The sequence below is a fragment of the Candidatus Regiella endosymbiont of Tuberolachnus salignus genome (genome assembly GCF_964020115.1).
In the GTDB taxonomy this organism is placed as follows: Bacteria; Pseudomonadota; Gammaproteobacteria; order Enterobacterales; family Enterobacteriaceae; genus Regiella; species Regiella insecticola.
In genome coordinates this window covers 2,649,835-2,765,177 of sequence record NZ_OZ026542.1, presented here as the reverse complement: position 1 = coordinate 2,765,177, position 115,343 = coordinate 2,649,835, and the positions used below count along the sequence as shown (strand labels likewise).

General features: G+C 41.7%; 98 protein-coding genes, 2 tRNA genes and 9 pseudogenes (1 of these 109 running past the window's edge). 55 read left to right on the top strand and 54 right to left on the bottom strand.

Annotation, left to right across the window (positions count from 1 at the left end):
- A protein-coding gene (locus AACL30_RS13925) for a matrixin family metalloprotease (protein WP_339057019.1) crosses the window boundary here: on the top strand, nucleotides 1-570 show its 3' portion. It extends 681 nt beyond the left edge of the window; the window shows 570 of its 1,251 coding nt (coding positions 682-1,251); its start codon lies off the left edge, out of view; its stop codon occupies nucleotides 568-570.
- An 87-nt stretch (nucleotides 571-657) separates the two neighbouring features.
- Entirely contained in the window at nucleotides 658-1,089 is a 432-nt protein-coding gene (locus AACL30_RS13920; RefSeq protein ID WP_176488512.1) for a DUF29 domain-containing protein, read from the top strand.
- A gap of 93 nt (nucleotides 1,090-1,182) precedes the next feature.
- Here the strand turns inward: AACL30_RS13920 and sapF are convergent, their stop codons facing one another.
- From sapF to AACL30_RS13870, 10 genes are all read right to left on the bottom strand, one after another.
- Nucleotides 1,183-1,974 carry a putrescine export ABC transporter ATP-binding protein SapF gene (gene sapF / locus AACL30_RS13915; protein ID WP_339057018.1) on the bottom strand — a complete coding sequence of 264 codons (792 nt, stop codon included), beginning with the start codon at nucleotides 1,972-1,974 and terminating at the stop codon, nucleotides 1,183-1,185.
- A 2-nt stretch (nucleotides 1,975-1,976) separates the two neighbouring features.
- Complete coding sequence (gene sapD / locus AACL30_RS13910) at nucleotides 1,977-2,972, bottom strand: putrescine export ABC transporter ATP-binding protein SapD (protein WP_339057017.1); 996 nt, start codon at nucleotides 2,970-2,972, stop codon at nucleotides 1,977-1,979.
- Nucleotides 2,973-2,988: 16 nt separating this feature from the next.
- Nucleotides 2,989-3,879: a putrescine export ABC transporter permease SapC gene (sapC, locus tag AACL30_RS13905; RefSeq protein WP_339057016.1), complete on the bottom strand. Its 891-nt coding sequence runs from the start codon at nucleotides 3,877-3,879 to the stop codon at nucleotides 2,989-2,991.
- Nucleotides 3,866-4,831, bottom strand: a complete 966-nt coding sequence (gene sapB / locus AACL30_RS13900) for a putrescine export ABC transporter permease SapB (protein WP_339057015.1) — start codon at nucleotides 4,829-4,831, stop codon at nucleotides 3,866-3,868. Before sapB ends, sapC begins: the two co-directional genes overlap by 14 nt.
- Nucleotides 4,828-6,474, bottom strand: a complete 1,647-nt coding sequence (gene sapA, locus AACL30_RS13895) for an ABC transporter substrate-binding protein SapA (protein WP_339057014.1) — start codon at nucleotides 6,472-6,474, stop codon at nucleotides 4,828-4,830. The genes sapB and sapA overlap by 4 nt, the downstream gene beginning before the upstream one ends.
- A 250-nt stretch (nucleotides 6,475-6,724) precedes the next feature.
- The gene (locus AACL30_RS13890; RefSeq protein WP_339057013.1) at nucleotides 6,725-8,806 is read right to left on the bottom strand and encodes a peptidase domain-containing ABC transporter; all 2,082 of its coding nucleotides are present in this window, start codon (nucleotides 8,804-8,806) and stop codon (nucleotides 6,725-6,727) included.
- Nucleotides 8,807-9,991 carry an HlyD family secretion protein gene (locus tag AACL30_RS13885; RefSeq protein ID WP_339057012.1) on the bottom strand — a complete coding sequence of 395 codons (1,185 nt, stop codon included), beginning with the start codon at nucleotides 9,989-9,991 and terminating at the stop codon, nucleotides 8,807-8,809.
- Nucleotides 9,992-10,235: 244 nt separating this feature from the next.
- Nucleotides 10,236-11,045, bottom strand: a complete 810-nt coding sequence (locus tag AACL30_RS13880) for an aspartyl protease family protein (RefSeq protein ID WP_339057011.1) — start codon at nucleotides 11,043-11,045, stop codon at nucleotides 10,236-10,238.
- A complete protein-coding gene (xyeB, locus tag AACL30_RS13875; protein WP_339057010.1) occupies nucleotides 11,035-12,222 on the bottom strand; it encodes a cyclophane-forming radical SAM/SPASM peptide maturase XyeB in 1,188 nt (395 codons plus the stop codon). Before xyeB ends, AACL30_RS13880 begins: the two co-directional genes overlap by 11 nt.
- A gap of 68 nt (nucleotides 12,223-12,290) precedes the next feature.
- Entirely contained in the window at nucleotides 12,291-12,431 is a 141-nt protein-coding gene (locus AACL30_RS13870) for a hypothetical protein (RefSeq protein WP_339057009.1), read from the bottom strand.
- Nucleotides 12,432-13,116: 685 nt separating this feature from the next.
- Between AACL30_RS13870 and AACL30_RS13865 the strand changes: the two genes are divergently transcribed.
- A complete protein-coding gene (locus AACL30_RS13865; RefSeq protein ID WP_339057008.1) occupies nucleotides 13,117-13,902 on the top strand; it encodes an agmatine deiminase family protein in 786 nt (261 codons plus the stop codon).
- 5 nt (nucleotides 13,903-13,907) lie between these two features.
- Here the strand turns inward: AACL30_RS13865 and AACL30_RS13860 are convergent.
- A protein-coding gene (locus AACL30_RS13860) for an IS5 family transposase (RefSeq protein WP_422389587.1) occupies nucleotides 13,908-14,671 on the bottom strand; the annotation gives its coding sequence in 2 pieces (ribosomal slippage) (nucleotides 13,908-14,311 and nucleotides 14,311-14,671; 765 coding nt in all).
- A 94-nt stretch (nucleotides 14,672-14,765) separates the two neighbouring features.
- On the opposite strand from AACL30_RS13860, the pseudogene AACL30_RS13855 reads away from it, so the two are divergent.
- Nucleotides 14,766-14,999 (top strand): annotated as a pseudogene (locus AACL30_RS13855) (agmatine deiminase family protein); the annotation flags it as partial.
- Between the two features lie 600 nt (nucleotides 15,000-15,599).
- Here the strand turns inward: AACL30_RS13855 and AACL30_RS13850 are convergent.
- Entirely contained in the window at nucleotides 15,600-15,722 is a 123-nt protein-coding gene (locus AACL30_RS13850; protein WP_339057007.1) for a hypothetical protein, read from the bottom strand.
- On the opposite strand from AACL30_RS13850, the gene istA (AACL30_RS13845) reads away from it, so the two are divergent.
- Together istA (AACL30_RS13845) and istB (AACL30_RS13840) are read left to right on the top strand one after the other, a co-directional pair.
- Nucleotides 15,721-16,899, top strand: a complete 1,179-nt coding sequence (istA, locus tag AACL30_RS13845; protein WP_339056344.1) for an IS21 family transposase — start codon at nucleotides 15,721-15,723, stop codon at nucleotides 16,897-16,899. The two genes, AACL30_RS13850 and istA (AACL30_RS13845), sit on opposite strands and share 2 nt — an antisense overlap.
- Nucleotides 16,896-17,693 carry an IS21-like element helper ATPase IstB gene (istB, locus tag AACL30_RS13840; RefSeq protein ID WP_339058365.1) on the top strand — a complete coding sequence of 266 codons (798 nt, stop codon included), beginning with the start codon at nucleotides 16,896-16,898 and terminating at the stop codon, nucleotides 17,691-17,693. Before istA (AACL30_RS13845) ends, istB (AACL30_RS13840) begins: the two co-directional genes overlap by 4 nt.
- 88 nt (nucleotides 17,694-17,781) lie before the next feature.
- Here the strand turns inward: istB (AACL30_RS13840) and AACL30_RS13835 are convergent, their stop codons facing one another.
- On the bottom strand, nucleotides 17,782-19,302 hold the full coding sequence (locus tag AACL30_RS13835; RefSeq protein WP_339057006.1) for a YdgA family protein: 1,521 nt from the start codon (nucleotides 19,300-19,302) through the stop codon (nucleotides 17,782-17,784).
- A gap of 275 nt (nucleotides 19,303-19,577) precedes the next feature.
- Here AACL30_RS13835 and fumC point away from each other — a divergent pair, with 275 nt between their 5' ends.
- Nucleotides 19,578-20,972: a class II fumarate hydratase gene (fumC, locus tag AACL30_RS13830; protein WP_339057005.1), complete on the top strand. Its 1,395-nt coding sequence runs from the start codon at nucleotides 19,578-19,580 to the stop codon at nucleotides 20,970-20,972.
- 207 nt (nucleotides 20,973-21,179) lie between these two features.
- Nucleotides 21,180-21,410, top strand: a complete 231-nt coding sequence (locus tag AACL30_RS16585; RefSeq protein ID WP_422389556.1) for an N-acetyltransferase — start codon at nucleotides 21,180-21,182, stop codon at nucleotides 21,408-21,410.
- 65 nt (nucleotides 21,411-21,475) lie between these two features.
- Here AACL30_RS16585 and AACL30_RS13825 read toward each other — a convergent pair.
- The 4 genes and pseudogenes from AACL30_RS13825 to AACL30_RS16580 all read right to left on the bottom strand — a co-directional run.
- Nucleotides 21,476-21,631, bottom strand: a pseudogene (locus AACL30_RS13825) (transposase family protein); the annotation flags it as partial.
- A 223-nt stretch (nucleotides 21,632-21,854) separates the two neighbouring features.
- The gene (gene istB, locus AACL30_RS13820; RefSeq protein WP_339058365.1) at nucleotides 21,855-22,652 is read right to left on the bottom strand and encodes an IS21-like element helper ATPase IstB; all 798 of its coding nucleotides are present in this window, start codon (nucleotides 22,650-22,652) and stop codon (nucleotides 21,855-21,857) included.
- Nucleotides 22,649-23,827 (bottom strand): IS21 family transposase, encoded by a 1,179-nt coding sequence (istA, locus tag AACL30_RS13815; protein WP_339056344.1) that lies wholly within the window; start codon nucleotides 23,825-23,827, stop codon nucleotides 22,649-22,651. Before istA (AACL30_RS13815) ends, istB (AACL30_RS13820) begins: the two co-directional genes overlap by 4 nt.
- A 62-nt stretch (nucleotides 23,828-23,889) precedes the next feature.
- Nucleotides 23,890-24,361, bottom strand: a pseudogene (locus tag AACL30_RS16580) (transposase); the annotation flags it as partial.
- A gap of 82 nt (nucleotides 24,362-24,443) precedes the next feature.
- Between AACL30_RS16580 and AACL30_RS13795 the strand changes: the two are divergent.
- Nucleotides 24,444-25,373 (top strand): IS5 family transposase, encoded by a 930-nt coding sequence (locus tag AACL30_RS13795; protein ID WP_339057004.1) that lies wholly within the window; start codon nucleotides 24,444-24,446, stop codon nucleotides 25,371-25,373.
- A gap of 148 nt (nucleotides 25,374-25,521) precedes the next feature.
- Here the strand turns inward: AACL30_RS13795 and AACL30_RS13790 are convergent.
- The 3 genes and pseudogenes from AACL30_RS13790 to AACL30_RS13780 form a co-directional block, all read right to left on the bottom strand.
- Nucleotides 25,522-25,695: pseudogene (locus tag AACL30_RS13790) on the bottom strand (ISKra4 family transposase); the annotation flags it as partial.
- Nucleotides 25,679-26,626: a DNA replication terminus site-binding protein gene (gene tus / locus AACL30_RS13785; RefSeq protein ID WP_339057003.1), complete on the bottom strand. Its 948-nt coding sequence runs from the start codon at nucleotides 26,624-26,626 to the stop codon at nucleotides 25,679-25,681. The pseudogene AACL30_RS13790 and the gene tus, both read right to left, overlap by 17 nt.
- A gap of 395 nt (nucleotides 26,627-27,021) precedes the next feature.
- Nucleotides 27,022-27,501, bottom strand: coding sequence for a hypothetical protein (locus tag AACL30_RS13780; protein WP_339057001.1), 480 nt, complete (start codon nucleotides 27,499-27,501; stop codon nucleotides 27,022-27,024).
- 372 nt (nucleotides 27,502-27,873) lie between these two features.
- Here AACL30_RS13780 and AACL30_RS13775 point away from each other — a divergent pair, with 372 nt between their 5' ends.
- Both AACL30_RS13775 and AACL30_RS13770 read left to right on the top strand, forming a co-directional pair.
- Nucleotides 27,874-28,440 carry a GNAT family N-acetyltransferase gene (locus AACL30_RS13775; protein ID WP_339057000.1) on the top strand — a complete coding sequence of 189 codons (567 nt, stop codon included), beginning with the start codon at nucleotides 27,874-27,876 and terminating at the stop codon, nucleotides 28,438-28,440.
- Between the two features lie 171 nt (nucleotides 28,441-28,611).
- Nucleotides 28,612-29,265: pseudogene (locus tag AACL30_RS13770) on the top strand (aminoglycoside phosphotransferase family protein).
- 55 nt (nucleotides 29,266-29,320) lie between these two features.
- Here AACL30_RS13770 and AACL30_RS13765 read toward each other — a convergent pair.
- The 3 genes and pseudogenes from AACL30_RS13765 to AACL30_RS13755 all read right to left on the bottom strand — a co-directional run bounded on the left by AACL30_RS13765 (nucleotide 29,321) and on the right by AACL30_RS13755 (nucleotide 36,921).
- Nucleotides 29,321-36,325: a hypothetical protein gene (locus AACL30_RS13765; protein ID WP_339056998.1), complete on the bottom strand. Its 7,005-nt coding sequence runs from the start codon at nucleotides 36,323-36,325 to the stop codon at nucleotides 29,321-29,323.
- Between the two features lie 243 nt (nucleotides 36,326-36,568).
- Nucleotides 36,569-36,799, bottom strand: a pseudogene (locus AACL30_RS13760) (transposase); the annotation flags it as partial.
- A complete protein-coding gene (locus AACL30_RS13755) occupies nucleotides 36,778-36,921 on the bottom strand; it encodes a hypothetical protein (protein WP_339056997.1) in 144 nt (47 codons plus the stop codon). The pseudogene AACL30_RS13760 and the gene AACL30_RS13755, both read right to left, overlap by 22 nt.
- Between AACL30_RS13755 and istA (AACL30_RS13750) the strand changes: the two genes are divergently transcribed.
- Both istA (AACL30_RS13750) and istB (AACL30_RS13745) read left to right on the top strand, forming a co-directional pair.
- On the top strand, nucleotides 36,920-38,098 hold the full coding sequence (gene istA, locus AACL30_RS13750) for an IS21 family transposase (RefSeq protein WP_339056344.1): 1,179 nt from the start codon (nucleotides 36,920-36,922) through the stop codon (nucleotides 38,096-38,098). The two genes, AACL30_RS13755 and istA (AACL30_RS13750), sit on opposite strands and share 2 nt — an antisense overlap.
- On the top strand, nucleotides 38,095-38,892 hold the full coding sequence (istB, locus tag AACL30_RS13745; protein WP_339058365.1) for an IS21-like element helper ATPase IstB: 798 nt from the start codon (nucleotides 38,095-38,097) through the stop codon (nucleotides 38,890-38,892). The genes istA (AACL30_RS13750) and istB (AACL30_RS13745) overlap by 4 nt, the downstream gene beginning before the upstream one ends.
- Before the next feature lie 195 nt (nucleotides 38,893-39,087).
- Here the strand turns inward: istB (AACL30_RS13745) and relB are convergent, their stop codons facing one another.
- Both relB and AACL30_RS13735 read right to left on the bottom strand, forming a co-directional pair.
- Nucleotides 39,088-39,312 (bottom strand): type II toxin-antitoxin system RelB family antitoxin, encoded by a 225-nt coding sequence (gene relB, locus AACL30_RS13740; RefSeq protein WP_339056996.1) that lies wholly within the window; start codon nucleotides 39,310-39,312, stop codon nucleotides 39,088-39,090.
- A 202-nt stretch (nucleotides 39,313-39,514) separates the two neighbouring features.
- Nucleotides 39,515-41,482 carry an exoribonuclease II gene (locus AACL30_RS13735; protein WP_339058486.1) on the bottom strand — a complete coding sequence of 656 codons (1,968 nt, stop codon included), beginning with the start codon at nucleotides 41,480-41,482 and terminating at the stop codon, nucleotides 39,515-39,517.
- A gap of 247 nt (nucleotides 41,483-41,729) precedes the next feature.
- Here AACL30_RS13735 and AACL30_RS13730 point away from each other — a divergent pair, with 247 nt between their 5' ends.
- On the top strand, nucleotides 41,730-42,293 hold the full coding sequence (locus tag AACL30_RS13730; protein WP_339056995.1) for a sugar transferase: 564 nt from the start codon (nucleotides 41,730-41,732) through the stop codon (nucleotides 42,291-42,293).
- 39 nt (nucleotides 42,294-42,332) lie between these two features.
- Here AACL30_RS13730 and nth read toward each other — a convergent pair whose 3' ends face one another.
- From nth to rsxD, 4 genes are all read right to left on the bottom strand, one after another.
- The gene (gene nth, locus AACL30_RS13725) at nucleotides 42,333-42,965 is read right to left on the bottom strand and encodes an endonuclease III (RefSeq protein WP_339056994.1); all 633 of its coding nucleotides are present in this window, start codon (nucleotides 42,963-42,965) and stop codon (nucleotides 42,333-42,335) included.
- Nucleotides 42,962-43,654 carry an electron transport complex subunit E gene (locus AACL30_RS13720; protein ID WP_339056993.1) on the bottom strand — a complete coding sequence of 231 codons (693 nt, stop codon included), beginning with the start codon at nucleotides 43,652-43,654 and terminating at the stop codon, nucleotides 42,962-42,964. The genes nth and AACL30_RS13720 overlap by 4 nt, the downstream gene beginning before the upstream one ends.
- Nucleotides 43,651-44,280, bottom strand: a complete 630-nt coding sequence (gene rsxG, locus AACL30_RS13715; protein WP_339056992.1) for an electron transport complex subunit RsxG — start codon at nucleotides 44,278-44,280, stop codon at nucleotides 43,651-43,653. The genes AACL30_RS13720 and rsxG overlap by 4 nt, the downstream gene beginning before the upstream one ends.
- Nucleotides 44,281-44,379: 99 nt before the next feature.
- Nucleotides 44,380-45,423, bottom strand: a complete 1,044-nt coding sequence (gene rsxD / locus AACL30_RS13710; protein WP_339056991.1) for an electron transport complex subunit RsxD — start codon at nucleotides 45,421-45,423, stop codon at nucleotides 44,380-44,382.
- 127 nt (nucleotides 45,424-45,550) lie between these two features.
- On the opposite strand from rsxD, the gene AACL30_RS13705 reads away from it, so the two are divergent.
- Entirely contained in the window at nucleotides 45,551-46,762 is a 1,212-nt protein-coding gene (locus AACL30_RS13705; RefSeq protein ID WP_339056990.1) for an OmpA family protein, read from the top strand.
- Between the two features lie 79 nt (nucleotides 46,763-46,841).
- On the opposite strand, the gene AACL30_RS13700 is transcribed toward AACL30_RS13705, so the two are convergent.
- Nucleotides 46,842-48,305 carry a hypothetical protein gene (locus AACL30_RS13700; protein WP_339056989.1) on the bottom strand — a complete coding sequence of 488 codons (1,464 nt, stop codon included), beginning with the start codon at nucleotides 48,303-48,305 and terminating at the stop codon, nucleotides 46,842-46,844.
- A 134-nt stretch (nucleotides 48,306-48,439) separates the two neighbouring features.
- Here AACL30_RS13700 and AACL30_RS13695 point away from each other — a divergent pair.
- A tRNA-Ser gene (locus AACL30_RS13695) sits at nucleotides 48,440-48,529 on the top strand.
- 54 nt (nucleotides 48,530-48,583) lie between these two features.
- Here the strand turns inward: AACL30_RS13695 and kdsA are convergent.
- The 5 genes from kdsA to hemA all read right to left on the bottom strand — a co-directional run bounded on the left by kdsA (nucleotide 48,584) and on the right by hemA (nucleotide 53,646).
- Nucleotides 48,584-49,453 (bottom strand): 3-deoxy-8-phosphooctulonate synthase, encoded by an 870-nt coding sequence (gene kdsA / locus AACL30_RS13690; RefSeq protein WP_339056988.1) that lies wholly within the window; start codon nucleotides 49,451-49,453, stop codon nucleotides 48,584-48,586.
- A 23-nt stretch (nucleotides 49,454-49,476) separates the two neighbouring features.
- Complete coding sequence (gene sirB1, locus AACL30_RS13685; protein WP_339056987.1) at nucleotides 49,477-50,286, bottom strand: invasion regulator SirB1; 810 nt, start codon at nucleotides 50,284-50,286, stop codon at nucleotides 49,477-49,479.
- Nucleotides 50,287-50,389: 103 nt separating this feature from the next.
- On the bottom strand, nucleotides 50,390-51,262 hold the full coding sequence (gene prmC, locus AACL30_RS13680) for a peptide chain release factor N(5)-glutamine methyltransferase (RefSeq protein ID WP_339056986.1): 873 nt from the start codon (nucleotides 51,260-51,262) through the stop codon (nucleotides 50,390-50,392).
- Nucleotides 51,262-52,344 (bottom strand): peptide chain release factor 1, encoded by a 1,083-nt coding sequence (prfA, locus tag AACL30_RS13675; protein ID WP_339056985.1) that lies wholly within the window; start codon nucleotides 52,342-52,344, stop codon nucleotides 51,262-51,264. Before prfA ends, prmC begins: the two co-directional genes overlap by 1 nt.
- Nucleotides 52,345-52,389: 45 nt before the next feature.
- Nucleotides 52,390-53,646 carry a glutamyl-tRNA reductase gene (gene hemA / locus AACL30_RS13670; RefSeq protein ID WP_339058485.1) on the bottom strand — a complete coding sequence of 419 codons (1,257 nt, stop codon included), beginning with the start codon at nucleotides 53,644-53,646 and terminating at the stop codon, nucleotides 52,390-52,392.
- Between the two features lie 187 nt (nucleotides 53,647-53,833).
- Here hemA and AACL30_RS13665 point away from each other — a divergent pair, with 187 nt between their 5' ends.
- From AACL30_RS13665 to ychF, 6 genes are read left to right on the top strand one after another with little or no spacing between them, the layout of a single operon-like run.
- On the top strand, nucleotides 53,834-54,067 hold the full coding sequence (locus AACL30_RS13665; protein WP_339056984.1) for a hypothetical protein: 234 nt from the start codon (nucleotides 53,834-53,836) through the stop codon (nucleotides 54,065-54,067).
- A 19-nt stretch (nucleotides 54,068-54,086) separates the two neighbouring features.
- Nucleotides 54,087-54,758, top strand: coding sequence for a lipoprotein insertase outer membrane protein LolB (gene lolB / locus AACL30_RS13660; protein WP_339056983.1), 672 nt, complete (start codon nucleotides 54,087-54,089; stop codon nucleotides 54,756-54,758).
- Nucleotides 54,755-55,627, top strand: a complete 873-nt coding sequence (gene ispE / locus AACL30_RS13655) for a 4-(cytidine 5'-diphospho)-2-C-methyl-D-erythritol kinase (RefSeq protein ID WP_339056982.1) — start codon at nucleotides 54,755-54,757, stop codon at nucleotides 55,625-55,627. Before lolB ends, ispE begins: the two co-directional genes overlap by 4 nt.
- 60 nt (nucleotides 55,628-55,687) lie before the next feature.
- Nucleotides 55,688-56,635: a ribose-phosphate pyrophosphokinase gene (locus tag AACL30_RS13650; protein WP_339056981.1), complete on the top strand. Its 948-nt coding sequence runs from the start codon at nucleotides 55,688-55,690 to the stop codon at nucleotides 56,633-56,635.
- A gap of 13 nt (nucleotides 56,636-56,648) precedes the next feature.
- Nucleotides 56,649-57,239, top strand: a complete 591-nt coding sequence (pth, locus tag AACL30_RS13645; protein ID WP_339056980.1) for an aminoacyl-tRNA hydrolase — start codon at nucleotides 56,649-56,651, stop codon at nucleotides 57,237-57,239.
- A gap of 12 nt (nucleotides 57,240-57,251) precedes the next feature.
- Nucleotides 57,252-58,343, top strand: a complete 1,092-nt coding sequence (ychF, locus tag AACL30_RS13640; RefSeq protein ID WP_339056979.1) for a redox-regulated ATPase YchF — start codon at nucleotides 57,252-57,254, stop codon at nucleotides 58,341-58,343.
- 79 nt (nucleotides 58,344-58,422) lie between these two features.
- On the opposite strand, the gene AACL30_RS13635 is transcribed toward ychF, so the two are convergent.
- Nucleotides 58,423-59,427 (bottom strand): hypothetical protein, encoded by a 1,005-nt coding sequence (locus AACL30_RS13635; RefSeq protein WP_339056978.1) that lies wholly within the window; start codon nucleotides 59,425-59,427, stop codon nucleotides 58,423-58,425.
- A 204-nt stretch (nucleotides 59,428-59,631) separates the two neighbouring features.
- Here AACL30_RS13635 and fabI point away from each other — a divergent pair, with 204 nt between their 5' ends.
- Together fabI and AACL30_RS13625 are read left to right on the top strand one after the other, a co-directional pair.
- Nucleotides 59,632-60,453, top strand: a complete 822-nt coding sequence (gene fabI, locus AACL30_RS13630; protein ID WP_339056977.1) for an enoyl-ACP reductase FabI — start codon at nucleotides 59,632-59,634, stop codon at nucleotides 60,451-60,453.
- Between the two features lie 181 nt (nucleotides 60,454-60,634).
- A complete protein-coding gene (locus tag AACL30_RS13625) occupies nucleotides 60,635-62,107 on the top strand; it encodes a hypothetical protein (RefSeq protein WP_339056976.1) in 1,473 nt (490 codons plus the stop codon).
- A gap of 11 nt (nucleotides 62,108-62,118) precedes the next feature.
- On the opposite strand, the gene AACL30_RS13620 is transcribed toward AACL30_RS13625, so the two are convergent.
- From AACL30_RS13620 to AACL30_RS13600, 5 genes and pseudogenes are all read right to left on the bottom strand, one after another.
- Nucleotides 62,119-63,558 (bottom strand): hypothetical protein, encoded by a 1,440-nt coding sequence (locus AACL30_RS13620; RefSeq protein ID WP_339056975.1) that lies wholly within the window; start codon nucleotides 63,556-63,558, stop codon nucleotides 62,119-62,121.
- 186 nt (nucleotides 63,559-63,744) lie between these two features.
- The gene (yciH, locus tag AACL30_RS13615; protein ID WP_339056974.1) at nucleotides 63,745-64,068 is read right to left on the bottom strand and encodes a stress response translation initiation inhibitor YciH; all 324 of its coding nucleotides are present in this window, start codon (nucleotides 64,066-64,068) and stop codon (nucleotides 63,745-63,747) included.
- A gap of 55 nt (nucleotides 64,069-64,123) precedes the next feature.
- Nucleotides 64,124-64,846 carry an orotidine-5'-phosphate decarboxylase gene (gene pyrF, locus AACL30_RS13610; RefSeq protein ID WP_339058484.1) on the bottom strand — a complete coding sequence of 241 codons (723 nt, stop codon included), beginning with the start codon at nucleotides 64,844-64,846 and terminating at the stop codon, nucleotides 64,124-64,126.
- A gap of 165 nt (nucleotides 64,847-65,011) precedes the next feature.
- Nucleotides 65,012-66,181: a lipopolysaccharide assembly protein LapB gene (lapB, locus tag AACL30_RS13605; RefSeq protein ID WP_006705194.1), complete on the bottom strand. Its 1,170-nt coding sequence runs from the start codon at nucleotides 66,179-66,181 to the stop codon at nucleotides 65,012-65,014.
- A 104-nt stretch (nucleotides 66,182-66,285) separates the two neighbouring features.
- Nucleotides 66,286-66,591, bottom strand: a pseudogene (locus AACL30_RS13600) (LapA family protein); the annotation flags it as partial.
- 329 nt (nucleotides 66,592-66,920) lie between these two features.
- Between AACL30_RS13600 and ribA the strand changes: the two are divergent.
- Nucleotides 66,921-67,514: a GTP cyclohydrolase II gene (gene ribA / locus AACL30_RS13595; protein ID WP_339056973.1), complete on the top strand. Its 594-nt coding sequence runs from the start codon at nucleotides 66,921-66,923 to the stop codon at nucleotides 67,512-67,514.
- 62 nt (nucleotides 67,515-67,576) lie between these two features.
- Here the strand turns inward: ribA and acnA are convergent, their stop codons facing one another.
- From acnA to ydiK, 3 genes are all read right to left on the bottom strand, one after another.
- A complete protein-coding gene (gene acnA, locus AACL30_RS13590; RefSeq protein ID WP_339056972.1) occupies nucleotides 67,577-70,249 on the bottom strand; it encodes an aconitate hydratase AcnA in 2,673 nt (890 codons plus the stop codon).
- A 289-nt stretch (nucleotides 70,250-70,538) separates the two neighbouring features.
- Nucleotides 70,539-71,075: a hypothetical protein gene (locus tag AACL30_RS13585; RefSeq protein ID WP_339056971.1), complete on the bottom strand. Its 537-nt coding sequence runs from the start codon at nucleotides 71,073-71,075 to the stop codon at nucleotides 70,539-70,541.
- A 198-nt stretch (nucleotides 71,076-71,273) separates the two neighbouring features.
- On the bottom strand, nucleotides 71,274-72,335 hold the full coding sequence (gene ydiK, locus AACL30_RS13580; RefSeq protein ID WP_339056970.1) for an AI-2E family transporter YdiK: 1,062 nt from the start codon (nucleotides 72,333-72,335) through the stop codon (nucleotides 71,274-71,276).
- A 245-nt stretch (nucleotides 72,336-72,580) separates the two neighbouring features.
- Between ydiK and AACL30_RS13575 the strand changes: the two genes are divergently transcribed.
- The 7 genes from AACL30_RS13575 to sufE all read left to right on the top strand — a co-directional run bounded on the left by AACL30_RS13575 (nucleotide 72,581) and on the right by sufE (nucleotide 79,659).
- On the top strand, nucleotides 72,581-73,609 hold the full coding sequence (locus AACL30_RS13575) for a glycosyltransferase (RefSeq protein ID WP_339056969.1): 1,029 nt from the start codon (nucleotides 72,581-72,583) through the stop codon (nucleotides 73,607-73,609).
- 160 nt (nucleotides 73,610-73,769) lie between these two features.
- Complete coding sequence (gene sufA, locus AACL30_RS13570; protein WP_339056968.1) at nucleotides 73,770-74,147, top strand: Fe-S cluster assembly scaffold SufA; 378 nt, start codon at nucleotides 73,770-73,772, stop codon at nucleotides 74,145-74,147.
- A gap of 12 nt (nucleotides 74,148-74,159) precedes the next feature.
- The gene (gene sufB, locus AACL30_RS13565) at nucleotides 74,160-75,659 is read left to right on the top strand and encodes a Fe-S cluster assembly protein SufB (protein WP_339056967.1); all 1,500 of its coding nucleotides are present in this window, start codon (nucleotides 74,160-74,162) and stop codon (nucleotides 75,657-75,659) included.
- 123 nt (nucleotides 75,660-75,782) lie between these two features.
- Nucleotides 75,783-76,523 carry a Fe-S cluster assembly ATPase SufC gene (gene sufC / locus AACL30_RS13560; protein ID WP_339056966.1) on the top strand — a complete coding sequence of 247 codons (741 nt, stop codon included), beginning with the start codon at nucleotides 75,783-75,785 and terminating at the stop codon, nucleotides 76,521-76,523.
- Nucleotides 76,504-77,790 carry a Fe-S cluster assembly protein SufD gene (sufD, locus tag AACL30_RS13555; protein WP_339056965.1) on the top strand — a complete coding sequence of 429 codons (1,287 nt, stop codon included), beginning with the start codon at nucleotides 76,504-76,506 and terminating at the stop codon, nucleotides 77,788-77,790. The genes sufC and sufD overlap by 20 nt, the downstream gene beginning before the upstream one ends.
- Nucleotides 77,787-79,019 (top strand): cysteine desulfurase SufS, encoded by a 1,233-nt coding sequence (gene sufS, locus AACL30_RS13550; RefSeq protein ID WP_339056964.1) that lies wholly within the window; start codon nucleotides 77,787-77,789, stop codon nucleotides 79,017-79,019. The genes sufD and sufS overlap by 4 nt, the downstream gene beginning before the upstream one ends.
- A 202-nt stretch (nucleotides 79,020-79,221) precedes the next feature.
- On the top strand, nucleotides 79,222-79,659 hold the full coding sequence (sufE, locus tag AACL30_RS13545; protein ID WP_339056963.1) for a cysteine desulfuration protein SufE: 438 nt from the start codon (nucleotides 79,222-79,224) through the stop codon (nucleotides 79,657-79,659).
- 13 nt (nucleotides 79,660-79,672) lie between these two features.
- Here the strand turns inward: sufE and AACL30_RS13540 are convergent, their stop codons facing one another.
- Nucleotides 79,673-80,026 carry a hypothetical protein gene (locus AACL30_RS13540; protein WP_339056962.1) on the bottom strand — a complete coding sequence of 118 codons (354 nt, stop codon included), beginning with the start codon at nucleotides 80,024-80,026 and terminating at the stop codon, nucleotides 79,673-79,675.
- A 254-nt stretch (nucleotides 80,027-80,280) separates the two neighbouring features.
- Here AACL30_RS13540 and AACL30_RS13535 point away from each other — a divergent pair.
- Nucleotides 80,281-81,051 (top strand): annotated as a pseudogene (locus AACL30_RS13535) (L,D-transpeptidase family protein); the annotation flags it as partial.
- On the opposite strand, the gene AACL30_RS13530 reads toward AACL30_RS13535, so the two are convergent.
- Nucleotides 81,024-81,155 carry a hypothetical protein gene (locus tag AACL30_RS13530; RefSeq protein ID WP_339056961.1) on the bottom strand — a complete coding sequence of 44 codons (132 nt, stop codon included), beginning with the start codon at nucleotides 81,153-81,155 and terminating at the stop codon, nucleotides 81,024-81,026. The pseudogene AACL30_RS13535 and the gene AACL30_RS13530 overlap by 28 nt on opposite strands.
- Here AACL30_RS13530 and istA (AACL30_RS13525) point away from each other — a divergent pair.
- The 5 genes and pseudogenes from istA (AACL30_RS13525) (at nucleotide 81,154) to AACL30_RS13505 (ending at nucleotide 86,312) form a co-directional block, all read left to right on the top strand.
- A complete protein-coding gene (istA, locus tag AACL30_RS13525; RefSeq protein ID WP_339056344.1) occupies nucleotides 81,154-82,332 on the top strand; it encodes an IS21 family transposase in 1,179 nt (392 codons plus the stop codon). The two genes, AACL30_RS13530 and istA (AACL30_RS13525), sit on opposite strands and share 2 nt — an antisense overlap.
- Nucleotides 82,329-83,126, top strand: a complete 798-nt coding sequence (gene istB, locus AACL30_RS13520; RefSeq protein ID WP_339058365.1) for an IS21-like element helper ATPase IstB — start codon at nucleotides 82,329-82,331, stop codon at nucleotides 83,124-83,126. Before istA (AACL30_RS13525) ends, istB (AACL30_RS13520) begins: the two co-directional genes overlap by 4 nt.
- Before the next feature lie 58 nt (nucleotides 83,127-83,184).
- A pseudogene (locus AACL30_RS16575) lies at nucleotides 83,185-83,376 on the top strand (L,D-transpeptidase); the annotation flags it as partial.
- Nucleotides 83,377-83,398: 22 nt separating this feature from the next.
- Nucleotides 83,399-83,533 (top strand): hypothetical protein, encoded by a 135-nt coding sequence (locus AACL30_RS13510; RefSeq protein ID WP_339056960.1) that lies wholly within the window; start codon nucleotides 83,399-83,401, stop codon nucleotides 83,531-83,533.
- A gap of 550 nt (nucleotides 83,534-84,083) precedes the next feature.
- Entirely contained in the window at nucleotides 84,084-86,312 is a 2,229-nt protein-coding gene (locus AACL30_RS13505; RefSeq protein ID WP_339056959.1) for a hypothetical protein, read from the top strand.
- A gap of 191 nt (nucleotides 86,313-86,503) precedes the next feature.
- Here the strand turns inward: AACL30_RS13505 and AACL30_RS13500 are convergent, their stop codons facing one another.
- The 5 genes from AACL30_RS13500 to AACL30_RS13480 form a co-directional block, all read right to left on the bottom strand.
- Nucleotides 86,504-86,740: an Lpp/OprI family alanine-zipper lipoprotein gene (locus tag AACL30_RS13500; RefSeq protein ID WP_339056958.1), complete on the bottom strand. Its 237-nt coding sequence runs from the start codon at nucleotides 86,738-86,740 to the stop codon at nucleotides 86,504-86,506.
- A 77-nt stretch (nucleotides 86,741-86,817) separates the two neighbouring features.
- A complete protein-coding gene (pykF, locus tag AACL30_RS13495; protein WP_339056957.1) occupies nucleotides 86,818-88,281 on the bottom strand; it encodes a pyruvate kinase PykF in 1,464 nt (487 codons plus the stop codon).
- The gene (locus AACL30_RS13490; RefSeq protein WP_339056956.1) at nucleotides 88,268-88,414 is read right to left on the bottom strand and encodes a hypothetical protein; all 147 of its coding nucleotides are present in this window, start codon (nucleotides 88,412-88,414) and stop codon (nucleotides 88,268-88,270) included. Before AACL30_RS13490 ends, pykF begins: the two co-directional genes overlap by 14 nt.
- 206 nt (nucleotides 88,415-88,620) lie before the next feature.
- Nucleotides 88,621-88,697: transfer RNA gene (locus AACL30_RS13485), tRNA-Val, on the bottom strand.
- A gap of 263 nt (nucleotides 88,698-88,960) precedes the next feature.
- Nucleotides 88,961-90,304, bottom strand: coding sequence for an MATE family efflux transporter (locus AACL30_RS13480; protein WP_339058483.1), 1,344 nt, complete (start codon nucleotides 90,302-90,304; stop codon nucleotides 88,961-88,963).
- A gap of 509 nt (nucleotides 90,305-90,813) precedes the next feature.
- On the opposite strand from AACL30_RS13480, the gene AACL30_RS13475 reads away from it, so the two are divergent.
- The gene (locus AACL30_RS13475; protein WP_339056955.1) at nucleotides 90,814-91,431 is read left to right on the top strand and encodes a riboflavin synthase subunit alpha; all 618 of its coding nucleotides are present in this window, start codon (nucleotides 90,814-90,816) and stop codon (nucleotides 91,429-91,431) included.
- Between the two features lie 145 nt (nucleotides 91,432-91,576).
- Nucleotides 91,577-92,431 (top strand): trypsin-like serine peptidase, encoded by an 855-nt coding sequence (locus tag AACL30_RS13470; RefSeq protein WP_422389555.1) that lies wholly within the window; start codon nucleotides 91,577-91,579, stop codon nucleotides 92,429-92,431.
- 11 nt (nucleotides 92,432-92,442) lie between these two features.
- Here the strand turns inward: AACL30_RS13470 and hrpA are convergent, their stop codons facing one another.
- The gene (gene hrpA, locus AACL30_RS13465) at nucleotides 92,443-96,363 is read right to left on the bottom strand and encodes an ATP-dependent RNA helicase HrpA (RefSeq protein ID WP_339056954.1); all 3,921 of its coding nucleotides are present in this window, start codon (nucleotides 96,361-96,363) and stop codon (nucleotides 92,443-92,445) included.
- 190 nt (nucleotides 96,364-96,553) lie between these two features.
- On the opposite strand from hrpA, the gene AACL30_RS13460 reads away from it, so the two are divergent.
- Both AACL30_RS13460 and AACL30_RS16570 read left to right on the top strand, forming a co-directional pair.
- Nucleotides 96,554-96,829 (top strand): hypothetical protein, encoded by a 276-nt coding sequence (locus AACL30_RS13460; RefSeq protein ID WP_339056953.1) that lies wholly within the window; start codon nucleotides 96,554-96,556, stop codon nucleotides 96,827-96,829.
- A complete protein-coding gene (locus AACL30_RS16570) occupies nucleotides 96,826-97,056 on the top strand; it encodes a pentapeptide repeat-containing protein (RefSeq protein WP_422389554.1) in 231 nt (76 codons plus the stop codon). The genes AACL30_RS13460 and AACL30_RS16570 overlap by 4 nt, the downstream gene beginning before the upstream one ends.
- Here AACL30_RS16570 and AACL30_RS13455 read toward each other — a convergent pair.
- Nucleotides 96,995-98,089: a hypothetical protein gene (locus AACL30_RS13455; protein WP_339056952.1), complete on the bottom strand. Its 1,095-nt coding sequence runs from the start codon at nucleotides 98,087-98,089 to the stop codon at nucleotides 96,995-96,997. The two genes, AACL30_RS16570 and AACL30_RS13455, sit on opposite strands and share 62 nt — an antisense overlap.
- Nucleotides 98,090-98,150: 61 nt before the next feature.
- On the bottom strand, nucleotides 98,151-99,176 hold the full coding sequence (locus AACL30_RS13450) for a hypothetical protein (RefSeq protein ID WP_339056951.1): 1,026 nt from the start codon (nucleotides 99,174-99,176) through the stop codon (nucleotides 98,151-98,153).
- A 397-nt stretch (nucleotides 99,177-99,573) separates the two neighbouring features.
- On the opposite strand from AACL30_RS13450, the gene pabB reads away from it, so the two are divergent.
- The 13 genes from pabB to AACL30_RS16565 all read left to right on the top strand — a co-directional run bounded on the left by pabB (nucleotide 99,574) and on the right by AACL30_RS16565 (nucleotide 115,282).
- On the top strand, nucleotides 99,574-100,929 hold the full coding sequence (gene pabB, locus AACL30_RS13445; protein ID WP_339056950.1) for an aminodeoxychorismate synthase component 1: 1,356 nt from the start codon (nucleotides 99,574-99,576) through the stop codon (nucleotides 100,927-100,929).
- A 77-nt stretch (nucleotides 100,930-101,006) separates the two neighbouring features.
- Entirely contained in the window at nucleotides 101,007-101,936 is a 930-nt protein-coding gene (locus AACL30_RS13440) for a hypothetical protein (protein ID WP_339056949.1), read from the top strand.
- A 203-nt stretch (nucleotides 101,937-102,139) separates the two neighbouring features.
- Complete coding sequence (locus tag AACL30_RS13435; RefSeq protein ID WP_339056948.1) at nucleotides 102,140-103,510, top strand: hypothetical protein; 1,371 nt, start codon at nucleotides 102,140-102,142, stop codon at nucleotides 103,508-103,510.
- Nucleotides 103,511-103,652: 142 nt separating this feature from the next.
- Nucleotides 103,653-104,660, top strand: coding sequence for a tRNA (adenosine(37)-N6)-threonylcarbamoyltransferase complex transferase subunit TsaD (gene tsaD / locus AACL30_RS13430; protein ID WP_339056947.1), 1,008 nt, complete (start codon nucleotides 103,653-103,655; stop codon nucleotides 104,658-104,660).
- A 49-nt stretch (nucleotides 104,661-104,709) separates the two neighbouring features.
- Nucleotides 104,710-105,078: a dihydroneopterin aldolase gene (gene folB, locus AACL30_RS13425; RefSeq protein ID WP_339056946.1), complete on the top strand. Its 369-nt coding sequence runs from the start codon at nucleotides 104,710-104,712 to the stop codon at nucleotides 105,076-105,078.
- A gap of 221 nt (nucleotides 105,079-105,299) precedes the next feature.
- On the top strand, nucleotides 105,300-105,515 hold the full coding sequence (gene rpsU / locus AACL30_RS13420; protein WP_005295814.1) for a 30S ribosomal protein S21: 216 nt from the start codon (nucleotides 105,300-105,302) through the stop codon (nucleotides 105,513-105,515).
- A gap of 252 nt (nucleotides 105,516-105,767) precedes the next feature.
- Nucleotides 105,768-107,531 (top strand): DNA primase, encoded by a 1,764-nt coding sequence (gene dnaG / locus AACL30_RS13415; RefSeq protein WP_339056945.1) that lies wholly within the window; start codon nucleotides 105,768-105,770, stop codon nucleotides 107,529-107,531.
- Nucleotides 107,500-107,649, top strand: coding sequence for a hypothetical protein (locus AACL30_RS13410; protein ID WP_339056944.1), 150 nt, complete (start codon nucleotides 107,500-107,502; stop codon nucleotides 107,647-107,649). Before dnaG ends, AACL30_RS13410 begins: the two co-directional genes overlap by 32 nt.
- 93 nt (nucleotides 107,650-107,742) lie before the next feature.
- On the top strand, nucleotides 107,743-109,641 hold the full coding sequence (gene rpoD, locus AACL30_RS13405) for an RNA polymerase sigma factor RpoD (protein WP_339056943.1): 1,899 nt from the start codon (nucleotides 107,743-107,745) through the stop codon (nucleotides 109,639-109,641).
- A gap of 158 nt (nucleotides 109,642-109,799) precedes the next feature.
- Nucleotides 109,800-110,768 carry a thioredoxin-disulfide reductase gene (trxB, locus tag AACL30_RS13400; protein WP_339056942.1) on the top strand — a complete coding sequence of 323 codons (969 nt, stop codon included), beginning with the start codon at nucleotides 109,800-109,802 and terminating at the stop codon, nucleotides 110,766-110,768.
- 113 nt (nucleotides 110,769-110,881) lie between these two features.
- Nucleotides 110,882-112,654: a heme ABC transporter permease/ATP-binding protein CydD gene (gene cydD, locus AACL30_RS13395; protein WP_339056941.1), complete on the top strand. Its 1,773-nt coding sequence runs from the start codon at nucleotides 110,882-110,884 to the stop codon at nucleotides 112,652-112,654.
- Entirely contained in the window at nucleotides 112,651-114,396 is a 1,746-nt protein-coding gene (gene cydC / locus AACL30_RS13390; RefSeq protein ID WP_339056940.1) for a heme ABC transporter ATP-binding protein/permease CydC, read from the top strand. The genes cydD and cydC overlap by 4 nt, the downstream gene beginning before the upstream one ends.
- Before the next feature lie 4 nt (nucleotides 114,397-114,400).
- On the top strand, nucleotides 114,401-115,282 hold the full coding sequence (locus AACL30_RS16565; protein ID WP_422389553.1) for a leucyl/phenylalanyl-tRNA--protein transferase: 882 nt from the start codon (nucleotides 114,401-114,403) through the stop codon (nucleotides 115,280-115,282).
- The last annotated feature ends 61 nt before the right edge of the window (nucleotides 115,283-115,343 follow it).

The following is a 115,343-nucleotide window of genomic DNA, read 5'->3' as shown; positions in this document are numbered from 1 at the left end:
CGCAAGAGGCGCCAACAAGAAGTACAAGAAAGAGAAAGTAAACTAGCGCGGGAACGAGAAATAGCATTGAGACAGGAGCAAGAGTGGATACGACTGGAACAAGAACGCGTAAATAAACGGCGAGCGGCACGAGAAGAAGAACAGAGACAAGCACGAAAGGCAGCAGAAGAAAAAAGACAGAGACAGATGGAGGAACGGGCTAAAGAGGAAGCACGAATAGTAAAAGAACATGAAGAACAATGGCATAGGATGAAAGAAGAGCGGAGACAGATGGAAGAGGAACGCAAAAAACAATGGGAACGGATAAAGGAAGAACGGGCACAGAGAAAGCGCGAATATGATCAGGAATACACAAAAAGACGAGAACAGAGAGCGCGTGAACGTAATGAGAAAAAGTTACCACCAGAAAACTATCTAGCTCAGGATATGTCTAGTTTTACCTTCCACTCTTCACTTCAGGGCTCGTTTCAAGGGAGGCTGATTAATAGAGGCGACGAACAATCCCATAAAGGTTTTTTCTCGGATGGGGTATCATTATTGGGTGATGCTGTCAATCTGTCATTAAGATAGATTTCTGTTTTTTAAAACAGGGTAGTTCTGATTTTTTCATTAGACATACATTGCTCTTTTTATACTATCTGAAATAGCGAGGAAGATATGACAATCCATTATGACAGTGATTTTTACGGTTGGAGCCAAGAGCAAGCAGATTTGCTCCGTGCTGGGCATTTCAATGAGTTAGATACAGAAAATTTGCTGGAGGAGATAGAAGCAATGGGGCGGAGTGAACAAAGAGGGCTTGAATCGCATCTAAAAGTATTGTTTCAACATCTTCTCAAATGGAAGTATCAGCCGGCACGGAGAGGTACAAGCTGGTTGTTATCAATCAAAGAGCAAAGAAAGCTTACGCAAAAACGTTTACGTAGTAACCCAAGCCTCAAATCTAAATTACCTGAAATACTTAACGATGCTTATGAAGTTTCAATTCTATCGACGGCCAGAGAAACAGGGATAGAAGAAACTGTATTTCCAAAGGAATGTCCGTGGACTTTCGAGCAAGTCATCAGCGATGAATTTTTTCCAGAATGAGGATTTTTTCGTTCATAGACATACTACGTGATTCTGTGAATCACCCGCAGCCAACAACACGGCGGCTGCAAAGACGAAGGGTATACAAATTTTTTATGCCTCGGTGAGGATTTCTTCGCCAAAATGGCTGGCAATGAGACGTTTAGTAAAATCGTGTGAAGGCGCTGCTAACACTTCGGCTGTGTTGCCACGTTCAACAACTTCGCCTTCGTGCATAACGATGACTTGATCACTAATGTGTTTCATTATGCCAAGATGTTGAGTGACGTAAACGTAAGCGATGTCATGCTTTTCCTGTAGTTCTAGCATTAGATTAATAATTTGTGATCTTATTGACATATCTAATGACGCCAAAGCTTCGTCTGCAACTATAACTTTAGGTTGCAGAATGAGCGCCCGCGCGAGCGCAATACGTTGCTTTTGCCCAGAGGCTAACATATGAGGGTAATAATCGGCGTGGTTAGGGAGTAAACCTACTTGACGTAGCGTTTGATAAATATGTTGTTCACGTGCAGGTGCATCAAGTGTTGTATTTAGTTTCAATGGCGTATCAAGTAGTTGGCCGACTCGCTGACGAGGATTGAGTGAAGTACTGGGATCTTGAAATATCATACGGATGCGTTGACTACGATAAGCATAATCACCATAACTGAGTTGGTGCCCCTCTATTAATATCTCCCCCGTGCTTGGTTCAATCATACCCGCTAGCATTTTAGCCAGTGTTGATTTACCTGATCCGTTTTTTCCAATAACGGCCAGCGTTTGCCCTTTTTGTAGAGTGAAACTGATTGACTTAACCGCCTGCACAATTTGTTTTCGGTGAAATAACCCGCTATGGTCGCAAAATTTTTTACTTAAATTATGTACTTCAAGTAGTATTTCCAACCTTATTTATCCTCTAAATTTAGTGGAAAGTGACATGCGAAAGCGTGATTTTTTATTCGTTGTAGTCTAGGTGTTTCAATGCATTCTTTCTGAGCATAGGGACATCTAGGCCCCAAACGACAACCGATAGGGAGATGCTCTAATGATGGAATGGCACCCGATAAAGTATTAAGACGGCTTTTATGATGTGGTATCGCTCCGCCAAAACCAGGCATGGAACGAATCAATGCTTGTGTATAGGGGTGACGTGGGTTAGTGAGTAGATCATCGCGCAAGGCACTTTCTACTGTCTGACCACAATAAAGCACATTGATCCGATCAGCCCATTTACTCATAAATTGTAAATCGTGGCTAATGAGCAAAATAGTGGTGTTATTGTTTTGATTTAATCGCGTTAATAGACGGAAAATTTGTGCTTTTGTGGTTGATTCCATCGTGTTGGTGGGCTCGTCAGCAATCAATAGTCGTGGTTGATTGGCTAATGCAATAGCAATCATCACTTTCTGGCATTCACCTTCTGTCAGCTGGTAGGGGTAACTGTTCATAATATTTTTATGATCTTTAATACCGACGCGATGGAGTAATTCAATCGCTCGTTTTTTTCGCCAATGAAAACGTTGCCACCAGCTGCCTTTATAAGTCCAACCCGGTATTGACTGAATGAGTTGTTGCCCAATATTTTCAGAAGGATCTAAGCAAGATTGTGGCTCCTGAAATATCATCGATATATTGTGACCAATAAGTTTTCGGCGCTGGCGGGGAGATAAACGGAGTAAATCAATATCATTAAAATGAAAACGATCAGCAGTAATGCGCCAATTTTCATTACTGACACCACAGATAGCCTTGGCAATTAAACTTTTACCTGAGCCTGATTCTCCAACCAGTCCGCGAACTTCACCTTCTGCTAGCATAATACTGATTCTATCAATGGCTTTGATTGCTCCCGTGGGAGTAATAAACTCAATGGTAAGGTTGCGGATATCAAGGAGTGCCACTATTTTTCTCCTTTTATTATTCTATGCCTTCGTTTATTGCTCGGCGCATGCCGTCACCGAGTAAATTGACCAGTAGTGCGCTGATGAAAATGGCTAAGCCTGGTAACATAACGGTCCAGGGTGCAATGTAAAGCAGTTCTAAATAATCACCCAACATAGCACCCCATTCAGACGAAGGCAATTGAGCGCCTAGATTCAAAAAACCTAATGCTGCAATATCTAGAATAGCTATTGATAAGGCGCGTGTGAATTCTGTCGCTAGTACCGCTGCAATATTAGGCAGAATAGCATAAAACAAAATATAACGAGTCGAAGCACCATCTAGGCGAGCGGCAACAATGTATTCCTTATCCAGCTTATCGTGAACGGCACTATAGATAGTACGAATCATGCGTGGTAACAGTGCTAACCATACCGCAAACATCGTGTTTTGTAGGCTGGGACCAGCAAAGGCTACGATAACAATAGCCAGCAGTAGAGAAGGAATACAGAGTAACGTATCTAAAATATGATTTAAAATGGCTGATCGAATGCCGCTAGTAATTCCTGCCAATACACCCAATACCATGCCACAAAATATGGCACCCAGGGTCACCAATAGTGCAGAGCCAAAGGTAGATACAGTACCGGCTAGTAAGCGGCTTAAAACATCACGTCCGAGATCATCGGTGCCGAGAAAAAAAGAGACATCACCATAGCGTGACCAAGAAGGAGGCAACAGTTGATAACCCAAAAATTGTTGATTTAAGCCATAGGGCGCTATTATTTCCCCAAATAAACACAGAAATATTAAACCTAGTACGCCGTAAAATCCGGTCATGGCAGCGATGTCTGTGTTGAAAATTCGCCAGACATAACGCAAGGGGCTAGGTGTTTGCTTTTCATAGTAGAAGTTATCGGATTGCATACCATTCCTTACGTTTTAACGGTGTCATCATCATGGATAAAATATCGCACATTACGTTAATCACAACGACTAACGCGCCAATAACAAAAACCCCGGTTGAGATGGCGTCATAGTCGCGTTGGCGGATGGCTTCCAGTAACCAGTTGCCGAGTCCTGGCCAGTTAAATACTATTTCGGTGATCATGGCTAAGGTTAACATCGCCGAAAATTGTAATCCTAGTTTAGGAATAATGGGGGGTAATGCGTTGTGTAACAAGTGTCGTCGGATAATAGTTAATCTTGATAAGCCGCGGGTAGCCGCTGCCTTAATATAATTTTGACGAATGATTTCATCGGTACTGGTTTTCATCAAACGTATGACTTCAGTCGTGGGTGTAATGGCTAAAGTAGTAATAGGTAATAGCATATGCTGCATTACACTGATCATCATTTCTTTACGGTAGGGTGATTGCGATAACCAAGTGTCTATCAGTGCTAATCCAGTAACGCGTTCTACCTGATATAACAGATCAAAACGGCCAGATATGGGTAACCAACCAAGCTGTAAAGAAAAAAATAACATTAACAGTAAGGCTAGCCAGAAGGAGGGGATAGAGAAACCAACTAAAGTAAGAAAATTGATGGTAATATCTGTCCATTTTCCTCTGGTCATCCCGGCAATGATGCCCAGAGGGATCCCGATAAGCAATGCTAACGAAAAGGCTAAAACACATAATTCCATGGTGGCAGGAAAGGCGATCCGTAATTGCTCACGAATGGGTTGATTGTTGATGTTTGAAATACCAAAATCGCCCTGTAATAATTTATTTAAATAGATAAGGTAAGTATTCACTTTTTCTATATTGCTCTGTTGTCCATGATCGGCAAGAAAACTCACATTAAAGCTAATTAGCGATAGCATAAATAAGGTAATCAATAACAATAATAGTTGGCGTAATGTGAAGGTAGTCATAATTTTTTATCTTCCGTGCTGTCTTTGCTTTTTCTAAATATTCCAGCGAAAGAGGCATTACCAAATGGACTTAATACTAGGCCTTCAATATCCTTACGATAAGCTTGTAATCGTAATGGCGTGGCTAATGGTAACAAGGGTAATTGTTCTGCGAGCAGGCGCTGAGCTTGCTCATAGTAACTAATACGTTTTTTGAATTTCTGAGTGTGTAGTGCATTTTGTAGCAAAATGTCGAATTGAGGATGGCACCAACGAGAGAGGTTTGTTTGAGAATCAATAGCCGCACAGCTTAATATTGGTCGAAGAAAACTATCAGGATCATTGCTATCTGTTGTCCAGCCCGATAGTGTCAAATCGTGATTCATTTCCATTGAATTATAGTCTTGAAAACGTCCTTCAGCCGGTATGATATTAATTTTTATGCCAACTTTTGCTAAATCAGTTTGAATAAGTTCGGCGGTTTTTAATGGGCTAGGGTTATAAGAATGTGGGGCGGTTGGAACCCATAAACTGAGTTCCATTTGCTTGATACCCAATTGCTGTAAGATTTTTCGCGCCTGGTTTGGATTGTATTTGGTAATTTGTGTGCTCTCATCATAAGCCCAGGAAGCACGAGGTAAAATGGAAGGCGCGGTTTCTGCTGTACCATAATAAATGGCCTGCATTAGGCGTTGATAATTAATTGATAATGAGATAGCACGACGAACTTGAATATTATTTAAAGGAGGTTTGCGGGTATTAAGCGCCAGATAAGCTAGGTTCATACCAGGGCGTAATGTTAAGCGGAAGCGGGGATCATTACGTAAAATGGTTAACTGATTTGCAGGGGGGTAGGCTAGTACATCACATTCCCCCGTTAACAATTTAGATATACGTCCCGTTCCACTGACTCCTAAATCAATAACAACTTGTTGCATGCCTGGCAGACCTTTCCAATACTGACTGTGGCGGAAAAAACGAATATATTGATTAAAACGATACTGCTTTAGCATAAATGGCCCAGTACCAACGGGCTTGTGATCAATTTCTGTTTGTTGATTTTTTTGTGTTAATGCTTCGGCATATTCTGCGGATAATATCGGTGCGTAATGTGTCGCTAAATGCCAGAGAAAAGAAGCATCCGGTGCTCTTAAGCGGAATTCAATATTATGATCGTCTAATTTTTTAATGCTTTTTATGGTGCGAGCGAGTTGTAAACTATCAAAATAGGGATAGCTATTGCCATTAACATTATGATAAGCATGTTCTTTATTAAAAATACGTTGAAAACTAAAAATGACGTCGTCGGCATTCATCATGCGACTAGGGGTAAACCAAGAAGTGGTCTGAAAAGAAACGTTTTTACGCAATTGAAAACGAAAGGTAGCGCCATTATCCAATATTTGCCATTTTTCTGCTAATTCAGGGGTGAGCTGGTAGTTATAAGAATCGACACCCAGTAAGCGATCATACAATTGAGCTGATAAAGTATCTACCGTCAATCCGTGGCGTGCCATTTGTGGATTAAATGCATGGGGAGTGCCGTTAATACAATAAACAAAACCCTGCTGGTGGATGTCTGTTTGTAAATCAGTGGCCAATACAGACGATGTCAGCATTAGAGTGGTTGAAAAAACCGATATCAAAAGCATCAGAGCACGCATAAAAATTTCGATATAGAGATAAATCCATGGATTTATTGTATCGTAATTTTATTATCCGCCCAATTTATTAACCTGTTTTCGCCATTTATACCCTTCGCCTTTGAAGTCGCTGTGTTGTTGGCTGCGAGCCTTCGCCCTCATGGTATATCTACGCTCATCGGTCGGTCGCCCTGGCCGCCAGCGGCAACTTCAAAGGTGAACGGTATATATCTGAGAGCCTATCTGAAATCTCTGGTACTCGCGGATACTTTTATTTTTTTGTCATATGGTAGATTTTATCAGCTACTGCTATCGCATCTGGCCTGTGTGCGGCAAATATGCGTGTGATATTCATCGATTTTATAGCTTCATTTATTTTTCGTTCATTTTCAATGTCAAGAGCAGATGTAGCTTCATCAAGAATCAAAATTGCTGGTTTTCTATACAATGCACGCGCGAGAGAAATTCGCTGGCGCTGCCCACCTGAAAGTGAGCTACCTAACTCACCGATCAGCGTTGAATAACCAAGAGGCATAGCCTCTATTTCATCGTGGATAGCGGCCGCCTGCGCACAACTTTTCATGTATTCGATATCAGGATTATTGGCAAATGAGGTTATGTTTTGTAGCAGTGTGCCGGAGAAAAGAAAATCATCCTGCATAACGAATGATATCAGCGAACGATAACGTTCAGCGCCAATACGTTGCAAAGGTATTCCATCAATAAAAATATAGCCGGAACTGCTTTCCCGCAGGGAAGAAATGACGCTAAGCAGCGTGGATTTACCACAACCAGAACGACCGACGATAGCAAGGCTTTCGCCCGGTGAAACTGAAAAAGAGACGTTTTCAAAGATAGGTGCTTCATTGTTGTTGTAAGCAAACGAAAGCGCTTTAACTTCAACTTTCCCGGAAGTGATGAAAAAATTACTGTTTTCGGTATTTGATGCTGGTTCGCTTTTTGTCAGTGCGATATCGTTTAGCCTGTTTATGTGTGTCGGCAAGAGCCTGAATTGATATAACGCATCACTGAAATTAACCACGCGCGTAATAAACAAATCGGAAAACTGCATGAAAGCAAACATGGCACCAGCAGTAAACTTGCCGCTTTCAGCCAGGTTTACGCCAAAATAGATAACCACGCCTGATGTTAGCCCGGTAATCGCAAGAGAAAAAACCTGTGAGAAGAAATCGATTCTGAAAAGACGAATGTTAGACACAGCCGCTTCACTACAGAGGTTTAGCCATTTAAGTTTACGTTTGTCGGCCAAGCCAAGCATTTTAATGGCTGGGATAGCTTTCATTGTTTCCATATAAAAACTGTATTGTGCGGCTATTCGGGTGATCATCTCGGTTAGCGTAGCTCTGTAACGCTGAAAGCTCATCACTTTAAAAGTAGCATAGCTTACTGCAAGTAGCAGGACGACAACGGCTATTAGGGAGCTGTAAGCGAACATAAGAGCTGAAATAAAGGCGATTAGCACTAAATCGAGAATGGCGCCAATTGTTCGTGCTGTAAAAGCTTCCTTGATTTCTTCGAGCGACTGTATCCGCGATGCCATTTCTCCCAGTGTTCGCTTTTCAAAGAAAGCCACAGGTAAGCTGATGAGTTTCGTAAACACTCCCTCAGACCAGTGCAGGCCGATAGCATATTTCGTGGATGCAATAATCCAGGAGCGTGACCAGGATAAAATAGATCTTATTACCACTACGCAAAAAAATAGTGCAATCATGAAGGTAAGCGAACCCATATCGCTATTTTGCAAAACAGTATCAATAACAAATTGAGAGAATAGGGGGATCATTAATGTCAGGCCTTCCACTGCGCAGGACACAAGAAGCACAGTGCAAAGCAATTTTAATTTGCCTCGCACGCCTGTAAACATATCCCAAAGGGTTAAACGTAGCTCTGTATTTTTCTTTTCAAACAACGCTCCCGGCCACAGTTCGATCGCGACGCCGGTAAAACAATTTGATAGCTCAGAAAGGCTAATTTTTCTTTGACCACAGGCTGGATCATGAATGATTGCATAAGAACGCTTAATTGTTTTGAGAACAACAAAGTGATCAAATGACCAATGCAGGATACAAGGTGTATTTACAGAAAAAAGTTGCTGGAGCTCTGCACGAAAAGGTCTACAGGTAAGGCCAAATTTCTCTGAAACTTCAATAATTTCCTCGATGCTCATCCCTGAAGTAGGAACAGCGAATTTTTCCCGTAATGTATAGAGCGTTGTTGCATGGCCGTAGTAGCAAAGAATCATGGCAATACAAGCAAGACCGCATTCAGATACCTCATCTTGAACAATATCAGGAAGAGGGGAAGGAAAGCGCAGATTTTTTAATTTTTCCATTTAGTTAGTCACCAGGAAACTAAAGAGCCATTGATAAATTCGTTTCTGTCCTGTTGTGATGTTGGCCGTAACTTCCATGCCATGTTGCAGGTGAAAAATTTTGTTATTTTCAGGTTCAACGGTCACAGAGAAAAATATGCCTTTGTCGGTGCGGATAGCTGTAGGGGATATGGTTTTTACAGTGCCGTTGAGCTTTCCATATCTTCGCCACGGAAATGAGGATACACGGATTTTTACTGTTTGATTAGGCTGGACTTCACCAGCGGCAGCAGAGGGAAGATGGAGAGTAATCATCGGTTTTGCACCTGTAGGAAGGATAACCCCGATTACATCCCCTTTTTTAACCGCGTCACCCGCGATAACAGATGAATAGCCAAGCTTACCCTTCAACGGTGCAGTTACATCAGAAAAAGCCTCGATGGTGGCTTCTGTGAGCTCTTGACGTGCAGCGGCCAGTTGGTAGTTATATTCGTCGGTTTTGGTTTTTAGTGCCTCTAAATCCTTATTGCAATTCATCTGCAACTTTTCTATTTCGTAGTTAAGTTGCGAGAGTGAAACCTTTATGCGCTGAGCATCCTCTTTTGCAGCTATAAACTTACTCGTTGCTTCGTGTAATTCCATTCCTGAAATGATGTTTTTTTTGTCATACTTGTCAAACAAGGTTTTGCGTTTGTATTCAAGCTCAATTTTTCTATTAGTAGTAATTAAAAGTTGCTGATAGTTGCTAAGCTCATTTTTTTTAAGTGTAATCTCACGCTGCATATCCTCTTTGACTCGGTTTATGGATTTAGTTATGTCGGCTTTTCTATCCTCAAGACTGCTGATTTTTTTGAGGATAAGCGTTTTTGTTTTCTCGTGTTTTTCTTCGCCATCGAAAGTGATTTTACTGGTGATTGTGTAGAGGGTATCACTCGCGTGAACCTCTTCACCTTCCATTTTTGTTGAACTGGTTACAATCCCATCTAAAGGGGAGGTAAGCGCGTAAACGTTCGGACGGAAAGCAACGATGCCAGAGGCTTCAACATTGACACCATACTTGCCAAAGGTGATAAGGGCGGCCAAACAGAAAATCGTTATGATACTTAGCAAAAGTGGGGATCTGCTAGATTTAGTCAAAGTAAGGGCGTGTTTACCCATCCAATCAAGGTGTTTATTTTCAATGGCTTCTTTACGAAAGGTGCTCACTTTTCCTCTGTTTTTTTATTAGACCTCTCTCGGAACCTACTGCGTGACACGGATCCTGCGTCATGTACTTATGTTAACGAAGGTGGCCGTGCGTCTTGACTTCGCATAACGCGCGAACTATAGCCAAATCATTTTAATTTGATTTAAGTGTTGTCGTCGCTTGCCGTACTATTTGTACTGTCTGCGCTCCTCAGCCTTGAATCAAATTAAACTGATTCGGCTATACGGTTTCGAAAGAGATCTATTAATTCACTGAAATGTAAAGGTGATCTTTCGCGATCACAAGGTGTTTGTTTTTTATAAAATCACATCCTACAAATCCATCAATATCTGCTAAAGCAGGGGCATTCATGGTCATTTTAAGTGCGGGTATCACCAGATTTTTACCTGCAACAACTTCAGTTACTTCTGCGGATTCAACGTCAGTGTTTTTATTAAAAATAACGCTTCGATTTGCTCCTGTATCGATTACCAATCTGAGAGGCCTACCCCCTTCTCCGATGGCGTTAATCTCAGCACCATAATCAGTGCGGTTAATAGGTAATTTCTCCCACAGTGCTGTTTGTTCAGGAATAAAGCTATCGGAAATACTCAAGTTCATTTTTTGTAGATCGATGTGGAGTACCTTATCGCCGAACGTGTCAAGCCCTATTACACCATTTATCGGGAATGCCTTTTGGTGCTCATCCATTTTTCCCCATGGTTTGAATGCTATCAGCCTTACTTTCTGCTGTCGGATCCCGTCGATCATCAGTTCAGGCACCTCATAAATATTCGTTTGTCTAATTCCTCCGTATGCATCTGTATATTTTTTTGTTTTTAAAAATCTTGCAGGGGTGCCGGGAAGTGTTTGAATTACCTTTTCACTCAAATTTAGGCCACCAGAAGAGCCGGTATCAATAAGCAGGCGCTTAATGGTAATCCCGTTGATGTTGAGATTGGTTGTTAGTTCACAGTCGCTGGAAATAGTGATTTTGCTGGCAAACACCGTATTAAGCGAAAGTATGAAAAGAGTGGCGAACAGTGTTTTTATTCGTGATACGTTAAGCATCATTTTCTACCCCGATATTTTTAGCTATTTCATCTATGCCTACACCCATGTCATGCAAAATAGAGGCGCAGCGACTAAAAAAGGTTTTCATGGAATCACAGTATATGGTTTTACGCTTAAAGCCTTCAGTGGGTGAGTAGCGATTTATTGGACGCCCCCCACAGCAGATATTGCGCCAAACACACTCTCTACATTCATCAGGCAAAGATTTTTCTATCGTGCTCAGTGTGTTCAGCTGTTTGCTGGCGATAATCTCTTTAAGAGAAGTATCGGTAATATTACCAATGGAAGTAAAAATATCTGAATTTGTTGAACGTAAAGTATCATCAATATAGATATCACCTTCTGACGTAACAGTGAAAGCCAGAGCTGCAGCACTGTCTTTTACCGTTGTAACCCCCAGCACAAACGTATTCTCATTTCCGGCCATTTGTGCGATATGAGCGTTTATAATTCTTACATGGCACTTTGGATCGTTTTGGTTGTACCATTCATCACATAGATCAACTAAAAATCGGCTCATTCCATCTATATCGGTAGGATTAGCGTAATTACAATCCGGCAAAAGAAAGTCGAATTGACGACAACCCATAGCATCATATAGATGCCTGAATAGCGTTTTGCCGCTGGCTTGTGGATTTATGACGGACAAAACCGGCGCGGTTTTTTCTTTGCTTCCATCGCTGGATCGCGTAGTAAGCATTTTGTAACCGTTAAGCGTTCTTTCATAACTGCTACGCCCCTGATGATCGAGGCGATTGATGTCGTTAATGTGCTTCGGGCCATCTATAGAAACACTGACAGATATTTGATATTTTTGAAAAATTTTTATCCATTCTTCATCTATCAGCGTTGCATTAGTTTGAATAGCAATACGGAGAGAAGCGCCGTTGTAATTACCGTCATGCAGCATTGCGCAAAGTAATTCCATTCGCTCTTTTTTTAGCATCAGCGGTTCACCACCATGCAAATCAATCTGAATAACATCGATTTTGTATGTTTTTGCTGATGCTTCTAGAAAATTTCTGAGGGTTAGCATTGTAGCGCGTGTGATAACAGGCGCACTTTTAAGTGCTAAATCATTCCCCATGTTAAACACATAACAGTACTTGCAATTGAGGTTGCAGCGCTCGCTTACTTTAAGAATTATCTCAAGATGCTTCAGATGGTTATCTTTCATTGATACGCTCATAGGAAAGAATTGGCAAGAAGGCAGCACAAAAGTGCTGCCCGGTTTATTGCTAATTTTTAGAAGCTTTTTGACCAGTGAAGGTTAACCCAGCCACCATTACTACCGCCACCACGAACTGCACTCAACAGTTCGACTGTATTTTTTTTCTCAGTGTTTTTAATAAAATTGTTTTCTACCGCTTTTTTCAGTTTTAACATATTAGACTCCTATTATATTTATCCCTTCCAACAAGGGAGGTTTAACATTAACAAACAGGGCAAAAATGACAACCTCAATAATTATTATGATATAAAAAATGTGATTCTGTTCGCAAATAAATTTTATGCGTTTTACATTTTGGTAGATTAATAAATTAATGGATATAATAACAATTAATCGCCATAGAAATTTACTTTTTTTAAGTTTTATCATGTTTTGTTTTTTTGATTGTTTTTTGTAATTAATTGAATGATATTAGTTTTTTAAAATGTAATGATTGATTGTATCTATGATGATAAACATTATTTTTTAATAATAGGTATCACGCAATAAATAACAAAGAAAATCGGGTTGGTAAAATAGTTTAGTGTATTTATAAGTATGTTATGACAATGTGAAACTCAGTTATTCGAAAAGCAAAATTATTACAAATAACAATCTATCTAAGATAGTGACTTTTAATTAAAAATCTAAAACTTGTAATTTATTTCGAATAAATATATTTTATTAAAATTAAGTTTTAATATTCAATATAATTAAATATTAAACACTAAATGATATATTAATATTATTATTTCATTGTTTAGTTATGACAAACCTCCTTCCTAATAAAATAAATTGTGGATGTTAATTAAAAAGTGGCTAACCTTAATCTAAAGAACAGATGAATACTGGAGTAGCACTGTGAATGCTAATCAAAATCGCGGATTTATGCCAGCTGAAGAAAGTGATCACCTACGTACTTGGATGGCGTTCGACGTTAATCAGAGTTGGGGGCGTCGATATTTAGCTGAAACACAAAAAAGCATTGTTGATGTTGCGTTAGCTATAGCCAAGTATGAACCTGTAACTATGTTGGTTAATAAAGAAAATTATGCTACAGCACAAAAATTGATGGGATCTGAAGTAGAATTAATTATCCATCCTCTAGATGATGTTTGGATGCGAGATACCGGGCCAGTGTTTGTTTTCGATCAACAAAATCGTAAAGCTGCTATCGATTTTAACTTTAATGGTTGGGGAAATAAGCAAAAACATGATCGTGACGCTAAAGTTGCTTCATTTATCATTGAAAAAAGTGGAGCTGAATTAATCAAGACTCTATTAATATTAGAAGGAGGAGCAATAGTCGTCGATGGAGATGGAACGGCTATTTTTACCGAAAGCTGTGTTATTAATAACAATAGAAATTTGGGTATTAATAAAACTGAATGTGAAGATGAGTTGAAAAGATTACTCGGGCTGGAAAAAATAATCTGGCTTCCCGGGATAAGAGATCAAGATATTACTGATGGTCATACTGATGGTTATGTCAAATTTGTTAAACCAGGTGTGGTGGTTGCAGGTTATGAATCCGATCCTTTGTCCTATGATTACCAGATAACTCAATGTCACCTTGATATTTTGAGCAAGGCGATAGATGCAAAGGGACGTAAATTGGATGTTATTACTCTTGAAGCCCCTATATAGTGTCGTCATGAGATCTTGAGCCATAGAGCAAGGCATCGTATTTGTACAGCAGCGAGAAAAGAGGAGGTATTTTTTGCATAACGAGTAGCAATACCTCGCCAGCGCTTTAGGTGCAGAAAAGCATTTTCCACGAGATGTCGATGCTTGTAGAGCGCTTTATCGTACTCACGTTGAATTTTACGATTCTTTTTAGGTGGTATTACGATTTGCATGCCGGCTTCTTCTGCTTTTTTAATGATGTTATCACTGTCATAGCCCTTGTCAGCCAACAGATATTCTGCTGCAATACCTTTGGTTAAATTCGTTGCTTGCTGACAATCTGCTGTGGTACCTGATGTAATAAAAATTCTGACCGGCATACCATGCGCATCCACGGCCAGATGTATCTTACTGTTGAGCCCCCTTTTGTGCGCTCCATATCCTGATTACCGCCTTTTGCGCCTGCTGCATGAGGGTGAACTTTGCTATGAGTGGCATCAATCATCAGCCATTCAAAATCTGGCTCCACAATCAGCGCTTCGAGCAGAGACTCCCATAGCCCCTTGTCACGCCAGCGGCAAAACCGGCGATGAGTATTTTTCCAACCGCCATAATCAGGCGGTAAATCACGCCAGGGAGCGCCGGTTCTCAATATCCAGAAAACAGCATTAATAAACTGCCTGTTATCTCTGGCTATGCCACCCCAAGTGCCTTTTCTCCCCGGGAGATGAGCTTCCAATAGGCTCCAAACATGATCGGATATATCGTGGCGGCGATGGGCTAAATTCATTCCCGAATCATCTTTCATTATTGAATCATCTCAACAGTTGTCGTTATTTGTTACATGATAATATATTTTTTATTACGTGACGACACTACTTAGAACGATCCGTCAAAAATATGTTTCTGACAATTTTTTTGCGAGTTACATTAATTATTATGTCTGTAACAACGCGGTTATCATGCCGGAATTTGGTGATGAAAAAGCAGATAGAGCTGCTGCAGAAAAATTGGAAGAGTTATACCCTAAACGTGACATTGTCATGATTAATATTGATGCTATTGCCGTTGGAGGGGGAGGGATTCATTGTCTTACTCAGCAAGAACCCCGTTTTTAATCTAGCATGCCAGTTAGAGCCTATTCGAAATCTTCTACTGTATTAATTGATGATTGAGTTTGCTGAGTGCAGATTCAAGTTTGGAAAATTGAGAATTCATTCTATCGACTAAATTATACTTATTCATATTAGTTTTCTTTATTAGTTACAACATACATTAATTACTCTTTATATTAAAGAAACTCAATAAACAGCACAAACCAATTTAACCACCCAATAAGCAGACCTTGAAAGAAGTTGCTAAAGCCTCAACCACGCCTTACCAGCAAGCAAATCAGGCGTTTACTCGTGGAGATAGCCTTTTCATTACGGGGACGTTTTGGGAAATATTCAGGGCTCGCTTTCCCCCCGAGTCTGCAATGAATGCGGTCTATTTTTGCCCAGAGTGTCGGTCGTTTGATCTATGAACACTTTGAGTCATTTTTTGAATAGACTGCTTACAAAACCGTAGCGAGGGGTGGGGGAGTCGCGCTGCCCTGCGGCGCAATATACATGCGAGTACATGAGGATTACGAGCACCAAGTAACGCAGAATTCGGTTATGCAAGCAGTCTAGAGGGGTCTGCTCGGGTGACCGGCAGGTCTACTCACCCACGACCCCCTAGAGATTTAGAACAAATGTCAGCGCTAATGATAAAAGACCGTAAATTGCTAATTTAATTTGTCCACTCAAGCCAGAATGCAGTTTCCTTTGTGGTGACAAAGCCATGAGGGAAATAAGCATGCTAAGAAGAGAGGACCACTACATGATAAAACAACGCCATCAACAGGGGGCATTTATTGTTGATATTGCCCATCAGATAGGGTGTTCAGAAAAGACGGTGAGACGGCACATTAGCTATCCTGCGCCGCCAACAGCAAAACGCGGTAAAAAACAGGTTGCTAAACTCGAGCCCTTTAAAGACTACATCGATTCAAGGTTGAGTGAACAGGTTTGGAATGCGGCGGTTATTTTTGAGGAAATCCGTGAAAAAGGCTACCGGGGTGGGAGTGCGATGCTCCGACGTTATATACATCCCAAACGTCCGCTCAGGGCCTCGAAAAACACGGTACGCTTTGAAACCCTCCCCGGTTATCAACTTCAACACGATTGGGGAGAAATCATCGTTGAGGTGGCAGGCTCTGCCTGTACGGTTAATTTTGCCGTTAATACGCTCGGTTTTTCGCGTCGCTTTCATGTCTTTGCTGCCCCTAAGCAAGATGCTGAGCACACGTATGAATCGCTGGTTCGCAGCTTCAATTACTTCGGTGGCAGCGTAAAAAATGTCTTGGTAGATAACCAAAAAGCCGCTGTTATCAAACATGGACAAAATGGCCACATCGAGTTCAATGCGGGCTTCCTGCAACTGGCTAATCACTATGGGTTTAGCCCTCGCGCCTGTAAGCCTTATCGACCGCAAACGAAAGGCAAAACCGAACGGATGGTGGGCTATGTTAAACACAATTTTTTCACTCGCTACCGTCAGTTTGAGAGTTTCGCTCATGTTAATCAACTGCTAGCGATGTGGCTGGCGAAAGTGGCAGACCAGCGTCATCTTCGTCAATTCAAGCAGACACCGGAAAATCGTTTTGCTGAGGAAAAAATAGCCTTGATGCCACTCCCTGCGACTGATTTCGATACCAGCTACTTCGACCTACGACAAGTGGCATGGGACAGCTATATCGATGTCAGAGGTAATCGCTATAGCGTGCCTTCATTCTGGTGTGGTCGTGCGGTTAATATTCGTATCGGTTTAGATAATACGCTACGTATTTACGGCGATGAGCAACTGCTCGCGACGCATCTCTTGCAGGAGGTAACGCAGGGCTGGCAAAAGGTGCCAGAACATCATCAAGCCCTTTGGCAACAGGTCAATCGAGTAGCGTCTCGTTCGCTCAGTGTGTATGAGGAGCTACTCTGATGGAAATGGAAAACTTGTTGATACGGTTAAAAATGGATTACCTGGGCGATGCGTTGGAGAGTTTATGTGAAGAAGCCACCAAGAAAGCACTGAACTACCGTGAATTTCTCCAGCAGGCATTAGCCCAGGAATGGAACGGGCGTCACCAAAAAGGCTTGGAATCGCGGTTAAAACAAGCACGTTTGCCGTGGATAAAAACCTTGGAGCAATTTGACTTTACTTTCCAACCAAGTATAGACAGGAAAATTATCCGCGAGCTGGCGGGGCTGAGGTTTGTCGAACATCATGAAAACGTCATTTTGTTAGGCCCACCTGGGGTAGGGAAAACGCATTTGGCGATAGCGCTGGCTGTCAAGGCAGCTACAGCTGGGCATCGGGTATTGTTTATGCCTCTGGATAGACTCTGCTGTACCTTAATGAAGGCAAAGCAAGAAAACCGTCTGGAACGCCAACTTCAGCAACTGTGCTATGCCAGGGTATTAATACTGGATGAAATCGGGTATTTACCGATGAATCGCGAAGAAGCTAGCCTATTTTTCAGGTTATTGAGCCGTCGTTATGAAAAGGCGAGCATCATTCTCACATCAAATAAAAGTTTTACTGATTGGGGGGACGTATTCGGTGATCACATTTTAGCAACTGCGATTTTAGACAGGCTTTTACATCATTCAACCACATTGAATATTAAAGGAGAAAGCTATCGACTCAAAAATAAACGCAAAGCAGGCATGTTGCCTATAAAAACGACTGATATTATCCAGGCGCCTGGAATAGAAACCCAACAGGAAAATTAGCAAAAACTGGACATTTTAAAGTAGCAAAAAGTGGTCAATCTAAAGTAGCGTTGACACAAACTCTTAGCAAATGTGGTGTACTGTCCTTTTATTGATCGTAGGAGGGCATTTGTTCAGAAGGATGCTCAGGTGTTAGCTCTTCATTTACTGGATTAAATAGCCCAAATAATCCCATAAATTCCTGTAATGATAGCTTTTTATTGTTTAGATCGATTTGATTATCGGCGTAGTGAAAACTACTGCTTATAGTATCGTCTGTGTTTGTTGTTAGTTTAAATATTTTTCCCATCGCCGCTAAACCTTTAATTTGTTGTTCAGCGAGTGTTTGTGATTCTTCAGGGCTGTATCCAGCAAGTAACGCAATTTGCATTGTTAAATGCGTAGCCATAGCTTGTGGAATGGTCAATGTTGCATCTATTTTTTTCACATTCTGAGCTAAAAATGATCTCTGTAGAGTATTATTGGTTGTAGTTGTATTCGTTGTTGGATCTAGCAATTCTACATTCAGATTTAACATGCTTTCGCCCTTACTGTTTTTCCAGCTTAAGGGCTCAATATTTAAAGTGGGATTTCCTTTTAGGAGTATAGGTAACTGAGACCATAAGATGTCAGATAGCTCTTGTGCTTCAAAATCTTCACCTTGTTGTATTGTTTGTAATGCTTCTTGGTTATAAGCGGTAATAAATTCTTTCATCGCTTTACCATCTAGACGATTTAAGCTGAGTATTAATTTACCAGAACCAAAATCATTCTCTTTTATTTTTAATCCTGCCAAAGAATAGTTAAGTTTAGTATTTAAATGTTCATCTGATTCACCAAGGTAGGTATTGAGAATTAACCCTTCCAGCAAAACAATACTTTTTCCATCAGTATCCAACGCCATCTGTTTAATAGTAAGTTGTTTATTACCAAGAGCTAAATCAAATTTACCCTTACTGGTGGTACTTTTTAATTCTAGTCCCTGTAAACTATATTTTTCTAATTGATTATTATGGCTTTTATTAGTAAAAAAAATACTATCACTGTTAGCATCTAAGGTTACATTACGTAAATCCTTAGAAACATCAGCGTTGATAGTTGCACCAGAGAATTGCAGGCTAGCTGCTTTCTGTTGAGATTCCATTGGACTGATGTTAATGACAGATGCAATATTACCTTGGTAGGAGATATTTGAAATAGCAGTTAATGGTGCTTGGCCTTTTGTTATTTCAAATAAAGATGCCATTACCGGTGTATTTTCTAATTCAGAATGAACAACCGCCATACTGGGGATGAAATTAAATTTTTTTAGTTGGCTTAATGGGAAAGGACCATGGTTAATCTGTTCAATAAAGGTAATTTTATCACCCTCTTTCAACCATTTTTCGCCAGGCGAACTAACGTCAGATTGCAAAACATAACGAAAATGACTACTAAATAAGCCCCGTTGATAATCTTGATAAGATAATTGTAAACCAGCTTCTGGCAAGTATTCTTTCAATATCGCATTTGATTGATCAACCATTTTGTCCATACGTTGTTCAATTAATTTCCCCATATACCAAGTGGAGCCGATCCAAGCTGAACCAACAATTGCCATGATACTGATAGCCACTAATGATTTTTTCATCCTCTTTATCTCATCCTTATTTTAATAAATGCATTATCCAATAGACCTCTGTGTAGCAGCGCTATGCCCTTCGCCTTTGTATTGGCTGCGGGTTGTTCGCTTCATTAGGTAGTATCTCATCGGTCTCACCCCCTAGCCGCCTAGCGGCAGCTTCAAAGGCGAAGGGTATATTGCTGGTGTGTCGTTTGAATTATAAATTTCAATGTTATATTGTGTATGAAACGATAGCATATTGACAATAAATTAACGAAATGAAAAAAGTTTAAGGGAAAATAATGCGCGAAACTGATATCGAAGAAAAGAATGTTCGTCTTGAAAAAGACTCCATGGGAGAGATAAAAGTGCAGGCAGATCAATTATGGGGCGCACAAACTCAGCGTTCATTGGCACATTTTGATATTTCACAGGAAAAAATGCCGCAAGAATTACTTGATGCGCTAGCACAAACCAAGTTAGCAGCAGCAACAATTAACATGCAGTTAGGTGTGTTAGAAGAAAAAAAAGGGAAAGCGATTATTCAAGCTGCTAAAGAAGTAATAAAAGGTGAACATCTAACCGAATTTCCACTATCGATTTGGCAAACAGGCTCAGGCACTCAAACTAACATGAATATGAATGAAGTGCTTGCTAGGCGAGCCAATATCATTCTTGACGAATTTGTAGTACACCCGAATGATGATGTGAATAAAAGCCAAAGCTCTAATGATGTCTTCCCAACGGCGATGCATATTGCTGTGGTGGCGAATTTACATAAATATTTGTTGCCCGCTTTAAAAGCGTTGAAAGAAAAATTAGAAGCAAAAGCAATAGAATTTAATAAAATAGTAAAAATTGGTCGAACGCATTTACAAGATGCGACACCGTTGACCTTGGGACAGGAGATCTCTGGCTGGGTAGCGATGTTAAAACATAGTGAACAGCATATTAACGCAACACTACCACATCTTTATGAGCTCGCTTTAGGTGGTACTGCGGTTGGCACTGGATTAAACACACCTCCTGAATATGCGGTGAAGGTCGCTAAAGAAATAGCAACGCTTACTGAACAACCTTTTGTCACTGCGCCTAACAAATTTGAGGCGCTAGCCACTTGTGATGCTTTGATTCATAGTCATGGCGCTTTAAAAGGTTTAGCCACATCATTAATGAAAATTGCCAATGATATACGCTGGCTTTCATCGGGACCACGTTGTGGTATTGGAGAAATATCGATTCCGGAAAATGAACCCGGTAGCTCGATTATGCCGGGTAAAGTTAATCCAACACAATGTGAAGCAATGACGATGCTTTGTGCTCAGGTGATGGGTAACGATGTTGCGATCGGTATCGGGGGTGCATCAGGTAATTTTCAATTAAATGTTTTTCGTCCAATGATTATTCATAACCATTTACAATCGATCCGCTTATTGTCGGATGGCATGACTAGTTTTAATAAGCATTGTGTTGAGGGGATAAAAGCTAATGAAAAGCGTATTGATCAGCTGCTTAATGAATCTTTAATGCTAGTGACTGCATTAAATAATCATATAGGTTATGACAAAGCAGCAGCAATTGCTAAAAAAGCACATCAAGAAAGCCTGACCTTGAAAGCATCTGCAATATCATTAGGATATCTGACAGAAGATCAGTTTGATACATGGGTTAATCCAAAAGAAATGATTGGTAAGTGACTGTTCATCGCTGTTTTTCCATTTCATCTAAACGAGGAAAAGCAACTAAGGCGAAGATTAATATGAAAATCACAATCCGTAATGAACAAGCTGCCGATATTAACGCTATCATAAGGCTTATTGAATCTGCATTCCAAAAAGAAGAGATAGTATGGCCTTGGATCAGTATCCGTATCGCCTGAACACCAGAGGCAGGGTATAAGTTCAATGTTGATGAAGGCGGCTCTTGCTGAATTGAAGCGTTTAGATGGCTTGGGCTCTGTTGTACTCGGAAACCCTGCCTACTACGGTCATTTTGGATTCGAGGCGCATTCTGGTCTAGTACTTGCAGGTGTTTCTCTTAAATATTTCCAGGCAGTGTCTTTTAGTGGAGAACTGCCCAAAGAGACGTATTCTATCACAGGGCATTCGACGCTACAGTGTAACTTTTTAGCTTAGCATGGAGAAATTTTATACCCTTAGCCTTTGAAGTTGCCGTTAGGTGGCCAGGGCAACCGACCGACGAGCTGAGCTTCGCCAAAATCCTGGATAGATTTCCATCCCCAGGCTCCACTTAACACCGCGGCAAAAACTAAGAAAATCACATCGATCAATTGGTGCTTAATATTGATATCTTTACGTGGGTCAGGAATCAGGGCTAATTGCTTTAAAATGCTCATGTTTAGATATTCATTAGGACAAATACTCTTATGAGCATTCTGCCTACATAGAGTTCAAATTAAAGTGGGATCCCGCCCTGGGGGTAAGTCAGATACCGTCTTGCTTATGTCTTGGTAAGGGCTATTTTTGCATCAAAAGGAATACCTGATTTCAGCACGCCATACGCTGTCAACGCTACTTTAGATTGACCACTTTTTGCTACTTTAAAATGTCCAGTTTTTGCTAATTTTCCTGTTGGGTTTCTATTCCAGGCGCCTGGATAATATCAGTCGTTTTTATAGGCAACATGCCTGCTTTGCGTTTATTTTTGAGTCGATAGCTTTCTCCTTTAATATTCAATGTGGTTGAATGATGTAAAAGCCTGTCTAAAATCGCAGTTGCTAAAATGTGATCACCGAATACGTCCCCCCAATCAGTAAAACTTTTATTTGATGTGAGAATGATGCTCGCCTTTTCATAACGACGGCTCAATAACCTGAAAAATAGGCTAGCTTCTTCGCGATTCATCGGTAAATACCCGATTTCATCCAGTATTAATACCCTGGCATAGCACAGTTGCTGAAGTTGGCGTTCCAGACGGTTTTCTTGCTTTGCCTTCATTAAGGTACAGCAGAGTCTATCCAGAGGCATAAACAATACCCGATGCCCAGCTGTAGCTGCCTTGACAGCCAGCGCTATCGCCAAATGCGTTTTCCCTACCCCAGGTGGGCCTAACAAAATGACGTTTTCATGATGTTCGACAAACCTCAGCCCCGCCAGCTCGCGGATAATTTTCCTGTCTATACTTGGTTGGAAAGTAAAGTCAAATTGCTCCAAGGTTTTTATCCACGGCAAACGTGCTTGTTTTAACCGCGATTCCAAGCCTTTTTGGTGACGCCCGTTCCATTCCTGGGCTAATGCCTGCTGGAGAAATTCACGGTAGTTCAGTGCTTTCTTGGTGGCTTCTTCACATAAACTCTCCAACGCATCGCCCAGGTAATCCATTTTTAACCGTATCAACAAGTTTTCCATTTCCATCAGAGTAGCTCCTCATACACACTGAGCGAACGAGACGCTACTCGATTGACCTGTTGCCAAAGGGCTTGATGATGTTCTGGCACCTTTTGCCAGCCCTGCGTTACCTCCTGCAAGAGATGCGTCGCGAGCAGTTGCTCATCGCCGTAAATACGTAGCGTATTATCTAAACCGATACGAATATTAACCGCACGACCACACCAGAATGAAGGCACGCTATAGCGATTACCTCTGACATCGATATAGCTGTCCCATGCCACTTGTCGTAGGTCGAAGTAGCTGGTATCGAAATCAGTCGCAGGGAGTGGCATCAAGGCTATTTTTTCCTCAGCAAAACGATTTTCCGGTGTCTGCTTGAATTGACGAAGATGACGCTGGTCTGCCACTTTCGCCAGCCACATCGCTAGCAGTTGATTAACATGAGCGAAACTCTCAAACTGACGGTAGCGAGTGAAAAAATTGTGTTTAACATAGCCCACCATCCGTTCGGTTTTGCCTTTCGTTTGCGGTCGATAAGGCTTACAGGCGCGAGGGCTAAACCCATAGTGATTAGCCAGTTGCAGGAAGCCCGCATTGAACTCGATGTGGCCATTTTGTCCATGTTTGATAACAGCGGCTTTTTGGTTATCTACCAAGACATTTTTTACGCTGCCACCGAAGTAATTGAAGCTGCGAACCAGCGATTCATACGTGTGCTCAGCATCTTGCTTAGGGGCAGCAAAGACATGAAAGCGACGCGAAAAACCGAGCGTATTAACGGCAAAATTAACCGTACAGGCAGAGCCTGCCACCTCAACGATGATTTCTCCCCAATCGTGTTGAAGTTGATAACCGGGGAGGGTTTCAAAGCGTACCGTGTTTTTCGAGGCCCTGAGCGGACGTTTGGGATGTATATAACGTCGGAGCATCGCACTCCCACCCCGGTAGCCTTTTTCACGGATTTCCTCAAAAATAACCGCCGCATTCCAAACCTGTTCACTCAACCTTGAATCGATGTAGTCTTTAAAGGGCTCGAGTTTAGCAACCTGTTTTTTACCGCGTTTTGCTGTTGGCGGCGCAGGATAGCTAATGTGCCGTCTCACCGTTTTTTCTGAACACCCTATCTGATGGGCAATATCAACAATAAATGCCCCCTGTTGATGGCGTTGTTTTATCATGTAGTGGTCCTCTCTTCTTAGCATGCTTATTTCCCTCATGGCTTTGTCACCACAAAGGAAACTGCATTCTGGCTTGAGTGGACAAATTAAATTAGCAATTTACGGTCTTTTATCATTAGCGCTGACAACGCTAGTTGGAGTAATTTACGCATTGCTGCACAGACACCGACTTTGCCCCCTTTATTCCGTTTTACCAATCGTTCCCATTGAGATTTTATTATTGGATTGTGCGTGATTGAGGTAAGGGCTGGCATGTACAGCGCTTTTCTGAGTTCTGTACACCCGACTTTTGAAAGGCGGCTTCGCCCTTTAAAGAGGCCAGATTCGCACAGTTTCGGATTAAGCACTGAGGTTCGGGTTTGGAGTAGATAATGAGCGCCCTGCTGGCTCCATTGCATTTGCTGTTTTTTAACCATTCTTTTTGCCACCACTTCATTGATAGTTGATTCTACAAAGGCGGTAGAAATGGTCTCCCCATATCGGTACATCTCGCCATAATTAGGGATTATCATCCGGTTATTGCTAATGTAGGTATATTTCATCCAGATGAGTTAACAGCTTCTTACGGTTATGGAAGCCCTGAAAAACCGCTAAAAGTAGTCTATTCTGTCATTAATAATTTTTTTAGGTTAATAGTGAAATGAAAACGAAATCGACGAGACGAGGCGACTTTTTAGCGCAGATGAATAGGATAGTTCCCTGGGAAAAAATTCTGTCTAAACTCAGTATCAATTATCCTAAGCCAACAGCCAAAGGGGGAAGACCGGCAAAACCTTTAGAGGTGATGCTGCGGATTTATTTTTTACAAAATGGGTTTAATTACGCTGATTTATCGATGGAAGAAGCGTTATATGACATCCCCTTACTACGTCAATTTACCGGTATCTCCGTCGATGCGATTCCCTCCGATCCCACCATTCTGCATTTTCGACACTGGCTGGAAAAACATCATTTAAGCGAATCATTGTTTGAAGAGGTCAATGCGCATTTAGCTTCGTGTGGGCTGTTTATCAAACGGGGTAGTATTGTTGATGCTACGATCATTCATGCACCCAGTTCAACTAAAAACCGGCAAAATGGCCGCGATCCTGAAATGAAAGCCACCCGTAAAGGCAATCAGTGTTTTGGTATGAAAGCGCATATTGGTGTGGATGCACAGACGGGTCTGGTGCATTCCCTGGTAGGAACCTCGGCGAATGTAGCCGAGGTAACGCAAGTTCATCACCTTCTTCACGGCCAAGAAGAGGTTGTCCATGGTGATGCCGGTTATAAAGGCGTGATGCGACGCAGTGAACATCAACATCGTGCGGTCATCTGGCACATCCCCCGACGGAGGGTATTGGCCTTGCCCGGGCAGGAGCAGCAGGTATGGGAGAAACATCGGCATCGGCAAAGTCTTATTGCGAAAATCCGGGCTAAGGTTGAACATCCCTTTCGGGTGTTAAAATGTCAGTTCAACTTTAGAAAAGTGCGCTACAAGGGCTTGGCAAAAAATACCGCGCAGTTATTCAGCTTATTTGCTTTGACCAATCTCTTTCTCGCTAGAAAAATCCTGCTCTGTAACCCCTGATTTTCCATTGATACTGAAAAAAAGTGTATCCGCCGTCTCTTATACCGTAAAAAAAGAGTGCATTGATTTTCTTTTTTATTACATGACTTTAAGAATTAACGCTATTAGCTCAAAATATAGCATTCATTATCGGTTTTTCAGGGCTTCCATAAATTTGCTGATTCGCCTGCATTCCCTGAGAAGTCAGCTGTGCCATCAGTTTTTTCCTCGGATGCTCATCGATTTTTTGAACAAACCCAAAACGTTTAGCCGGGACTTCATCGGAGTACGATTTTCCGACAATGACTTCAAAATGGTTCTTTTTATTATTTCTGTTGCGAACTCTCTTTATCAGTATAAAGATGTAATCGGGGAAGAAGTAAACGTAGCGCCCGTGCATTAGGTTTGTACCTATGTTTAATCTGATTAACATCATAATTATGTAATTCACCTATTTTAGGTAACTTAGTGCCATCATAATTTTTATACAATGCAATTAATGGCATAGGGCAGGGGTGTTGTACTTGTTTTTGTTTTTCTTGATACCATACTCGGGCAATAGGTTGAACTTTCACGGGGCGTTTAATTAGCAACCGTGAATCTTCCGGTAACTGGCTGACTTTATCAATTTCTTGACTGATCCATGTTACCCATTCTTCACGACTAAAAGGTGGCACTGCGCGACCTGCATTCAGACTTTTATTAAGTTGCGCAAGTAAATCTTTGCGTTTTATATTTTTTATAATGTGTTTATTGGCCCAGCCAAAATGAATAGAGCTTGGATTGACTAACAGAGTTATTGTACGGTACGTATTAAGTGTTATCAGACCCCGAAGGTGAGTATGAACAAATTCAAAACGTTGTTCACTAGGTAAGCCAGATTCAACAGTAATGATGTGTTCTAGTTGAGTTTTTAAGGTGTTTATTGTTGAGATTAGTGTAGTACAGGAGAGATATTCATCATCATCCACAGAAAAACACAGGGCACCAGGTAATCGTACTGCGGCTTTACTACTGACATTCGGATTATTATTATGAATAAATAAACGACGAAAATGTTGTAAACCTAAAGAACAGGCTTCTTTTCCTTTGATTGATTTTACAGCTATTTTTTCTATGGGATTATTTTCAGTTCCTTTTTCTATATCAGGCAAAATAAAGATGTGGGCAGATAACAGTTTAAATTGTATTAATTGATGCTCGAGTTTGCTGAGAGCAAATTCAAGTTTGGAAAATTGAGAATTCATTCTATCGATTAAATTATATTTATTCATATTAATTTCTTTTATTAGTTACAACATGCTTTTTTCCCCTCAAAAAAAGAAGAAAAGAACAACATAAACTACAGAAAAAAATCTAAAAAACTTACCAACGATAACAAATTAAAATCAAAAGTATAACCCAATTCTACACAAAAAATCTCCACAAAAAAGAAGATAACATGACATTCATTACAGTGTAAATTTTAAACTATGATAAATTTATTGAGTAATATCCTAAGTATTTTCTGATTTTATTCATATTCTACTGAATCAACTCCTTCGGCGCTTATTTATAAGCATAAGCTCAATAATAGGGTACTCCATTTTCGATACTACTCTATCAGAAAATCCAGTAGCATAAGATATAACAGCACGAGACACATGGTTACGAAGAAGCTCTTGTACCATCAATCTAATAAAGCTTTCGTATTTTTTATATCATTCCCTTCTAATAGCAAGGTCATTCCGTTATACTTCAGTATTAATGGTTCCTGTGTAGACTGTATGTCACTGGATAAAGAACCTGAAAAAGAATGCTGAACAAAAGAGGATAGGGTGGTCAACCTATGTTCCCCTGAATTTTTAACAGCAACTATCTGCTCCGCCATATCTACTAGTGGCGAAAAACCCTGCTCTGAAAGAAAGTTATCAATATCTGCATAATCCAAATAAGTAAGTTTATCTGGAATTACAATAGGATGAAGATATTTTTCAAATTCACGGATATCAGCATCATGCTGGCTATCAGAAGAAGTAGCGAAATCGGGCGATAGCCTATTACCTATGCTCCGTACTGACAAAGCTACTGATGAATCCTCTTGCTCCCGAGAAAAATTTTTTTGGCTTGATTGAGAGGATAACGATGATATTTTATTTGATATTGGCATATTACGGTTCTTTTTTATCATTGAATAAACGGTAATTATTTATGCTATTCAATAAAAATACAGGTAAAAGATGCGCGATAATATTCAGGGAAAATACATCATTATTATTGAAGGTTAGCAAAGCATATCAAAAAAACTTAAAGGGTACAGCGGCCACTAAATCACTAATGACATTTTTTCCTCTTCTAAGTATAGCTAAGTTAAGAAACTAATCTTGGTGGATACAATCATTAAAAAATATTCCGACGAAAATCATTTCTAACTAATTAATTCAATTTAATGGTATCTACACACTGTGATAAAATGCTTACCGCAGTAAGGCATTTTATCGTTTAAAAGGTATCCTATAAAAATATCCGCAGGTATTATTTTGTGAAGAGTAAAGAAAATTCTATTGAAAAAAAAAGCAGCGCTTTATTGTTTGGAATCGACGACGAATTAGATTCGTACAAAATAATTGACACAATTGTAATTCGTCAAGCAAAGGCATCCGACATCAATGCATTAGCCGAACTACGTTGGAGGCTTTGCACGAATGACTTACCAGATGACACTATTAAAAAAAGAAAATTTATTGAGGAATTTTGTACGACATTACCGAATATTGAAAACAACGATAACTGCATTCATTTTGTTGCTGAATATGATTACAAAATCATTTCTGTATTATCAGTAATTAAAGTTACGAAGATCCCATCACCAAATGATCCTTATCATCAATATGGATACTTAACTAACGTTTACACTTTACCGAAATTCAGAAATAAGGGGATTGGCAGTGCTTTGCTAGATAAAGTTAAAAATGACCTAGAGATCCAAAAATTAGAATTACTTATTGTTTGGCCAAGTAATAAAAGTTTCCCTTTCTATCAACGAAATGGTTTTTGTCGTCAACCAGATCCTCTTGTACTTAAAATCATTGAAAATAAACAGATATGACTTGCCAGAAACGAACATATAGCCAGGAAGAATTAGCGCGTTATTTTTACCATTGGAAATTGGTTGCTGATGGTTCTCCCTTTTGGACAAAATCAAGCTACTTACAACCAGTGAGCTATCAAGGTCAAGCAGCGATGTTAAAAATCTCGATTAGCGAGGGGAGCACAACTGATGGCTTGGTGGGATGGCTACGGGGCAGTTAAAGTATTAGATTATACAGATAATGCGCTTCTTCTTAAGCGAACGCTCGGAAATAAATCTCTTATCAAATATCAAAATGACTCGTAGCGGTCTATAGATGATCAAGCAAGTAAAATTATCTGTCATGTTGCTGCGTGCCTCCATACTCCACGGAAACAATGCTCATCCGATCTGATGCCGTTATCAACTTGCTTCGAAGCGCTGATGCGTGCTGCCAAAAAGCATGGTGGAATTTTTGATGATGCGGCGTCTCTTGCCAGAAGCTTGCTCACAAAACCTGAAGAAGTGGTTGTCCTTCATGGCGATCTGCATCATGGAAATATCTTGGATTCAGGATCACAGGGCTGGCTTGCTATCGATCCAAAAAGTTTTTTAGGAGAACGTGGGTTTGATTTCGCCAATATTTTCTGCAATCCTGATGCTGATATTGCAACATCACCTGGACGACTGATGAAACAAGTGATGGTTGTTACAAAAATGGCTCATCTTGATCAGCATCGCCTTCTTGCTTGGATTGTATCCTGGGCAGCATTGTCTGCTGCTTGGCATATAGAGGATGGGGAGGATCCAGACACTACATTGGCAGTTGCCAAAATTGCGCTTGAAGCGTTGCGTTTAAAATAAATTATCTGACAAACAAAAGTTAATTTTCCTGAGTACGCATAATGATAGACCATTATTACCCAATAGACCTCTTTTCAAACCTGCTGTGTGAAGACTTCGCCGGCATGATGCGAACATCCGAGATGAATAACTGAAATAACAGATGAGTGGGATAGGATTCACCCATAGTGAAACTGAAAGGACCTTTTGCCTCTGATTTTAGGCCGATGTATCCCGGCAGATTACCTTCTGATCCTGATCCTTTTGGAAAAATGCCCTGATGATTGAATTTTGCATGCTCTGCGATAATCGCAGTAGTCACACCACTCCTCGTTATAGCCATATATTTAGGGTCAAACAGCACATTATGCGCCCCCGGTTTTAACGTGATCTCCATGATGACCTTTCCAGCCCCCGTCCCATAGGCTTGCGCTTGAGCAAGATCGCCAAGATGACCCCGTATGGGTAAGATCGCTGTTTTATCTGCATCTTTTAGGCGAACACTTAACTCTTTCGCCGTCAATGTGTTGCCGTTTTCAACCCCTTTGTTTTTGATCAGGGCTTCAGTTTTAGCTTTCTCTTCTTGGTTCCAATTCTGTATTGCCTCGGCCTCGGCATGATCCATGCCTCTATAAAGCTTCATTTGCTCCGGCGTCATTGATTCCTCCGTCTCTAGTGTGCTCAGCAATTCAGAACCTGTTTTAAGGGTAATATCTACCAAGGTTCTGGGTGCGCTATTTTCCACGCCCACCGCATAGGTCTTCCAAAAATCAGGCTGCTGCGTTTTTTGGTATGTTGTCGGGCTCTTTTTTTCCAAGACGGCTTTCCAATAATCATGGGTTAATCTATTTTGCACATTAGATAAAGGGGCGACCTCATAGTTGCCTTCATTGGTTCTTACAACATAGGTACCTTGGAATTCCAAAGGACTGTTATTTTCGGATGCGTTATAAACCGCATAGGTATTTTCGCCAAATCGAGCCGAATCCATAGGCTCTGTCCTAATGTAAATCTCCTTACCATCACAATTGACCTTATTCGCCTTATCCAGCGTGATGTTTGTTAATAATTCCCGCTTGCCGCCACCGCGGCATGGGCGGTTGATCAAGGTAAACTTTCGACCTCCAATGTACCAGAGTAAAGGAGTGGCTTTTGCAGGGCCAAATCCTTCGCCTTCAGGTTGCATCAATCTAAATATGGAGTAGGACGACTCCCATTGAGCGCGATATATCTTTCCATTATCGAGTTCGACATAATATGAATTGTTGATTTGATAGGCACCGGTTTTTGCCCCGCTACTCACATAGGTTGCTTGATTTAAATCGATGGTAACGCAGTCAATTTGTATCTGTCTGACTCGCTGAGCATACTCACCATCAGGGATATGAACCAGTGGATCAACACTGATTGATTCAGGACTTGATCGCGAGGTTTCCAGGCTGGTAATGGACTCGTATTGGTATCCTCTTTGAGAAGAGACAAAAATACGTTGCACGTTAGCTTCTGAAGTCGGATCCAATGAAAATATTTTTATCTTTTCAACTTGGGCAGGATCGGGGTAGGTTGCTTCAATGTGATCCACGATACGTCCTGATGAACCCACCTTGATTTCATCATTTCCGCTGTCCACGGTTAAACCCGATTTTTCTGTAATAGGGCTGGCAAAGTAGACAGATTTTCCATCTCGCTGCACAACCTCAGCCAAGAGTAAATTATTATTATCGAGTTTTTCTTTGATTTTGTGGTGAAAGTCCGCCCGCTGCTCAGGATCAGAAGGAATCATCTCATTCTCAGAGAGGAGTGGGCTCTGGTGCCGAATTTTCTTTAACAATGACTCGACAAAGGTAATATCGGGCGGGTGTGATAATTCCCCCCACCGCGTGGTGGTCTTCCCGAGCAATGTACTGGCCAGTTTGACACGATTACGGGCAGCAAAAAGAATGGCATTTTCTTCAGAAGTGGACAAAAGGTAATAGGGATTAAAGACATCTCGCATCTCCGGAGGCAATTCATCCTTTATCATCTTGATGACACGTGTATTTTCTTGCAGCCATTTTAGATTTTTTGTATAGGCTTCGTTCGCCGCCTTGGCACCGTAGAATAGCTCAAGGGCAAAATCGTCATGCGCGATGCTTTCTTTATAGGCAGGGTGAGTACGCCACAATTCAGGTGACGCACGCTTAGGATCCGCTTCCGAGCTGATCTTCTGCATGTCGAGATGGATCGGTTCTTGATCAACCGAGGTTTCACCGGGGGTTAATGCAAGGCGATCTGCTTCAGCAACCGTGCCTCTGTAATGAACCCCCTCGTCCAGTTGTACGACCAGTTCCTGCCCCCCTGTTTTAGTCGTGGCTAAAACTCCACCCACGGTTTTCTTATTGACCAAGCCATTAACGGCTTCGCTAATCTCGACGGTGATAAACATGCCTTTGGCACCGACGATTTTGGCTTGAATTTCCGGCTTATAGGTGGGTTTTTTTAACAGTTCGCGGTCGATAGTGAAGCTGCTGCCATCGTTGCGAATCAAGGTTGTTTTACCGTTAGTGGTGCCATGGTGATCAAGGATTTCGATAGATCCATGGTGTTCAATCACGTATTTGTGTTCAATGACACCGATATGAATTGACTCTGTCCCGCTTGAAATCCCCCCCGCGTCTCTTTTTTCTGCCGTGATAGTATCAAATGTCGACATATGATTGTCATACCAAGTCACCGTATTGAGGGATGATGTCTCGCTACGAGTGGACAGCCCAGAGAAATTATCGGGGAAAGCCGCACTGGCCTCTGATGAGTGTACAAAGCTCACTTCTTCAGGGTTTGCAGCAGATACCTTGCTCCAGCGACCTTCTCGAAGGTTCATATCATGGATCGGCCATAGCTCAAGATTGCCTTCTGGTGTGCGTGCCGCTTGGTGAGCAGTGTTACCGAGCATATAAACTGTTTCCGTTCCATCGCCTAACGCAATGGCGCGTGCCCCTCCTTTGACGATGACATCTCCGTTCCAAAGAGAGGACACTACCGCCCGCCCAATCGTTTTTTCAAAAAGTTGACCCTGATCATTAAATGTCCAATACTGATCATGCCCATTCATTTCATGGGCAGTGGTTGCGGGTTTTTCCACAAGCCGGTCGTCACGCTCGGCAACGTGATCTTCATTGGCATTAATCGGCTTATTTTCTTCCATTTTTTCATCAGTTAACGCTCTACTCATCCTCTCTGTGACATGCTCGTGAAGGGATTCAACAATGGCCACGCCACTGGCGAGTAATCCATGAGCACTCATGAAAATGCCCACCAAACACTGGTTGGCGGCCTGATAATTCTTGTCTTTAATCGCTTGTTTGTATGCCTCAATACTTTGCACTAACGACCAGGCGTTGCCCCCTTGTTGTGCGAGTGCCCCTAATCTTTGTAAAGAAAGGTTTTTGAAGCCACTCAAAACCGAGGCGGCGTAACACAGGCCATCCATGCCCAGTGTTTCAGCATCAGCCCCTTCGACAATATCGTCGACCAAATTAACTGCCATACAGATTTCTAATGGCGCATTACGGCATACTTGCAGCGCAAAGTCTTTCAGCTGTAGGGCAATTTGCTGCCAAGCAGGCACTAAATCACTAAAATCGTCCGAATTACGTTGAACCTTTAGAAAATCCTTAAATTTTTCTGTTCGCGGGTTGAGCAGAATTTTTTGATTGTTATTGAGCAAGGGTTCAAAATCAATCGGTTGACCTGCCTCTCGCAAGCGGATCACCTGGTTCATAAGAGATAAAATATCGTTTGACGAGAGTGCGATTTTTTCTGCTTCAAGTCTGCGATAGTCTTTCGCTGCCTGCTCTATGTATTTATCGTTGTTGCGAATAAAAGTTTCCTGTGGATGATTGAGTTCATCGGATAAGTTTCCATTATTCGCCGAGGTGGCGATCACCAGATAGGTGGCATCGAAAAGTTCAGCTATCTTCTCTTTTAACGCAAGCTCATCTACGGGCAATTGGCACGCTTGTTTCAATGTGCTGGCCAACGCAGTCAATACGTCATTTTTGTTGGTTGCCAACCCCACTTCCTTGCGCAAGGTTTGATCATAGACGATCTCCAACAGGGTTTTACTTGTCAACCTGTCACCTCTAATGAAACTTCCCACATTTTCTAAGCCGGTTTCGTAGGAAATCCTGAGTGGTTTTCCTGTGATGATCGGCCAATGGAACTCATCAATATCTAACTGACGACACAGGGCTCGTCCGATGAATTCTGTTTGGTAGGGTTGCTGCGCGATCAACAGGCGTTGGTGCTTTTCAATATTTTTCGCCGAGATGCGATAGTAGACTTGCAAAAGTTCATCTGAAACCGCGCTTATTTTGGTTTTACGTTGCGTCTCACTCATCTCTTTTAGCGAAACAGCTTCTTTCTCTAACAACCTGTTGACCGCTTGCAGAAACTTTTTCGACTGAGAGACATCACCATTAGCGACTTTGAGTTCATAGGTTATGTCACTGAATGCTTTCTGTATGATGGTGTTGGCTTCAGAGGAGGCGGGATCAAGGTAGAGAAAAGGCGGTGTTTTGGCGCGGATATTAACAGCGTGAATATATCGCTCCGCCAGATCGAGTTTTGTCTCAACAAAACGTGGGAAGAAAAAGGTTAACGTCATACTTTTAATATTGATCGCACCTTCATTTTCACCGTCCTTATCTCTTATTTTATTGATCATGTAGTTGCCCAGTGCTTCCGCAGTGTTGTCTAAATAATTTTTTAATGTCTTGGCTCCTTTCGGATTAGCGATATGCTGTTCATGATAGGTATTGTTTTCGCCATCTGTATCCTCAAGACTCAATTTGAGTGCGATACCGCCCTGGTTCTGCATGCTACGTAATAGTTCGGCCTCGCCTTGCGATACAGAGAGCCCAAAGTGCGTATTAGCGACAAGTAGCTGTTGATAATCGTTATAAGCACTGTCACACATTTTTTTGATCTCACGCGTGAGGGTGTCATAGTCACTGGTTTCATGCTCATTGAAGGTGCATGTTGTGGCGGTGAGATTGGTAGTATCGATAACCATGGATGATGACTGGCCTGCGGGATTTTTGTCAGCAGCACCGATGATGAGAGCCGCTTTGGGACGTAGATCACTGATAGCCGAGGTAATGTCAGCTTGTGTTGCCTTGTCAGCGAGATGAATACCGTAGTATTGCAATAGAGAGGCCAGCGTTACGGTAGCGTCGTCCCGGATAACCAGTGATTGAAAAGGAGAAGAGAGGCTGATACTTTGCAGTTTGGTGGCATAGCCGTTCAAATAGCGCACATCTCTATCATCTAGCATGACGGTAACGGGTTGATGGTTTGCAGAGGTGCTTGTCAGCACCACGCTGTAGGTATTATTTTCTTTGACGATTAAAGCAGCATGAAATGCTTGTTGAAAATTAATTTTTGTGAACTTATAGCGCTCGATCATTAAAAGATTTTTCATATTATTATTAGAGATAGACGCTAGACCCATACCTTCTATATCAGGATTGTCACCCTCTGCTTTCAACGACAAGATCAAATAGGTCAGCACGTCAGCAATGTGATAAACATAGTTTGCTGTGGGGGAGTCAACATCAATAGGTATAAAAATTTGATTGGACGAAATGGTTTGTTCTGCTGATGTTTGCAGTTGACGTAACCTATCATTGAGTATCGAAAAGTCGCCTTTTTGATCAATGTAAGTGGTTGTGTAAGCCTGGGTATCTGGCAAAGTAATCCCTGGCAAGTTGATTTCTGGCCGGGCAGTTAATAACGCTTTGGCCTGATTAATTATCGAGATGAAGGGGGAGCTTTTGTTATACCAGTTAAGCCGTTGACGAAGGTATTTTGCGCGTGATAAAAACTGAGTGGGCAGGTGATTTTCTTGCTTAAATAACGCAAATGCCTGTGTCATATGCTGATCGATATCTCTGAGAAGGGCGTAAGTGGTCACTAACGGGTCGCCGTTTCTGACAGTAGTGGTGAGTTGCGTGGCATTAATTATCTGAGCAACGCGCGTAAACAGCCCTTCTTCTCTCGCCCCGGTTTGTGTAGCCAGTAATTCAAAACGCTGTTGGGTACTAGTAAGCACCCTCGCCGAGGTAGGGTCGAGTAGCGGTGAGGGGGTATGGCCGATTTTTTCATTGAGCACGGCCGTAATTTCTGTTGGCGTTTTTTTGACTATCTGACGGAGATCATCAAATGGCGTGCTAATAAGGATCCATTTAGCGTCGCGGTAAACCAGGTAATAGTCTCCAGAGGCCGGGTCGTTCACTTTTTGCCCGCCTGCTACAGGGGTTGATGCATAGAAGTGAGCATGGAAGCGAATGAATGTTCCCGGAGTGCCTGCAAAGGTGACGGAATGGTCACTGCTTTCTTCCAGATTGCCCTCAGGGCGTTTTACAATCAACGTTGTTGGCAGTCTGTTGTCGATGCCATCTGATTTGATGACCACCTTAATGTTAAGGTCACTGTCTTTTTGAAGGTAAAGTTTGTTTCGATAAGCGCTACCTATTGCTTCCAGTCTACCGCTTTGCGGATTGATTTCCCCTATGGTCGTGATCTTAGTCTGGGTATTGATCCCGTTAGCAAAGTCTATTGGCCAAGTATCTCTTCCTCGCCGCGCGGTTTGAATTTCGACCGGTATTTCTTGCAGCACATCACCTGTATTGTTGGATATGATTAAGTAGGGCGTTTCTCCCTCTTTTAAATCATCATAGGAAATTAATTCCCCCACTTCTTTCCATTTAGCCAGAAAATTTTCTGTTAATAACTGAGGTGACAATGTATGCGAGCTGATTGCCCATCGTGCATTTTTTTTGTCGTACTTAAATAAATAGTATTCACTGTTATTATCTGGGTTAGATACCGAAACCAGCAAACCGGTTTTGCCCAACAGCATGACGTGTGTTGATTGATATAAGCGTCCTTCCACTTCAATGAAAACGTCCGTGGGTTGAGTTGAGAATCTTATCTCGTGAATTCTTGGGTTTTCTTGCCGTATTCCCGCGGGTTGTGCAACTGCCCAGCTTGTCGGGATAGATAGCTTTGGTCTTCTGGCTGCTGTTAGATGGGTATTCATAATGTGTATTCACTCTTTGAATAGACGTTTCTCATGCTGAGAGCCATTTGGCTGTTTCATCGCGTTTTTGAGCTAAACGGTGCTGAAATGCACAAAAAAATCTGCGTAAAGTGATTTTATTACAAATATATTATTACGCAATATTAATGCCAAAATAAATAAGCAAATATTATGCCAATTTTAAGAGTGCACATTTTTACCTATGGGGTCTGGGGCAGGGCGGGATTCCACTTTGCTGATATTTTATCCAAAAATAAGTTGACTGCGAAAATCGGCTGACCAGGCGGCTTTTCTACGTTTACTGGCAATGCTGTCTTGTTTGCCTTTATGTTGTTTAATCAGGCTCAAGGTAACACGATTGAAAAGAGCCATATGGGCGGCGCCCTCCGGCGCCTTTATCGAGAGTTCATCTTCTCTAAACACCACATCCAGAACCCAGTGAAGTTGATTTTCTATCCCCCAATGTTGCCGAATCGCAATGTTGTCGGATATGTCAGCGCTAATGATAAAAGACCGTAAATTGCTAATTTAATTTGTCCACTCAAGCCAGAATGCAGTTTCCTTTGTGGTGACAAAGCCATGAGGGAAATAAGCATGCTAAGAAGAGAGGACCACTACATGATAAAACAACGCCATCAACAGGGGGCATTTATTGTTGATATTGCCCATCAGATAGGGTGTTCAGAAAAGACGGTGAGACGGCACATTAGCTATCCTGCGCCGCCAACAGCAAAACGCGGTAAAAAACAGGTTGCTAAACTCGAGCCCTTTAAAGACTACATCGATTCAAGGTTGAGTGAACAGGTTTGGAATGCGGCGGTTATTTTTGAGGAAATCCGTGAAAAAGGCTACCGGGGTGGGAGTGCGATGCTCCGACGTTATATACATCCCAAACGTCCGCTCAGGGCCTCGAAAAACACGGTACGCTTTGAAACCCTCCCCGGTTATCAACTTCAACACGATTGGGGAGAAATCATCGTTGAGGTGGCAGGCTCTGCCTGTACGGTTAATTTTGCCGTTAATACGCTCGGTTTTTCGCGTCGCTTTCATGTCTTTGCTGCCCCTAAGCAAGATGCTGAGCACACGTATGAATCGCTGGTTCGCAGCTTCAATTACTTCGGTGGCAGCGTAAAAAATGTCTTGGTAGATAACCAAAAAGCCGCTGTTATCAAACATGGACAAAATGGCCACATCGAGTTCAATGCGGGCTTCCTGCAACTGGCTAATCACTATGGGTTTAGCCCTCGCGCCTGTAAGCCTTATCGACCGCAAACGAAAGGCAAAACCGAACGGATGGTGGGCTATGTTAAACACAATTTTTTCACTCGCTACCGTCAGTTTGAGAGTTTCGCTCATGTTAATCAACTGCTAGCGATGTGGCTGGCGAAAGTGGCAGACCAGCGTCATCTTCGTCAATTCAAGCAGACACCGGAAAATCGTTTTGCTGAGGAAAAAATAGCCTTGATGCCACTCCCTGCGACTGATTTCGATACCAGCTACTTCGACCTACGACAAGTGGCATGGGACAGCTATATCGATGTCAGAGGTAATCGCTATAGCGTGCCTTCATTCTGGTGTGGTCGTGCGGTTAATATTCGTATCGGTTTAGATAATACGCTACGTATTTACGGCGATGAGCAACTGCTCGCGACGCATCTCTTGCAGGAGGTAACGCAGGGCTGGCAAAAGGTGCCAGAACATCATCAAGCCCTTTGGCAACAGGTCAATCGAGTAGCGTCTCGTTCGCTCAGTGTGTATGAGGAGCTACTCTGATGGAAATGGAAAACTTGTTGATACGGTTAAAAATGGATTACCTGGGCGATGCGTTGGAGAGTTTATGTGAAGAAGCCACCAAGAAAGCACTGAACTACCGTGAATTTCTCCAGCAGGCATTAGCCCAGGAATGGAACGGGCGTCACCAAAAAGGCTTGGAATCGCGGTTAAAACAAGCACGTTTGCCGTGGATAAAAACCTTGGAGCAATTTGACTTTACTTTCCAACCAAGTATAGACAGGAAAATTATCCGCGAGCTGGCGGGGCTGAGGTTTGTCGAACATCATGAAAACGTCATTTTGTTAGGCCCACCTGGGGTAGGGAAAACGCATTTGGCGATAGCGCTGGCTGTCAAGGCAGCTACAGCTGGGCATCGGGTATTGTTTATGCCTCTGGATAGACTCTGCTGTACCTTAATGAAGGCAAAGCAAGAAAACCGTCTGGAACGCCAACTTCAGCAACTGTGCTATGCCAGGGTATTAATACTGGATGAAATCGGGTATTTACCGATGAATCGCGAAGAAGCTAGCCTATTTTTCAGGTTATTGAGCCGTCGTTATGAAAAGGCGAGCATCATTCTCACATCAAATAAAAGTTTTACTGATTGGGGGGACGTATTCGGTGATCACATTTTAGCAACTGCGATTTTAGACAGGCTTTTACATCATTCAACCACATTGAATATTAAAGGAGAAAGCTATCGACTCAAAAATAAACGCAAAGCAGGCATGTTGCCTATAAAAACGACTGATATTATCCAGGCGCCTGGAATAGAAACCCAACAGGAAAATTAGCAAAAACTGGACATTTTAAAGTAGCAAAAAGTGGTCAATCTAAAGTAGCGTTGACAAATAAGCGCACTCTTAAGCGGTTTACCTAATAGCCTCGGATTTTCCTGTGACGCAACACGCATATTGAGATAATCAAGAATGCGGCGGGCATTTTGCTTATCTATCTTGCGCAGGGCTCTGAGCGCTTTTTCAGTATACTTAATCTTCCAGACCAAGCTTATTCCTTATCTCTTGCTCGCTGTAAACGGGTTCTTTACCTTGTTTGACTTGCGCTGATATTGCCGCGGCTTGGTAATAATCTTCCAGATCTTCAAGATGCGTCAAAACCGCTTCTTCTACATAAAACCGTTCGGTTTTACCCGTCATCTGTGCCAGCTGGGCTAATCGCTTTTCGATATCAACCGGCAGTTCGATAGCTAACATAATTTTCTCCTACCATTATTACCCAGACAAACGACAGGATAACACTTAATTTGCTGGGTGCGCATAATGTATATTATGTTAAATAATAACTTTCTTGGCACGTTAAAATTTGTATCCCTACTTGGCTATCATTGTAATGAGGGTCGGTCGATTTTATCAGGTGACCAGATTTGAGCCCTAAATTAAGGGCGCTGTGTCAACATCAACTATTTTTAACTTTGCTCTCCTTTGGACGAACAATTATATTGCGATTTTCTATGCGGACATCAACAAGTTGTATCTCGATTTCATCTCCCTGACAGTAAACAGTTTCCCCTTTGATCTGAACACTTCCCATTTCCTGACTACAAACCAGCTCATCACGTACCGCATGGAGAAATAACGCTGGAATAAAGGCTACTGCCCCATTTTCTAACAGACGAATACGCAAACCACCTCGGTTGACATCAATAATTTCTGCTAGATAACATTTATCAACCCCTACCAATGGTTGGAGATAACGTGCATATAACCAATTGCCTACATCACGTTCAGCCATTCGATTCAAACGCCGACGTTCTACCAATTGAACAGTAATTTCATCTGCTGGTTTTTCTACCGACTGCTTTTCTCCTCTAATAATGGCTTTCAGCAAACGATGATTAACCATATCACCATATTTACGAATAGGTGAAGTCCAGGTTGCATAAGCCTCCAAACCTAACCCAAAATGTGGAGCAGGTTGAGTACTAATCTCTGCAAAAGTTTGAAAACGCCGTACACGACCATCAAGAAACTGATTCGATAATCCGTCTAGCTGACGCCGTAATTGACAAAATCCTTCTAAAGTCAATAATTCGGTTGGATTAACGTCAACATTATGAGTTTTAAGCATATCAGACGCTTGCTTAACGAGCACAGGATCAAAACCTGAATGGACATTGTAGATACCGAAACCAAGCTTATTTCGTAAGGTAATCGCGGCACAAATATTAGCGACAATCATACATTCTTCCACAATACGATTAGCAATACGGCGTTGTTCTACAATAATATCTAATACTTGACCTTCCTCACTTAATAAAAATCGATAATCAGGCTGTTCTTTAAACACTAAAGCATTTTTGCTCCGCCAATCATTTCGAGCATAACAGAGACTCTGTAATAAAATAATTTGTTCTGCAATCGAACTATTTTGTGGCTGCCAGCTACCTTTATTTTCTAACCAGTCAGAAACTTCGTCATAAACTAATTTGGCTTTTGATTTCACCCAAGCCAGTGAAAATTCAGCATCATCACTCAATGCCCCGTCAGCGGTAATAGTCATACTGCAGATTAATGCTGGACGCCGCTCATCAGGATGCAAGGAACACAGATTATCAGACAAATCCCGAGGCAACATAGGGATATTGAAACCAGGTAAATAATTGGTAAATGCACGTTGGCGGGCAATTTCGTCCAGTGGACTATTTTCTTCTATATAAGTGGTGGGATCAGCAATAGCAACCATTAGCAATAGAGTACCATCACCTTTTTCTTTCACATAGAGCGCATCATCCATATCTTCGGTGCTGGCACTATCAATAGTAAAGAAATCAAGATCGGTTAGATCTTTCCTCTCCAATTCAGTGATGAACGGTGCAATTTCCGGCATATCAGGAGGATCGCGTTCTAAATCATGCCGCGCAAGCGTTACCCACCAGGGAGCAAAATTATCATTACCATCAGTAATAAACGCGGTAATCTCAGCACTAAAAGAACGATTATCCTTTAATGGATGTTGCCTCATTTCAGCAATTACCCAATCACCGTTTTCCAATTCACGAGTTAATTTATGATTTTTGCTACATAGAATAGTATCTTTAAGCAACGGATGATCAGGGGCAATAAATATATGTCGTTCTTTCTTTTGAATTCGACCAACAAAACGCGATAAAAATGGCTCTACTAAACTTTCAGGTTCAGCAATTTCCCGATTTTTATCCATATGCAAAGTAACCCGTACACGGTCACCATGCATAACTTTTTTCATCTGTAGAGGAGGAATAAAATAACTTTTTTGTCCATTTTGTCCGTCAACCTCAAGAAAACCAAATCCTTTATCCGTAGCCTTTACTACACCTTCAATCCGAGGAATTTGAGTATGTAACTGTTTTTTAAGCTGCGCCAGCAGCGGGTTATCTTGAAACATAATTTCCATTAAATATTATTAAATTAGAGAATCTGCCGCCGATAGTTGTACGCGAATCAATGGCATCGAGCAAGTATCATATCGATTTGAGATGATATTTTTTTATCCTGAGCCACTTGACTCTCATGTTTTGTTCTGGCTTAGTGCAGGCTGATTTCAAAACAATTACTGAAAAATCTCGTTTCACTTTAGAATAGAATCGACCGCTAGAATACGTTAGTATGCTGATAAAAAACAAGACGAGATCATGTTGAAAAGAATTTTTGATTTTATACTAGGAATTATTGCCTCTGTTTTTCTTGTTCTACCCATTATTATTATCGCCGTACTTGTCCGTATTACATCTCCAGGCTCTTCTCTTTATTGGTCACCCCGTATCGGGCGCAACAATGTCGTTTTTAGTATGCCAAAATTCCGTACTATGCAGACTGGGACACCTAACGTTGCAACCTATCTATTATCTGATCCTCAGACTCATTTAACACCAATTGGATCATTCCTACGCCAAACAAGCCTAGATGAATTGCCGCAGCTCTGGAGCATAATAAAAGGAGACATGAGTTTTGTTGGCCCTCGCCCTGTTTTGTCTAATGAACATAATTTAATTAATCTACGTAACGAAAAAAAAATTTATAGATTGATGCCAGGGCTGACAGGATGGGCACAAATAAATGGACGTGATGAGCTCACAGATACCGAAAAAGCAGCATTAGATTTTGAATATATGCAACGTCAGAGTTTTTGGTTTGATATCCAAATTTTGTGGATAACACTGGTGAAAGTGCTGCGAGGTGATGGGATCTCTCATTAACTGATGATGCTCAATATACAGTCACACCTATACTAATCACTAGTAAACTTTATCTTTAAACTCACACAAATCTTCAATAAGGCAACTGGCACAACGCGGCTTTCTGGCCATACAGCTATAACGCCCATGTAAAATTAACCAATGATGACAATTTGGTTTGAACTCTGTCGGTACAACTTTTAATAATTTTTGTTCCACCTGATCAACGTTTTTGCCGGGAGCAAAACCGGTACGATTACATACGCGGAAAATATGCGTATCAACGGCAATCGTTGGCCAACCAAAAGCAGTATTTAGCACTACATTTGCTGTTTTTCGCCCTACCCCTGCTAACGCCTCCAATGCCTCTCTATCCTCTGGTACCTTGCCCTGATGTTTATTCAGCAATAGACGACAAGTTTTAATAATATTTTCGGCCTTATTATTAAAAAGGCCTATTGTTTTGATGTGATCTTTTATGGCATCTACGCCCATTGCGAGTAAGCTTTCGGGCGTATTAGCGACGGCGTAAAGCTTAGCCGTTACTTTATTAACACTCACATCAGTGGCTTGTGCTGAAAGTAGCACCGCAATTAGTAATTCAAAGGGCGTGCTATAAATGAGCTCTGTTGTTGGATGAGGATTGCGCTCCTGAAAACGAGTGAGGATCGCCACACGTTTTTGTTTATTCATAACAGTCTCTCGCTAATTTTGTCGGATACTACAGTGCTCCTTCCTCGATTTACTTTACTTATTTTTTTATCAATTAAATATTTACCCGCCAATAAAAAACCAAGCCCAATAAAAGCACCCGGTGGCAGCATCATCAATAGCAATGGATTATCCAAATGAATAATTTCAATACGTAATATTTTTGCCCAATGCCCTAACAGCATGTCCGCACCATCAAACAACGTGCCTTTGCTACAAATTTCACGTAACGCCCCTAAAACCAACAACGCACCGGTCGCACCAAGACCCATAGCTAAACCGTCCAATGCAGCAAAAACAACATTATTTTTTGCCGCATAACTTTCAGCACGCCCAATAACGATACAATTAGTGACGATCAATGGGATAAATATTCCTAATGATTGATATAGGTTAAAGGTATAAGCATTAATTAACATTTGTACCGTACTGACCACTGACGCAATAATCATCACATAAATAGGGATACGGATTTCACTGGGGATCCAACGCCGTAAAGCTGACACCACGGTATTAGTGCAAAGTAAGACTAAGGCTGTCGCCAGCCCCAAGCCCAATGCATGAGTCGCCGTAGAGGATACCGCGAGTAAAGGACATAACCCCAACAACTGCGTCAATGCCGAATTGTTTGTCCACAATCCCTGCATCAACAGATTTTTTACTTCACTCATTCGTTATCTCCACAAGATGGCAAAGTAGCCAGTTGATCAGGAATATTTTGCAGATAAAGCACAGTATTCTTTATCGCACGTACTACGGCTCGCGGCGTAATAGTTGCACCGGTAAATTGATCGAATAAACCACCGTCTTTTTTTACAGACCAGCGATTGTCTTGCTCACCCTCCACCCGTTGACCACTAAAATGCGTTATCCAATCAGAAATACGGATATCAATTTTATCACCCAGGCCGGGGGTTTCATGATGTTCAATCACTCGACTACCCAAGACGTTACCGTAAAAATCAGCCCCTACTAATAGATGAATTGATCCCGAATAACCATCAGGCGCTGTTGTCTCAATAACCGCCGCTACAGGTTTACCATTATTACGTGCCAAATAAAGTCGATGCGGTGCTGCACTGCCTAATTGGTTATTAGTGACAACGTAACACTCTTTTTGCAAGTTATTATTATAGTGCTCGGCAGGAATGATCTCATCGAGCAAAATTTGTTGTTGCAGTAAGTTTTGCTCAGCAATAGTGGTTTCGGTCAAAACATTAACCATCGCAGTTAACCCCGTTGTTAACGCAGCAAACACAGCCAAAGTAATACCGTGATTTTTGATCGTATTTAACATTTTAAAATTGCGCCTTGTACGACTGATTTCGAGACAATTCAATCTTTATTAGGTTTTTGGATATACCCACACGGTGGCTTCAAAGGTGAAGGGTATAACCTATTGGCCATAAACACGAGGCTGACTATAGTGATCAATTATCGGCACAGCAATATTGGCTAAAAGTACCGCAAAAGCGACACCATCAGGATAGCCACCATAGACACGAATGAGCCAGAGCAATACGCCAATCAGCGCGCCAAAAATCAAACGACCGAGCGGTGTTGTTGAAGCACTCACTGGATCCGTAGCAATAAAAAATGCGCCAAACATAGTCGCGCCTGAAAATAAATGAAACAAAGGCGAAGGAAAACTTTCGGGTACAATTAAATGACTCAACGCCGCACAACAGAACAGTGCCAACAGAAAACTAAGGGGAATATGCCACTGAATAATTTTGCGCCACCATAACAACACCCCGCCGATTAAAAATCCGACATTGACCCACTGCCAACCAAGCCCTGCCAGTACACCGCCAAAAAGCGGTTGTTGTAGTGTTAATCTGATAGGCTGATGACGTAATAATTCAGTCTTCAGCATATCCAAGGGAGTCGGCTGGGTCGTTCCATCTTGATAGGGATGATCAGTAAAAATAATTCGCAAGCTATCAATGAAATTTATTGGAGCCGTTTGCAACTCTATAGATGACAACCAGCACGTCATCTGGACTGGAAATGAAATCAGTAGCACCACATAACCTACCATCGCCGGATTAAAAATATTCTGCCCTAAGCCACCATACAATTGTTTAGCAATAACAATCGCGAATAAGGTTCCCAATACCGCTATCCACCAAGGTGCCAAAGGGGGCAAACTGATACCCAGTAATACGCCGGTCAGTAAAGCTGAATTATCTTTTAGCTGGTTGATCACTCTTTGTTTTCTTAAGTAAAGCACCGCCCCTTCTGCCAACAGTGCCGTCATGATAGCTAATGATGCTTGAATCAGGCTTCCGTAACCAAAAAAATAAGTCAACGCCAAAAGACCAGGCATACAAGCAAAAACAACCATTAGCATGATATGACTGGTATTTTTTTTCTGATGGAGAAAAGGTGAGCTGGCTATCTGCAACCCTTTAGTGATTATTTTTTTTGCAGTGATCATCGCAATATCGTTTTTTTATTCATGGTAAATACACTAAAGTCTGTATTTTTATAGGATTAAATAGCCAATTTTTTATTCTGCACTACAGTTAATAGGTTATTACATAAACAATTGTCAGAGGTTTTTCATGCCAAAAGACATTTTTCAAACCGCACTTACGCTACAGAAAACGTTTAATCTTAATCATCTCGCCGAACAATGGGGTGAAAATAGTGATTGTATCCATAAGGCATTCAGCCAAGCAACCGCATTAGTCATAAAAACCTTGTCAAATCATTTAGAAAATACGCCTGATCTTGAAGATAACATCACTGATCTAGCGGCTAATATGCAAAATTTAACGGCTAATGAGAGCTCTCAAGAGAGCTCAGGTACTAAAAATAGTCGCATGATACAAACGGGTAAAAATTTATTATCGCTACTATTCTCTACGAATTTAGAGAATGTATACACTACATTAGCGAAGAATACAGGATTGAAAGCGGTCAACGCAGCGCCTTTAATGAGCCTTTCTGCCAGCAGTGTATTAGCAGCTTTTGAGAAGCAAAGTCAGCAAACCAATTTATCCCTGGCGAGCATTATTGCACAGCAAGATGATAGCTATTTTTCTCATCTTCCTGAAGAGGCCACAAAGACCAATTTTACGCAGGAAAGCACTTCAATAGAGCCGCCTCTTTCGCAAGGTTTTAATAAAAAATCCATGAATTCTAATTGGTGGTGGTTATTACCACTTTGCATTTTGCTGGTCAGTGTCTATTGGTATCTAACACGCCCTACGCTTCCCGTAGATGACCGCATAGCGCGATTATCAGATAGCAGCAGTGGCCAGAATACACAAAAAACAGCATCAACGGATCAAACACAACAAATACTGGGAGAAGGGCTTTTACAAGGGGTGATCAGACAAACTTTACCGGGAGGGAATGTGTTAACCTTGCCAGAGACAAGCACTGAGGCGAAATTGCTATCTTTTATTAAGGATCCGACACAAACACCCGATAAAGTAGTTTGGTTTGATTTAAATCATTTAACCGCTAATAACGAATTAAACATAGCAGGCCAGACTCAACTCAACAATATCGCCATTATCCTAGCCGCTTACCCCAATATTAAGCTTAAAATAAGGGGATATTCTGACAACACAGCGGATCCTGAAAATAATAAAATAGCGTCAAAAACGAGCGCACAAGATGTAATGAACGCCCTGATCAACAGAGGGATTTCACCAAATCGATTAACAGTCGAAGACTACGATAAAACCCAACCCATCACCAGTGATGATACTCTAGAAGAGGGTATTCAAAACCAACGGGTAGCGCTGAGTGTGATAGAAAAATAAAAAACTGAACTTTTGCTCTCTTTCAATAACCTACATTTGATATTATCGAAAGAGGCTTTGATTAGTATAAATTCAATAGTTAAATTATTGTGCAAGTCTCAACAGGTTTGTTTTTAAGATAAATTTCTTTTATTTTTTCTTGTTCGGATGGCGATACAAATTTTTCTGACAATCCGACAAACCATTTAGCCTGACTATCATTGTCCTCGAAAAAATAATCTAGGAATTTATGTACTACTTCTTTTGTAAGAGGATTATCCTCGATATGCATAGAATAAAAAGGCATCAAAATTCGTAATCCTTCTGCAGAGACATCGAGATTTTTTGCTGCCCATTTAAAACACTGTAACCATAAGTTTTTATCATTTAAATAATTTTTTTTATCATTTAAATCATTATTTCCATATTTGTTAATTAACGCAACAAACAGCTTTGAAGATGCACGTCTTTTTTCTTCCTTGACTTCATCAAACTGAAGAAGAGTAATAGTACTAAGCAGACTTCGTACTTCTGGATAAAAACCTTTTTCTTTATTTATTGCAATCCCATCCCGTACTCTTTTAAAAAGAGAAAACAAAACTGCACATGTCAGCCTATCCTTAACATGCGTCTTCAAGATAGGCTCAGCAAAACGAAGAAAAATAGCGCCCATATCCTCCTCAGGAAATTGCTTTTTCGTATATTCAATGAAAGCACTTATCAGTGGATAATTTGATCTCACATTACGGTGAATACTATGCCCAATAGCTGAAAAAAATAGACTAGCATGAATCTTTTTTTCTTTTCCAAATAAATCCGTCAACGAAAGATTAAGTAGAGATAATACAGTACTACAAGTTTTGTCTTCGAATATCCATTGGCCTAAGGCTGTACAATGAGCCTCGTGATCTTGTTCAGGCGCTAAAGTCCAAAGGATCCTCATACTTAACGTAAGTGTTTTCTCCGACTTATATTCATAATTTCTCATCACCTTATCAAGGTTTTTTTTAAAATCGACAACATAATCCCCTGTGAGAGGAAACACCCTGTCAGGAAATAACAGATGTAGAAGTATCGTTTTAGATACAGGATCAAAATGAGTACGGTAATTAGACATCACTTCTTCTATATCTTTTATATCTTTCTGCCCAATAGAAACGATATGTAATAAAAATCGCTTATCCTTTTCATTCATATCTGTTATTTCAGAATCAAGAGCGGTTTTTTTACACTGAACCAATAAGTGCGCAACTATACCAGCTAGTGTTTCATTTTTATCACCTAAGTACTCTAGAATCAAACGAGAATAATATTCATATATTATGCTCTCATCTTTATAAAAAGTGAGATGCTGCTCCGTTTCCTCATCTTTTTTATATGAAAAAGTAACAGTATTACTCTTCCCCATGATACAGAGTTCAACCACCCTCTTAATCTCTTTCCACTGTTCTGAAGAAATGGGCTCAGTTGTTAAAGTTGTTAACCTTCTCATCACATCATCTACAGTCGACAAAGAATGATTATCTTGATAATTACCACCATTCCCCACTTTACCAACAGTCATCTAAAACTTACCAATTAATATAATTATTAAATAATATTATATTAGATAAAATGCAATCTAATCAATATTTTTCTTGACCCAAAGCAGCGTACTCCCTATAGTAACGCGCCATTGCCAGTGGCAATGACAACAACGGTGAGGTGTCTGAGTGGTTGAAGGAGCACGCCTGGAAAGCGTGTATACGTGAAAGCGTATCGAGGGTTCGAACCCCTCTCTCACCGCCATAATGAGTAAAGAAGACGCTGATATACCCTTAGAGAAGGGTATATCAGCGTTTTTTATTGACAGGTATCCAATACCGAAAAGCTTTTCACCAAATCATCAACAGCTTTCATCTGTTTCAAAAATGGCTCTAATTGATCCAATGGCAATGCTGAGGAGCCATCACATTTAGCACTATTAGGATTAGGATGTGCTTCAATAAATAGACCGGCCAACCCTACTGCCATCCCCGCACGTGCTAATTCTGTTACCTGCGCACGACGACCGCCAGAAGCCGCACTAAAAGGATCACGGCATTGTAATGCATGAGTGACATCAAAAATAACAGGATATCCACCAGTACTGTTGATCATCACATTGATACCTAACATATCCACCACTAAATTGTCATAACCAAAATTACTGCCCCGCTCACAGAGAATAATCTTATCATTGCCCAGTTCCCGAAATTTTTCGGTGATGTTACCCATCTGCCCAGGGCTAACGAATTGCGGTTTTTTTATATTGATTACCGCCTTTGTTTTTGCCATGGCGGTGATTAAATCTGTTTGGCGCGCTAAAAAAGCCGGTAATTGCAATACATCAACTACTTCACTCACCTTCTTTGCTTGATTAGCTTCATGCACATCAGTGATTACTTTAACACCGAAAGTATCTTTCAATTTTTGAAAAATTTCTAAACCCTTATCCAACCCAGGGCCACGATAAGAATGAATTGAAGAGCGGTTGGCTTTATCAAAAGAGGCTTTAAATACGTAGGGGATCTTTAGCTTATCAGTAACCTCAACGTAGCGCTCGCAAATTTGCATCGCCAAATCAGCGGATTCCAACACATTCATCCCGCCAAATAATACAAAGGGCAAATTGTTTGCGATTTTAATATTGCCAATATTGATTTCTTTTTTATCGACTGCTTTTAGTTCCATGTTGTGCCTTTAAAAATGAGACGCTAATGTAAGACCACGCAATGCCGTTTAATGGCATAGATTTGCATTTTTATCATTTTAGCAATGGGATCTTCTGGGCATTTTTCAATAAAATAACTTAAATCAGAAAGCGCGATATGATTGCAATCAAGCTGCGCATAGATAAGACCGCGGTCGCGTATCTCGTAGGGATCATCTTGATTGAAAGCCAAAACGGCTTCACTGGCTCGCAAAGCCAACTCCATCTGTTCTTCTTTTATCAATGCCCCTTTCAATATATTAAGCATGTTGCGTACAACCAACGTATTCTCAGCTTCATCAAAATCTTTATCTTCTAATTCAGCCTCTTCACCTAAATCGCTTTTGATCCAGTGCTCTAATATAGATTCACTTAGTGTTTCACCATTTGACGGATTAATCAGCCACATTTCTTCATCTAACCAATCTGCTCTAAGAATCAATTGAGTAGGAAAAATAACAGGCATTAAAGGTAGATCAAGCTGATGAGCAATATGCAAAAAAATGATACCTAATGAAAGAGGCGTCCCCTCACGGCGCTCTAACACTTTATCGAGCCAGATAGCGTCAGATAAACGATAAATTTCCTCTGCTTCACCAAATTGCCACTGGTTATAAAACAAATCGATCAGGATTTCCAATTGTTGATCTTGATGTAATTTTTCAGGAATGACCGCGCGTGCCTCGTCAACCAATTGTTGCAGTCGACAACAAATATCAGTCGTTGAAAAGTTCTGACGAATATATTGGCTAACTAACAATACACCTTCACTCAATAAAGCAGTATTGAATTCAAAATCAGCAATGCTATTCATAACTATCCTATTCACAGTGAGGGTTCATATTTATATATACCCGCCGCGTTGTTGGCAGCGTGGCAAATTCAAAGGCGAAGGGTATAAAAGTCTATTTAATCTATCATTTCCATTGACCCAGAGTGAAACGATCACGCCCGCCATAATCTTGATGGGTCATGACGGCGCTAAACCCTGCTTCATAGAATAATGCTTGTACTTTTTTTGCTTGTTGCCAACCATGCTCCACCAGCAACCACCCTTCTGAAAGAAGATACGCAGGCGCTTGTCGTACAATGATAATCAGATCATCCATTCCATCGTCGCCAGCCACCAGCGCCGCTATCGGTTCATAGCGCACATCGCCCATCTTAAGATGCGGATCGTCGCTGGCAATATAAGGGGGATTACTCACAATTAACCTAAAGCCTGTCATCAGAGATGAAAAATGATCGCGCTCAACGCCCTGTTTAGCAAATGCGTTGACATTAAACCAATTTCCCTGAACAAAACACAGATTATTTATCGCTAACTTTAACGCATTATGGCGCGCTAAAATCACCGCATCAGCATTGATATCAATGCCAATCACCAGGCAATCAGGACGTTCACTCGCCAATGCCAATGCTATCGCACCACTGCCGCTACCCAAATCTAAAATACGGCAAGCATCAGGGGGTAAACAGACCAACGCTTTTTCAACCAAAGATTCCGTATCAGGGCGCGGGATCAGACTAGCAGATGAAACCGTTAAAGGTAATGACCAAAATTCACGCTCACCCACCAAATAAGCAATCGGCTCGCCTTGCTGCCGGCGTTCAACTAAAGGCGCAAGCTTAGCCAGCTGTTCCTCTGTTAGCTCTGTTTCAGAGAAAGCTAACAGAAAAGTACGTGCTCGACCCGTAACGAAACTTAATAAAATTTCAGCATCACGCTTTGGGCTCTCACTATTAACAAAACGGGATGCCGCCATCGATAGCCAATATTGATAATTCATCACTCTTGCTCAGCTAACGCAGCAAGCTGATCAGCTTGATACTCTTGCACAATAGGCTCAATTAATATATCTAATTTTCCTTCCATCACTTCATCCAGGCGATAAAGTGTCAGATTAATACGGTGATCCGTGACGCGGCCTTGTGGGAAATTATAAGTGCGACTACGATCAGAACGATCCCCCGATCCCAATAAATTACGCCGCTCAGAAGCTTGAGCTTGCTGTCTTTTTTGCCTCTCTGTCTCACGTATCCGAGCAGCCAATACCGACATAGCTTTGGCTTTGTTTTTATGCTGCGAACGCTCATCTTGGCATTCAACGACAATACCTGTTGGTAAATGAGTAATGCGGATGGCCGAATCGGTCGTGTTCACATGTTGCCCACCCGCCCCAGAAGAACGAAAAGTATCAATACGCAAATCATTGGTGCTAATTTCTGGCACTTCCGTTTCTGGGAGCACTGGCATCACAGCCACTGTACAAGCTGAAGTATGAATGCGCCCCTGCGACTCCGTTTTTGGTACCCGTTGCACGCGATGGCCACCTGATTCAAATTTTAACTGGCCGTAGACACCATTGCCGGTGATTTTAGTGATGACCTCTTTGTAACCCCCCTGCTCTCCTTCATTGATATTCATCACTTCAATTTTCCACCGACGTGTTTCTGCGTATCGGCTATACATACGAAACATATCGCCTGCAAAAATCGCCGCTTCGTCACCACCGGTGCCAGCGCGTATTTCTAAAAAACAATCGCGCTCATCATCAGGATCTTGAGGCAACAGCAATACTTGTAATTTTTGTTCTAGTGCTTCACTGCGGATCTTCGCTTCTTTCAATTCATCTTGAGCCAGCTCACGCATTTCCAAATCGTCGATCATGCTCGACGCTGTTTCGATATCCTTTTGTAAATCGTTCCATTGTTTAAAACAGAGGCTAATATCCTTAAGTTGCGCGTATTCACGTGATAAGGTGCGAAAACGAAGCTGATCACTGATCACCTTTGCATCCCCGAGGTGCGCTTCAACTTCTTCATAACGCTCTTGTAATGCTTGCAATTTAGTGACAATAGAAAGCTTCATCAGTAATTCTCGACTTTATTTAATTAATACTTAAATTTTTTATTGTTAATTCAAACCTAAGCTATCACGTAATAATTGCAATCGCTCCATATCACCTTCATTGGCGGCTTGATGAAGAGATTTAGTTGGCATATGGAGAAGACGATTTGTTAATTTGTGCGCTAATTGCGTAATCACTTGTTCCACGTTCTCACCGCGTCCAATCGCCGTCAAGGCTTTTATCGTCATATTACTGCGTAGCTGGTCTGCTTGAATACGGTAATCACGAATGGTTTCTAACGCATTTTGCGATTGTAGCCAAATCATAAAATTGACGCTTTCCTGTTGTACTATTGATTCAGCTTGAATGGCCGCTGTTTTGCGCCGCGACAAATTGTGCTGGATAATGGCCTGTAAATCATCGACGGTATATAGATAAACGTTAGGTAATTTAGCAATTGCCGGCTCCACATCCCTTGGCACAGCAATATCAATAAACAACATCGGCTGATTGCGCCGAGTTTTTAATGCCCGCTCAACCATACCCTTACTGATAAGAGGCAATGTGCTGGCGGTAGCGCTAATAATAATATCCGCATCGGCCAAGCGATGCTCTATTTGCGCAATAGTGATAACTTCTGCCCCTACTTGGTGCGCTAAAAAAAATGCTTTTTCTGGTGTCCGATTGGCAATCATCATACCTTTAATTTTATGATCGCTCAAATAATGAGCAACGAGGGCAATAGTTTCCCCTGCACCTATCAATAGCACATTTAATTCTGGTAATGATTCAAAAATTTGCCGAGCCAAGGTACAGGCAGCAAAGGCTACAGAAACAGCACTGGCACCAATACCTGTTTCCGATCGTATTCTTTTCGCCACTGAGAAAGATTTTTGAAATAAGCGTTCTAGTTCACAAGGTAAAGATTGAATACACCGCGATGCTGCAAAGGCTTTTTTAACTTGCCCCAAGATCTGCGGCTCTCCCAACACCATTGAATCCAATCCACTAGCAACACGAATTAAATGACTTAGGACATCACTATTACGGTACCAATACAAACTCGCAATGACATCATTTGGGTTGATTTTTTGATAGTGACATAACCAGGCAATCAATTGCTGATGCAGACTATCTTGCCATTTTACGCTAAGATACAATTCAGTACGATTGCAAGTAGACAGCAAAACCGCCCCTTGTATCCAAGGTTGCTCAAGCAAACTATTTAACGCTTTATCAAGGGAGCCTGGTAAAAAACTCAGCTGTTCACGTAATGATACTGGGGCAGTTTTGTGATTGATGCCTAATGCGAGCAATGTCATGAGAATATTTGGGGTGGCTTTTTTCAAAGCTGAATTCTACTTTATACAGTTAACCAATAAAAGTCACATCACACTTATGAAGAAGATTGAAGAGATTGTGTTGTAACGCAGCCCACCAGTATTAGGCTAGCTAAGAGTAAACAACAAAATCATATTCAGATTTATCCCAATAAGGTAACTTAACAATATGAAAAACATAATATTACCCCTTCTATTTTTTTCCTTGTTTGCAAGTGCTAAAGAAAAACAAAGCACTGAAGAGCAAAGTAAATGTGTAAGATGGTGGGGACCACCAACGCTGGTTGGCACGCGATCACAAACATGTCAACATCAAATTACACCAAAAAATAATGAAGAAATAGCGGCGCTGAGACAAAACGAAATCGAAAGACAACGAAAAATTCTCCTGTTTCTGTATTAAAGGATAGATTAATAACACAATGCGTAAGATAAACTTTTGTTGTCTATTGCCTTTAGCCAGCTTAGTACTGGTGGGCTGCGTTACAACACAACCTCCTTCCGTCATCCCCCTTAATTCATATCAATGGCATCAGCATGAACAAAAATTAAAGCAGATTGAGCAATTCCAAATAAGCGGATCAATAGCCTATTTTTCTGACAAACAAAAAACCTATGCTCGCTTTTTCTGGCAACAATACTCGGAAAAAAACTACCGACTGCTGCTGACCAACCCTTTAGGCATGATTGAATTTGAATTACGTGTCCAACCCGAATTTACCTTATTGATAGACAATCGAGGCAAACGTCACCTCAGCAAAGATCCACAGGAAATAATACAAAGACTCACGGGGATGTGGATCCCACTAGATAACCTACACCAGTGGATGCTTGGTTTGCCCGGTAAGAGCCATAACTTTACGCTAGATGATCTATATCGTTTAAAACAGATAAATTATCGACAAGCGGATCAAATATGGTCGGTGAATTATCAAAGCTACACGGAGGGATCTACACCGCTACCCAAACGTATTGAACTAAAAACGCAAAAAGGAAAAAAACGCATCAAACTAAAAATAGACAGCTGGAAACTATCCCCACAGTCCTTGAAGTTGCCGCTAAACGACCAGGGCGTACGTGAAGGGAAAACATGACATACGTATGGCTCTGCCCAGCAAAACTGAATTTATTTCTTTATGTTACCGGCCAACGCCCTGATGGTTATCATCAATTGCAAACCCTCTTTCAGTTCCTCAATTACGGCGACAAATTAACCATTACACCGCGCAAAGACCAAAAAATACGGTTATTAACGCCTATTCCAGGCGTTGATCAAGAAAAAAATTTAATAATACAGGCCGCCTGTTTGTTACAGAAAAAGTGGTTACAAAAAAAGTTACCTTGTCACACGCAGGCCGGTGCTGATATTAGCATTGAAAAAAAACTCCCCCTGGGTGGAGGATTAGGTGGCGGTTCATCCAATGCCGCTACCGTTTTAGTTGCTTTAAATCATCTGTGGCGATGCGGTTTCACTAATGAGCAACTGGCGAGATGGGGATTGACTTTAGGGGCTGATGTTCCGGTATTTATCTATGGGCAGGCAGCTTTTGCTGAAGGCATTGGTGAAAAACTTCAACCGGTAACTCCGGCTGAAAAATGGTACTTAGTTGCACATCCTGGTATTAGCATTGCAACCTCCGCCATTTTCTCTGCAAGTGAATTGACAAGAAACACGCCCGCCCGCTCATTGGCAACGCTTTTAAACACCGCTTTCACTAATGATTGCGAGCCGATTGTTAGAAAACAGTTTCACGAGGTTGAACAGATTCTTTCATGGCTGTTAGAATACGCGCCATCACGCCTTACTGGAACCGGTGCTTGTGTGTTTGCTGAATTCGATACTGAGTCATCGGCACGCAAGGTGTTAAATATCGCTCCAGCGTGGTTACACGGCTTTGTTGCACAGGGTGTTAATGTTTCCCCTTTGCGGCACGCCATTTCCGAATATACCCTTCGTCTTTAACGCGGCGACTTCAAAGACGAAGGGTATACATTATCTCGACACCTACCTGAGGTCCATCTCGTGCCTGATATGAAGCTTTTTGCTGGTAATGCCGTGCCTGAACTTGCCAAACGGGTTGCTAACCGTTTATACACCACTCTTGGCGACGCTGCTGTGGGCTGTTTTAGTGACGGTGAAGTGAGCGTGGAAATCAATGAAAACGTACGTGGCGGGGATATTTTTATCATCCAGTCTACTTGTGCTCCCAGCAACAATCACCTAATGGAACTGGTTGTCATGATTGACGCCTTGCGCCGTGCCTCCGCGGGACGTATTACCGCAGTCATTCCTTATTTTGGCTACTCTCGCCAAGATCGCCGCGTACGTTCTGCCCGTGTTCCCATTACCGCCAAAGTGGTCGCGGACTTCTTATCAAGTGTGGGGGTCGATCGTGTCCTGACCGTAGACTTGCATGCGGAACAAATCCAAGGTTTTTTTGATGTGCCAGTAGATAACGTTTTTGGCAGTCCGATCCTACTAGAAGATATGTTACAACAAAATTTAAAAAACCCGATTGTGGTTTCACCCGATATCGGCGGTGTCGTCCGCGCACGGGCGATTGCTAAACTGTTAAATGACACTGAAATGGCGATTATTGACAAACGTCGGCCAAAGGCTAACATCGCTCAAGTGATGCATATTATCGGCGACGTGGCAGACCGAGATTGCGTTTTAGTTGATGATATGATTGATACCGCGGGAACCTTATGTAAAGCGGCAGAGGCCTTAAAAGAACGAGGGGCGAAACGGGTACTGGCTTATGCCACTCATCCGGTTTTTTCTAGCAATGCGGTTGAGAATATCAATAATTCCGTTATCGATGAAATTATTGTTTGTGACACCATCCCCCTATCTGAAAAGATCAAGGCATTGAAAAAAGTACGATCACTGACATTAGCTGGCATGCTCGCTGAAGCCATTCGGCGCATTAGCAACGAAGAATCTATTTCCGCCATGTTTGAACATTAACCCTTCCATTACTATGAAACCTATAAAGCTCATCGTTGGCTTGGCAAATCCTGGCTCACAATATGCAGAAACCCGCCATAATGCAGGCGCCTGGTTTGTCGAAAACCTAGCAAAACGCTACAACCAATCATTGCAAAAAAACAGTAAACTTTTAGGTTATACCGCTCAAATAAAAATCGTCAATCATGAGATCCGGCTACTGATACCCACTACCTTTATGAATTTAAGTGGTAACGCGGTCAAGGCCATGACAAATTTTTATCATTTTTTAGCAGAAGAGATTTTAGTGGTTCATGATGAATTAGATTTTTTGCCGGGGGTAGCTAAATTTAAATTCGGCGGCGGCAACGGTGGACACAATGGTTTAAAAGATATCCAAAAAAAATTGGATAATAATGCTAACTTCCACCGTTTACGCATTGGTATTGGCCATCCGGGTGAACGCAGTAAAGTGATGGACTTTGTCTTATCCCCCCCTCCCCTGAGTGAAAAAAAGCGCATTGACGATGCGATTGATGAATCCCTACGCTGTACTGAACTCATTTTCAAAGAGAATATGGCTACTGCAATCCAAAATCTACATTCATTTCGAATTAATAAATAAAGGTAATTAAACATGGGATTTAAATGCGGTATTGTTGGGCTGCCTAACGTAGGGAAATCCACGTTATTCAACGCATTAACACAAGCAGGTATTGAGGCCGCTAATTTTCCATTCTGCACTATTGAGCCTAATACCGGCGTGGTTCCGGTGCCGGATCCACGTTTAGATCAGCTTGCTGAAATTGTAAAACCACAAAGGATCGTGCCAACAACAATGGAATTTGTTGATATCGCGGGACTGGTCAAAGGCGCATCAAAAGGTGAAGGCTTAGGTAACCAGTTTTTAACCAATATTCGTGAAACAGATGCCATTGGTCATGTGGTGCGTTGTTTTGCCAACGAAAACATTGTGCATGTGGCAGGTAAAATTAATCCTAGCGAAGATATTGATACCATTAATATTGAGTTGATTTCATACGATCTGGATATATGTGAACGTGCGATCAGCCGGGTACAAAAAAAAGCCAAAGGCGGAGATAAAGACGCTAAAGCTACATTAGCGGTGTTAGAAAAATGTTTATCCCATTTAGAAAAAATCGCGATGTTACGTACCTTAGCACTAACAGAAGAAGAAAAAGCGGCAATTCGCTATCTCAATTTTCTGACATTGAAACCTACCATGTACATCGCTAATGTGAATGAAGACGGTTTTGAAAATAACCCTTATTTAGCTCAGGTACAGAAAATTGCGGAACAAGAAGGGGCTATCGTCATCGCTGTTTGCGCCGCGGCAGAATCGGATATCGCCGAATTAACCGATGGCGATCGTGCTGAATTTATGGCAGCACTGGGTATGGATGAAGCAGGTTTAAATCGCGTGATCCGTGCCGGTTATCAATTACTGAATTTACAAACCTATTTTACCGCAGGAGTAAAAGAAGTAAGAGCCTGGACTATCCCTGTTGGCGCCACCGCCCCACAGGCGGCAGGGAAGATCCACACCGATTTTGAAAAAGGCTTTATCCGTGCACAAACCATTAATTTTGCCGACTTTATTGCTTACCGAGGCGAACAAGCAGCAAAAGAAGCAGGAAAAATGCGCGCAGAAGGGAAAGATTACATTGTTAAAGATGGCGATGTGATGAACTTTTTATTTAACGTATAGCCTGAATTAAACTGATTTGGCCATATACCCTTCGCCTTTGCGGCAGCTTCAAAGGCGAAGGGTATAAACCACGTGGGATCTACTCCGTAATAGGTGGAAAATAACGACAAACCGCTTGAGGTAGCAACCTGATAATAAAACGACGGCTCTGGTGCCAAAAAGCAGATAACAATAACAAAGCTGAGCCAGTGATTAACGCTGTCAAAGCGAAACTCAAATCAACCACAGTGGTTTTATCTAATAAAGTGCTAACAGCAATCAAAACATATATCAGGGCTGACACCATCAACGCCCGACGATCAATCGCCAATGAAAAAGAAGCAATTAATACATACAAGGTGAGGATTAATATGATATTCAAGAGTGAGGTATCAGCGAGCATAATGTTAAAAACCGGATGAACTAACAATGGCGCCGCCAATAAATGAAGCCAAAAGGCGATATCAGAGTGACGGGTTTGACGGCGAAGATCGGAGATATCCCAATACATCGCACCGGCAAATGCCAACAATCCCATGCAAAATACAACATAAGGCATCACATTTGCGGCAACGGCAGGCAACAACTTATTTAAACTCATTAAAACATACAAAAGAACAGTCCCTAAACCCGCAGCCAGCGTGATAGGCGTGCGAAAACGCCGCCAATGCAGTAATGCAGCTAATGCTGTCAAAATAGCAGCAACAAGCTCGCCGACAAAAAGATAACCAATCACATACAGTGTAGATACGGTTGCAAAACCAACACCAAAAATAAAAGTGAACAATAATACAATCGCGGGTAACGCCATATGACGTTGACGAACAAAATATTCCGCTAATGCCCAGGAGGCTCCTGCAACCAACAATCCTCCCAGCCATGCTTGTTGATAATAATACACACAAATAAAAAATAGAGCGCCTAAAAGTAATAAAGAAGCCATCACCACAAAAATATCATTAAAGCCGGTCAATAGCCGAAAATTTTCTTCATCTACAGCTGATGTTTTTTTAACACCAGCAACATGATCACGTAGTGCCTGTGCTGCTTGCCGGCTAATTATTTTCGCAGCCACTGCTGATTCAATATCTTCATTGCTATACATGTTTTATTGCCTTATGTAATGAAAATGTAAAATAAGCTAATCAATCGCTATAGCCAAATCAGTTTAAGTCGCTTACCGTACTATTGGTACTGTTCGCGCTCCTCCGCCTTGAACCAAATGAAACTGATTCGGCTATATCTTAACAAAGCATGCTAAAATCTCTCGGATTATTCCCCAAACTATTTAAACACAAGGATTACTTTTATGAGTTTTCTGAAAGGCAAACGTATTTTAATTGCAGGTTTAGCCAGTAATCGTTCTATTGCTTACGGTATAGCACAAAAAATGCACGAGCAAGGCGCGGAATTGGCTTTCACTTATCAAAACGATAAATTAAAACAGCGCGTCACTGACTTCGCTAAAGAATTCAATTCAACACTGATTTTTCCTTGTGATGTTGCAAAAGATGAAGAAATCAACGAACTTTTTGAAGATATGAAAAAAGAAAAAAATTGGTCTACCTTTGATGGGTTTGTTCATTCCATTGCTTATGCGCCTAGCGAGCAGCTCGATGGTGATTATGTTAATGCGGTGACACGTAAAGGTTTTAACATCGCACATGACATCAGCGCCTATAGCTTTGTAGCGATGGCTAAAGCTTGCCGTGCTATGCTCAATCCTAATTCAGCCCTGCTAACACTGAGTTATTTAGGCGCAGAGCGCACCATCACCAATTACAATGTTATGGGACTTGCCAAAGCCTCTTTAGAAGCTAACGTACGCTACATGGCGGATTCACTCGGCCCCGATGCTATCCGCGTTAACGCAATTTCGGCGGGACCCATTCGTACACTTGCCGCCTCAGGGATTAAAAATTTCAGAAAAATGCTAGCACATTGTGAAAAATACACCCCCCTTCGCCGCACGGTCACTATCGAAGATGTAGGTAATGCAGCTGCCTTTTTATGCTCCGACTTAGCTGGTGGTATTACCGGTGAAATTTTGCATGTTGACGCTGGTTTTAACATTACCGCGATGGGGAGTATGGGTAATGATGAATTAAGCCAATCTGCAAAAAAAGAATAGTCCATTTAAAGCTTCTTTGAGCTGCGCTTAGGAAGGAAAAAGCGCAGCGACCTTTTTGTACAAAACAAGGAAGTAAATAAGTATTTTGAGCCCTTTTTGACAAAGTATCAGTGGGTACAAAAAATTTCGACTAAATCCCGTCTATAATTATATCGCAACGATTTATTATGAGGGAATGAACATGATTTATGCAGCAGCGCCATTAAATATAAATAGGGTAAAAACATTAACAATACAGACAAAAGCTAAAATAAAGAAAGATAAAACAGGAAAGAGTAAGAAAACAAAGTATAAAATAATATATAAACTAAAACGCCTATTCCAAAAAATTCAAGTCTTTTTCTCTTATAATGAAAAAGAAAGAAAAGCAAAAAAAGCAAAAAAAGAAATATATAAATTATATTTGGCAGAAAGCAAATATATTGATGAAATGCAATCAGATAACATTACCGATAAAAAATTCAATGCGTTAATACATTCTATTCACACTATAAAATCACTATTGTCACCAGGGCATAAAGATAAAATATATTTATCATATGATAGCGAAAATAATATTGTCGTTAATATTGATGACGAAGAAAAAATAACTTTGCCAAACATACACAAAGAAAACAGCAGTACAGACGAAATCATGTTTTTAGATGAAGTCACCAACGATGAAAGAAAAGAGAACATCACAAGATTGTTTCCTTTGTCATCAAAAAAAGAGGAAGGCGCACTACCAGAAAAAAAACTGGATGATTTACAGTATATTTATACTATCAGTAAAAAAAATACAGAAAAAAAAGAGAAAAAAACAATCGAGGAGAATGAAAATTTTTTTAATGAAGGTTCAAATGAAAAAAAACGAAGAGAATATTTTGCGAAAGAATGTGAAGCAGAAATAGATCAAATGTCACTTGATAACACCAGAGACGGCAATAAAAATCAACATATTTATATCAATGGAAAATACCATAAACCATTAAACTGGTTTAGAGGAAATGAAAACGATATTCATTATGATAAAAAAAGAAGAGAATACATTGAACAAAGTGAAATATTTAAATCAATCGCTACTATAGAAAAAATAACGCCTCAACAAGTCTCTGTGTTGATTGGGCACCTATGTCAAACAAGTGCAAATTTAACGGTAGGCACATTTTTTAATAGTGGTGATAAAAATTTTCATAAAGAAATTAAAAAAAGTAATGAAACCCTCACCTATTATTTCCAGCAATGTAGTAAAGTCACGGATCATAAACATATTAGCGATCCTGAAATAACAGTGATCAATATAGAACAACAAGATACTGATCTCCTTCTTACTCATTCATCCTGTGTCACTCCTTTTTGTCAGTTTTCTGAAGATTCTTCTGATGATGCCATCAAAGCCGGCGATAAATACTATTACCCATTTAATATTTCATTAAACTATGTAATAAGAATAGACAGCGAAGGAAAAGAAACCTTTGAAAAAGTATCTATATCATTTATTCCAGCAAAAAATAATGGATTAATCCCTGATAATCAACTAAAAGATATTTTATTAAAATACGATGAAAAAGCTGAAAAAGAATTTATCGTAAACATGATTAATGAAAACATAGAATCAAGCAAAGAATTTTTAGAACAAGCAATGATACGGAAAAGTAACAGAAATAAAGGATAAATAATATGGATTTATGTTCTAAAGAACATATCTGCTAAATAACTATGATCCGGTTTTTCAAAGCAAAATTTTGCCGGATTAGTCAATAATCTTTCAATATCTAAACAAAATTTAGATTGCACATTAAGAGAAATCCACTGGTTAAATAAATTTTTATTCAAATGATTCATCGCGCCAGGATACCTACCACCATTAATATCTACATCAGGTTTCATAACCATCTCATACAAAAAGTAATTTTTGCTAGTACAGGCAATCATTGCTAATAGAAAAGCATATTCATCCCATGCTCGTAAAATACCATAATCATAGGTCTTTTTTCCCTCTTGATTAATTCTCGTGTAACCTCGCAATAAACCATTTGTAGCAGAATCCTCGCTATAAATAATGCCTTTAAATTTTTCTCCTCTTCTTACTCTGTTTTCCACATCAATAAGATTAATCCGATTTTTATTTTTATCATAAGCCATATTCTCTATTTTGATATCGACGAGATAAATACCTTTTTGATGTAAATTTTTTAAATCCTGCATCGCTTCTCTAAACGCTTTAATATCAATTTTTTGATGTTTATTGATCACAAGATCATACAGATCTTCACCCGCGTTACGTGCAATGATCACATCCTTATCAACAACCAAACCACTGATTACCGTTTTGGTACTCATCAGCTCCTTATAATATATATTGTTACGACGATTAAAATCAGCCCCTTTTTCATGATTACGATTAGGTACCAGCTCTACAAATCTATCATCCATAGTATGAACATGTTTATAAGAGCCAATCAAAGATAAGTCAGTTTTTATACCAGATGAATAAACCACAGGATACTCATTGTTTACATGAAAATAATATTTTTTCTTTATACCTTCTTTATTTTTATATTTTGTTATGGCGAATTCTTTTCCCTTACGTATAGCCTTCTTTTTTTTACCCTCTAAGATTCTTTTGTGTGCCCTAAAAAAATTTTGAATCTTACTGGCTGCCAATTCTTTATCTGCTTTTAATAGAATTTCTAATTGCTCTTTTTCTCGCATCGTTTGATCAAAAAACAAACATTTACATCGAATAAATCGGCTCGCAAAATTAGAAATAGATTGATGATAAATAGAAAATCCAGATATCAAAAAATCCATTTTTCCGTCCTGTACTAAAACAGTAAACTGATCTTGTTTATTAAAATCAGCCAGATCTCTTATTTTTGAAAACGTTATTAATTTATTTACACTGTAATTTCTACAGCTCAGGATAGGATCTGAGTCATTGTTATGTAACTTTTGGTATAATTCGTTAACCTTTTCTCTTTTACTTTCACTTCTAAATATATCCAAAAAAGAGTCCAAAAATCCCATATGCATAGCACGTTTCGGATCGCCCTCAATCATTCTAACTAGTCTCGTATTAGAACAAACAAAAACACTGCTAGCCAAATTTAATGATATTGCCATTTTGCCCTCCTACCGTACGCTAACGGTATTGATGTAACAAAAACGCAAAAATTTTAACTAAATAAAATATTCATAATAATAACTAATAGTATTTTTAATTTATTTTTCTTTCAAAAAAATACACTTTCTTTATTATAAAATCTTTACTGCTAAAAACAGTAGACCCAGTACAATTCATTGGGTCTATTATCCTCCCGCTATTTTCACTTTCATTCCCTTGGCTTCAAGTAATTGTTTTAGTAGATCCCTTTTATCACCTTGTATCTCAATCACCCCATTTTTCACCGCACCGCCACAACCACATTTCCTTTTTAATTCTGCTGCCAGCGTATTGAGTTGCTCATCACTGGCTGCAATCCCTGTAATCAAACTGACGCCCTTCCCTCTACGACCACTGGTTTGGCGTTGAATACGAACGATGCCATCAACCGTTGTTGGTTCAGTTTTTACCTCAGGAAAAACAATGCGGCCTTTATCTGTGGAATACACTAATCGACTGTTATTATCCATCTTTCTACCTCTAAGAGCCTCGCTCAAGAAAATTTTGAACAGGTGCTTTTATAACTTATGAAACCAATGAATCACGTATAGCCTTGAGTGCCTTTGCTGGCTCTTTAGATTCGGTGATCGGGCGGCCAATAACTAAAAAATCAGCACCGGCATCCAACGCCTGTTTTGGCGTCATAACACGCTGCTGATCACCAACGACACTACCGACGGGACGAATACCCGGGGTGACCAATTTAAATGCTTTGCCACAACAATTTTTCAAATGCGCGGCCTCTCGTCCCGAGCAAACCACACCATCTAAGCCACAATTGCGGCTTAATTTAGCTAAACGTTCCACCTGATCATTAACGCAATCATTAATACCTACCGCCGATAAATCATCTTCATCCATACTGGTCAAGACCGTAACAGCAATCAACAGCGGCGCTTTTTTACCAAAATCTGACAACGCTTCTTTCGCCGCCACCAGCATTTTTTCTCCGCCCACCGCATGCACATTGACCATCCATACGCCCAAATCAGCTGCGGCCTTAACCGCTTGTGCAGTGGTGTGAGGAATATCATGAAATTTAACATCAAGAAAAATATCAAAGCCCTTATCCTGTAACTTCATGATCCATTGAGGCCCTTGTGAAGTAAACATCTCTTTACCCACTTTTAGCCGACAATCCTGCGGACTGATACGATCAACAAAAGCTAAGGCGTTATTAATATCAGCATAATCAAGTGCCACAATAATAGGTGATGCGTTGGCATTCATATCACTCTCTGTTTTCATTTGCATTTTTTACCTTTTTTGACATCCTCCCTGATTTTAACACAGGCTATATAAGAATAATTAATGCATGTTGTAACTAATAAGAGAAATTAAAAAGAGACTAAACGGGCGAAACAGCTGTCTTTTTTGTACAAAACAAGGCAGTAAAAGAAATTACGAACCATTTTATTGCCCATCCAACCCCCTGATAGGCTTCACCGAAGCCCAACTGCGACAGGAAGGGCAATGCCAGTAAATAGAATGGGTCGCAAGACCACATTTATGGCAACGATAAGTCGGTTTGCTGTCAATTTGCTTGCCTACCATATCCCTTAGCAACAACAAACTTTCACGCGCACTTCCCTCTTCCGCATCCGCCAAATGATAATCCATTAATCGATAAAATAGCCGCATAGTAGGATACTGTTGCAATTGTTTATTAATATAAGCTTGAGCAACATTTCGACCTTCTTTTTGTTCAATTAATTCAGCCATCATTAATTCCGCAGCCGTCCCGGTATTTTTTTTAACGCAACGGTGCAAAAATTTTGTCCAATTGTCAATTTGCTGTAAATGTTGATAACAACCTTGCAGTAAAGGTAATACTTCGCTAACGATGTCTTTATCTTGTTGCAACACCCGTTGTAGTGAATCGACTGCTTTAATCCATTCACCATTAGCAATATAAACTTGCCCTAGCATCATCGAAGCACGGGCACATTTTTTATCTACTAGAGCCGCCTTTTTCAATAAATGTTGGGCTTTATTTACATCATCATCATTCATCGCTTCTAATGCTAACTCACAATAAAAATGAGCAGCCTCTATACGTTGCTCTTCTTTACCCAGTTTGATTAATTTTTCTGCCACTTCAACCGCTTTTAACCACTCTTTCATCGCCTGATAAATAAGCAGTAACTGCTGTAACGCCCCGATACAAAAATCATGCTCATCAGTCAATCGGATAAACATGCTTTCCGCACGATCGTAAAGACCGGCCGTCATATAATCTCGCCCCAGTTGATAGCTCGCCAATAAACGTTGCTCAAACGTTAGCGAAGTATTTTCTATCAGCATTTGATGGATACGGATAGCGCGATCAACTTCACCGCGCGAACGAAATAAGTTTCCTAGTGTCAAATGCGCATCAACGGTAGAAGTTTCTTTTTTCATCATATTTAAAAATAAATCTACCGCTTTGTCCTGTTGATTAGAAAGTAAAAAATCAACACCTTCTACATATTCACGCGACAACCGATCCGCATTTTTTTGCTGAGTCTGCTGAACACTTCTGCGCCCCATATACCAGCCGTAGGCGGCCGCTATCGGTAATAGCAGAAACAGCAGTTCCAACATATCAATTATTTCCGGCGAATTATATGGGAACGAATGGCATTATCACTCTCTATACTGTCAGCACTGTTTTTATCCACAACACCTCTATCAGCATGATCAACAGACTTAGAAACACTGCCTTCATTTTTAATGGCAGTCAGCTGAATAGGTTGTTCAAGCTGCACTTCAAGCCGTTTAATTTTGCGGTTAGCTCGTGCAAGAGATAAGCGTACTCGTAGGTAAAATAATCCACAAATAATCCATCCCAATGCAAATCCAGCGACAAAAAATAGCACTAATAATGTTGATACCCGATATTCACTCTGAGCCAATAGGTAATTAAAAGTGATGATCTGATCATTATGTGCCCCTAAACTAATTGAGATCACGAAGATCACCAGTGCTAACAAAAAAATTAGTAAATATTTCACATTTACCCCACTGCCGATAGATAAATAGATAGTTATACCCATAGTCCTTCAAGTTGCCGTTAGGCGGCCAGAGCGTGAGACCGATGAGCGCAGATACGTGATTCGGGCGGAACACCCGCAGTCAACAACAGGCTTAAAAGGCTAAGGGTATAACAAGAAGATCACCTGTACCACAGCGTAAAAAATCTGTCCATTACGCCAAAAATACGGCATACAAGATGACACCACAAGCTTATTGTTATTATTTGGCTGCCATTAATAGCCAGAAAGCCATACAATAACCGATTAACCAGATTTACAGTATTTTCTTAAGAGTCTTATCCATTTATATGAAATTAAAACGTATAGCAGAAGAAGCTAAATTACCAACCCCCTGGGGCGAATTTTTGGTAGTCGGCTTTGAAGAAGACGGCGGTCATGAACACCTCGCACTAATTTTGGGAGACATCTCTGATAATAGCCCTATTTTATCAAGGATCCATTCTGAATGTCTGACTGGGGATGCGCTATTTAGCCTACGCTGTGATTGTGGTGCTCAGCTTAAAGCTGCCATGAGCCAAATTGCAGCAGAAGGTCGTGGCGTTCTTATTTACCATCGCCAAGAAGGCCGTAATATTGGATTACTCAACAAGATCCGCGCTTATGCTTTACAAGATAAGGGAGCCGATACCGTTGAAGCAAATCATCAACTCGGTTTTGAAGCTGATGAACGCGATTTCACGCTCTGTGCCGAGATATACAAATCACTGGGTATCACATCAATACGATTATTAACCAACAATCCACACAAAGTCGACATTCTCACCCAATCAGGGATTAATATCGCCGAACGAGTGCCATTAACCGTCGGTCAAAATCCAAAAAATAAAAATTACCTCGCGACCAAAGGCGCTAAAATGGGTCATTTGTTTGACAATAAGTGACAGTGTCACTTGTAGCCTGTTCGAAATCTCTTGTTCTTGTGCGCACTGATACTTCGTCAAATTCAGACAGGCTCTGATAACCCACTGCGAATAACATAATGCAAAATACCACCATGTTGAAAGTAGGTCAGCTCAGTAGCGGTATCAATACGGCACAGCGTCTCAATCTTCCGCTGTTGGCCATAATTATCCGTTATGATAACAGATACTTTCTGACCCATACTCAATGCCGCTAGCCCGCTGATACTGATTGATTCATCACCGGTTAATGCTAAAGATTTACGATCTACCCCTGGCATAAATTCCAGAGGAAGAATGCCCATACCAATGAGATTCGAGCGATGAATACGTTCAAAAGACTCCGCTATCACAACCTTCACACCCAACAAATAAGGGCCTTTAGCCGCCCAATCACGACTGGATCCCGAACCGTATTCTTTACCCGCAATCACCACCAGCGGGATCGCTTCTTGCTGGTAGCGCATTGCAGCGTCATAGATTGTCATCGGCGCTTGTGACGGAATATGGCGGGTCATCCCCCCTTCAATACCCGGTACCATTTCATTGCGGATACGAATGTTGGCAAAGGTTCCCCTCATCATGACTTTATGATTACCCCGTCTGGAGCCATAAGAATTAAAGTCATCAATTTTGACGCCTTGATCACGCAAGTAATGCCCTGCCGGACTATCTGGTTTTATGTTTCCTGCCGGAGAAATATGATCGGTGGTCACTGAATCAGCAAAAATAGCCAAAATGCGCGCTTCTTTTATATCCTCTATTTTTTCTGGTATCAGTTTCATGTCATCAAAAAAAGGAGGCTGACAGATATAAGTCGATTTTTCTTGCCAATGATAAGTGAGGGAACTTTCGATCGGGATTGCTTGCCAACTCTCATCACCGTTAAAAACTTCAGCGTATTCTTTAAGAAACATCTCTGTTTTGACGGCTTCTAACGCCGTAGCGATTTCCTGCGTACTCGGCCAGATGTCTTTTAGATAAATCGCTTTCCCCTGCTGATCTTGACCTAAAGGATCATCCATGAGATTGATTTGTATATTCCCCGCCAAAGCATAAGCGACCACCAGCGGTGGGGAAGCTAGCCAGTTAGTTTTGATTAATGGGTGAATACGCCCTTCGAAATTTCGATTACCCGATAACACGGCACTTACGGTCAAATCTCCAGCGGCTATCGCTGTTTCAACTGCCTTAGGTAAAGCGCCTGAATTACCGATACAAGTGGTACAACCATAACCCACTAAGTTAAATCCCAGTTGATCAAGCGATGCTGTCAAACCCGCAGCATTAAGATACTCAGTGACCACTTTAGAGCCAGGGGCTAACGACGTTTTCACCCACGGCTTGGTTTTTAGCCCTTTTTCCACCGCTTTTTTAGCCAATAACCCAGCGGCCATCATGACACTAGGATTTGAGGTATTAGTACAAGAGGTAATCGCCGCTATCACCACAGCGCCGTCAGATAACCCACCGTTTTCATCATCTGGAGCGTTTTTATGGTTATTTTTATTATGGATGTCTAGTGCTTTGAAGGCAGTAAAAGCCTGAGGGACTTGGGATAAAACCACCCGATCTTGTGGTCGTTTCGGTCCGGCAAGACTGGTGACCACCGTTGCCAGATCCAATGCTAATTGACAGGTAAAAACCGGTTCATCGCCAGGGTAACGCCATAGGCCTTGTGCTTTAGTATAGGCTTCGACTAAAGCAATTTGCTGATCACTACGCCCGCTTAAACGTAAATAATTTAAGGTCACTTCATCCACAGGAAAGAAGCCACAGGTTGCGCCAAATTCTGGCGACATATTGGCAATGGTCGCGCGATCTGCAAGAGGTAAATCAGCCAAACCATCGCCATAAAATTCAACAAATTTACCCACTACCCCCTGTTTTCGTAACATTTCGGTGACTCTCAGCACCAAATCAGTGGCAGTGATCCCCTCATTCAATTTCCCCGTTAACTTAAAACCCACCACATCTGGGATCAACATTGAAATCGGCTGACCCAACATAGCCGCTTCAGCTTCGATACCACCCACTCCCCAACCTAAGATCCCCAACCCGTTAATCATAGTGGTATGAGAATCGGTACCCACCAAGGTATCGGGATAAGCGAAGCATTGATCTCTCTGTTGCTCATGCCATACGGTCTTACCCAAATATTCGAGATTAACTTGATGACAGATACCGGTTCCTGGTGGCACCACGCGAAAGCGATTAAAGGCTTGTTGACCCCAGCGCAAAAACGCATAACGCTCCAGGTTACGCGCCATTTCCATACGAACATTTTCACCAAAGGCGTTTTCATCACCAAAATTATCCACAGTAACCGAATGATCAATGACCAAATCAACAGCAGAAAGTGGATTGACCCGTTTTACCTCCCCGCCCAAACGCTTCACTGCCTCACGCATTGCCGCCAGATCAACTATTGCGGGCACCCCGGTAAAATCCTGCATTAGCACGCGCACCGGTCGGTAGGCGATCTCCCTATCACTATGACCCGTTGAAAGCCAGTCAACCATCGCTTGCAGATCGTTTTCTTTTACACTCTTACCATCAATATGCCTTAATAAGTTTTCTAACAAGACTTTCATTGATTTTGGCAGTCGATCAATATCCCCTAGAAAGGATGCCATTTTAGGTAAGCTGTAGTAACAATAGTCTTTTTTTTGCACCACCAGCTTCGCTAAACTGTTTTTTGCGAGTTCTAATGACATTATGCCCCCTGCACCAGGTTATAAAATTGATAGACTTAAATAATAGCGCCATACTGAATAATAATCAGTAAAATTGATTGGTTTTGATTTAAAACAGATAAAATTTAACCGCTCGATTTTTGAGAAAAATTGATTTATTACTGGTTAAATAATAATAGGAGTGCGAGATAGAGATATCGATTAATAACAAAAAGAAAAAAATGCCAGAGAGCCAAATAGATTTTTTCTATTTGGCCTTAAATTTATAATAAACCGTTCAGAAAAAATAAATAAAAATTATACGAAAACACTAATTTCCTACCGCCAAGAAATTAGTGCTATCACTATATATATTACGATTAAAATTATTATGACTCACTGTATTTTCATTATCACGTAATGAGGACATGACCTCTGATAATAATGATGCTCCTCCATCTAAAGTTCTATCTAATGTTTTATCTTTTGCATCCAGTATCTTTACCAGATCATCTGGGAGACCTGTCGACTTGATACTATTTTCAATCAATGCTTCATTTTTTGGAACAGATATCACTATAAAATCAGCACCTGAATTAGGTGTCACTATCTCGGTTGGTAAGGGTGCCTCTTCTATAAGATTAGCACCTGAAGCTGTCTCCATATCACTTATCATCCTTGTACTTACTTTATAATCTGCTTCTGCATCACGTCTATTTGTTATCTTCAGTTCATGATTAGCTTTATCTTTTCGTAGACTACGATAGAGAATATCCGCCAATAATGATAATGGAGAAAAAACCAGACCCCCAGTGAAGCCACTAGCCTTCATTACAACATTTAGATTAGTCATAGCATTATTAGCCATATTACATCCTTAATGTATATTTCATTTTATTGATTTATAAATTACTACCTTTTGATAGCAGTAAAATAATAGACAAAGTTAAAGAATAAAGAAAGTAAAAATAATAAAATAATCCTCCTTATTCAATTTTAAATTTATTATTTATAGAATAAAAGGATGCGCTATTATTAAAATATTTGCGCCATCAATAATATATTTTTATGTTCCACTTTCTTCATTAATCCAAGCCAATATTAAACGATAAGAAACGGCTAAAACCACCGGTCCAATAAATAAACCAATCATACCTAACGACAATAAACCACCAATAACACCAAAAAGGATCAATATCATCGGTAAATCGGCACCCCGGCGAATTAATACCGGACGCAGTACCGCATCAAAGGTACCGAGGATCCCACTCCATACCAACAAAATACTTCCCCAAGTAGTATCACCACTCCAATAAAGCCAAATAATCGCCGGAATAAGCACCAATAAAGGCCCCAGCTGTACAACGCAGAGAATAAACATCAAAACAGTGAGTAAGGTCGCATAAGGAATACCTGCCATCGCTAAAGCAATTCCTCCTAAAACGGCTTGAATCAATGCCGTTACCACTAGGCCAAGCGCCACAGCGCGAATAGATTGAGCGGCTAAAACAACCACAGAGTCTCCCTTTTCGTCAGCTAATCGCACCGCAAAACGGCGGATACCTTGAGCAACCCGCTCACCGTGAAAATAAAACAAAACGCTAAACAACACCATCAATGCCAGATGAACAATAAAACGCCCAAGATGAGCGGCTTGAGCAACAAACCAAGTGGTCGCTTCCCCTACATAAGGTCGGAGTTTTGCCAATAATTCGTTCGCTCCCCCCTCAACTAAATTATGCCAACTACTATAGATTTTGCTGCCTATCAGAGGGATAGCATTTAACCATTCCATTTCAGGGAAATGCATATTGGCAGGACTACTGGCCCAAGCGACTAAAGGCGCACTATTTATTAATAAGCTATTAACCAACAACGCAATAGGGATCACAAAAAATAAAATCAATAATAGCGTCATAACAATGACCGCCAAAACACGTCTCCCCCAGAGCACAATTTGCAGTTTGATTAATAACGGCCAAGTAGTGATCACCACCATCACCGCCCAAGTAAGACCGATAATAAAAGGTTGTATTACCAAAAAACTGGTAATCATCATTGTCAGGATAAAAAACACGCAAAACATCAATTTAGTTAAATCATAGCGATCTTGTATTTGATTATTCATCCGTCAACTCGCATCTTGTCAATCTTGAGTATGTAAAAATGTTATCAGCATAGCATGGCAGGATGTAGCTGCCCGGAATGTTTTGGGTTGATGAGCAAAAATTCTGGGTCTAGGACAATCACCTCTTCCAACAGTGATGACACACAAGAAATATTAGCTTATGTTTACTTGTAGCTATTGCAAAAATAGTAGACAGCTTTCTGTGACTGAGAAAGTCATGAAGTTAATGAAATGGATAACATAAAATGAATATTATAAAAGAAATTAAAGAATATAAGTATGCTCCCGCGGTTCAAAAAAAGAAAAAATTAGATATAGCCTATGGCGTTGATAAAAAATACCTTTTTGCTAGTGGTATTTCTATAACCTCTATTCTGTTAAACAATGATAATAGTTCTTTTTCTTTTCATGTGTTTACAGATTTTTTAGATTTTGAAAACGAATCTAAATTCAAAAAGTTAGCAAAAAATCGATGTGCCGATATAACCCTCTATTTAATAGACTGTAAAGAGCTTAAAAAATTACCCTGCCGCAACAGATTTAATTACTCTATCCATATTAGATTTGTAATAGCAAACCAGCTTTGCGGCTCAAAAAATAAGATGCTCTATCTTGATGCTGATATCTTCTGTAACGGTTCAATTGAAGCGCTGAACGATATAGAGCTTGGCGATAACGCATGCGGCGTTGTTAAAGATCCATTAGAAGGAATAGAAGGAGCAACGGTATCAATGCGACTTGACATCCCAGGCATCGAAGATCACTACTTCAATTCTGGATTTCTGTTACTGAATCTGGCCTACTGGAAATCTCATGACGTTACCCATCAAGCATTTGCCCTTTTAAGCAGTAAAAAATATGAAGGAAAACTCGTTTTATTTGATCAGGATGTCCTTAACATTTTGTTTTTCGGTAAAACAATAAACATTAACGCAAAATATAATCAGCTTTACGACTTAAACCATGAAAAAAAAAGAAACCGAAAAAATTGTGTGCTACCCGATTTGAATGGTTCCGCTCTTATCCATTATTTCGGCAATACCAAACCTTGGCATTCATGGGCTAATTACGCTGCCTGCGACGTATTCAAAAAAGCAAAAGCTGCCTCAGAATGGAAAGACCATCTTCCAATTCCTCCACAAACACATGAGGAATTGGAAGTATGCATAAAACATAATTTTTATCAAAAAGACTACATCAATTGGATAAAGAATCGCACTAAATGTTATTTCCGCAAACAGCAAGTTATCCATTACCTCACAAGGCTGGAATGATCACTATTAAAGGTTTATCCTACCCATACTTTCGGTTAAAATTAATACAAAATATCATCCCTTTGACATTTACATTTCCAGTCTCCATCTGATGCACGGTTTTCCAACTAATCCTGTGTTAAAGTACGGCGGTTAACAGCGATAAGAAAGGCAGGTTTATATGCAACAAGAGACTGTTAAAAAATTCTCACTTTACGATCAAAATTGGTTAGGCATCACTATTACCGAAAACGCGGCAAACCAAATTATCAAAATCATGCAACAACGTCCTCAAAGTCAAGGATTACAGCTTAACATCAAGCAATCTGGCTGTGCTGGATTTGCTTATCAGCTAAAGGTAGCTGAATCAGCTAATGATTTGCTTGAAAATCTTCTATTTGAACACAAAGGGGCAAAACTCTACGTCCCCTTGGAAGCGATGCCCTTTGTTGACGGCACTGAAGTGGATTATGTGCGTGAAGGGCTAAATCAGATCTTTAAATTTAATAACCCCAAAGCGCAGCATTCTTGTGGATGTGGCGAAAGCTTCGGCGTTTGAGTGATAAAAGAAATGACACAAAGCAATGTTGAAACCTCCGAAAATATATCAGCTTGGGTCAACGAAGAACGTTATAAAGAAGGTTTTTTTACCCAATTGGCGACAGACGAATTGGGTAAAGGACTCAATGAAGACGTGATCCGCGCGATCTCAGCCAAACGTAACGAACCTGAATGGATGTTAACATTTCGCTTAGAAGCTTATCGTGGCTGGCTGACAATGGAAGAACCCCACTGGTTAAAAGCACATTATAAAAAATTGGATTACCAAGATTATAGCTACTACTCAGCGCCTTCCTGTAATAGCTGTGATGAAAATGGTGATAACCAGAGCGAAAAAAAATCATCATCCACAGATGAGACAACAACCAACCTCTATCTCACAGCTGAAGTCGAATCAGCCTTTGCGCAATTAGGGGTACCGGTACGTGAAGGCGTTGAAGTAGCTGTTGATGCCATTTTTGATTCCGTTTCTGTCGCCACCACCTACCGTAAAAAATTAGCCACACAAGGCATTATTTTTTGCTCACTGGGTGAAGCTATTCAAGAACATCCTGAGCTAGTACAAAAATATCTGGGATCAGTAGTACCAGCGAAAGATAATTTTTTTGCCGCCCTTAACGCCGCCGTCGCTTCTGATGGAACCTTTGTCTACGTGCCCAAAGGCGTGCGCTGTCCAATGGAGCTCTCAACCTATTTCCGTATCAATGCCGCTAAAACAGGGCAATTTGAACGCACCATTCTAATCGCCGATGAAGACAGCTACGTCAGTTATATTGAAGGCTGCTCGGCTCCTGTACGCGACACTTACCAACTCCATGCGGCAGTGGTCGAAGTGATCTTACATAAAAACGCCGAAGTGAAATATTCCACCGTGCAAAATTGGTTTGCTGGCTCTGAAACCGAAGGTGGGATCTTGAATTTTGTGACTAAACGGGCGCTATGTCAGGGATCAGGTTCAAAAATGTCGTGGACACAATCGGAAACAGGATCGGCTATTACCTGGAAGTATCCCAGCGTGATCTTACAAGGCGATCATTCTATCGGTGAATTTTTCTCAGTCGCGTTGACTAATGGTAAACAGCAGGCAGATACCGGCACCAAAATGATCCACATTGGTAAAAATACTAAATCAACCATTATTTCCAAAGGGATCTCAGCAGGAAAAAGCCAAAATACCTACCGTGGATTAGTTAAGATTTTACCCGGTGCCGATAATGCGCGTAATTTTACGCAATGTGATTCTATGCTTATTGGCGCTAACTCAGCCGCCCACACCTTCCCTTACGTTGAAGTCAAAAATCATTCAGCGCAGTTAGAGCACGAAGCTACCACCTCAAAAATTGGGGATGATCAGCTATTTTACTGCCGCCAGCGTGGTATCAGTGAAGACGATGCCATCTCAATGATCGTCAATGGATTTTGCAAAGATGTGTTCTCAGAATTACCGCTGGAATTTGCCGTAGAGGCACAAAAATTGTTAGCCATTAGCTTAGAACACAGTGTCGGTTAAGCGCCAGTGACAATAATTAACCAGTGACAATAATTAAATAGCGTTATACCCAATAAATTTCGAGTTACGGCAAGGCGGCGGCTTCAAAGACGAGGGGTATATATGGCGCACAAAGGAAACAACATGTTATGCATTAAACAGTTAAAAGTGAGTGTTGAAGGCAAAAACATCCTCAAAGGACTCAATTTAAAAGTCAATCCAGGAGAAGTTCACGCCATTATGGGCCCTAATGGATCGGGGAAAAGCACCCTATCTGCTGTATTGGCAGGGCGAGAAGAGTACCAGATCACGGAAGGTGAAATACTCTTTAATGGTAAAAACTTATTAGCATTAGAGCCTGAACAACGGGCAGGTGAAGGCATCTTTCTTGCTTTTCAGTATCCCGTTGAAATTCCCGGTGTCAGCAATCGTTTTTTCTTACAAACGGCCGTTAATGCCGTGCGTAAATACCGTGGAGAACCCGCATTTGATCGTTTCGAGTTCGCCGATTTTATCGAAAAAAAAATTGCCTTATTGAAAATGCCAGCCGATCTGTTAACACGTTCAGTTAATGTTGGCTTCTCCGGCGGAGAAAAAAAGCGCAACGACATCTTACAGATGGCGGCATTAGAGCCAAAGCTTTGTATTCTAGATGAAACTGACTCAGGTCTAGATATCGATACGTTAAAAGTGGTGGCGGAGGGGGTCAATTCACTGCGTGATGGCAAACGCGCCTTTATTGTCGTCACTCACTATCAGCGTATTTTAAATTACCTACAGCCCGATAAAGTCCATGTATTACATGACGGTCGTATTATCGAATCCGGTGATTTTACGCTCGCGAAAAAGTTGGAGGAGCAAGGCTATGGCTGGCTTACTACCTAACAGTGATCCGTTTAAACAATTTGGCCAATTGTTTCAGCAGCGATCAAACAGCGCATCAGATGCTCAGATGCATTGGCAACAAGTCATGCAATTGGGCTTTCCTCATAACAAACATGAAGATTGGAAATACACACCACTTGATCGCCTGCTACAACATGATTTCAGCTATGCAACAACCTCGGCCATCAGTATCAATAAGCAACGATGCGATGAACTGGCGTTACCACTAGAAGCACACCGGCTGGTCTTTATCGATGGCAAATGGGCGCCTTCTCTTAGCGACAGTCATTGTGATCCATACCAAATATGTGTCTTGACAGAAAAAGAAAGCCTACCGGCGGCCATTCGCCCTGAAATATTTTTGCATCTAACAGAAAGTTTGGCGCAAGAAAAAGTACTCATTCGTTTAGCCGCAGGGAAAAAAGCGGCGAAACCATTATATTTGCTGCATATCGACTCAGGTCAAGCCTATGATAAAAATGAAAATAGGATCAGTAGCAGCTATTATCGTCATCATTTAGTCATTGAACCCCATGCTAGCGCGCAGGTGATCGAACATTTTGTTAGCCACCAACATCACGCACATTTTACCAACGCACGCCTAACAATGGCCGTAGGTGATAATGCCCAATTAACCCATTGTAAACTGGCATTTGAAACCGCGCAGAGTTATCACTTTTCTCATAACGATGTGATACTTGGGCGTCACGCGCGGGCGCACAGCGATAGCTTTCTGCTCGGTGCCGGGTTAACCAGGCACCACACCAGCAGCAAGCTCAATGGTGAAGGCGGCGATGTCTCAATCAACAGCCTCCTATTACCACTGAGCGGAGAAATCGCAGATAGCCGCAGCTATTTAGAACACAATACCGGCCACTGTCAAAGCCGACAATTACATAAAATGATCGTGCAGCATGGCGGAACGGCGGTGTTCAACGGTTTATTAAAAGTTTCCCCCCGTGCAGTGAAAACCGATGGGCAGATGACCAATAACAACCTACTCCTCAGTCAACAAGCCTTCGTTGCCACCAAACCGCAGCTAGAAATTTACGCCGATGATGTAAAATGCAGCCACGGTGCCACCGTGGGGCGCATCAGTGCTGAACAACTGTTTTATCTTCAATCTCGTGGCATCAACCAGGCTGAAGCAAAAAAGATGATCATTTTTGCTTTTGCCGCCGAACTCACGGAAACACTGGAAAATAACCTGATCCGTCAGCAAGTGATAAAACGTATCACTGATCGTTTAGCGGAGAAACAGCCATGAGTTTTGTGGTGGAAAAAATACGCGCTGATTTTCCGTTACTCAGCCGAAAAATCAACAACAAGCCACTGGTCTATCTGGACAGCGCTGCCAGCGCACAAAAACCCCAAGTGGTGATCGACAGTGAGATGAATTTTTATCGCCAACAGTGCGCAGCGGTACATCGTGGTATTCATACCCTCAGTGCAGAAGCCACTGAAGCGATGGAAAAGGTACGTCAGAAAGTGGCCGAATTTATCAACGCCCCTACAGCAGAAAACATTGTCTTTGTTAAAGGCACCACCGAGGGCATCAATCTTGTCGCTAACAGCTATGGCCGCCATTTTCTAGAGCCCGGTGACAACATTATCATCACCGAAATGGAACATCATGCCAATATCGTCCCCTGGCAACTGTTGGCAAAAGAACGTGGCATTACCATCAAAGTGTGGCACTTAATAAAAGATTCTGGCGAATTAGATATCAATCAATTAGCCAATTTGATAGATGAAAGAACGCGCTTACTGGCGATTACCCATATCTCTAACGTACTTGGCGCCATCAACCCAATAAGTGACATTGTCACTAAAGCGCGCGCTATGGCAAAAAAAGAGCTGGTGGTATTAGTGGACGGGGCGCAAGCGATCATGCATCAACCGGTCGATGTTCAGGCCTTAGATTGCGATTTTTACCTTTTTTCTGGCCATAAATTATACGGCCCAACAGGGATTGGGATTTTGTATGGAAAAAGTGAGTTATTAAAAAAAATGCCCCCCTGGGAAGGCGGCGGGTCAATGATTGACAAAGTCAGCTTAACAAAAGAAACCACCTTTGCTGATGCTCCAGGGCGTTTTGAAGCCGGATCACCCAATACCGCGGGTATTATCGGCTTAGGTGCCGCTATCGGATATGTTAGCGCTCTAAAATTAACTGAAATTCAACGGTATGAACAATCACTGATGGACTATGCATTAGAGAAGTTAAAGCAAGTACCAAAATTAATCATCTATGGCCGAGAGAAAAACCGCGCCGGTGTTATCGCCTTTAATTTAGGGTCACATCACTCTTCTGATGTGGGCTGTTTTCTCGATTGTCATGGCATTGCCATCCGCACCGGTCAACACTGTGCGATGCCGTTGATGGAATTTTATCAGGTCTCGACGATGTGTCGTGTATCAATCGCCTTGTATAATACCGATGAAGAAATAGATCAATTAGTGAATCAATTAAAATATATCAACACCATTTTATAACAATAGACCCACAGCCTTGAAGTTGCCTTCGGCTGCCAGGGGATGAGACCGATGAACGTAGATAAACTACCTGATGAGGCGAACACCCGCAGCCAACAACGCGGCGGCTTCAAAGGCGAAGGGAAGAGGTCTGATAATAAGCACATATTAAGCCGACATACACCATCGGCTTTAATTTTTTACAGATTTAGGGGTTGTGACTATGTCCAATTTACCAAACAAAGAAAAATTAATACGTAATTTTTCCCGCTGCCACGATTGGGAAGAAAAATATCTGTACATTATCGAATTGGGAGCGCAATTACCTGCCCTCACCACACAACAACGTCACCCCAATAACCTGATTAATGGCTGTCAGAGCCAAGTATGGATTGCGATGACGTTAGCAGAAGATGGCACGGTATTATTTGCTGGCGACAGTGATGCTGCAATAGTAAAAGGACTGGTGGTGATGGTGTTTAGTCTTTATCAACATTTGTCGCCACAACAAATCATCGAATTAGATGCACCGACTTTTTTTGCTGATTTGAAGCTCAGTCAACATTTAACGCCCGGGCGATCGCAAGGGCTAGAAGCGATGCTGCGGGCGATCCGCAAAAAAGCGGTATACCTGTCTCAAAAAGCACAGGATCGGGTTTAATTTTTAATCCCAGCTACCAGCCATCACCGCAATCACCGCAATCACCGCAATCACCAAAAAGGCAGTCGCTAGCAAAACAAATACACACTACTTGCCCACACGGATCTTCAGGCAGGGTACAACAATCGTTAGAGTTTCTATTATTAGAATACACTCTCTCCGACGGAGGAGCGTCAGCGGGAGGAGATGGCTGTAGCTGGCGATTAACAACAGGCTCCGACGGCGGATCGTCAGCGGTATTTCTAACCCCCACAAGAGAATAAAGAGGAGAAGGGGAAGAAGAAGAAGCAAAATCAGCAATAGGAACAGGGGCAGGAGAAAAAGTAGTAGCAGGAACAAAAGCAGGCTGCTGAGTTATTACAGTCATATTAATTACCAATGATATTATTATTAAATAAAATCATTATAATATAATTTAGTTTCTAATAAAACTATTTTATTTTTCACAAAAGATAAAACAGCCAGACCAACCAGGCATCAGCGGAAAGAAAGATGTGCGAGCAGACAACGCCGCCGTAACTCGAAAGACGAAGGGTATGGGCTTAGATGCGGTCAATAGAAGAAGTATATGCTAAGCTAAAATTTCATATAACAAACTCTTCATAAAGAGAGGAATTGAATATGAAAATAATACTGATATTCATCTCCTTCGCTTTTAGTCTTTACGTCGCAGCAACCGAATACCCTCTCCCCTCCGATTCTGGCCGTTTAATTGGTGAAAACCATATTGTTACCGTACAAGATGATGGTCGTCCTCTTGAAGCGATAGCGGCTAAGTACAAAATCGGTTTATTAAACATGTTCGAAGCCAACCCTGGCACGGATCCTTATTTGCCCGATCCCGGCTCACGATTAACCATCCCGAGTCAAATGTTACTGCCAGACACAGAACGCAGAGGCATCATTATTAATCTTGCTGAATTACGCCTGTATTATTATCCACCTGGAGCAGGAACCGTGGTCGTCTACCCTATCGGTATCGGTATGCGGGGGCTCAACACCCCTATCATGACCACCTCAATTAGCCAAAAAATTCCCAATCCCACGTGGACACCCACCGCCAGTATGCGTCAACGGTATTTAGCAAAAGGCAAAGTTTTACCTGCTGTGATGCCGGCCGGGGAAAAAAATCCCATGGGGCTATTTGCTCTGCGCCTCGCCGCTGGACGAGGGGAATATTTGATCCACGGCACCAATGCGAATTTTGGCATTGGACTGCGGGTGAGCTCAGGTTGTATTCGATTACGTCCAGCAGACATTAAAGCCTTATTTCACAGCGTAGCGAAAGACACTCGCGTGCAAGTCATTAACCAGCCGATTAAATTTTCCATTGAACCCAATGGGCAACGCTATATCGAAGTACATCAACCGTTATCAGTGCACGAGAGTGATGTCAGCGCTAATGATAAAAGACCGTAAATTGCTAATTTAATTTGTCCACTCAAGCCAGAATGCAGTTTCCTTTGTGGTGACAAAGCCATGAGGGAAATAAGCATGCTAAGAAGAGAGGACCACTACATGATAAAACAACGCCATCAACAGGGGGCATTTATTGTTGATATTGCCCATCAGATAGGGTGTTCAGAAAAAACGGTGAGACGGCACATTAGCTATCCTGCGCCGCCAACAGCAAAACGCGGTAAAAAACAGGTTGCTAAACTCGAGCCCTTTAAAGACTACATCGATTCAAGGTTGAGTGAACAGGTTTGGAATGCGGCGGTTATTTTTGAGGAAATCCGTGAAAAAGGCTACCGGGGTGGGAGTGCGATGCTCCGACGTTATATACATCCCAAACGTCCGCTCAGGGCCTCGAAAAACACGGTACGCTTTGAAACCCTCCCCGGTTATCAACTTCAACACGATTGGGGAGAAATCATCGTTGAGGTGGCAGGCTCTGCCTGTACGGTTAATTTTGCCGTTAATACGCTCGGTTTTTCGCGTCGCTTTCATGTCTTTGCTGCCCCTAAGCAAGATGCTGAGCACACGTATGAATCGCTGGTTCGCAGCTTCAATTACTTCGGTGGCAGCGTAAAAAATGTCTTGGTAGATAACCAAAAAGCCGCTGTTATCAAACATGGACAAAATGGCCACATCGAGTTCAATGCGGGCTTCCTGCAACTGGCTAATCACTATGGGTTTAGCCCTCGCGCCTGTAAGCCTTATCGACCGCAAACGAAAGGCAAAACCGAACGGATGGTGGGCTATGTTAAACACAATTTTTTCACTCGCTACCGTCAGTTTGAGAGTTTCGCTCATGTTAATCAACTGCTAGCGATGTGGCTGGCGAAAGTGGCAGACCAGCGTCATCTTCGTCAATTCAAGCAGACACCGGAAAATCGTTTTGCTGAGGAAAAAATAGCCTTGATGCCACTCCCTGCGACTGATTTCGATACCAGCTACTTCGACCTACGACAAGTGGCATGGGACAGCTATATCGATGTCAGAGGTAATCGCTATAGCGTGCCTTCATTCTGGTGTGGTCGTGCGGTTAATATTCGTATCGGTTTAGATAATACGCTACGTATTTACGGCGATGAGCAACTGCTCGCGACGCATCTCTTGCAGGAGGTAACGCAGGGCTGGCAAAAGGTGCCAGAACATCATCAAGCCCTTTGGCAACAGGTCAATCGAGTAGCGTCTCGTTCGCTCAGTGTGTATGAGGAGCTACTCTGATGGAAATGGAAAACTTGTTGATACGGTTAAAAATGGATTACCTGGGCGATGCGTTGGAGAGTTTATGTGAAGAAGCCACCAAGAAAGCACTGAACTACCGTGAATTTCTCCAGCAGGCATTAGCCCAGGAATGGAACGGGCGTCACCAAAAAGGCTTGGAATCGCGGTTAAAACAAGCACGTTTGCCGTGGATAAAAACCTTGGAGCAATTTGACTTTACTTTCCAACCAAGTATAGACAGGAAAATTATCCGCGAGCTGGCGGGGCTGAGGTTTGTCGAACATCATGAAAACGTCATTTTGTTAGGCCCACCTGGGGTAGGGAAAACGCATTTGGCGATAGCGCTGGCTGTCAAGGCAGCTACAGCTGGGCATCGGGTATTGTTTATGCCTCTGGATAGACTCTGCTGTACCTTAATGAAGGCAAAGCAAGAAAACCGTCTGGAACGCCAACTTCAGCAACTGTGCTATGCCAGGGTATTAATACTGGATGAAATCGGGTATTTACCGATGAATCGCGAAGAAGCTAGCCTATTTTTCAGGTTATTGAGCCGTCGTTATGAAAAGGCGAGCATCATTCTCACATCAAATAAAAGTTTTACTGATTGGGGGGACGTATTCGGTGATCACATTTTAGCAACTGCGATTTTAGACAGGCTTTTACATCATTCAACCACATTGAATATTAAAGGAGAAAGCTATCGACTCAAAAATAAACGCAAAGCAGGCATGTTGCCTATAAAAACGACTGATATTATCCAGGCGCCTGGAATAGAAACCCAACAGGAAAATTAGCAAAAACTGGACATTTTAAAGTAGCAAAAAGTGGTCAATCTAAAGTAGCGTTGACAGTGATAACCCACAAACCATGCCGATTGCACTCAGCGATGCCGTGCAGAAATTTATCGATGATCCTCAAACCGATGCAGCCAAAGTCAAACAAGCCATAACCCGCCGATCCGGCATGCCAGTGAGGGTTAATAAGACCGGGGTTGAGCAGATTAAACAGCCCGAAATAGCTGCATTAAACTTGACGCTGGACTGAGCGAACAATATACCCTTTGCCTTTGAAGCCGCCGCTAGGCAGCCAGGGCGTGAGACCCAATGAGCGTAGACAGATCTACGTGATTCGGGCGAGGGCTCGCAGCCAACAACGCGGCGGCTTCAAAGGCAAAGGGTATATGGCACTGTTAACAAAGTGAGTATTGAGATAAGCTCCGCTTTTGATAGGTTTCCACATCAAGGAGCAACGCGGCGCGATTTATTTTAGTCGCTGGCTTAGTTGGCGGAATTTTAAGGGATAATTCATCACTGAATTATACATCAATTTATAACACCTATGCCATACTAGAAAGGAGCTGTACACCACCACTGGCATTGTGCTGACATTGACCTAAATGCATACATTATTTCCTTTGTGAAAATTTTTAATTAATTCACTTATATTATTCATATGAATTAATGATAATAATTGATCGGTATCCTACAGAGTTTATTATCTATCGCTATCAAAAAACACCTCTTATTTAAAATGAATAATATAAAAATTTTATAATTCTTTCTATTTTTTATATTAATGTTATATTTTAAAAATTTTTGTAAATAAAATAATAAAATTGACAATTTAATTTATTTCATCTTTTCAAAATTATTTTAAGTGGCCGTTTTTTACAAGAAAAAATATTATTTAATCTTTATTATCTCTTCCATATAACTATCCATATAAAAATCATTTCATCAGGAAAAAATATCATGACAAAAAGTTTAGACTCTACTAACCAAACAGTTCAGATTAAGAATCATTATACTAACACACCCGAAGACGAGACTTCTTCTCTGGGATTAAAACAAATAAAATTTACATCCAATGATCCAGATCGTCCATTCGCAACTCGGCAGGTGAGTGAATCTCATGCATCCAGTCCAACAGATTTCCAGAAAAAGAACAACCATAAGTTAAACCGTGCCGGGACTTTTTATCAGGGAATACCTTCAAATATAGCTGCCTGTAACGAGGGAATACCAATTAGTCGAAAAGATAGTCCACATAGAACTCAGTCGATAAAAATGGAAACATCCGTTTCAACAAATTCCCTGCAAAAGAACAATCATGAGTTAAACCGTGCCGGGACTTTTTATCAGGGAATACCTTCAAATATAGCTGCCTGTAACGAGGGAATACCAATTAGTCGAAAAGATAGTCCACATAGAACTCAGTCGATAAAAATGGAAACATCCGTTTCAACAAATTCCCTGCAAAAGAACAATCATGAGTTAAACCGTGTCGGGACTTTTTATCAGGGAATACCTTTAAATATAGCTGCCTGTAACGAGGGAATACCAATTAGTCGAGCTGAACTTATTTTTCCTCAATTAGAAAAAAAACTTAATTCATATAAAGATAGTCCACATAGAACTCAGTCGATAAAAATGGAAACATCCGTTTCAACAAATTCCCTGCAAAAGAACAATCATGAGTTAAACCGTGTCGGGACTTTTTATCAGGGAATACCTTTAAATATAGCTGCCTGTAACAAGGGAATACCAATTAGTCGAGCTGAACTTATTTTTCCTCAATTAGAAAAAAAACTTAATTCATATAAAGATAGTCCACATAGAACTCAGTCGATAAAAATGGAAACATCCGTTTCAACAAGTTCCCTGCAAAAGAACAATCATAAGTTAAACCGTGCCGGGACTTTTTTTGAGGGAATACCTACAAAAAAAGTAGAACGTCTGCTAAGCAGGCAGTCTTCTTATTCAAATACTGCCGAAGGGCAGAGAATACCGGGAACTGAATCTGGCTATGAGAGTGGGAGCCAACCTGCTTCATTAAACGATCTGGCACCAAGCAGCCCAACTCCTGCTGAGCATGTGACATACCCAAAATCAACACAATCTGTAAAACGTTCCCCTTTTATACAAACAATGCTAACGACTGATACTACTGAAAAAGAGAAGAAAATACTGAGAGCTAACTCTGAACGCTTTGAATCTGGCTATAACCCATTAGCCGGTGGCACTAGAATTTTGCCGAAAACAGAGGCTAAAGAGACTCATTCAGATAACCCACCGCCATTGCCAAGCAGCGAGCCTCCGAATTCAAATACTGCTGAAGGGAAGGCAATGCTGGATTTTCTGAACGCACCGGATGCCCCTTATCCCGATGTAAGGGACGAAATTAACTTTAGTGAAATAATGGTGCTATATAATGAAAAATTAAGACCTAAAGACTTTATAGCACAAACAAGAAGTACATGCGAAAAAATAGCTCCTTCTGAGTCTACTTTATCGAAAGATGACGAATATGAAGTAATGATAAAAAAACTAGAATATTCAAGGAAAAAGATATTTGCCGCAGAAAATAAATTATCAAAACTGAAAAATGAACTGAAAGAATATAATGATGATAATCGTATCCGCGATATAGAATACCAAGAGATAAAAGCAGATTTACTTATTAAGAAAGAAGCTGAACCAGATATTATCAAACATTTGAATATTCATTATTCTAATCCTGAACATGAAATCGAAAAATTAAATACAAGAATTAAACATCTTGAAGATAGTATAAAAAAATTGAGCACTGATTCTGCTAAAGAAGAAAATGAAATTGATGAATACAATCAATGGATTGAAAAATTTAAGAGTAGTACAGAAGAATTCAACATTGGCTTTTCTAAGGAAGGTATAATCAGAGAATTAAACATAGAGATTGAAACTCTTAAAAAGAAAATAGAAAAATTCAGAGATAATTCTTCTAAGGCAAAAAACGAAATCGATGTATTAAAGACAACGATTAAAAAGCTTGAATATATTAAAACTAGTATGGAAGCATTGGATAAAGATTATGATGAGACAGAAGTTAAAATCGAAGAATTAGAAATAACGATTAAAAAGCTTGAAGCTGATATAAGAGAGTATAAGTTAGAGTATGATGGATATAGGAAAAGGAAAAATAAGCTAGAGATAGAAGATTAGCCTGTATAACCAACCATGAAAATGGTGTAATTGCCTATATTCAGATAGTTTACGAATTTAAAAAGGATGTAGGCTAATGGCAAAAAACAGATTAATTATAACCCTGAATCCTTGAATTCATATCAAGTAAGGATATTACAAAATAAAAAAGCGCACTGAGTGCGCTATTATTTACCCTATCCAAAATGAGGTTATTTTCTATAAGAATGGGCTTTATTGTTCAAACGTTGTTTTTGCTGTGAGGTGTCTCTTTTCAGCTCTTGTACCTCAGAACGTACTGTACTCATCTCTCCACTGATTTGATCTACCTTAGAGTTTAACATCTGAACATCAGAGGACAACTTCTCAATCTCAGCATGGTTGGAACAACCGGCCAATAGAGTAGAAGATAGTATTATTGTGCCAAAAACAAGTTGCGTCATTTTCATGATTAACACCCTCAGATTAAGTTAATCTTTGTCTAGCGTTATTAAGTATTGCACAAAGTTTTTTTTGCATCGTTTTTTTACATAGCATTTTTTTCATCTGATAGACGGTGAACGGAAGAGGTATTGGTGGTGCCGCTCTGTACTAATGCGCCTGATACCATAATCACGGTATCCTCTTTATCCAGACCTCTAGCCAAAGCGGCTTGTTTGCCTATGCGATAGAAATCATCAGTAGAGGCAATGCTATCGAGACATTGTGGGATCACACCCTTGGTTAAAATAAGCTGACGTGCAGTACGTTCATTGGTTGTCAGCGCTAAAATACAGGCCGTAGGAAAATATTTACGTACCGCTCTGGCGGATTTTCCACCTTCAGTAGCAACCACTATCAGCTTCGCCTTGAGTTTTTCCGCTATTTCTACCGCACCACGACAAACGGCTTCAGTCACCCCCATAACATAATCTTTACTCTTCTCGCTCCCCCCCCCATTACATTGGCTATTTAATGTTCCAATCCGACTTTTCATAATACGATCTGTTCTCTCACAAATCGTTGCCATCATCACCGCGGATTCTATCGGGTAGGCACCTTTAGCACTTTCACCTGACAACATCACCGCATCGGTTCCGTCCAAAATGGCGTTGGCCACATCCCCCGCTTCGGCACGTGTCGGTCGTGGATTCTTAGTCATTGAATCAAGCATCTGAGTGGCGGTGATCACCACTTTACGCGCGCGGTTACATTTTTTAATCATCATTTTCTGCGCAACAATCACTTCTTCAATCGGGATCTCCACCCCTAAATCGCCGCGGGCAACCATGATCCCATCTGCTTCTTCTAAAATCTCATCAAAATTATTCAGACCTTCTTGATTCTCAATTTTAGCAATAATTTGGATATGCTGACCTTGATGCTTGTTCAGATGTTCACGTATTGCCTTTACATCATCACGTTTACGAATAAAAGAAGCGGCGATAAAATCAACCTGCTGCTCACAACCAAATTTTAGATCGCAGACATCCTTTGTCGATAGCGCCGGTAACTTAATCGAAACCCCTGGCAAATTAATGCCTTTATTCTCACCTAAGTAACCATTGTTTTTTACTTCACACAGCACGGTTTTTTCTGTAATTTCGATCACTTCCATCCTGATCAAACCATCATCAACCAGTACCGTATTGCCCACCTTGAGATCAGCGGCAAATCCTGCATAGGTCACTGCTACCCTTTGAGCATTACCTATCACCGTCTGATCAGTGGTAAAAGTAAAGTGCTGACCAGTGACCAAAGGGACTTCACTTCCCCCTTCGAGGGTCATGGTGCGGATTTCAGGGCCTTTAGTATCAAGTAAAATAGCGGCTTTTTTGCCAGTTTCTTTGATTATTTCCCGTAGAGTTTCTATGCGTTTTTGATGTTCTTCATGATCACCATGGGAAAAATTTAAACGCATCACATCCATGCCTGCATCCAGCAGTTTAGTAAGCATTTCCTTGGGTTCGGTTTTAGGACCGATAGTACAAACAATTTTAGTTTTTTTCATGACGGCTTTTTCTACCCGTTGTAATAGATGAGAAGGCAACAGACAGATCCTTTAGCCTATACCCTTCGCCTTTTAAGTTACGGCGGCGTTGGCGGCAGGTGCTCGCCGAATCACGTAGTTTATCTACGCTCACCCTGGCCGCCTTGCCGTAACTCGAAATTCATTGGGTATAGAGTTAACAAAACGAACGGCAGTTTTGCAAAAAGTCTATTGATGCTAACCGAAAAGGATCCTGGCTAATATGGCTAAGAATAGGTGACAAAGGAAAAAACTGCGCAGAAGATTTTTGTATCGCCAGCTAAATTAATATTAAGCTGATTTACATAAATGAGTAAAAAATGGTGCGTCCGAGTGGACTCGAACCACCGACCCCCACCATGTCAAGGTGGTGCTCTAACCAACTGAGCTACGGACGCATCAGACGCTGGCCGCGAACGCATGGCCAGCGGGAGAGGATACTAACCAGCTACTCGTCTGTTGGCAAGAAGAAAAAGATCATTTCATCATAAAGGCTGTCTGATTGCCGCATTTTCATACGCCATATACCCTCCGCCTTTGAAGTCGCAGCGTCGTTGGCTGCGGGTGTTCACTTCATCAGGTAGTCTATCTACGCTCATCGGTCTCACGCCCTGGCAGCCGAAGGCAACTTCAAAGGCGAAGGGTATAAGCCCAAACGATTTTAGTGATGAGCAGCACGTTGCAACGTCACTTCTGGCGACTGTCTTTGCAACCAACGAATACGTAAAAATATCATCACAGCGGCAAAGGTTAACCCGATAACAAAACCAATCCAAAAACCGGTTGGCCCCATGGCCGAAACAACATGATCCGTCAAACCCAATAGGTAACCACTGGATAAACCTAATAACCAATAGGCAATAAAAGTAATAAAAAAAATCGACCGCGTGTCTTTATATCCCCGTAATACACCACTGCCGATAACCTGTACTGCATCGGACATCTGATAAATAGCGGCAAATATCATCAAATGTGACGCCATAATGACCACCGCTGGATCGTCGTTATAAAGCAAAGCAATAGGCTCACGAAAAAAAACAGTCAATATTGCACTCAATGAAGCCAGTATCAAGCCGACAATAAGACCGGTATAAGCCGAAACCCTCGCTTGTGCTACCTCACCTGCTCCCAGGCAATGACCTACGCGAATCGTCGCTGCAATACCCAGTGACATCGGTAACATAAACACCAAAGAACTAAAACTATGCGCGATTTGATGCCCCGCCACTGCCACAACCCCCAAGGGAGAAATCAGTAAAGCGACAACAGCAAATAAAGTCGTTTCAAAAAATAGCGCCAAGGCAATGGGTAAGCCAAGAAAAGTTAACGTTTTTATCACTTTCCAATCAGGAGAGCTCAACCCCTTATTTAATTTTAGATCTTGTTGAGAGCCGGCTTGGCTAACATACCAATACATCATCAAAAACATCACCCAATAAACACTGGCGGTAGCAACACCACAACCGACTCCCCCCAACGCGGGAGCGCCTAATTTACCGTAGATAAAAATGTAGTTAATAGGAATATTGATTAACAAACCCATAAAACCAATCACCATCCCCGGTTTAGTTTTAGATAATCCTTCGCATTGATTGCGGAAAATCTGAAAAAACAAACAGCCCGGCACCCCCCACATGATAGCGCGAATAAAACCTACCGCTTTTTCAGCCAAAATAGGATCAATATTATGCATCATATAAATAATATGATGACTATTATACAACACCAACATCATCAGAATCGCAATAAAACAGGCGAGCCAAAACCCTTGCCTTACCTGATAGGCAATCTGATTTCGACGACCCGAGCCATTGAGTTGTGCAATGGTGGGAGTCAGCGCTAACAACAATCCATTACCGAAAAAAATCACCGGCTGCCAAATGGAAGTCCCAATGGCCACCGCAGCCAGATCCGTGGCACTAAAAGAGCCCGCCATAATAGTATCGACTACCCCCATCGCCGTTTGAGCAACCTGGGTGATAATGACAGGGACTGCAAGTACCATCAAACCGCGAGCTTCAACTTTATATTTTTGATATTTATGCACCTATTGTACCTATTCAGGTTTTTTATAATATCCCCTTCGCCTTTGAAGCCGCCGCGTCGTTGGCTGCGGGTGTTCGCCGAATCACTTAGTATGTCTACGCTCATCGGTCTCACATCCTAGCCGCCTAGCGGCAACTTCAAGGGCTGTGGGTATAAAAATTGTTTTTAATCCTTTAATAAAACTTAATCAATTATTTTTATGAATATATCTGTTGCAAAACCAGTATCAGCAAGCATAAAAGATTTCGGATAGACTCTAAAGGATAGATGAGCTTATCAAATACAGTAAAGGATCTCTTATCAGAATTTAATGACGATACTATTTAAGACAAATTGAAGTTAAGACAAACTGAAGCGCTTCATCATAATGGCATTTTTCAGTAGACTTCTTGCGAATAAAACAATAGACCTCTTTCCAAACCTACTTACAGGTTTGGAAAGAGGTCTAATCAACTCAGAGGCACCCTTATGTTTAATGGTATTGTTCAAGGCACCGCGCCGGTAGTCGCCATTAATGGCAGCACAGATTTCCGTACCCATACACTAAGATTTCCATCCGCCCTGTTGCCAGGATTAACATTAGGCGCTTCGGTAGCACATAATGGCTGCTGCTTATCCGTCACTGCCATCGACCAAGATTTAATCAGTTTTGATGTGATAAAAGAAACCCTGCTTATTACCAATCTCAGAGAAATTAACGTCGGGGATGAAGTCAATTTGGAAAGAGCGGTGAAATTGGGAGATGAAATAGGCGGCCATTTGATGTCTGGGCACATTATCTGTACCGCGGAGATTGCCAAAATTTGTAGCACAGAAAATAATCGCCAACTTTGGCTGCGTATTGCCGACAAAAAAATAATGAAATATATATTACAGAAAGGATTTATCGCCATTGACGGCATCAGCCTGACCATTGGTGAAGTAGAAAATAATCGTTTTTGCGTTAATTTGATCCCAGATACCTTAGTCAGAACAACAATAGGAAAAAAACGACTCGCTGATCGGGTGAATATTGAAATTGACGCACAGACACAAGCCACCGTTGATACCGTTGAGCGGGTGTTAAATAAAACGGTGCTAGTATAATTACTGGTGTTGATAAGAGCCGTTCGAAATCTCCTGTGCTCGCTGATACTTCGTCAAAAATGAGCTAAAAATACTCATTTTCGCTTATTCCTCGTCTGAGCGTCGCTCAAGAAGATTTCACATAGACCCTTCGAGGAAGATTAATGTGCTGACTCGTCTCAATAGAAAATTTTTCTACCGCAATATACTGATCAGTTTATTGTCTATTTATTTACAGATCGCCGTGGCTGACACTGCTAAGCCCACTGAGCAAAAAATATTATTTTTTGGCGCAGATGATCGGGTGGCGATAGAGAACCGTGAAAATTGGCCATGGCATGCTGTTGGGCAGCTAGAAACCGCCAGTGGTCATCTTTGTACCGCGACCTTAATTGCGCCCAGTTTAGCATTGACCGCCGGGCATTGTTTATTAAGGCCGCCCGGTAAAATCGATCCAGCGATCAGCCTGCGTTTCATTTCACATCAACAACAATGGCAATATCAGATTACTCAATTAGAAACCTTAGTCGATATCAATTTGAGTAAAAAATTACGCGCTTCGGGCAACGGCTGGACGGTTCCCCCCGCAGCGGCGAAAGAAGATTTCGCCTTGGTTGTATTACACAATACTGAGCGGTCACCGCTTAAACCACTCCCCCTATGGCAAGGTTCGATAGCAGAGCTGAACTTAGCGCTGGCGCGCGCCAAGCATCGAATAACCCAGGCCGGTTATCCTGCCGATCACATCAATTCGCTTTACAGCCATCCCGCTTGTTTGGTTACCGGCTGGGCGCAACAAGGCATTATCGCCCATCAATGTGACACCCTGCCCGGCGATAGCGGTTCACCGCTACTGCTTAAAGATAACGATAATTGGTGGTTAGTCGCTATTCAAAGTTCCGCACCCGCGGCTAAGGATCGCGCTCTGGCCGATAATCATGCCCTAGCAGTAACGGCCATACGCGATAAGTTAAAGACATTAATCAGTAAAAACGCCCGCGAATATACCCACAGCCCTTGATATAGGGAAAATTAATTAATCAATTGAGTCATCAGTTGATCCATAGTCTGCACAATACGTTGCTCTGAGATCCGATAAGCGGTTCCTAATTGCTGCGCAAATAGACTGACACGTAGCTCCTCAATCATCCAGCGCACTGCTTTTACTTCATTATCCTGTTGATGTTGCAGAGGTAATTTCTCCATCCATTGTTGCCAGGCGGTCATGATTTGCTGCACGCGCCGCAAGTTCGCCTGATCACGTTGGGGATCGACACGCAATTTTTCTAAACGCTGTTCGATAGCGCGTAAATAACGCAAAATATCGGTTAAACGTTGCCAACCATGATCGCTGACAAACCCCGGATAAATTAAACCCGCTAGCTGCGCTTTAATATCAGCAAAATTCAACGCCAATTTGATATCAAGCTGTCCTTTCAACGGTTTGTTAATTAAAAATACCTGATTCAAGATCTGCTCAACTTGAGTGGCAATCTTTACCACTGTGTCATTAAGCTCTGCTCGAATTCTTTCCTGCAACTGAATAAAATCAGACTGCTGCCACGCTAGCCCGCCATGTTGCGCAATAAGGTAATCTACCCCACAGGCAATACAATCATCGATCAACTCAACCACTTTGCCGTAAGGGTTAAAATAAAGCCCCAATTTGGTTTTATTAGGCAATTTTTCATGCAGATATTTAATCGGTGCCGAGATATTTAGCAACAGTAAACGGCGCGTCCCTCGCCACATCGCTTGTTGTTGTTGCGATTCAGTTTCAAATAAGCGGATCGCGACACTCTTTTTTTCATCGACCAAAGCAGGGTAGGCCTTTATTTCATATCCGCCTTGTCGTTTCGCATAACAAGCCGGAAGCGTGCCAAAATTCCAACAAACTAAATTCTTTTTTTCTAGGTTTTTGTCTCCCCCTGCCGACAGGGTTTTTTGCACCTGTTGCTGTAAGTGTTTTTTTATCTCGGCTAAATTTTTTCCTTCACGCACAATGTGGTTTTTATCATCGAGTACCCGAAAAGTGATTTTAAAATGCGCGGGCACCTGCTCCCATTGCCAATCATCACGTGACAACGTCACTCCTGTCATCTGCCGTAATTCGCGCTCAAGCACTTCTAATAAACTTTGTGGTAATCCATTTTGTGGCGGTAAGATCTTCGCCAAAAAAGCATCGGCATAATTAGGCGCAGGAATAAAATGGCGTCGGAGCGATTTCGGTAAGGATTTTATTAACGCGATAATCAGCTCGCGGCGCAGACCCGGTACCTGCCAATCAAAACCTTGATTTGCTATCTGATTGAGAATAGCCAGCGGCAAATGAACAGTGACACCATCGGCATCACTCCCGGGTTCAAATTGATAAGAAAGCGGTAACGTCAATGTCCCTTGTTGCCAAAAATCAGGGTGATCCGTGAAATCAATATGATTAGCCCCTTCTTTTACCAGCATGGTTTTTTCAAAATTAAGCAATTCAGGTTCAATTTGGCGCGCTTTCTTCCACCAGCTATCAAAATGACGGGCTGAAACAACATCAGCGCCGATCCGCTGTTCATAGAAAGTAAACAAGGTTTCATCGTCAACCAAAATATCGCGGCGACGAGATTTATGCTCCATGGCTTCCACTTCCGCTAACAATTGCAAATTAGCGTGGAAAAAAGCATGGCTGGTTTGCCACTGCCCTTCCACCAAGCCATGACGGATAAATAATTCTCGACATAATGGCGGATCAATAGCGCCATAATTTATTTTGCGTGACGCCACAATAGGCAAACCGAATAAGGTTACCTTCTCATTGGCCATCACCGCCCCTTGGCTTTTCTCCCAATGCGGATCACTATAATGGTATTTCACCAAATGAGGCGCCAAAGGCTCAATCCATTCGGGTTCGATGCGCGCTGCGATCCGCCCCCAGAGGCGACTGGTTTCTAAAAGCTGAGCCACCATGATCCATTTCGGTGGTTTTTTAAAAAGTTGCGACGCGGGGAAAACAGCAAAACGGGCACTATGTGCCCCGGTAAATTCCATTTTTTCACTATCTTTTTGACCAATATGCGATAACAGCCCGGTTAACAAAGCACTGTGCACAGTACGATGATCCGCTGCGACCGTATTAACAGGTAGCCTCAATAGTTTTACCGTTTGGCTCAGTTGACGATGAATATCTTGCCACTCACGTAAGCGCAGATAACTTAAAAAATCACGGCGGCATAATTGACGAAATTGCCCGGAAGACAATGTTTTTTGCTGTTCAAGCAGGTGATCCCACAAATGGACAAAACTTAAAAAATCAGAATTTTTATCGGCAAAACGACGATGCTTTTCATCCGCCGCTTGCTGTTTATCTAATGGCCGTTCACGCGGATCTTGAATAGATAGCGCTGAGGCGATGATCATCACCTCACGCACACAGGCATTTTTTTGCGCCGCTAACACCATCCGCGCTAAACGTGGGTCGATCGGCAACTGGGCTAATTGACGCCCTTGCTTTGTCAATTGCTGATGACCATTATCAGCAGTGCGGATCGCCCCAAGTTCGACCAGTAAACGGACGCCATCTTGAATGTTACGTTTATCGGGAGGATCGATAAAAGGAAACGCCTTGATATCCCCCAAACCAATCGCCGTCATCTGTAAGATCACTGACGCCAAATTAGTACGCAAAATTTCTGGATCGGTAAACGGCGGGCGTGATAAAAAATCCTGCTCTGAATACAACCGAATACAGATCCCTTCAGAAACACGCCCACAACGGCCTTTACGTTGATTAGCCGAGGCTTGTGATATCGCTTCTATCGGCAGACGTTGAACTTTGGTGCGAAAACTGTAACGACTAATACGTGCATAGCCCGGATCAATCACATATTTTATCCCTGGCACCGTCAGAGAAGTTTCAGCAACGTTAGTCGCCAATACAATGCGTCTCAACATCGCGCCACGGCTCGGATGAAAAACGCGATTTTGTTCGTGATGGGATAAACGCGCATACAACGGCAACACCTCAGTGTGCCGTAGATTTTGTTTTTTCAAGGCTTCCGCGGTTTCATGGATCTCACGCTCAGCGCTCATAAAAATTAAAATATCACCGGGCTTTTCCCGTTCCAATTCATGCACTGCATCGACAATCGCCTGCAACTGATCTCGATCACGCTCATCGCCCTGATCAACTATTGGACGATAGCGGACATCAACGGGATAAGTGCGGCCAGACACTTCGATGATCGGCGCGGCGTAAAAATGGCGCGAAAAGCGTTGAGGATCGATAGTGGCAGACGTAATGATCAGTTTTAAATCGGGACGTTTGGGTAACAATTGGCGTAAATAACCTAAAATAAAATCAATATTCAGGCTGCGTTCATGCGCTTCATCGATAATCAAGGTGTCATATTGTCGCAACCATCGATCTTGCTGAATTTCGGCGAGTAAAATACCGTCCGTCATCAGCTTAACCCGCGTATTTTCCCCAACCTGATCATTAAAACGCACTTTATAGCCAACATACCCCCCGACGCAGGTTTTTAATTCTTCGGCGATACGCTGAGCGACCGTCCGCGCCGCTAAACGCCGGGGCTGAGTATGACCGATCAGCCCTTTTATACCGCGCCCCAATTCCAAGCAGATTTTAGGCAATTGTGTGGTTTTACCTGATCCCGTTTCCCCGGCAATCACCAACACTTGATTTTCATCTAACGCACGGCAAATTTCTTGCCTTCTTTGACTAATCGGCAAATCTTCTGGATAAACTATGGCGAAGCCACTCGCCTGCCGCTGGCTAACACGTTGTTTGGCATGAACGATATCACTGGCTATTTCGCTGACGACCTGTTGTTGAATATCGAAATCTTTTATTTTATTGGCGGCTTGCAATCGACACCGTAAGCGATGTTGGTCACACAGCATTAGCTCATCAAGTTGAGCGAATAATACTGCGAAAGAAAATTCCACGTTTTTTACGTCCTTAGGAGCCTTATATTATCTTCGTATGTTAACACGGCCCCCTTGATGTTTCGAAAGCATCGATTCCAGACGGAAGCATTTTTTCATCACAGGTTAGTGACAATTGTTTAATTGTTTAATTTATAATAATATATATAATTAAGTTATCATATTTTATTAATCTAATAAGGATTATTCTATGCTAGAAGCCATAAAATCTTACCTTCCGTCATTTATATCTCATTATTTATCTACTGAATTCGAGCTATTTCTCAGACAAGAACTCGCGGAAAAATTCAAATATAATGATGTACCTGAACAATGGATAACATTTCTGAACCCTATTGATCAAATGCTGGTCTCGCTGGACAGTCCTTTATGTGATTTGGCAGGACAATTGCTGTTATGCGATGAAGCTAAACTTAAAGAAAAAATGATTAGCTACATCAGATCAGAACGTGTTTTAGTCAATTGAATCAGGAAGAGAAAGAATTTGCATTGCACTTTGCTAACCTTAAAGGCGTGCATTTTGAACGGACAGATCTCAACGGTTTGAATTTGGAAGGGGTTAATTTTAATCAGACGAGCTTATCCAAGGTAGATTTTACTGCTTCACGCTTACCCAGTATCGATCAAGTAGTTAAATTGAATTATTTGCAGCCACTAGACTGCTTCTTGCTTTCATTAATATATACGAACTAGCCACATGATAAGCTGTTTTTCTAACTGAACTGATATTTTTATTGTAAATGCTTTCATATATCAGATCGGATAGGGCACAAGCGATCCTTGTGTTTATTTTATTTTTTTTATTCCGGTCGTTTTCTCTATTTAAGAAACCGCTGACCATAGTGTTTTTTGACAGATAGGTTAACACCACGTGGTTTATTGAACTCTGAGCACAAGCAGTATCAATAGTTATATCACTCTTATTGATATTTAAATAATTCATCGTTTTTTCAAATAAATAAAGTCGCTCTTTTGGGCTAAATTTATATAACGTTGCCTCTCTCTGTAGATCAATTGATTTATTTAACTGCTGGTTAACGGCGTTATCTATCTGCCGATTAATGATTGCGCATATATAAGTATTTCGCTCTTGTTTTAGCCATTGATTATAAAATTCGACCGTATTCGCCTCGTTGATTATTTTCATAATATCTTTATAAATTTTACTAACATCCAATGGCAAACTATTTCCCTTATATGCAACAGATAACTTCATATCGTTAATATTTATTGGAGATTTAGTGAAAACAATAGACAGACCGTCCGACCAAACAGGATGACTACGGAAGTCACCATTATCAGGGCTGTTGAATTTCATCGTCGGATCGTTAAAGGAAAATTTCTTATCTAAAATGGTATAGGAAAAAGTTTTATCATTTTTACTAATAGAAAATACGCGGTTACCATTATTGTCTTTTATTTGGAAAAAGTTATCGTTTGAATCGGCGTTATAATGAAACATTTCCTTGTATTTCGGCGCCGCTAATTCTTTTAATCTGAATAAAATATTTTCCACTTCATCCAGTGTGGTATTGTTTGAAGGATGGCACAATTGATGCAAGCACTGTAGCGCCTCTTCTTGTCCGTTGGAAAAAAAGAATTCTTTTATTTTTTCCCATAACGTCATATGAGGACGACGTCTATCATTTAATATTTTCTTTACACGATCATTGCTGATAGTGGTTACAGGAAAATAACCAGCCCCTAGCGAAAGAGTCATATTCATAATATACCTCATACGAAAAATAAAAATTAAATTTCCACCACGGTAATAACGCTAAAAGAAATTATCTCTGCATATATCTAAATAGGGTATTGTCTCTGAGCATGGTGCGAGTGATACCCGCTGAATGTTTTAACGCTCTAAGCTCATCATCTGTTAGCTCAGTCACATTGTTAATATAAACCTCATTTAATTTTGATTTCTCGTACAATATATCCATAATATCTTCTACAACAATTTTGTATTTATTGGCAGCAGAGACCTTAACAAAATTATCTTCTACATTTTGGCTGACTCTAATTCCAGTAAGATCAAGCACACCTCTAAAACGTCGTCCAAACCGACCTCTCAAATTTTCGAGCATCCTATCTTTTTCTTGAAAAGAGCAATCTCTTAATTCTTTACACAACTGCTCATTCAATACATCACGATTAAAATCACGCCGTGCCTGCTGATCGCACAGTTTTTTTCCATCACCATCACAGGCCTTATGCCATAAAGCATTTGTTTTTGTTACAAACTCATCAAGATAAGCTGTCAATTTTACTATGTCGGGATTTTTGCCCATCAAGCCTGTTGATAATAGAGTTGTAGCCCTGTGTTGGTATATTACCTTGGTACCAATCACGAAATTTATATCTTCTGAATCATCACTACTTTTTTCTATTTTGAACAGATTCTGAACGTAGTCGGCTTCATGCGCTAGCTGTTTAAGCGCCATAAAAGCCTTAACCGCGACTTTTATTTTTGACGACGTTGCTGTATCCATCTCACTGGTTGAGCTTGAGGCTTGGTCATTGTCCAAATGAATTAAACTATAGAGTTGCTTCAATACCTCTTGCTTTTTTTTTGAACGAAATAAGTCCTTAAATTTATCCCACAAGCCCATACAGATAGCTTTTTCTCGGTCAGCTTCCATTAATTTACCAAGGCGTTCAGCACTTAGCTTGTTGAAGGCATTATTTTTAAATAAGGAATGATTTTTAAATAAAACATCATTGTGTTCAGGATAATCACTAGATGCAACAGAATCGTAAAAAACAGCGGTAGGTTGGCTAGGATAAATAGCATTGACGGTATAAGTAGTCATAAATATTCCCCTCGATAACAAAAAATCATTAACAAAAAATTTATTTAGACTGTCTTATTGTGCATTTACAATCTTATAAATTTTCATCTCTTTTATTTGTTACATAGAAAATAATTAACTTCCTTTTAAACTTATTTTTACATAAATTTAATATATGTCAATTGAAATTATTTGATGCCTAGCCACCTTGTGCGTTTTTTCAAAAGATGTGGTCGAAATCTATTACTCTCACCAAAATCGCATAAACCCAGTCATATACCCTTCGTCTTTGAAGTTGCCACAGCCAACAATACCGCGGCTTTAAAGGCAAAGGGGATAGTATTTTTCCTTGTATAGAATCAACAAGTATGTTCTATTAAATAAATTATTTTTAATAACAATCTACTATATAAATGTAATGCACTTTAAACCATTAAACTATCAACCTGACGTCTTACTGCACTATTTCGCGGCGCTAGCGGATCGCCCTTGGGCAATGTTATTGCACTCTGGTTTTGCTGAACATCCTCATAGCCGTTTTGATATTTTAGTCGCCGATCCACGCGTGACGATAACCACCCATGGACAGCATAGCGAAATTATCGACAACACCCAGGAAAAGGCCGCGATTCAATGCAGTACTGCCGATCCCTTTTTGTTATTACAACAGCAACTCAATCAATTAAATTTAAACACTGAGCCGCAAGCCAACCTGCCGTTTCTCGGGGGTGCCTTGGGGTTATTCGGCTATGATCTGGGGCGTCGGATTGAGCGCTTGCCGGTACTGGCACAGCGGGACATCGATCTACCGGATATGGCTATCGGCCTATATGACTGGGCGTTGATTTGTGATCATCACCAGCAACGTGTGACACTCGTATGCCATGGCGATGCTGAACAACGCTTCACCTGGCTACAGCAACAAAAATCAACCTGCCACAACCCTTTACGTTTAACATCGCCATGGATCGCAAACCTATCACGTCAGCAATACGGCGAAAAATTTCAACAAATACAGGAATACCTACAGAGTGGTGACTGTTATCAAATCAATCTGGCGCAACGTTTTAGTGCCGATTATCAAGGAGATGAATGGTTAGCTTTTTTACGCCTAAGCCAAAGTAATAAAGCACCTTTTTCAGCCTTTATCCGTCTGCCACATAACAGCGTGATCAGCCTGTCACCAGAACGCTTTTTATGGCTAGAAGGAAAACAGATCCAAACCCGGCCAATAAAAGGCACCCTGCCCCGCTTAGCCAATAAAGAAGAAGATAAACAGCAAGCTCTACGCCTAGCCGCTTCGCCCAAAGATCAGGCAGAAAATCTCATGATTGTTGATTTGTTACGTAATGATATCGGGCGTGTGGCGCAACCGGGCAGCGTCCGCGTGCCGGAATTATTTGTTGTCGAACCCTTTCCGGCGGTTCACCATTTAGTCAGCACTATCACCGCGACCTTACGGCCAGAATACAGTGCCACCGATTTACTGCGTGCCTGTTTCCCTGGCGGCTCTATTACCGGAGCGCCCAAGATCCGCGCGATGGAAATTATTGAACAACTCGAGCCACATCGCCGTAATCTCTATTGTGGCAACATTGGTTATATTAGTTGCTGCGGCACCATGGACACCAATATCGCCATTCGCACGCTGTTAACCGAACGCGGCAAAATTTATTGTTCTGTCGGCGGCGCGATCACCCTGGATAGTCAAGAACAAGCAGAATACCAAGAAACCCTCGACAAAGTAGCGCGCATCTTGCCGCAGCTTGAATGAAAATTAATTATTCCAATAAATATTTAATTTGTATATTATATATATACGTATTAAATTTTTAAAAAGAAAAAAGAAAAATGTTGTCAAGTATTCACCATGCATATGCGATACCTCTACAAGATACTAAACCCTTGGATCCTTTGGTTAAAGAAGTATCAGAATTATTATCTAATCCAGCAACAGGGGTGCAAACAAAAAACGGAGTTAAGCAGGAGATCATAGAAAAAATATTGGATTGTTTAAGCAGTCAAAAGAGTGTATTGGATTTAAGCAATCAAGGTATAACACAGTTTCCTATTGAGGCATTGAAAAAATATGCACATGCTGGTCTAAAAATTAATCTGCAGCATAATTCAATCCCTCCTGCATATTGCAAGCTACTGGCAACAAGTAAAAGCAGTTTTAGCTCTCCAGACAATACATTTTCAGAACATTATTTTGAATTGGATAATTCAAATAGTAAAAATGCCCATCAGCTTTTCGAGCATGGGCACCAACTGACTGTTCTTTTATCTAATGATATAGGAGAATTTCAGTTTTTCTCTGAAATCAGAGAAGAAATAATTATGGCAGAGGCACATCCTAAAGATAGACCTTTAGAATTTATAAGAAAGACCGAATTCCATATAGCAAATGTGAAAGCAACTGACCTTAGTTTTTTAAAATTAAGCGGTTTCGGGATATCTTATCTGCCATGTGGTAAACTTACTGGTTATCTGCCCAATGTGAAATCCTTCGACCTATCGGAAAATAACATCAGTCTAGAAAACAGTCAAAAAATGATCGATGCTCTTCCAGAAGGTACCGAAATCGATTTAAGCAACAATCCTATTGAGCTTCATCAGTGTGAAGAACTTATCGAATATGCAAAAAAACAAGGAATAACAGTTCACTTCAGTAAGAATCATATGCCGCCGGAACTTCTTCCCAATTTTATTCCTTACGATGAAACTGATTCAAAACTAAAACAACGGTCCTCTTTTCCTCAGCACTGGCACCGAGGCTAGCCTATGTAAGTAGCCCCCTTAGAGCCTATTCGAATCAGCGCAGCTCAAAGAAGATTTCGAATAGGCTCTTACATATTTATTGAATAAATATAAAAAATCAGATCTCCCCTGTATTCGTTACTCTCGGCTATTCATTATTTAATCTCTATAACTTTATTATAAGAACAAATAAGTGTAGGCATTAAATACACGAGGAGTACATCATGACAACTTTAACCAGGGTAGTCTCGACTCCAATTCTCTCACCAGGAGGAATTCAAAGAGCACCAAATCAACATCCTATCGGGAACAGTATAACTTCCGTTACTAACCTTACTAGCGAATACACTCGACACTCTGATGATGATGTTACAGAGAGACCTAGTACTAATAGAGCTATCAATTATAGTATCGGTTATCACGCGCCTCATAATATTATTGAAGATGACACATCGCCAACCGTTGCCAGCCCTTTGGTCGCGACGCATGCAACCGTAGATGCAAATCACCATACAGGCGATTTTCGTCAACCAAAGCTTAATATTGGGCAAAGATTGTTCAAAGCAGTTAAATTTGGCTTTTATGGGGTAAAAATAGGCTCTCTCATCGGCTCTGTCGCCTCAGCGAGCCTGCTAATCCTAGCCTTCCCTCCTATTACTGTGGCAGCCGTTGGTACAGGATGTGTTGCCTTAGGTTTTCTCTTATTCACTGCCTTCCATCTCTCTACTAGTGAAACTTCTCAAAAGCAAGATGAAATACTAGACAGAGTAACAAACCTAGCGACAAGTTATGCACAGGGACGATCAACAGCAGTACAAGGAGTAATAGCCACAAAACTGGCAGGAGGGTCATGCGCTTTTAGTGGCGGAAACACAGAAGACGTTAAAATAATAGCCCAGTATGGCTTTTGTTGGGGCATTGCAGGTGCATTAACCAATAGAACCGTCGAGGCCATGCATGTTGCTAGTGCCGCCGGTGTTGCCGTAGGCACAATAAATTCTCTGGATTATCTGAATGCTATCATTGCGAAAATTGCTGCTGGATTCGGTGCGACAGCCGGAGCATTATTTCTTGGACAGCCCGAAGGAAGTAGCAAAGTGGGAAGATATGCCGCCCACGGTGCTGTAGTTGGAGAAAAAATCGGGGCACTTCGATTCTGTGCTGCCGATTTCACGCCTTCAAATGCAATTGCCGCTGCCGTCGTCACTGTTTGTCCACAAATGACCAATTATTTTTTGGAAAAAGTCGGTTTACAACGTTTTCAAAAAACAGACATCAGTCAAGCTATTAATTTTGCGTTAAGTAACACCACCCTCTTTTTTACCTTAGGTGCTACCGGTTTCTGTAGCATGGCTTTCTTCTCAGCGGTAAGTAGCTGTTCCTCCGCGATCTATACCGCAGTGGATAAAAATACAGCCGGCAAACTCACAGCCCATGTTGACTATTTGGTCAGCGATGGATTAAACGATGCGACCTTTATGGCGATAGATACATTAAAGAACACATCATCACGTTTAAAAGAAAAATGGGAAAAGGCAGGCACGTTAGGTGGCTACTTTAAAAGCGCATTGAGGATCGCCGGCTTAGGTAGGTAAGCCAGGGATGAATGTCACGCGGATACACTGCACTACTGTTTGATCCTGTGTGTACCTATCAAATCAGCTTGTGATAAATTATCGGCTAACCGCTGATAAATGCGAGCACAAAAGATTTCGAATAGGCTCTAAGGAAAAAATAATGCGTGTATTAGGTATAGAAACCTCCTGTGACGAAACCGGCATCGCCATCTACGATGATAAAGTGGGTTTGTTAGCAAACCAATTATATAGTCAGGTCAAGTTACATGCGGATTACGGCGGCGTAGTGCCTGAGTTAGCTTCACGTGACCACGTGAGAAAAACAGTGCCACTGATTCAAGCGGCGCTAAAAGAAGCCCATTTAACTGCTAAGGATATTGACGCCGTCGCCTATACGGCAGGTCCTGGATTAGTAGGCGCATTATTAGTCGGTGCCACTATTGGCCAGGCGCTGGCTTTTGCTTGGCAGGTACCGGCGATCCCCGTACACCATATGGAAGCGCATTTATTAGCGCCGATGTTGGAAAAAACGCCGCCACCATTTCCTTTTGTTGCCCTGCTCGTTTCAGGTGGACACACCCAGCTCGTCAAGGTAACGGCGATTGGAAAATACCAGCTATTGGGTGAATCAGTGGATGATGCAGCTGGAGAAGCTTTCGATAAAACAGCTAAATTATTGGGGTTAGATTATCCTGGCGGCTTGATGTTATCGCAGCTGGCTCAAAAAGGAAAAGCGAATCGTTTTATATTTCCACGGCCAATGACTGATCGTCCCGGTCTTGATTTTAGTTTTTCTGGATTAAAAACCTTTGCCGCAAATACCATTAAAGATAATGATGATGATAATCAAACCCGTGCTGATATTGCCTATGCATTTGAAGACGCCGTCGTTGATACCCTCGCGATAAAATGCAAACGGGCGCTCATTCAAACGGGTTTTAGTCGCTTGGTTATTGCGGGGGGAGTCAGTGCTAATCAACCACTGAGATTAAAATTAACGGAAATGATGCAGAAACAAAGCGGCGAAATTTTTTACGCCAGACCGGAGTTTTGCACAGATAATGGCGCGATGATCGCCTATACCGGACTAATACGACTAAAAACCAATAAAAACACCGATCTATGTGTTACCGTTCGACCACGATGGCCATTATCAGAGTCAACCTGATCAAAGCTCCCCTTCCTTAACAAAAAAAGAAGCAGGAAAATTATCACGAATGGATATTATATTTATCGAACAGCTCAGTGTGATCACCACTATTGGTGTTTATGACTGGGAGCAAAAAACTCAGCAAAAATTACTCCTTGATGTCGAAATAGGCTGTGAAAAGGGTAAAGCAGCGAAGAGTGATGAGGTGAAAGATTGTTTAAATTATGCCGATATCAGTAAAGCGATTATCGAGCATATAAAAAAAAATCCTTGCGCCCTGATCGAACGGGTTGCAGAAAATGTGGCAACACTTTTACTAAACGATTTTTCTGCACCTTGGGTGCGGGTCAAAGTCAGTAAGCCCGGCGCGATAGCCGAAGCGCTCAATGTCAGCGTTATTATTGAACGCGGGAAGCGCTATACCCACAGCCCTTAAAGTTGCCTTCGGCTGCCAGGGCGTGAGACCCAATGAGCGTAGACAGACTACCTGATTCGGGCGAGCACCCGCAGCCAACAACGCGGCGACTTCAAAGACGAAGGGTATACTGCAACGATGCTTTACAACGCCCTCCACAATAAAGTAAAATTCGGCACTATTTTTAGAATTGTTGGTCGCTAGGCCAACAGCAAGTCGATTTTTATTGAGGATCGAGGCAAATGCCAGTAATTAAAGTGCGTGAAAATGAACCATTTGATGTAGCCCTGCGTCGTTTCAAGCGTTCTTGCGAAAAAGCGGGGATTTTAGCAGAGGTTCGTCGTCGTGAATTTTATGAAAAACCGACAACTGAACGCAAACGTGCTAAAGCTTCTGCTGTCAAGCGTCATGCAAAAAAATTGGCGCGTGAAAACGCTCGCCGCACCCGTCTGTATTGATTTTTATAATACCCTTTGTCTTTGAGGTTGCCTTCGGCGACCAGGGCGTGAGACCCGATGAGCGTAGACATACTACCTGATGAGGGCTCGCAGCCAACAACGCGGTGGCTTCAAAGGCGAAGGGTATAGGGGCAAGCACTGCCCCGACCGCCTGGTTTATCTTGCGTACTATTTTGTTAGCTAAAATAGGGCCGTGCTTTCCGAAAGGGATGTACGGCTTATTCTTGTTTATAGACTTGCGAACAATGACTTATGGTTGGACGAATTCCACGCGGATTTATCAATGATTTATTAGCTCGTACCGATATCATTGATCTGATCGATACGCGAATAAAACTGAAAAAAAAAGGGAAAAATTATCACGCATGCTGCCCCTTCCATCATGAAAAAACCCCCTCCTTTACCGTCAATGGTGAAAAACAGTTTTATCACTGCTTCGGCTGTGGGGCTCATGGTAACGCGGTAGATTTTCTTATTAATTATGATCGGCTGGAATTTGTTGAAAGTATTGAAGAACTCGCGACCATTAATGGAATGACAGTGCCGTACGAACAAGGAATCGGGGCTAGTCAAGTCGAAAAACATCAACGACAAAATATTTATGCTTTGATGAATCAAATAGGTGAATTTTATCAACAGTCACTCAACAGTCCACCAGCACATCAGGCTTATCGTTATCTTGAACAACGAGGGTTGAATAAAGCGATTATTCATCACTTTGCTATCGGTTTTGCCCCGCCAGGTTGGGATAATTTATTAAAACGTTTTGGCAACAGCAATGAAACTCGTACCACTTTGAACAATGCCGGAATGTTGGTGACTAATAATACAAGACATTACGACAGATTTCGCGAACGGATCATGTTTCCTATCCGTGATAAACGAGGACGGATTATCGCGTTTGGAGGGCGTACCGTTGATAATAGCGTACCAAAATACTTAAATTCACCAGAAACAGAAATCTTTCGGAAAAGTCGCCAACTCTATGGATGGTATGAGGTACAGGTTAAACAACCTAATCCAAGCCGACTATTATTAGTAGAAGGTTATATGGATGTCGTGGCGCTGGCGCAATTTGGCATTGATTATGCGGTTGCGTCACTTGGCACTGCCACCACGGTTGAGCATGTCCAATTATTATTTCGTGCCACTGACCATGTTGTTTGCTGTTATGACGGAGATAAAGCAGGGCGAAGTGCAGCCTGGCGCACCTTAATAACAGCGCTCCCCTATCTCAATGATGGGCGTCAGCTCCGTTTTATGTTTTTGCCGGAGGGAGAAGATCCCGATACATTAATACGCAGAGAAGGAAAAACAGCCTTTGAACAACTTATCGACCAAGCTCAGCCGCTGTCAAAATTTTTATTTGAAACACTCATGTTGCAAGTTGATCTCAGTAGTCTTGACGGACGTGCTAAACTGAGCACCTTAGCATTGCCGTTAATTAATCAAGTTCCAGGAGAGACGCTACGACTTTACCTGCGACAAGAATTAGGTAATAAGCTGGGTATTCTGGATGATAGTCTGTTGGATAAGCTAATACCTAAGCAAACTACTGCTAGCAACACTTACCGACGTCCACAGATAAAACCAACGACTATGCGTATCTTGATAGCATTACTCGTGCAACATCCACATTTGGCAGCCAGTGTCCCTTCGTTACAGGGAATAAAGCAGGCAAAATTAGCAGGATTGCCCTTATTCATCGAGTTAGTGGAAACTTGCCTTGCTCAACCAGATTTGAATACTGGCCAATTGTTGGAGCAATATCGTGATAATAAATACAGCAAACAGCTTGAAAAATTAGCAATTTGGAACGATATAGAAATAAAGGAGATCGTTGAGACTACCTTTTTAGATGCATTGCATCACCTTTTTGATTCAGCACTGGAAGAACGATTAGAGATCTTAATTGCCCGCGCGCGCACGGCACAGGGTTTAAGTGCGGAAGAACGTCAAGAAGTTTGTCTGATTAATGAAGCACGTGGCAAGAAAAAATATACCCACAGCCCTTGAAGTTACCTTCGGCTGCCAGGGCGTGAGACCCGATGAGCGTAGATTACTACGTGATTCGGCGAACACCCGCAGCCAACAACGCGGCAGCTTCAAAGGTGAAGGGTATACAACGGCTTAATTGCCGTAAAAGCAGAAGGATCCCCCCTCTGCAAGATGCCGCTATAACGGGCAGCGGCGACCTAAAAAGCCCTAAATATTATTGTTGGCCGGTTTGTCGACCAACACCAACCCAAATACTCGCAAGTGTGGATACCGTCTTATGGAGCAAAACCCGCAGTCACAACTGAAGCTGCTTGTCACCCGTGGTAAGGAGCAGGGCTATTTGACCTATGCTGAGGTCAATGACCATCTGCCGGAAGATATCGTCGACTCCGATCAGATCGAAGATATCATCCAGATGATTAATGACATGGGTATACAGGTACTAGAAGAAGCACCTGATGCTGATGATCTGATGCTAGCTGAAAACACCACCGATACTGATGATGACGCGGTGGAAGCAGCAGCACAGGTATTGTCTAGTGTTGAATCTGAAATTGGGCGAACAACCGATCCTGTTCGTATGTACATGCGTGAAATGGGGACTGTTGAACTACTAACCCGTGAAGGTGAGATTGATATTGCCAAACGTATCGAAGAAGGCATAAATCAGGTGCAATGCTCAGTGGCTGAGTATCCTGAAGCTATTACCTATTTATTAGAACAGTATGATCGCGTTGAAGCTGAAGAGGTACGTCTCTCTGATCTTATCACTGGTTTTGTCGATCTTAACGCTAAAGAAAACGAAGAAGATATTACACTAAGCGCTAGCGCCACTCACATAGGCTCTGAATTATCCACGGAAGAGCTGATAGACAGTGATGGCGACACTGCAGACAGTGACGATGAAAATGATAACAGCATCGATCCCGTACTGGCGCGTGAGAAATTTAGTGAATTACGTGAACAGTATGAAAATACTAAGAATGCAATCAAAAAAGACGGTCGTAACCATCTTAACGCCAAAAATGAAATTTTAGCACTTTCCAACATATTTAAACTGTTTAGACTGGTACCGAAACAATTCGATTATTTAGTCAATAACATGCGTTCGATGATGGATCGTATTCGTACGCAAGAACGTATCACCATGAAATTATGTGTTGAACAGTGCAAAATGCCGAAGAAAATTTTCATTGCTTTATTCATGCGTAATGAAACCGATAAGGAGTGGTTTAATAAAGCCTTATCAATGAATAAACCTTGGTCTGAAAAACTGAATGAAGTCGCTGAAGATGTAGAACGCTGCTGGCAAAAACTAATTGAAATCGAAGAACAAACCGGGTTAACTGTCGAACAAGTTAAAGACATTAATCGCCGCATGTCGATAGGTGAGGCCAAAGCGAGACGAGCAAAAAAAGAAATGGTCGAAGCTAACTTACGCTTAGTTATCTCAATTGCTAAAAAATATACTAACCGTGGTCTACAGTTTCTTGATTTAATTCAAGAGGGCAATATTGGTTTAATGAAAGCGGTTGATAAGTTTGAATATCGCCGAGGCTACAAATTTTCAACCTATGCAACCTGGTGGATCCGGCAGGCAATTACACGCTCGATTGCCGATCAAGCGAGAACCATCCGTATTCCAGTACACATGATTGAAACGATCAATAAACTTAATCGCGTTGCTCGCCAAATGCTACAAGAAAAAGGGCGAGAGCCCACGCCGGAAGAATTGGCAGAACAAATGTCGATGCCGGAAGATAAAATCCGCAAGGTGCTGAAAATCGCCAAAGAGCCGATCTCAATGGAAACCCCGATCGGTGATGACGAAGATTCACATTTAGGTGATTTTATCGAAGACACCACGCTAGAGTTGCCTCTCGGCTCTGCCACTTCTGAAAGTCTACGCTCTGCCACTCATGAAGTACTCGCTGGTCTGACTCCCCGTGAGGCCAAAGTGCTACGTATGCGTTTTGGTATCGATATGAATACCGACCATACTCTCGAAGAAGTGGGCAAACAATTTGATGTAACCCGTGAACGTATCCGTCAAATTGAAGCCAAAGCATTACGTAAGCTACGCCACCCCAGTCGTTCTGAAGTATTGCGTAGCTTTTTAGATGATTAAATAGACTTCCGCATAACCTACTGCGTACTGCTCCCAACTTCAGCTGAGCTTGGGAGCAGTTATCATGCATCGGTCTATTTCACCCTTTGCGCTACCGTCAGAACGACAATCATAATCCCACAAAAAAGATCACATCTGAATCTGAATACGAGGTATCGATGCATACGGTTAAACATCGCCGATTAATTATTTTAGGATCAGGCCCCGCCGGTTACACCGCTGCTGTCTATGCCGCGCGTGCCAATTTAGCCCCTTTATTAATTACCGGACTAAACAAAGGCGGGCAATTGACAACCACCACTGAAGTAGAAAATTGGCCTGGTGATGCCAAGGATCTCACAGGGCCTCGTCTGATGGAACGTATGCATGAACATGCAGAAAAATTCGGCACCAAAATTGTCTTTGATCATATTCATCGGGTAAAACTCTGTCAGCGCCCTTTCCATTTATTCGGTGAGAATAGCGAATATACCTGTGATGCGCTGATCATCGCCACCGGTGCTTCCGCTCGTTACCTGGGCTTAGCATCAGAAGAAGCCTTTAAAGGCAAAGGCGTTTCTGCTTGTGCTACCTGTGATGGTTTTTTCTATCGAAAGCAAGTCGTCGCTGTAGTCGGTGGAGGGAATACCGCCGTAGAGGAAGCACTCTATCTAGCTAATATTGCTGAAAAAGTTCATTTAATTCATCGCCGTGATTGTTTTAGCGCCGAAAAAATATTAATCAATCGACTATATGAAAAAGTGGCCAATGAGAAGATTATGCTACATACCTGTGCCACCTTGGATCAAATACGGGGTGATGAAATAAATGGCGTCACCTCTTGTGTCATAAAAAAGAACGAAATTGAAGATGAATTAATGGTCGCAGGTGTTTTTATTGCGATTGGCCATACGCCTAATACCAAAATTTTCAGTGATCAGTTGGCATTAGAAAATGGCTACATCAAAGTACAATCCGGTTTTCATGGTAACGCGACACAAACTTCTATTCAGGGAGTATTTGCTGCCGGCGATGTAATGGATCAGGTCTATCGCCAAGCCATTACTTCAGCAGCCAGCGGCTGTATGGCCGCTTTGGATGCTGAACGTTACCTCGATGCTTTAGGCAACGAGATATATACCCAATGAATTTCGAGTTACGGCCAGGCGGCCAGGGCGACCGACCGATGAGCGTGGATCTACCATGAGAGCGAGCACCCGCAGACAACAAAGCCGTAACTTGAAAGGCGAAGGGTATACTGATGAATAAAACAAGACAGCATGAGTTAATGCACTGGTTGAAAAAACAACGAAAACCGGTGCAGTTTTGGCTCAGGTTATCTATGTTGCTTGGCTTGTTAAGTGCAGGATTGATTATCGTTCAAGCAGGGTTACTGGCAACCCTGTTACAATCTTTGATTGTGGATCAGCTTCCCCCTACCCTACTGCTTAAATATTTTGGCTTACTGATCATCACCTCTGCATTACGTTCTCTTATCCATTGGGGACGTGAGCGAATTGGCTTTATTAGCGGTATGCGGATCCGATCGCGGATCCGTAAAATCGTGTTGGATAAACTGGAACAATTGGGGCCATCTTGGGTGCAAGGCAAGCCAGCCGGGAGTTGGGCGACGATTATTCTTGAGCAAATTGACGATATGCAAGATTATTATTCACGTTACCTACCACAAATGTATCTTGCTGCTTTTATCCCGTTATTAATTTTAATGGCTATTTTTCCCATTAATTGGGCAACAGCGCTGATTTTATTGATCGCCGCTCCCTTGATACCCCTGTTTATGATGTTAGTCGGCATGGGAGCGGCAGAGGCAAATCGGCGCAATTTTATTTCCTTAGCGCGCTTAAGCGGTAAATTTTTCGATAGTTTACGAGGATTAGATACCTTGCGCCTATTTCATCGCGCGCAAGCCGAAACCGATCAAATTCTCGCAACATCAGATCAATTTCGCCGACGAACCATGGAAGTACTGCGTTTAGCTTTTCTTTCTTCCGCCGTGTTAGAATTTTTTGCCGCGGTTTCTATCGCAATGGTGGCCGTTTATTTCGGTTTTTCTTATCTCGGTGCACTCGATTTTGGTCGTTATCATACCGGAGTGACTGTTTTTTCTGGTTTTTTCGTATTAATGCTCGCCCCAGAATTTTTCCAACCTTTGCGGGATCTCGGTACCTTCTATCATGCCAAAGCACAAGCACTGGGTGCCGCTGAATCACTGGTCACCTTTTTAACAAGTGAAGCGGAAACCACCATCAACACTGGAAATAAAAAACTATCCGATGATGATCCCATCACGCTCATCGCCAATCAATTAGAAATCATCGCCACCGATGGTACTCGCCTCGCTGGGCCATTAAATTTTTCGGTAGTTGCCGGGCAACGCATTGCCATCGTCGGTCATTCCGGGGCGGGAAAAAGTTCATTACTGTCTCTGTTACTTGGTTTTTTACCTTATCGAGGATCAATAACAGTCAATGGAATCGAGCTAAGAGAGCTTGATTTAACAGCATGGCGTCAGCAGGTAAGTTGGGTCGGACAAAATCCTTATCTCCCTGCACAAACCTTGGCTGAAAATATTTTGCTGGCTAAACCCGATGCCAATGAAACGCAACTACAGCAGACCATCAAACGCGCCTATGTTGACGAATTTTTAACGGATTTACCGCAGGGGCTAACAACGGAAATTGGCGATCAAGCCGCCCGCCTTTCGGTTGGCCAGGCACAGCGGGTCGCAGTAGCACGGGCTTTGCTCAATCCCTGCCGCTTATTATTATTGGACGAACCCAGTGCTAACCTTGATGTCAATAGTGAACAACGTGTAATGAGCGCATTAATGGCCGCTTCCCATGCGCAAACAACGCTGCTGGTGACGCATCAGCTAGAAAACACCGTCGATTATGATTTGATTTGGGTCATGGAGCGGGGTTTGCTGATTCAGCAAGGGGATCACGCGACGCTTAGTAAAACTGCAGGGGCTTTTGCCAATTTACTTAGCTATCGACGCGAGGCAAGTTCATGATTCTACTTCCCTTCTTAGCATTGTACCGCCGTCACTGGTTTTGGATCAGTTTGGGAATTGTGCTCGCAACCCTCACCCTGTTAGCCTCAATAGGACTGCTTACACTTTCAGGCTGGCTGTTAGCAGGTACCGCCCTCGCTGGATCGCCTGGACTATACAGTTTTAATTATTTATTGCCCGCGGCAGGAATAAGAGCGGCAGCCATGATAAGAACTGTGGGACGTTATACCGAGCGAGTTGTTAATCACGACGCTACTTTTCGCGTCCTCGCTGATCTGCGTGTCTTTACCTTTAAAAAAATCCTACAGTTATCCCCAGCAAGCACCAACCGCTTTCAACAAAGTGATCTCTTGAATCGGCTGGTTGCTGATGTCGATACCTTAGATCACCTTTATCTACGTGTGATCGCTCCCTTTATCGCCGCATTAATAGTGATATTGGTCGTCACTTACGGATTAATTTGGCTGGATGTCACATTGGCGTTCACATTAGGCATTATTCTGCTGGGATTATTACTGCTCTTGCCTATGGTTTTTTATCGGGCGGGTAAACCTATTGGCGAGGCGTTGACGCATTTACGCAGTCGGTATCGCTGTCAGCTTACCCGCTGTTTGCAGGGACAAGCAGAACTGTTGGTATTTGGTGCTTTTGGGCGATTTCGCACAAAATTAGAAAAAATTGAACAACGCTGGTTAGCTCAGCAGCAACAGCAAGCGTCCTTGGTAGCGATTGCCCAATCACTGATGATATTCGCCTCTGGCCTGACGGTAACCTTATTATTATGGTTAGTAACGGAAAATATGACTTTCACTCACAGAGAAGGCAATAATCAATCGGGAGCACTCATTGCATTACTTGTCTTTACAACAATCGCCGCTTTTGAAGCTTTATCACCAGTAGCTACTGCTTTTCAATACTTAGGACAGGTGATCACTTCTGCTCGGCGCGTGCTAGAACTGATTAATCAACAACCCAGCGTCGTCTTTCCTAACAAGGTTACCGCCGTCGCAAAAAAAATAGAGCTGGAAATAAAACAGCTGAGTTTCACTTATCCCGATCAGCCATTACCTGTCTTGCAAAATATTTCATTATCCATAGCAGCAGGGGAACATGTCGCCATCGTTGGACGTACCGGCTGCGGGAAGTCAACATTATTGCAATTATTAACCCGTGCATGGGATGTGACTCAGGGTGATATTTTTATCAATCAGCAACCCCTAGCAAATTTTAATGAAAAAACATTACGTCAGATGATGGTGGTTGTCAGTCAGCGGATCCATATTTTTAGTGATACTTTGCGGGCAAATTTGCTACTCGCCTCTCCCCTCGCGACAGATAATGCATTGGAAACAGTACTAAACCAAGTTGGATTACAAAATTTGTTAGAAAATAGTGAAGGTTTAAACGCATGGCTAGGAGAGGGAGGCCGCAGCTTATCAGGTGGAGAACAACGCCGTTTAGGCGTTGCCCGGGCGCTTTTACATCCCGCCCCATTATTGCTACTGGATGAGCCAACAGAAGGATTGGATGCGACTATCGAGCAACAAATTTTGTCTCTATTACGCCAACATGGTCAGCATAAAAGTATGATATTGATCACCCATCGCCTGTACGGACTCGATACAATGGATCGCATTTGTGTCATGGATGCAGGCCGCATTGTTGAACAAGGTGATCATAGGCAATTAATGAACAAGAAAGGTCGTTATTATCAGCTCGGTCAATGGAGCGCTAAAGTATAAATATATGGATATCACTCAGCTAGCAGCGCATTCTTTTACTTTTCCCGCGCCAGAATTAGCATTGCAGGAGCCTAATGGCCTCTTGGCTTTAGGCGGCGATCTCCGTGTCCCTCGACTATTGGCAGCCTATCGGCAAGGGATATTCCCTTGGTTTAGCCCAGGTGATCCGATCCTGTGGTGGTCACCCGATCCCCGTGCCATACTCTATCCCACAGAATTGCATATCAGTCGTAGTATGCGCCGCTTCCTGCGCCAATGCCCTTATCGTTTTACGCTTAATTGTGCTTTTTCTGATGTGGTAACAGCTTGCGCTACTGTGCGTAAAGAAGAAACCTGGATCAGCGGTGAAATACAGCAAGCTTATTGTCAATTACATCAACTAGGCTATGCCCATTCGGTGGAAGTATGGCAGGAGGATATACCCTCCGCCTTTGACGCCGCCGCGTTGTTGGCTACGAGCCCTCGCTCTCAGGTAGATCTACACTCATCGGGTTGCACACCCTGGCCGCCTAGCGGCAACTTCAAAGACTGTGGGTATAAACTGGTTGGCGGTTTATATGGTGTCGCGCAGGGCACGTTATTTTGTGGTGAGTCAATGTTTAGCCTGGCAGATAATGCGTCTAAAAGTGCATTAATGGTTTTCTGTCATCATTTTTCTTCTCATGGAGGAGAATTAATTGACTGTCAGGTGCTCAACGCTCACACTGCATTACTTGGCGCAAGAGAAGTCCCGCGCCATTATTTTTTACAACAATTGCGGCAGCTACAACTTAGTTCAGTATCGACTGAATGTTGGCCAGTTCAAGTATTGTATATACCCAATGAATTTCGAGTTACGGCAAGGCGGCAAGGGAGTGAGACCGATGAGCGTAGACATACTACGTGATTCGGCGAGCACCCGCAGCCAACGCCGCCGTAACTTGAAAGGCGAAGGGTATAGACCTCTG

What these genes read in the sequence shown, in the direction of transcription:
- AACL30_RS13625 (WP_339056976.1), top strand. Translation starts at nt 60,635, where the DNA reads ATGATTTATGCAGCAGCGCCATTAAATATAAATAGGGTAAAAACATTA.
- prfA (WP_339056985.1), bottom strand. Translation starts at nt 52,344, where the DNA reads ATGAAGCTTTCTATTGTCACTAAATTGCAAGCATTACAAGAGCGTTAT.
- dnaG (WP_339056945.1), top strand. Translation starts at nt 105,768, where the DNA reads ATGGTTGGACGAATTCCACGCGGATTTATCAATGATTTATTAGCTCGT.
- AACL30_RS13575 (WP_339056969.1), top strand. Translation starts at nt 72,581, where the DNA reads ATGAATATTATAAAAGAAATTAAAGAATATAAGTATGCTCCCGCGGTT.
- AACL30_RS13730 (WP_339056995.1), top strand. Translation starts at nt 41,730, where the DNA reads ATGTTGAAAAGAATTTTTGATTTTATACTAGGAATTATTGCCTCTGTT.
- AACL30_RS13880 (WP_339057011.1), bottom strand. Translation starts at nt 11,045, where the DNA reads ATGATGCTTAACGTATCACGAATAAAAACACTGTTCGCCACTCTTTTC.
- sufS (WP_339056964.1), top strand. Translation starts at nt 77,787, where the DNA reads ATGAGTTTTGTGGTGGAAAAAATACGCGCTGATTTTCCGTTACTCAGC.
- AACL30_RS13850 (WP_339057007.1), bottom strand. Translation starts at nt 15,722, where the DNA reads ATGCTTATTTCCCTCATGGCTTTGTCACCACAAAGGAAACTGCATTCT.
- hemA (WP_339058485.1), bottom strand. Translation starts at nt 53,646, where the DNA reads ATGACATTGCTCGCATTAGGCATCAATCACAAAACTGCCCCAGTATCA.
- lolB (WP_339056983.1), top strand. Translation starts at nt 54,087, where the DNA reads ATGCGTAAGATAAACTTTTGTTGTCTATTGCCTTTAGCCAGCTTAGTA.
- AACL30_RS13620 (WP_339056975.1), bottom strand. Translation starts at nt 63,558, where the DNA reads ATGGCAATATCATTAAATTTGGCTAGCAGTGTTTTTGTTTGTTCTAAT.
- istA (WP_339056344.1), top strand. Translation starts at nt 36,920, where the DNA reads ATGCTAAGAAGAGAGGACCACTACATGATAAAACAACGCCATCAACAG.
- AACL30_RS13475 (WP_339056955.1), top strand. Translation starts at nt 90,814, where the DNA reads ATGTTTAATGGTATTGTTCAAGGCACCGCGCCGGTAGTCGCCATTAAT.
- AACL30_RS13435 (WP_339056948.1), top strand. Translation starts at nt 102,140, where the DNA reads ATGACAACTTTAACCAGGGTAGTCTCGACTCCAATTCTCTCACCAGGA.
- AACL30_RS13735 (WP_339058486.1), bottom strand. Translation starts at nt 41,482, where the DNA reads ATGTTTCAAGATAACCCGCTGCTGGCGCAGCTTAAAAAACAGTTACAT.
- sufE (WP_339056963.1), top strand. Translation starts at nt 79,222, where the DNA reads ATGTCCAATTTACCAAACAAAGAAAAATTAATACGTAATTTTTCCCGC.
- AACL30_RS13635 (WP_339056978.1), bottom strand. Translation starts at nt 59,427, where the DNA reads ATGTATAGCAATGAAGATATTGAATCAGCAGTGGCTGCGAAAATAATT.
- AACL30_RS13705 (WP_339056990.1), top strand. Translation starts at nt 45,551, where the DNA reads ATGCCAAAAGACATTTTTCAAACCGCACTTACGCTACAGAAAACGTTT.
- pabB (WP_339056950.1), top strand. Translation starts at nt 99,574, where the DNA reads ATGCACTTTAAACCATTAAACTATCAACCTGACGTCTTACTGCACTAT.
- acnA (WP_339056972.1), bottom strand. Translation starts at nt 70,249, where the DNA reads ATGTCATTAGAACTCGCAAAAAACAGTTTAGCGAAGCTGGTGGTGCAA.
- yciH (WP_339056974.1), bottom strand. Translation starts at nt 64,068, where the DNA reads ATGGATAATAACAGTCGATTAGTGTATTCCACAGATAAAGGCCGCATT.
- AACL30_RS13835 (WP_339057006.1), bottom strand. Translation starts at nt 19,302, where the DNA reads ATGAAAAAATCATTAGTGGCTATCAGTATCATGGCAATTGTTGGTTCA.
- AACL30_RS13665 (WP_339056984.1), top strand. Translation starts at nt 53,834, where the DNA reads ATGAAAAACATAATATTACCCCTTCTATTTTTTTCCTTGTTTGCAAGT.
- xyeB (WP_339057010.1), bottom strand. Translation starts at nt 12,222, where the DNA reads ATGAAAGATAACCATCTGAAGCATCTTGAGATAATTCTTAAAGTAAGC.
- AACL30_RS13505 (WP_339056959.1), top strand. Translation starts at nt 84,084, where the DNA reads ATGACAAAAAGTTTAGACTCTACTAACCAAACAGTTCAGATTAAGAAT.
- AACL30_RS13450 (WP_339056951.1), bottom strand. Translation starts at nt 99,176, where the DNA reads ATGACTACTTATACCGTCAATGCTATTTATCCTAGCCAACCTACCGCT.
- sufA (WP_339056968.1), top strand. Translation starts at nt 73,770, where the DNA reads ATGCAACAAGAGACTGTTAAAAAATTCTCACTTTACGATCAAAATTGG.
- AACL30_RS16585 (WP_422389556.1), top strand. Translation starts at nt 21,180, where the DNA reads ATGTTGATGAAGGCGGCTCTTGCTGAATTGAAGCGTTTAGATGGCTTG.
- AACL30_RS16565 (WP_422389553.1), top strand. Translation starts at nt 114,401, where the DNA reads ATGGATATCACTCAGCTAGCAGCGCATTCTTTTACTTTTCCCGCGCCA.
- ydiK (WP_339056970.1), bottom strand. Translation starts at nt 72,335, where the DNA reads ATGAATAATCAAATACAAGATCGCTATGATTTAACTAAATTGATGTTT.
- relB (WP_339056996.1), bottom strand. Translation starts at nt 39,312, where the DNA reads ATGTTAGCTATCGAACTGCCGGTTGATATCGAAAAGCGATTAGCCCAG.
- fumC (WP_339057005.1), top strand. Translation starts at nt 19,578, where the DNA reads ATGCGCGAAACTGATATCGAAGAAAAGAATGTTCGTCTTGAAAAAGAC.
- pykF (WP_339056957.1), bottom strand. Translation starts at nt 88,281, where the DNA reads ATGAAAAAAACTAAAATTGTTTGTACTATCGGTCCTAAAACCGAACCC.
- AACL30_RS13500 (WP_339056958.1), bottom strand. Translation starts at nt 86,740, where the DNA reads ATGAAAATGACGCAACTTGTTTTTGGCACAATAATACTATCTTCTACT.
- AACL30_RS13700 (WP_339056989.1), bottom strand. Translation starts at nt 48,305, where the DNA reads ATGACTGTTGGTAAAGTGGGGAATGGTGGTAATTATCAAGATAATCAT.
- AACL30_RS13795 (WP_339057004.1), top strand. Translation starts at nt 24,444, where the DNA reads ATGAAAACGAAATCGACGAGACGAGGCGACTTTTTAGCGCAGATGAAT.
- AACL30_RS13720 (WP_339056993.1), bottom strand. Translation starts at nt 43,654, where the DNA reads ATGAGTGAAGTAAAAAATCTGTTGATGCAGGGATTGTGGACAAACAAT.
- tsaD (WP_339056947.1), top strand. Translation starts at nt 103,653, where the DNA reads ATGCGTGTATTAGGTATAGAAACCTCCTGTGACGAAACCGGCATCGCC.
- sufD (WP_339056965.1), top strand. Translation starts at nt 76,504, where the DNA reads ATGGCTGGCTTACTACCTAACAGTGATCCGTTTAAACAATTTGGCCAA.
- rsxD (WP_339056991.1), bottom strand. Translation starts at nt 45,423, where the DNA reads ATGATCACTGCAAAAAAAATAATCACTAAAGGGTTGCAGATAGCCAGC.
- AACL30_RS13480 (WP_339058483.1), bottom strand. Translation starts at nt 90,304, where the DNA reads ATGGTACTTGCAGTCCCTGTCATTATCACCCAGGTTGCTCAAACGGCG.
- lapB (WP_006705194.1), bottom strand. Translation starts at nt 66,181, where the DNA reads ATGTTGGAACTGCTGTTTCTGCTATTACCGATAGCGGCCGCCTACGGC.
- AACL30_RS13455 (WP_339056952.1), bottom strand. Translation starts at nt 98,089, where the DNA reads ATGAATATGACTCTTTCGCTAGGGGCTGGTTATTTTCCTGTAACCACT.
- nth (WP_339056994.1), bottom strand. Translation starts at nt 42,965, where the DNA reads ATGAATAAACAAAAACGTGTGGCGATCCTCACTCGTTTTCAGGAGCGC.
- ispE (WP_339056982.1), top strand. Translation starts at nt 54,755, where the DNA reads ATGACATACGTATGGCTCTGCCCAGCAAAACTGAATTTATTTCTTTAT.
- fabI (WP_339056977.1), top strand. Translation starts at nt 59,632, where the DNA reads ATGAGTTTTCTGAAAGGCAAACGTATTTTAATTGCAGGTTTAGCCAGT.
- AACL30_RS13585 (WP_339056971.1), bottom strand. Translation starts at nt 71,075, where the DNA reads ATGGCTAATAATGCTATGACTAATCTAAATGTTGTAATGAAGGCTAGT.
- AACL30_RS13765 (WP_339056998.1), bottom strand. Translation starts at nt 36,325, where the DNA reads ATGAATACCCATCTAACAGCAGCCAGAAGACCAAAGCTATCTATCCCG.
- sapA (WP_339057014.1), bottom strand. Translation starts at nt 6,474, where the DNA reads ATGCGTGCTCTGATGCTTTTGATATCGGTTTTTTCAACCACTCTAATG.
- ribA (WP_339056973.1), top strand. Translation starts at nt 66,921, where the DNA reads ATGAAATTAAAACGTATAGCAGAAGAAGCTAAATTACCAACCCCCTGG.
- sirB1 (WP_339056987.1), bottom strand. Translation starts at nt 50,286, where the DNA reads ATGAATAGCATTGCTGATTTTGAATTCAATACTGCTTTATTGAGTGAA.
- sufB (WP_339056967.1), top strand. Translation starts at nt 74,160, where the DNA reads ATGACACAAAGCAATGTTGAAACCTCCGAAAATATATCAGCTTGGGTC.
- kdsA (WP_339056988.1), bottom strand. Translation starts at nt 49,453, where the DNA reads ATGGAACTAAAAGCAGTCGATAAAAAAGAAATCAATATTGGCAATATT.
- sufC (WP_339056966.1), top strand. Translation starts at nt 75,783, where the DNA reads ATGTTATGCATTAAACAGTTAAAAGTGAGTGTTGAAGGCAAAAACATC.
- AACL30_RS13920 (WP_176488512.1), top strand. Translation starts at nt 658, where the DNA reads ATGACAATCCATTATGACAGTGATTTTTACGGTTGGAGCCAAGAGCAA.
- cydD (WP_339056941.1), top strand. Translation starts at nt 110,882, where the DNA reads ATGAATAAAACAAGACAGCATGAGTTAATGCACTGGTTGAAAAAACAA.
- rpsU (WP_005295814.1), top strand. Translation starts at nt 105,300, where the DNA reads ATGCCAGTAATTAAAGTGCGTGAAAATGAACCATTTGATGTAGCCCTG.
- pth (WP_339056980.1), top strand. Translation starts at nt 56,649, where the DNA reads ATGAAACCTATAAAGCTCATCGTTGGCTTGGCAAATCCTGGCTCACAA.
- istA (WP_339056344.1), top strand. Translation starts at nt 81,154, where the DNA reads ATGCTAAGAAGAGAGGACCACTACATGATAAAACAACGCCATCAACAG.
- AACL30_RS13530 (WP_339056961.1), bottom strand. Translation starts at nt 81,155, where the DNA reads ATGCTTATTTCCCTCATGGCTTTGTCACCACAAAGGAAACTGCATTCT.
- AACL30_RS13540 (WP_339056962.1), bottom strand. Translation starts at nt 80,026, where the DNA reads ATGACTGTAATAACTCAGCAGCCTGCTTTTGTTCCTGCTACTACTTTT.
- rsxG (WP_339056992.1), bottom strand. Translation starts at nt 44,280, where the DNA reads ATGTTAAATACGATCAAAAATCACGGTATTACTTTGGCTGTGTTTGCT.
- AACL30_RS13870 (WP_339057009.1), bottom strand. Translation starts at nt 12,431, where the DNA reads ATGTTAAAACTGAAAAAAGCGGTAGAAAACAATTTTATTAAAAACACT.
- AACL30_RS13440 (WP_339056949.1), top strand. Translation starts at nt 101,007, where the DNA reads ATGTTGTCAAGTATTCACCATGCATATGCGATACCTCTACAAGATACT.
- tus (WP_339057003.1), bottom strand. Translation starts at nt 26,626, where the DNA reads ATGAATAAATATAATTTAATCGATAGAATGAATTCTCAATTTTCCAAA.
- sapC (WP_339057016.1), bottom strand. Translation starts at nt 3,879, where the DNA reads ATGCAATCCGATAACTTCTACTATGAAAAGCAAACACCTAGCCCCTTG.
- prmC (WP_339056986.1), bottom strand. Translation starts at nt 51,262, where the DNA reads ATGAATTATCAATATTGGCTATCGATGGCGGCATCCCGTTTTGTTAAT.
- trxB (WP_339056942.1), top strand. Translation starts at nt 109,800, where the DNA reads ATGCATACGGTTAAACATCGCCGATTAATTATTTTAGGATCAGGCCCC.
- AACL30_RS13460 (WP_339056953.1), top strand. Translation starts at nt 96,554, where the DNA reads ATGCTAGAAGCCATAAAATCTTACCTTCCGTCATTTATATCTCATTAT.
- pyrF (WP_339058484.1), bottom strand. Translation starts at nt 64,846, where the DNA reads ATGAAAACAGAGAGTGATATGAATGCCAACGCATCACCTATTATTGTG.
- cydC (WP_339056940.1), top strand. Translation starts at nt 112,651, where the DNA reads ATGATTCTACTTCCCTTCTTAGCATTGTACCGCCGTCACTGGTTTTGG.
- AACL30_RS13755 (WP_339056997.1), bottom strand. Translation starts at nt 36,921, where the DNA reads ATGCTTATTTCCCTCATGGCTTTGTCACCACAAAGGAAACTGCATTCT.
- AACL30_RS13890 (WP_339057013.1), bottom strand. Translation starts at nt 8,806, where the DNA reads ATGGAAAAATTAAAAAATCTGCGCTTTCCTTCCCCTCTTCCTGATATT.
- istA (WP_339056344.1), bottom strand. Translation starts at nt 23,827, where the DNA reads ATGCTAAGAAGAGAGGACCACTACATGATAAAACAACGCCATCAACAG.
- sapB (WP_339057015.1), bottom strand. Translation starts at nt 4,831, where the DNA reads ATGACTACCTTCACATTACGCCAACTATTATTGTTATTGATTACCTTA.
- AACL30_RS13780 (WP_339057001.1), bottom strand. Translation starts at nt 27,501, where the DNA reads ATGCCAATATCAAATAAAATATCATCGTTATCCTCTCAATCAAGCCAA.
- istA (WP_339056344.1), top strand. Translation starts at nt 15,721, where the DNA reads ATGCTAAGAAGAGAGGACCACTACATGATAAAACAACGCCATCAACAG.
- folB (WP_339056946.1), top strand. Translation starts at nt 104,710, where the DNA reads ATGGATATTATATTTATCGAACAGCTCAGTGTGATCACCACTATTGGT.
- ychF (WP_339056979.1), top strand. Translation starts at nt 57,252, where the DNA reads ATGGGATTTAAATGCGGTATTGTTGGGCTGCCTAACGTAGGGAAATCC.